Origin of the sequence: Fibrobacter sp. UWB15 (assembly GCF_900177705.1) — a bacterium.
Taxonomy (GTDB): Bacteria; Fibrobacterota; Fibrobacteria; order Fibrobacterales; family Fibrobacteraceae; genus Fibrobacter.
This window is the reverse complement of the sequence record NZ_FXBA01000007.1, coordinates 57,672-162,373: the sequence shown is the minus strand read 5'-3', so window position 1 is coordinate 162,373 and position 104,702 is coordinate 57,672. Positions and strand designations below refer to the sequence as shown.

Here is a 104,702-nt window from a genome sequence, read left to right as displayed (position 1 = left end):
CAGGCCGCATCTCAATTATAACCAAAGGATTTTTTTCAGTACCGCTAAAGCTTCTTTAGAACCACCTGCCTAGCAGGTGGTTTTCGGTTATACAACAAAGAAGCCCCCGACAAAGTCGGGGGCGTTCTAATGTCGCAAAGACTTCAGACTACGAGAGCCTGGAAATCATGTAACCGGCGCAGACTGCGGTACCGATCACGCCGGCCACGTTCGGGCCCATAGCGTGCATCAAGAGGAAGTTCTGCGGGTCATACTTGGCACCTTCCACCTGGGAAACACGGGCGGCCATCGGCACGGCGGACACGCCAGCAGAACCGATGAGCGGGTTCACAGGGTTGTTGGGAGTGCACTTATTCATGATCTTGGCAAGGAAAAGGCCTGCTGCGGTCGAGAAACCGAAGGCCACCACACCCATAGCGATAATCATGAGGGTCTGCGGACGCAAGAAGATGTCGGCAGACATCGTGAGACCCACGGAAGTACCGAGGAAGATAGTCACGATGTTCATGAGTTCGTTAGAGGAAGTCTTCACCAGACGTTCGACAACGCCGGCTTCCTTGAAGATGTTACCGAGCATGAGCATGATGATAAGAGCAGAAGCATCGGGCACCACGAGGATGCACACGATCATCACCATCACGGCAAACACGATGCGTTCGGCCTTGGACACCTTGCGCAGAGCCTTCATACGGATCTTGCGTTCCTTGTCGTTGGTCATGAGGCGCATGATAGGCGGCTGAATCAGCGGAACGAGAGCCATGTAAGTGTAAGCTGCCACGGCGATAGGTCCGATGAGGTGCTTTGCTAGTTTGTTTGCAGTAAAGATGGAGGTCGGACCGTCGGCGCCGCCGATGATACCGATAGAGGCTGCTTCACCGAGAGTAAAGCCACCGAAAGCCACGGCGCAGAACATGGTCGCAAACACGCCGAACTGAGCGCCACCGCCGAGGAGCAGTGTACGCGGGTTAGCGATAAGCGGTCCGAAGTCCGTCATGGCACCCACACCCAAGAAGATGATGGGCGGGAAGAGTTCCAGGTGGATACCCTGGCTGATGTAGTAATAGAGACCGGCAGTCGGGGTAAACATACCTTCGATGCTCCAGCCACCATCGTAGAATCCCGCACTCGGGATGTTCACCGCCAGTGCGCCGAGCGAAATCGGCAAGAGCAGCAGCGGCTCATACTTTTTGACAATCGCCAAGTACATCAGGACGAAACTCACGATCCACATCACGATCATCGAAGGGGTGACGTATGCGAATCCGGTGTCGCCTGCGAACTCAACGACCGAATTTAAAAGAGAACTCATTTATCTGTACCTCTTAGGCGATGGTCATGAGAGTCTGGCCGTCGACGACAGTGTCGGTTTCCTTGACGGCAATGGAGTTCACGGTGCCGGCGCACGGAGCGACGACCGGGTTTTCCATCTTGAGAGCTTCGATGATAGCCACTTCCTGGTTGGCGGTAACGGTGTCGCCGACCTTGACCTTCAGTTTGAACACGGAGCCAGCGAGCGGGCTCTTGACTTCGGTACCACCGGCAACAGCAGGAGCGGCGGCAGGAGCCGGAGCGGCAGCGGGAGCTGCAGCAGGAGCGGCGGCAACGGCGGCATTGGAATCAAGAACTTCTACTTCGACATCGTAGGTCTTGCCTTCGAAACTGATACGGACGGTTTTCTTCATTTTGATATTTCCTGGCTTAAAAGCCTGTTGAGTTTTAAAAGTTTACCTTACTTGACGATCGTCCAAGCAGGAGAGTTGATGTTTCTGTAAGCAGTCACGCGGCAGGGCTGACCGATAGCCTGGGTCGCCGCTGCGGTCACGAGGGCGAGGAACTGGTCGTTGCTCATGCCCGGGTGTTCTTCGAGGGCTGCCACGGCGGCAATGCCGAGGAAAGCCTGGAGCTGCTTGTTGGTGAAGCCCGGATGAACGCTCTTTGCGTTCGGATCCCAGTCGCAGTGGGCAGGACCGATAGTTCCCGGAGCGGGAGCGGCGGGAGCGGCGGCCGGGGCAGCCTTAACTGCAGGTGCCGGAGCCTTGTCCTTGTTGAGGCCGAGCTTGGCCATGATGAAGTTCGTGAGGTAGCAGAGCACCGTGAGGCCCACGATAACCACCATCACCACGATAAGACCGGTAGCCTGGAATTCGATCAGGGAGCCGATACCGAAGGTGTCGGAGTCGCCCTTACAACCCTGTTCGGTCGAAAATTCGCCCTTGCAGTAGGTCGAGCCCAGCTTGGCCTTGGCGATGGGCAACACCTTGTGGCCGCCGGCGTTTTCGATAGAATCGCGAACGTCGCGTGCAAGAACTGCCTGATCGTAGGTCTTATAGAGAACCGAATGGTTACCAGAGTGGGTTTCCACGATCTTGTAAACCATATCGTCATTCATACCCGGCATAGAAAGCTGCGCCTGAACCTGGGCGGCATCGGAGGGGAGCATGAGTCCGAGCTGTTCGTCGAACTTGCCCTTCACCTTTGCTTCAGGTTGCGGTGCAACGAGAGCCGGCTGCTGCACATCCTGGGCCGGGGCTGCGGCGGGAGCCACTTCCTGAGCTTCGGGTGCATTGGTCTGTGTTTCGTTCATATTGGATTCAATCCATTCTTTTGGGTTTCTGTTTTGTAAAAATCAGCGGTGAAAATTTAGAAAAAGCGGCACTTGGTTAGTGCCGCCGAAAGCTACATCACCCCGGTTTCGAGGCCTTTTACGGGAATATATCGCGCCGAACCGTCGGCAGAGATAATCATGGCTACCCCGGCCATGTAATTCACCCATTTCCATTTTTCGTAAAAGCGCACATTCGCGTGCCCGTTCGTTACATAGGCAAGCAGCGGGACAACAAGATAGTCATGCGTAACCAAGAAGTTTACCCGCCTCATTTTGCCCAAATTCGCCAAAATTTCATTCTGCAGCAATTCTTCGCTTCGCGTTTCCAAATCATAGAACACATCCGGGTAAGCCCCTAAAAAGGCATACTTGGAACACACGACCCAGCCGCCGCCATCGGAGTTCGAATAGTTTTCAAACTTCAAGCTGTCTTTCATGTACCAGTCGCCATCGAGCCCGGCAAACACTTCCAAATCGTATTTCGACTGACCATAACCCGCGGCAATGTTTTCGCAGGTTTCCAGGGTGCGGGTATAGCCCGAATAGCCGAAGTAGAACTTTTCCTGATTCACGGCGGCAAGGCGTTTTCCCAAATCCTGGGCGTACTTTTTTCCGTTGTCAGTCAAGTGGCCCTTTGCGCCTGTCTCGCCGGTGCGTTCACTGTGGCGGATAATGAACACGACCTTTTCGTCGGCAGCCAAGTTCGCATAGACTTCGACCAAATCGGTAAAGCCGTCGGCCTCTTGCGGGGTGGCAAGGCGCCAAGCGCCGGTATCGAAAATGTAATAGTTGTCATGGATGACGCGGCCTTCGCGGATTTCCTTTTCGTATTCGCCCGGACCAAAGCCCACCGTATCTTTTTCCATGGGTTGCGCAAGGCGCCACTGGAATCCATTCGCATCGCAAATAAAGCGTACCGCCGAATGGTCCGACGTTTCGTAATCGTTTGCAAAATAAGCGCTCTGACCCTGGTTCACATGTACGACAGTTCCCGCGTTTGCTTCGGTGCAAGGTTCAAAGGCGTAAGCAAGCGGGATAAAGCTGCGCATGTAGCGTTCGAAATTCGGCACATTCCCGCCGTAGGCCGACGTTACGTTATTCCGAATTTCGCCGTAGCGCCAGTTGCTATCGAGCCCTACAATCCAGTCGGCAACCTGGATTTTCCAGTTAGGGTCATTCCATACGCCATCGCCCTTCAGGTCTTCGCCCAAAGTGCCAATAAAATTCTGCGATTCTTCTTTACTCAAGCGGTTCTGCATCATTGCCGCAATGGCAAGCAGCACGGCGTTAGAATCCATCGCATACTGCAGGGAATCTACACCAAAGGCCGCGAGCGTTTCGTACTTCGCACGTTCCACGGCAGAATCCAACGGGACATGGTTCATCAAGTGCTGCTCTACACGGGGGCGCGCCAAAAGGTCCACTATATGGGACACCTTGACCGAATCGGTAGAATCAGCCGCGGCGATACGTTCTTCTAGAATTTCAAAGACATAGAGCGGCGCATCAATCGGTTCGACCACTTGAACCGCCTGGGTATCGGGCTTTACCTCTGCTGGGTCCCCGTTTGCAGATTCGCCACCATTTGCAACACCGCCATTATTTTCTGCACTGCACCCAAACAAGAATAGGGATACTGCCAGGGCAGCACCCAAACATTCCACACACCATTTTTTTCTCATACGCGACCTACATCGTCATGGTTCCGGAATCTAGTCCCCTCACCGGAACATAACGAATGGTTCCGTCTTTCCCCATGATGATTGCAAGGCCCGCCAGGTAGTTGATCCATTGCTTGGTATCAAAGTAGCGCAGGTTCACCTTCTTGTCGGTGAAATACGCCGTCAGCGGAACCACAAACATGTCGTGCGAAATGAATACACCCACTTTTTTCACATTCGCAAATTCAGGCTTGATAATTTCGGTAATAAAGTTTTCGCTGTAATTTTGAAGGTCGTAGAACGCATCAGAGTACGAGCCCTTGTACGCATATTCAGAAGCCACGACCCAGCCGCCGCCATTGTTGCTCTTGTACTGTTCGAGTTTGCTGTTGTCCTTCACGTACCATTCGCCATCAAGCGCTTCAATCGTATTTTCAGAGTAGCTAGCACCGGCACCCTTAGCAATATTTTCGCAGGTTTCCATGCTTCGAGTGTAGGTCGAGTTTGCAAAATAAATGTCTTCGCCCTTCAGCTTGGCGCCCACATCCTGCGACTGGGTCTTACCGTCATCGGTCAAATGCCCCTTCTTGCCGGTATCGTCGCTACGCTTGGCATGGCGCAAGAAGAAGATGACCTTTTCGCCCGGCTGCAGGCTCTTGTACACGTCTTCGAGATCTTCGAATTCCTGGATGTCGTCACTTGTAGCGACACGCCACTTCTTGGTTGCGTCATCGTAGACATAATACTTTTCTTTATCGACACGGCCGTTCTTGATTTGGCCCGGGTATTCGCCCTTGCCATAGCCGTAGGTGTCTTTTTCGACAGCGGTAGCGGCGCGCCATTCATGCGTTTGGGCATCGCAAATAAAGCGAACCGTCGGGCCCGGCTGATCGTAGCCGCCACCGCAAAAATAGGCACTCAAGCTGTTCGTGATGCACTTGACCGTATCGGCATTGTGAGTCCCGCAATCGCCAAAGTTATAGGCTCTGGACCAGAAGCGCTTCAAGTGCTTTTCAAAGGCCGGCACCTCGCCCATATTCCAGCTGGCAATGTTGTTGCGAATCGTCGCGTAAGAGCCGCTGGTATCGAGCACCATGAGCCAGTCGGCAAGGTCTGCCTTGGCGTTGTTGTCGTCCCAGTTGCCGTTACCCTTAATGCGGTCAGCAATGCCTGCGGCATAAGAAGTCATCTCGGAGCCCGAGCCCTTGCGCTGCATCATGATAGAAATAGCAAGCAGGGCGCCACTGTATTCGTCGCCGTCAAAGAGTCCAATATCTTCGGCAGAGCGGCCATCGGTCGTAAGCTGCTGTTGCTGCTGGCCAAAGCCCCAACCGCCGCCAAAGCCGCCACCGGTGCTGCCGGAGCCGGAAGACTTGTCCCACTGGATTTCGAAACTCGAAAGAATTTCGCGCAGCGCCTGAGCCTTGACCTTACGGATCGGCTGGTTGTTGCCGCTGTTTTCTACAAGCTTGAGCACGCGACCCGCTTCCATGTGGGTCAGAATATTCACGTTCACCGTATCTTTTTCAGTCACGTCGACCACGGCTTCGAGTGTCACCGGCTTGGGAGAAAGTCCGCCCGTCAGTTCACTGCGGTAATAACCGTTCGCCTTCACGCGCAAATAGGGCGACACGTAGTCTACGCTATCGAAGCTGTAGTTGCCATCGCCATTTAAAATACAAGTCTTGTGGGTACGCTTGGAATCAGCCAGATGTTGCGTACTGTCAAGCTCGATCAGCTTAATGGATGTACCGTAGCGGAACGGCCCCTTTTCGGCAACTCCCACCAAGCGGGCACCCACTATACGCGGTTCAGCCGTATCGACAGCGGCGGTATTGACGGTGTTTCCTCCGCCAAAGCCCCACGGCGAAGAGTGTCCGCCCGTGCTCGAGCCACTGTCATCTTCGTCTTCGGCTCCCGTGTACATCTTGCCATCGCGGCAAGAAATACCCGTACTCTGGGAGACTTCTTCAGAAGGAACCCACTGGCCCGCCAAGCAGAAATACAGAACGTTTTCGCTCTTGACCAAGAAGGATTCACCCTCGCTCTGGGCGGTACATTCCGGCAAGGCTTCTACATCGACCACGGCTGTGGTGTCTTCAATAACCGGTTCTTCAACACCAATAACGGGCCCTGTCGAAGAACTGGAATTACTACCCGATTGGCCAGGTTCGCCCGGCTTATCCGGGTCGGCCGCACTCGAAATCGGGCGGCCTAAAGAATCTTTCTGGACTACACCGCTAGAACGCTTTTCCCAGCGAGAACCGCTTGAGCGGCCTCCGCGGCCGTCGTCATCGTCATCATCAATGTAATTGTCTCCGAATTCGTCAGGATCATATTCTTCATCCAAAGAAGACGAACTACCGGAACACGCCTGCAAAGAGAAGGCGAACCAAGCAGAGACAACAATCCAAAATAGGCGATTCATATTCGTCGATCCTAAAACTATTCGCAATATAACAAGAAACTACTTTCTTTTCAACAAAAAAGCACATAGAATCTACCAATCACCCCCACCTGCGCGGAGGCATTGAGTAGAATCACAGAAAAACCGCAAAAACGGAACTTTTTAGCGCATTTTTCCTGTTTCGAGGAACTTCGAATGCATTTCAAAAGCCCTTTCCAGGGCAAGGGGCATATGAACCGCCTTGGCATGCTTCAGGCTGTATTCCAAGAAATCGGTGAGCGGTTCGCGGAAGTCGGGGTGTGCGCAGTTCTTGATAATGAGTCTTGCACGATCTTCTGCCGAAAGGCCTCGCAAGTCGGCAAGTCCCTGTTCCGTCACAAAAACCATGGTGTCGTGATCCGTCTGGTCCACATGACTCACGTAAGGCACAATCGAACTGATGGCGCCATTCTTGGCCACCGACGGCGTCAAGAAAAAGCCTAGGTAGCAGTTGCGGGCAAAATCCGCCGAGCCGCCGATTCCGTTCATCATCGAAGACCCTGCCACAAGGCTGCTGTTCACGTTTCCAAAAATATCGGCTTCGAGCGCCGTATTCATCGAAATCACGCCCACGCGGCGAATCACATCGGGGCTGTTGCTCACTTCTTGCTGGCGAAGCACCAAATGCTTTTTCCAGTCTTTTGCGTTTTCGACGAATTCCTTCTGGGCACTTTCAGACAAAGTAAGAGCCGTACCCGAAGCCACACCAAGTTTACCCTTTTTAAGAAGCGGAAGCACCGCCTCTTGAATCACTTCGGTATACAGGTCGATTTGACCCAGGCGATCGTCGCAGGACATGGCGTTCAAAACCGCATTGGCGACCTTACCTACGCCGCTTTGGAAGGCCATTCCCTTGGGGAGCCTTCCCTTACTTTCTTCGAAGCTGATAAAGTCCAAAATACGCTGACCTATATTGGTCGAGATTTCGTCCGGTTCTACAAAGGGGCTTACTTCGTCGAGTCTAGAGGTTTCGACAATGGCAACGACCTTATTCGGGTCGATCTTGACGAATTCGGAACCCACGCGATCGCCGGCGCTATAGATGGGGAGCGGCTTTGCATGGGGCGGAAGTTCCGGGAGCGCGGTATCGTGAATTCCCATGAAGGAATCTCCCAAGCGCGTATTCAATTCCAGAATGATCTTGGGAGCCATCTCAAGGTAGGTCACCGAGTTTCCGCCCGAGGTTGAAAGGCATACGCGACCGTCGCTCAATATGGCTGAGACTTCGATGATCGCGACCGTCGGCGCAGGCACAGCGCCCGTACGCACGAGGTAACCCATCTTGCCGAGGTGGGCGTCAATATACTTGATTTCGCCTGCGTTAATCGCCTTACGCAAGCTCGGATTGCTTTGGTAAGGCATTCTAAGCGACACCGCCTGCGCCCGAGCTAAAGCCCCGTCGCAGCTGTCGCCGGTCGACGCTCCCGAAAAAAGCGTTACCTTGAAAGGCTTGCCTTCGGCATGCAACTTTTCGGCACGAGCGGCCAGAGCCGTCGGAACCTCCTTGGGGTAGCCCGCCAGGGTAAAGCCAGAAACTCCGAGTACATCACCATCGTTAATCATTGCCGCAGCATCGGCTGCCGAGCACTTCTTCGAGTCAATCCAATTCATAGTGCCGTAAAAATAATTTTTTAGATTTTCCCGCGTGAAGCATTTCATCAAATACAACTTGATTGGCGTCATGAACACGCTTATTACCCTCGCCTCGGTCTGGATAATGCACCAGATGCTCGACTGGAACCTGGAACTATCAAATTTTCTCGGATTCATTTTCGGCGCCATCAACAGCTACTTGATGAACCGCATCTGGAATTTCAAGAGCCATAACAAAAAACGCACCGAAGTCATCCGGTTCATTATCGTGTTCCTTGCGGCATACGCCTTGAACTTTGTCACGCTCGAAGCCTCCGTCTACGTTTTGAACACCGTCTGGTGCAAACCGTTTACCGACTTCATTTCGCAATTCATGAAACCCGGCTTTTTTGCAAACATTGTCGCGAACGGCGTGTACGTGATTGCAAGCTTTACGCTGTATAAGAAGTGGGTGTTTAAATAGGTGTGTAATGTGAAGTGTGGGGTGTGAGGTGAAGAATCACTCATTTTACATTTATCATTCCACATTAAAAAACGCTCGCCAATGGCGAGCGTTTTTTGCAGCAGTGCTGCTCAAGTATTTCAAGAATTCCGATTAGAACGGTACGAGTTCAACACGGCGGTTCTTGGAGCGGCCCTTCTTCGTCTTGTTGTCGGCGATCGGCTTGTCGGAGCCGAAGCCCACGGCGCGAACGCGGTCAGAAGAAATACCGTTCTGGATGAAGTAATCCACCACCACCTGGGCACGATCCTGAGAAATCTGCTTGTTGATTTCTTCGGAGCCCGTATTGTCGGTATGACCCTGGACTTCGATGTTAGCAGTGCTGAACTTCTTCATGAGCTTCACGATGTTGTTCAGGGTCTTGTAACTTGCCTTGGTGAGCTTCTTGGAGCCACTCTGGAAGTTGATACCCTTCTTCAACTGTTCCAAGTCTTCAGCCTTGTTGAGCGGGCAACCCTTCTTGTCGATACGCACGCCTTCGAGGGTGTTCGGGCACTTATCGAGGAAGTCAGCCACGCCGTCCTTGTCGCTGTCGACCGGGCAGCCTGCAGTGTCAACAGATGCACCCTTCGGAGTATCCGGGCACTTGTCAAGACCGTCGTAAACGCCATCCTTGTCAGCGTCAGCAGCGCAACCCAGAGAATCAACAGGCACGCCCTGCTGAGTATTCGGGCACTGGTCAATACCATCAGGCACGCCGTCCTTGTCGAAGTCGAGCGGGCAACCGGTATTGTCAACATTCAAGCCGGCCTTCGTATCCGGGCACTTGTCGAGAGCGTCAGGCACGCCATCCTTGTCGGCATCGGCCGGGCAACCGGTAGAATCAACAGCTACGCCCTGCTTGGTGTTCGGGCACTGGTCAACGGCATCCGGAATTCCGTCGCCGTCGAAGTCACCTTCGCAACCTTCGGCATTAACCTGGGCACCTTCGCGGGTATTGGCGCACTTGTCCAAAGCATCGGGCACGCCATCCTTGTCGGCGTCAGCCGGGCAGCCGAGGGTGTCAACAGCGAGGCCAGCAGCAGTGTTCGGGCACTTATCAAATGCGTCGGCAACGCCGTCCTTGTCAGCATCGGCCGGGCAGCCAGTTTCATCGACCGGGAGACCTGCCGGAGTATTTTCGCACTTGTCAAGACCGTCGTACACGCCGTCCTTGTCGGTATCTACCGGACAACCAACAGAATCAGCCTTCACGCCAGCCTGGGTGTTCGGGCACTTGTCGAGAGCGTCAGGTACGCCGTCCTTATCGAAGTCCGGTTCGCAACCGAGAGAATCGACCGGAGCGTTTTCGCGAGAGTTCGGGCACTTGTCAAGACCATCAAGGATTCCATCCTTATCGGAATCCATCGGGCAGCCAACAGTATCAATCGTTGCACCAGCCGGAGTACCTTCGCACTTGTCAAGACCATCCGGCAGACCATCCTTGTCGCTATCAACCGGACAGCCAACAGAATCAACAACAACATTTTCAATCGTGTGTTCGCACTTGTCTTCGCCATCAGGAACGCCATCGCCGTCTTCGTCGCGCTTGGCATTGCCGCCAAAGCGCCAAGTAAGGGCTGCAGTCACAGCAACCGTCGGGGTCGGAGCATAGCCGTAGCTAACCGGGCCAGTCGTGTTGTCGTGATGGATGGTGTGTTCCTTGACATTCTTCATTTCTTCGTCAAAGTCGTAACCGAGGTTAGCCAAGGTGCGGAAAGCAATGTCTGCACCCAAGGCGAGGTCGATGTTCCACGGCAGGTGGAAACGGAAGCCCGGAGTCAGGAGCATCGGGTCATCCATCGGATCGCGACGATAAGCACCTTCTTCGACACGCATTTCGCCAGAGTATTCAACAAAGATATCCATCCAACTGGTCGGCATGACGTTCAAGGCCGTGCCGTAAATCAAGGTATTGGTTCCCTTGTCTGCATAGACAAAGCCCGCATGGGTGTTCCACAAGACCGGCACTCCAAGTGCGCCGAAGTTCAAAGAGAGCACCAACGTTCCAGAAAAGTTGAATTCGTTAGAGGTATACGGGTTGGTCTTATCACCATCGTCACTCAAGTACCAGGCATGGCGGGGGCGCACGCCCACGTTTTCGTCACCAGTCGGAATATAAACATCGCCCTGAACAGCAAGGCCAAAGAAACTGTTGGCATCGCCCACAAGGCCGATTTTCAACCAAACATCCACGTCACCGCGGCTAGCTGTCCAAATATCGCCCTCACCTTTTTCCTTCAGGTTAGCGTGATCGTAGTACAGCGGAAGAGCCACACCGAGGTCTAAGAAATCGCGCAGACCGATTGCGGCATGAACATTCCCCGAAAGGGTTCCTGCCTGACCATGGAAAGCACGTTCCTGATTACCCTGATAAAGTACGCCACCACGAGACTGAGACCAAGAATCCGTAGAGATATCTCCACCCGTACCGAGTTCAATACCCCACTGCCCCAACGTGTAGGCGTTGTGTTGATGTATACCGGAAGTTCCGCCCTGAAGCCCGGACTGGGCAAAGGCGAGGCCGCCAGCGACTAGTGATAAAGCAATGATTTTTTTCATTGTATCCCTCGCATGTCTTTATTACATTTTGTTCTCAATGTAGTATTTTTGCAAAATCGGGACCCAGTGTGACGCCGCTCACACCCCAAAAAGCGTCTAAAAATTGTAAAATGCAACCAAAAGTTTATATTAGGCATCAAAATAGCGATTATGAACCCGATTTTATCCATACAAAATATCCGCCGAGACTTTAAAATGGGCGACGAAACGGTCCACGCGCTGCGTGGAGTTTCTTTTGACATCTATCCCGGCGAGTTCGTAACCATCATGGGTACCAGCGGTTCGGGCAAGTCGACCATGCTGAACATTCTGGGTTGCATGGACAAACCGACCTCCGGACAGTACATTCTGGACGGGGAACACACCGAAAAACTGAAGCGCGATGCCCTCGCCCGCATCCGCAGCCAGAAACTTGGATTCGTGTTCCAGAGCTACAACCTGCTCAGCCGCACCACGGCTATCGAAAACGTAGAACTCCCGCTTTTGTACAACTCCAAAATTTCGGCAGCGGAACGCCGCCACCGTGCCATCGAGGCGTTAAAGATGGTCGGACTCGAAAGTCGCATGAACCATGTGCCCAACCAGCTTTCGGGCGGCCAGCAACAGCGAGTCGCCATTGCACGCGCCCTGGTGAACGATCCTGTCATCATTCTCGCCGATGAAGCCACCGGAAACCTGGATACGCGCACCAGTTACGAAATCATGATGATTTTCCAGGAGCTGAACCGCCAAGGAAAAACCATCGCCTTCGTGACGCATGAACCCGACATTGCAACTTTTAGCGGGCGCACCATTACGCTGCGCGACGGACTTTTGAAAAAAGATGTGAAGAATGAATCCGTGCAAGACGCCAAAGCCGCTTTCGAAGCCCTCCCTCCACCGGAAACGTTTGAGGAGGAATAATGTCACCATTTACTCTTATAAAAATTGCACTCAAGGCTTTGCTCCGTAACCGCATGCGCACCTTCCTTTCGGTGCTCGGCATCGTCATTGGTGTCGCAGCCGTTATCACCATGGTCGCCATGGGCGAAGGTTCCAAAAAATCCATCAAGGAACAGATGACCGCCATGGGCACGAACGCCATCATCATCATGCCGAACCGCGACCGTCGCGGCGGCGTGCAAATGGAATCGACCGAATCGCTCGAAGAAGCCGACGTGATTGCTATCCGCGAAAACGCCTCCTACATTAACGGCGTCTCGCCCATGATAACCGTAGGCGGGCAGGCCATTGTAGGCAACAACAACTCTCCCACGGCCTTGAGCGGCGTATCGGCCGACTACCTGAAAATCCGCAACTACGAAATCGAAGACGGCGTCATGTTCGACGACCAGGCAGACCGCATGGCCAAAGTCTGCGTGATTGGCCAGACTGTCGTGAAAAACCTGTTCCCCGAAGGCGACCCCATCGGCAAAACCATCCGTTACAAGAGCATTCCGCTCAAGGTCATCGGTACCCTAAAGGCGAAAGGCTCCGGCGATTTCGGGCAAGACAACGACGACGTGATTTTTACACCCTACCAGACGGTAATGAAGCGGTTCAACGCCACCACGAACATCCGCCAGATTTACGCGAATTCTATTGGCGAGGGCTACGCGGCGCAGGCCACCGAAGAAATCATGGGAATCCTCAAAGAACGCCGCAGCTGGACAAAGCCCACCGACCCCTTCCGCGTCTTTACCCAAGAAGAAATGATCCAGATGGTCACCAGCACCTCGGACATGCTATCGCTGGTGCTGACCGCGATTGCAGGAATTAGTTTGTTTGTAGGCGGTATCGGTATCATGAACATCATGTACGTGTCGGTGACCGAACGCACCAAGGAAATCGGCCTGCGTATGGCTATCGGTGCACGCGGCCGCGACATTCTGTTGCAGTTCCTTTTTGAATCGGTCATCATCAGCCTGCTTGGCGGCGCCATCGGAATCGCCCTTGGCATTGCCGCTTCCGAGACGGTCAAGATTGCCATGAACTGGCCCATGAGCGTGTCCATCACGAGCGTTATCGTGAGCTTTGGCGTATGTTTTGCTACCGGCGTGTTCTTTGGATGGTACCCGGCCCGTAAGGCTAGTCGCCTGGACCCTATCGAAGCGCTACGATTCGAATAACATGTAATACAGGTCACAAAAAACTTACATTTTACTTGCAAAAAAAAACGAGAGATGCTATATTTCTTCCATATAACCGGAGAATGATATGCATCTTAAAAATTCAACAGGGGTTATAGCCTCTACCTTGGCCGCTCTTTCTGCAACCGCAGCAATAGCCGCTACCACGCCATACGACCTGATTCGCCCGACCTGGCCCTTGAGCTGGGACGCGAAAGTGTTCGAGAATTTTGATACGACGGTCACCAAGAAGATTGGCGTTCTGAATATTCCCGCAACACCCGCAAGCTTTAAGGCGGGGGCGATGATGCCCGACACCCTAGACCAGGCCTACCTTGACGCCATCAACACCAAGATTTCGCCGATCCGCGTGAACCAGGCGGGCTACCTCAAGAGCGACACGGAACGCCAGTTCTACTTTGTGGGCACCAAGGCCTCGGAATTCGAAGTCGTGGATGCAGACGGCAAGTCGCTCAGCACCAAGATAACTGGAACGTTCACCGCAACCGAAACGGCCACCAAGAGCGACTGGACCATTATTGCTGGTACAAATGCCGCTACAAACGACCAACAACGTTACAAGGTCGAAATCACCGGACCTGAAGGCAATATCTTTGTCGGCAAAATCCCGCAGAACGTACCTACCGAAAAGCGCCTGCGCATCAAGGTCGGTGACGAAATCTCTAGCACCTTCATTGTGAGCGACGACGTTTACACCATGGTAAAAGACGCCTCCCTGAAGTTCTTTGGCATCCAGCGCAGCGGTAATTCCGAATCGTGGTTCCACGGCCCGAGCCATACCAAAGACGGCGGCGGCAAGGTGGTTGTTATTGAAAGCTACAAGTCCGTGGCTGCTGAAGGCTATACATCGAAAGAAGGCGCCTTGCAGGGCGGCTGGTACGACGCAGGAGACCACCTGAAGGAATCCCAAACGCAAGCCTTCGCCTTTGCAGCACTCGCCGTGATGCATGCCACGAACCCCGCCAAGGACGTAGACCACTACGCTTACAACCAAGGTGAATTTGTAAAGACCGACGACGTGCCCGATGTTCTGCGTGAAGCCAAACACGGTGCCGACTTTTTCTTGAAAGCGTACGAATTCGCCAAGGGCGTCGTTGACGATATGCCTGTTTCTGTGGGCAACTTCGGCAGTGATCACGGCTGGTGGGGGCGCCCGGAAGTTCAAGACTATGTAACCGTTACCGGCCGCGGAGGTTCTGCCGAACGCGATGTACGCCTCGGTGAACTCGGTTCCAACATCTCGGGTGAAATTGCCGCGGGCCTTGCAATTCTTTCCAAGGACTACGCCAAATACGACAAGAAGTTTGCAGACAGTTGCTTGGTGGTAGCTGAAAAGATGTACGACTTCGCCAAGGCTCTTGCTCAAGGCAAAGACAAATACGACGGCGACAAGCCCTTTGTCAATAATAAACGGGCTGCAGGTTGGGGTTCGCCTGCCTATCAGGGCAACAACGAATTTACCGACGACTTGGCACTCGCTTCGGTGGCGCTCCTTTATGCTACAGGCAAGAAGGATTACGCCGACGATATGATCCGCGTTAAGGACTTGTTTCCAAAGCAATCAATCCGAGATACAATTTGCGCAGGCTGTTTTGCAGGCGGTTGGTTTGCGGCCGATGCGAGCGGCATGCTCAAAAACGGAAAGAACACCAGCTGGGCTAACGCCCATAGTTTCGCGCTGTACGCTTTGTACAAGTTGATTCTTGCCGACAAGACCAAGGCGACATCTGAATACGGTCTTACCGAAGAAGAGCGCCTTGCCGCTATCGAAGATTGCCTTGCCGACATGATTGCCAACCTTGGCGATGTAAGCGGCACAGGGACCGGTTCCATCGTTCTTCCCAAAGGAGACATCGGCTGGAAACAAAACACCGTCAGCTACGATCCCATCTGGTACACTATGTTGACTGATCAGGCATGGATTTTCAATGGTTATCAAGCCGGCAACATCTTTGAAGTATTGGCATACGCCGACGTGGCCGCCGATATCGAAAAGCAGGGCGTCACGCTCCCGGCCATGGCAAGCACAGGCCTTAAAGCAAGCGAAATGCGCCAGCTCGGTATCAATCAGTTGAACTACCTATTCGGCATAAACCCGTGGGACATCTCGTTTGTGTATGGCGTAGGCGACAAGAACGACGCACACCCCTTCCACAGGGCTGCAAACCCCGAAGGCAAGAATATGCCGGGCCTCGCTTATAAATACAACGCCCCTGTCGGAGCCCTGGTAGGCTGGCAAGACCCCGCCACAACTTCAATGAATCCTGACAGATTGAGCTGGGAAAACTTCTATATCTCCGAGGTGACGCTCAACGCAGCAACACTTTTGACATCTGCCCTCACCCTCGTGAGTAACGGCGGTAGCGACTACTACGAAAAGAAGTGCGATAACTGCGATACCACGGAAGCCTCGCCCTTCTCCAACGAAGTTTATGCAGCGGCATATCACTATACGTGGACAGACATGGACATGTTCAATATTCAAATCTTCAATGAAACCATGAAAGACGTCGACAGCGTTGTTGCCTATGTCTATTTCGATGCAACTGAAGAAGACATTGACGCCTGTGGAGCCATCTTTGACGAAGACCTTTGCCAAGCATACGATATTGCCGGTTTCAACAAGCCCTGCGATAACGACAGTGAAATCAGGAACTATATGAGATCTAACCGCCCAGTAAAAGTCGAAGACACCTATAACAAGGACAAAAAGACCTACACCTGGGCACAGGCAATCAGTGTCGGAACCATCGGTTTTGGCCGCAAGCTTCGTTTTGATATAAGCATTTCTTCTGGGACCAAGGTCGATGGCAAATGCGAAACGCTTCGCACGCCGGCCAAGGTCAAGGTCACTGACAGTTGGAGCTTTACCGCGCACTCCGAATCCAAGGATGCTCCCGCCTACGACGGCGCTCCTGACTGGGACAAGGATCAGGGCGATATTCAGCAGGCACCTCAAGATCCGTACATCGTCATTCGCAGCAAGGGCAAGCTCCTGTGGGGTTACGGTCCGGGCAACACCACCAGCGACCGCGTAGGCTTTGTGAAGCCTGTTGAAATTGCGAAAGCCCGCATGCAGGTTGCCAAGAACAAGCTCTATGTGCTAGCAAGTGCACAGGGCTCCAAGACCGTGAAGATCTTTGACATGCTCGGCAACCAGCTGATGGCCCAGGACTTCTACGGAACCCGCACCGAAGTGAACCTCGCAAAACTTCCGCACCGCGGCGCCCTGATTGCAAGAGTCGTGCAAAACGGCAAGACGCTTGCAACCCAAAGCATCAAGGTGAAATAATTCGGAGTTCGGAACTAAAAGAATCAGCGCCCGAAAGGGCGCTTTTCTTTTACATTTTTTTTACAGTCTACTTCCTACTGTCTACTGCCTACTGTCTACTTCCTAGCGTCTACTTTTACTATACTATAAGCATGGAACTGCTAGAATTTTTAAAACCGATGCCGGTCGTGGGCATTCTCCGCGACATTCCCCAAGGCGCCGAAGAAGCATGCGTCAAAACCGCCGTTGAATGCGGACTCAAGGCGATCGAAGTCACCATGAACACCGCAAGCGCCGAATCGATTATTGCAGCCCTCAAGGCCGCGGCAAAGCCTCACGGCATTGCCGTAGGTGCAGGCACAGTCCGCCACGGCAGCGACCTTGAAAAAGCAATTGGTGCAGGCGCCGAATTTATCGTGACGCCCAATACGCGCAACGAAATCATCCGCCTGTCTGCCACGGCTCGCATCCCGATTATTCCGGGCGCGCTGACACCCACCGAAGTGCAAAAGGCATTCGACCTGGGCGCCACCGCCGTAAAGATTTTCCCGGTGAACTGCGTGGGCGGGCCCGAATACATCAAGGCCTTGCGCGGGCCGTTCCGCGACATTCCGCTCATGGCATGCGGCGGCGTGAACCCGGAGAACGCCGCAAGCTACTTGAAGGCCGGCGCAAACCTGCTTTCGTTCGGGGCAAGCATTTACGATCCGAAGCTTATGAACGAGAACAAGTGGGACGAAATAGAAAAGCGGCTCGCACAATTGCTTAAAGCAATCAAGTAAAAAGACACTTGTCATGCCCGCCTCCGAGCGGGCATCTCCTTTTTATAAAATCAAGTTGTTTAAGTAGAAATGGAGATCCCCGCCTTCGCGGGGAAGACATAAAAGGCGCTATTTTTTGCGCATTTCCTGCTTCATCTTGTACATGGAAACGTCGGCGCTGTGCAGCATGTCGTCGACTTCCTTGTAGTCTTCGCTGGAATGGGCAACGCCGTAAGCGAAGGACGCCTGCTTATCGACAATCTTGATTTCGGAAACAATCTTCTCCATGCGCTCCGCACAAACGAAGGCACCCTTTACATCTGTTTCGGGGCAAATGACCATGAATTCGTCGCCGCCCATTCTAAAGAGTTGGTCAGTTTCACGCAAGATATCCTTGATTGATGTCGAGACAGAGCGCAACAGCAAGTCGCCCGCCTGATGCCCATAGCGGTCGTTCGTTTCCTTCAGGCCATTCAAGTCAAAATAAATAATGGCGAACTGGGTTCCGTAACGCTTGGAACGCGAGAACCATTCGCGCAGCGAGAACATACCATGACGGCGGTTAAAGCAACCCGTCATGTCGTCGGTCAAAGAAATATCGCGGAGGTTGCGGAGCGATCGGGCCAAGCGAATATGCACATTCACGCGGGCAAGCAGGATTTCGGCAATGGCACTCTTGCTCACAAAGTCCGACGCGCCCGCCTGGAAGCCCTTAGTCACGCTGTCGGAATCTTCGCGGTTCGTCAGGAATATCACCGGAAGGTCATCGAGAGCATGGCGCTGGCGAATACGCAAGCATACATCAAAACCATTCATGTTCGGCATGTTGATATCCAGCAACACCAAATCCACCTGGTTTTCTGCCAAGAAATCCAGAGCGTCTTTTCCGGAACTGCAGCATTCAACACTATAACCGACACGAGCCAAAAGGTCCTTGGTTTTCTCCAAGATTTCGGCGTTATCGTCCACAATAAGGATTTTTTCTTCAACCATAGACCAACCTCACCTGTTAAAGGGCGATGTCTTTAAAATAACTTTGTTTTAAGGCTATGTCTATTTATTTTTTACTTTTTTATACTTCTTGCGAGGGAAACGCCAAAAACTCTAAATTCGGGGCAGTTTCAATTAGGCCCAGAGCCGCCGCATGTTCAAAAAACAAGGCCAGCGAACGCTTGCGTTCATCGGTAAAACGGTAGTCGATCGCCGAGTAATAGTTTTCGACTATGGAACGCGGCAAGTCCACCGGGTAGCGAGCCAACCATTTATCTAGAGCCGCCATCGGATTTTCGCGGAAACGTTCAACACTTTCGCGAGTGGCCTGCAGATAGCGAAATAAACTTTGTTCTAAATCCGGTTTAAGCGCACTCTTGGCCACAATCCACGCCCCAAAGACAAAGGGGACCTTCTGCCAGTCCTGCCACAAGGCTCCCAAATCGTAATCGAAAGCAAAACGGTGACGTTCGTTTTCTTCGAGCGCCTGGTCGCCAATCAAAAGGCATGCGTCATCGATCGGTTCGTAAGCTCCCGATTTATACACCGGTTCAAGGCCGAATCGCTCATGCAGCAGAATCTTCAACAAGTTAATAGATGTCATACTCTGTGCCGTAAGGCACACCGTCTTGTGTGACAAATCTTCAATAGGCACCTTGGAGAAAAGCTTTACCGAGCGGACCTCGAACGAACACGAGGTACAAATATCAGGAGCAAGCACAAAGGCTCCCGGCTTTTGCGCAAAAGTGATGGAAGACGCCGGAGACAGATGGATCGAACCGTCCTTGAGACCCGCACAATGCGCACTCGGAGGGCCATCCACAAATTCTACATCGCTAAATTCGGACTCTCGCCCAAGGAAGTCATGAAAAAACGGCGCACAGACCAAAAAAGGAATTCGTCCAACTCGTAAAGTCATGTAAAAAAGTTAATTTTTCGCCACGACCTGCAACAGGGTCAAAAAATAAAATAACCAAAGAATAACCGAAAAATGGCTAAGGTATAATGGCTGTATTTCATGTAAAGAAGACATCGCTCGGCGACGACCAGACGTCTCTGGTGTTCAAGGGCAAGATTGTTGAAGGCCCAATTAGCAAGGGCATGACTGTGGAAATCCCCGTCACACAAGAGGCGGTGGTAAGAATGAAGATTTTTGATGTCGTCCTGTTCGAAAAGCAGAAGGACGAATCGAAGAAGATCGGCCTGGTTGTTGATTTCAAGGATCTTCCGGATGACATGGAAGTGATCATGAGCTTGAACATCGCCGAAGAAGACCTGACAATTGTTAACGAGTAAGGCAATTCAGCCTTTTCGCACACAGGGATGATACAATGATCAATGAAAGACTGCGGGGAGTGAATTTGGGTGGATGGTTCAGTCAGGTAGACTGCATCCAGGAAAAAGATCCCGTAGGGTTTCCCGGGATCATTGAACACATCAAGACATTCCTTGGGGACAGCGATTTCAAGCGCATCCGCGGTGCGGGGTTCAACCACGTGCGCCTGCCGGTGGACTACTTCAACTTGTTCGACGAAGGAACGATCAAGCCTAAAGAAGAAGTTTTCGCTCTGCTGGACAAGGCCATCAAGGACATTCTGGCAAATGACCTGTACGTGATTCTTGACCTGCACAAGTGCCCAGGCCACGACTTTCACCTCGGCTCTTACCAGGAGCAGCCATTCTTTGTAAGTGCCGATGCCCGCAAGGATACCGCCAAGGTCTGGTCGTTTATGGCCGAACGTTACAGCGGCGAGTCCCGCGTGATGATGGAGCTCCTGAACGAGCCCGCTGCGGCCGACTCCCTGGTTTGGGACAAAGTAAAAGACGAAATTTTCTGGGCAATCCGCAAGCACGCTCCCAAGAACACGATCGTGGTCGGCAGCAACAAGTGGAACAGCGCCCACGAATTCAAGTACCTGACCCCGATGGACGACGACAACGCCATCTACAGCTTTCATACCTACACCCCGGTGACATTCACGCACCAGGGGGCTGCCTGGATCAACGACCCGTTCTTCAAAATTGAACGCCCGTGGCCAGGCGACTACGCCGCTCCCGAGGCCGGTGCTACCACCCGCCTCAACGTGGAATTCGGCAAGTGGGACAAGGCTCGCCTGCAAGAAAGCATCCAGAACGCACTCGACTTCCGCGCAAAGTACGACCTGCCCGTCGCCTGCAACGAATTCGGCGTCTACGTGCAAGTCGCCCGCCAGTACCAGCTCGCCTGGATGCGCGACTTCATGGAAATACTCCGCGATGCAGACGTGGGCTACAGCTACTGGAACTACAAGAACCTGGACTTCGGCATTGTGTCGAAGGGCGAATCGCTGCACCAGAACTTAAAGCAGTACGACAACGCCGACCGCCTCGACAGTGAACTCATGGAACTGCTCGCCAAGGGGTAGTGAGCGCGCCTAGCTCTGAGGTGTGAGCACGGCACTAACGTGCCTCTGAGAAAAAATTGCCTGGCAAACGCCAGGCTTTTCTTATAAAAAAGCCCCTGTTCGGGGCTTTGAAATTTTCATGTACACCTCGTTACTCAAAGCTCATTGCCCAGAGCACCGCAGGTGCGACCTCTATTACTTGCCGGCGGCGCGCTTCTGCATTTCGCGGCGCTGGGCTTCGGCAAGCATACGCGCCATTTCAAGACGACTGTCTTCCTTTTCCTTGCGCTTGGTCTCTTCCTTGCAGTTCACGCACTTGGTGGCCGTAGGTACGGCAATCAGGCGAGCCTTCGGAATGAGTTCGCCACACACCTTGCAGATACCGAAGGTTCCCTTCTTGATGCGTTTTAATGCCTCTTCAAGGTACACCAGATACTTGCCTTCGCGGGCAGCCAAGGAGAAGTTCGTTTCCAGGGCGTTATAGTCGGTTGCAAGGTCGGCACTGTTGGATTCGCCACCTTCGCCTGCCTGCGCCTGATTCTTGAACGTTTCGGTCTTGTCAAAGTCGGTCTGCGCCGTTACAATCTGCCTACGTTTTTCAATCAACATATCCTCAAAAAACTTGAGGTCAGCATCGCTCATTTTTACAGGTTTCTTTTCAGCCATGGTTTTCTCCTTGGTTGCGATTAAACTCGTTTGTACCAATAATGTGATAAATAACTTTTTTTTTAGAAAAGGGGTAAACTTTTTTTAAAAAATATCAACATTAATGTCTAAGCCGCTCTTTTTGATGTCCGAAAGCAAGGCATCCACATCTTTAAGCAGCCTGTCCAGTCCCGTGTTCAAGGGCGAAGCCTGGTCAATAACCAACCCCGCCGTGTTGTCTCCCTCCAGCAGTTTACTCAAAACCGTATTGGACTGGTCCTTCAGCTTCTTAACAGTTTCCAGCAGTTCGCGGGTGCGGACCATCAGGGCATTGAGTTCCTTGATTTTGGATTCACCGGTATTGGCAATAGACTCCAAGACCCCTTGCGCATTCCCCAAGCTGCTGTCGCATTTATCCAGAAGGGCGTCTACCTCGGCTTTCCAAGCATTCACGTTCACCTTGGTCTTACGGACCACGGTGTTTGCCTTCTTGGAAACTCGATCCAACTGCGCACCGGCCTGACCGTTCGAAAGGGAATCCATGACCGAGCGGGCAGAATCCCTCAGTTCACCCAAATCGGCCAAAATGGCTCCAACCTTCTTGCCAAAACCGGCCATGCCCTGGTCGAAGCGTCCGATCAGCGTATCGCCATCATGGACTAGCTCCTGGGAATCGCCCGTCAAAATGCAAATTTCACGCTCGCCCATCAGGCCCGCCGTAATCAAACGGAATTCCGAGTTCCTCGGAACTTTCGTTTCGGCAAGGACCCGGACCGTCACGTAGACAGCATCGTCGGTAAGTTCCACCTTGGTAATTTCGCCGCGCTTAATGCCACGCACCTTGACCAGATTACCCGGAGAAAGGGTACCCACGGCATCGAAGGAAAGTACAAAAGAATAACGGGCGTGATACGGACTGGACGGGTGTAAAAAGAACCACGCCGCCGTGCATGACGTCACGAGAATGACGAACACGACAAACGGCATAAGGTTCTCTTTAATGCGTTTTGTGACCCTATTCATAGTAAGACCAATTTTGATTGTCGAAATCTAATAAATCATCGACATACTCACCCTTGGCCTTGGCCTTAATCTTTTGCATTAAGGACTCATTGAAGTCCTGAGCCACGTTTTGACCGCTATATTTCATCAAAGTATTCATGGCAATGACCTCGGAAATCACGGTCAGGTTCTTACCGGGAGCCACAGGAATGACGACTTTGGGGATTTTTATACCCATCACCTCTTCTTCGAGCTCATTCAAACCCGTGCGATCGTAACCACCGTCGCGGTGCCACTGTTGCAGTTCCACGATGGTTTCGATCTTTTTCACCTTACGAATGGCGTGGATACCGAACATGGCGCGGATATCAAGGATACCCACCCCGCGGATTTCCATGTGGTGTTTGATCAGCGGATCCGGACGCCCGATAATGGAACGACCCACGTTACTGATATGGACCACGTCATCGGCCACCATACGGTGTCCGCTTTCTACAAGGTCAAGCACACATTCGGACTTACCCACGTTGCTGTCGCCCACATAGAGCATACCCACACCATAAACGTCCACAAGGCTGCCATGGATAATGGCATGCGGCGCAAAGAACTCTTCCAAGATACGCTGGGCGATCTTGTTGAATTCATAGGTATGGAGCGTCGTCGAGAACAGCGGGATGTTCAAGCGGTCGCACATGGCCTTGAGTTCGGGGTGCGGCATCTGCGAATGCGTCACCACCCACATGGGTGCCTTGAATACAGATAAATTCTCAAAAATTTTTGCGCGGCCTTCGGGGCCAATCGATTCCAGATAGTTCCATTCCGTGTGGCCTACCACCTGGATCTGCTGGGAACTATAAACCTTGGTGTAGCCCGCCATGGCAAGGCCCGGTCTGTGAATACCACTTTCGGCAATGGGCGCGTCGAGGCTTGATTCGTGGGAATGACAAGCCATTTGCAAGTCTTTGCCGTAACGCAAAAAAAAGTCCCGCACCAAGAGACGTTCTCGGTGCAGGATCTTGATGTCTTTTAATCTTGACTCAGCCACGATATCATCCGGTTATACAACTTCAGACATAGGCTGGGCACGGTGATCGTTCTGCTTATCGTTTGCCTTCTTGAGCTGCACCTTGATGCGTTCAAGGGTTACATCCACAGCCTTGCCCATGTTTTCTTCGTCGGCGGAGGCCACTACTTGAGAACCGGTAATATTAACAGTAATTTCGCAATGACGCTGATGTTCCACTTCGTGGTCAAGGATAACGGAGGCACTGGTGATATTCGGGTAGAATCGAGCTAATTTATCCATTTCTTCTTGAATACGATCCTGAAGTCCGGCAGAAGCATTAAAGTGACGAGCAGAGAACTGAATATCCATAATATTAACCTCCTTAAAAAGGGTTTTCGTATGTATTGCGGAGCTTTTTTGCTCCACGTCTAGAGTATATACATCTTTTTTTGTTCAAAAACAAAGGGTTTTTCAAAAATTTTCAAAAAAAGTTATTCCAAATTGGAATATTTAGTACAAAAGCGACCTTTTTAGGCAAAAAAAGGCCTAAATGAGCTTTTTGCGCTTGCTGGCGGGCAATAAATGCAGCTCTTCTTCGCGGTATTTTGCCACCGTACGGCGGGCCACCTTGATTCCCTGTTCCATCAGTTTGTCTGCAATGGCCTGGTCCGAAAGGGGCTTCTTCTTGTCCTCTTCGTCCACGAGTTTCTTGATGGCATCAAGGATTGTTGCCGAGCTGAGTTCGGCTGCATCCGGAGAGGAATCTTGCTTGACTCCCGAAGTAAAGAACTGCTTGAGTTCGAAAATGCCGTAAGGCGTATCGACATACTTGCCGTTGACCGAGCGGTTCACGGTACTCACGTCGCGCTTGATGTCGTCGGCAATGTCCTGCTGCACCATGGGCTTGAGGAACGCAGGCCCCTTGGTAAAGAAGTCCTTCTGGCGCTTGAAAATCGCACGCATCACGAGTTCCATAGTCGTGTAGCGGTTATCGAGCGCCTTGATAAATTCCACCGCCTTAAAGAGGTGCGTACGTACGTAATCCTTGTCGGACTTAGAGGCACCCTTGTCGTCGAGAATCGCCTTGTAGGTCTGATTCACACGCAGACGCTTTTGCATCGAGGAACGTACGGATTCGACTTCCATGTGGCCATGCTTATCGACCACCTTGAGGTCGGCGGCAATCGTCTGCACGCGCGAATTGGAAAGCTGGAAACCCGGATGCGGATTCAACTTCGCAAAACTTGCCACGGCACGCTGCACGTCTTCGGTCGAAACGCCCAAGGCCTTGCCAATTTTCGCATAACGTAAAGCAAGCAGGTCATCGTAGCATTTTTCAAGGATCTTGATACCGAGCGGCGGGAAACTCGGGAGAGCGTACGCCTGGATCAAAAAACATTCGCGCTGGTTGCGGGCGCCGATTCCGCGCGGATTAAAACCCTGCAGCACATGCACCGCTTCACGCACCGGCAAGGAACATTCTTCTAGCGGAACTTCGTTGCGGAGCATAGACTCAATTTCATTGATATAGGGATCTTCGGACAGGCGCAAGGGTGTCTCGTCGAGAGTCGCCTCTTGCAAGAAGCCGTTTTCGTCCAGCGAATCAATCAGGTATTCCACCAAGGAACGGAACTTCTTTTCGGAACAATTGCTCCGGGCAAGTTGTTCCAGCTGTTCACGGGAGCCCGACCAAAGCAACAGCTGGTCACGCAGCTTGTCCTGCAAGCTCTTGCCGTGATCTTTAATGGGGCGATCCCATTCGTCATCGGAATCGTTACCTACATTCAAGTCCTTGAAAGGGGCATCCTCGTTCATGGAGCCGTCTTTCAAGTACTGTTCGTAATTGATATCGTTGCTGCCGTCCAAAAGGCTGCTGTCGCCCATGGCGCTGTCTTCGAGGCTGGAGTAGTCGCCCGAATCGTAATCGTCAAGATCATCCTTGACTTCGCGCAGTTCCGCGCCCGAATCCGGAAGTTCGTCTTCGTGGACTTCGCGCTCTTCCATTGGAGCGGCGTCATCGAGTTCCAGCAGAGGATTGCTTTCCAGTTCTTCTTTGATGGCAGTATCGAGTTCCAAGGAATTTTTCTGCAAAATGGTTACAAACTGCCTAAGCTGGGGCGAGAGATTCTGCTCCAGTCGTTGATTTGTACCTATTTGCAGTCCGATATCCACAAAGCCCCCTAACCTAAGCTAAAGCTATCACCTAAGTAAATGCGGCGGGCTTCGGGATCGTTGGCGAGGTATTCCGAAGAACCTTCGGTCAGCACCTGGCTCTTGTACATAATGTAGGCGCGGTCCGTAATCGAAAGGGTTTCACGCACGTTATGGTCCGTAATCAAGATTCCCATGCCGCGGTCCTTGAGTCCCGAAATAATGGACTGGATGTCGGCCACCGCAATGGGGTCGATGCCTGCGAAAGGTTCGTCCAGCAAAAGGAAAGACGGATCGCTTGCGAGGGCGCGTGCAATTTCCAAGCGGCGGCGTTCGCCACCCGAGCAGCTCATGGACTTGGTTTTGCGGATGTGCGTAATCTTAAATTCTTCAAGCAATTCTTCGAGGCGGCGCTTGCGTTCGGAACGTTTCATGTTCTGCGTTTCGAGAATTGCCATAATGTTGTCTTCGACACTGAGCTTGCGGAAGATTGAAGCTTCTTGCGGCAAGTAACCGATGCCAAGGCGTGCGCGCTTGTACATGGGCTTGTCCGTCATCTCGATGTCATCGAGAAAAATGTGCCCCGATTCCGGGCGCACCATACCCACGATCATGTAGAACGAAGTCGTCTTGCCAGCACCGTTAGGGCCGAGTAGTCCGACAATTTCGCCTTGGGACACGCGAATAGACACGTCGCTCACCACCTGGCGACCGCCATAGACCTTTCTCAGGTGTTCCGTGCGTATGGTACTCACTAAATTTTTCATAGATCTTCCAAACCCAATTTACAAATCTTTCGGCGGGACGACAGCCTTTTCACGCATTTTCCGCATCATTTCTAATTTGGATTTCACCGTTTTCGCATCTTTATTATCGCTTGATTCTTTCTTTTTGTCAAGCTCTTTTTCAGACGCCTTGGCCGTCTCGGCCTCTCTCTTGAGTCGCTCCGTCTTTTCCATGTCGATATAGCGACCGCTTGCCATGGCAGCAGCCCCTAAAAGTTTCAAGGACTTCACCGCATTCTTCTGGGCATCGAACAAGATATGAATCGTATCACCAGTCGCCTCGTTCTTGCCCGAAACGGAACGATCCTTTTTCACGTAGAAATAGGTGCTCTGAGCCTTGCCCGAAACCACGGCCCTGTCCATTTTGCCTTGGTTAAAGTAGAGGTCCAAGCGGTCACCATCCATTAGGTTGCGGTAATCCTTGAGGTCGGTTTCGTAAAAGAATCCCTTGGCATTCAGGTTCACGTACAGGCGCTCAATTTTTTCGTTGCTGAATTCGGCATAAAGCGTATCGCCAAAGGCTTCGGTCACGCTCCCTGGAGCGTTTTTCTTGGGTTCTTCTTGCTGGACACCGTGGGCATTGCGAATCACGAGTGCCGATTCAAGCGACTTTCCGGCAGAATCGAGCACCAAGAAAATCGAGTCGCCCGTCAGGTGGTAGTTTTTCATGTCGCAGGTCGGGTGCCCCTTCATGCTAAGCCAGTTATTCTTGTGGTCAAAAAAGCCCGTATCGCAAGTGACCACCATGTCATTTTGAGTGAGGCGCACATTCGTCATCGAAAGCCAGTCATTTTTGCGGTCAAAAAATCCCGTGTCTCCGGTAATGACCATGTCGTTCTGAGTAATGCGCACATCACCATAAGCCTCCGCAAAAGCGTTCCCCTTGTTATAGACGATGCGCTTTGCAGACACCGTAACCGTATCCGTCTTGCCGTCTTTCTTTTTTTCGTACTGATAAAGCTTGGGCTTTTGCGGCATCGTAAGAATTTCTTTTTCGCGGTCGTATTCCAGGTATTCGCCAGTAAACAAGTAGGAGTTTGCCGAGTCGCCCGCATGCACATCGCCCGAGGCCGTCGCTATAGAATTCTTTTTCTGGTAGTTTCCATTTTGCGCCTGGATATAGCCCGAGGGATGGGTAAAAAGAAAACCGCCGCTGCACTGCACACTTTCGGCATCCTTATGCCAGAAGGCTCGCTGGGTGCGGAACTGGATGCTGTCGTGAACGAAGTGGACTCGCCCTTGCAGCAAGAGCGTTCCGCGCTTGCGGGCGACAGCAAGGCTGTCGGCATGTTTCATGATCAAGGGCGAGGACTGAGCGACGGCACTAGTCGCAAGGAGCGCAACCAGGAGCAACGGCAAAAGCCACATTTTGGAGTGCGACGAATTCATTATTCGTCCCTCTGCCTTGCTTTAGCGCGATTTCCCTTGTTTTTGATTCTCGACAGGAATCCTCTTTCTACTTTAGATGGAGAGTGGCTTTCTGCCGCAGCGGAATCGTTCGTTGATTTTGCAGCAGGCGTTGCGACCGTCGTTGCGGCTGTTGTTGCAGCGGAAACTGCAGTATTCGCGCCCTTCTGCGTACTTACAGCAACCGAAGACGAACTGGGTTGCACCCCCGCTACCGAAGACGTCGGAGTCGCTGCAGCCTGGGCGCTATCGCGAGATTCAATTTCTTTCGCCTGGGACTTGTCTTCTTCTTTAAGGCGGCGGGCGGCATCCTGGAAAATTCCTGTAACGCTAGAAAGAATTCGCCAGTTGTCCATATGGGCGTCGCTTTCGAAGCCACGGCCTTGCAATACGTCGCCTTCTTCGCTCACCACGCGTACATAGCTTTCCGTTTTGACTAGGTTATCCTTCTTGTTCCAAATCAAGGAGTCCGAACGCACCGACGCGCCCTTGGGCGTAAGGGCGTAAACATGGCCATAGGCATACACGTAGGTGAACTTCAAATCCATGCGGCCGGAATCGGCGCGCAAGAAGGCAGTGCGTTCTCCAAGGGAATCATAAATATCAACCAGCACCGGGCGCACAAATACGACTTCCTTGTCGCTCCAGCGTTCCAAATAGGCCGTCTTGAGTTTCCAGGCCAGCACACCCTTGTCGTAACTATCCATGAGGGTGGTGTCAGTAAAAAGCATTTCGGGGCGCTCTACCTGCAGCCAGGGCTTTTCTTCTTCAATTTCTTCGCAAGCGGTCACAATGAGACCGGTCAGCAATAAAGGTATCAACGCCCACTTTTGAAGAATCATAGGCCAAATATACATAATTTGATTTTCTATTTTAAACACATGAAACTTACTATTCTCGGCTTTTTGAAGAAAGTGGCGGCAAGCGTTGCCCCCTTCCAGAAACTGGTGCTGATTTCACTTGCGGCGTGGGTCACTCATATTATCTTGCGCGTGCTGCTTTTATTCCGCAGCAACCCCTACGGATTCCCGTTTGTCTCTAAGCCGGACTGGTTCATTTTCCACGCCGTGTGCATCGATTTCATGTGGATTGTGAACGCCCTCGTGGTGTTCCTGATTCTGGGCGGAATCGCCATCCGCATCGCTAGCGGCTCTAATGCAATCGGGACAGGGAACGCCGCCGCCCGCAGGGTCGCAGTAGTCACAAAAGTCACGACCATTCTCTACGCCGTCTTCCATACCGCAATATTGCTATTGACGCTTCTGGACAACGAGACGCAGCGATTCCTGGGCGGTCACCTGACCTTCGGGCTTGTCGACACCTACAAGGACACGTCCTCTATCATCGTGTTCTACGACTACGTGGCAAACGATCTTTCTGTACCGTACTTGCAGTTCGTCGTTCTTGCGCTCATGCTCCCGCTGACTTACAGCGTTTACAAATTGCTTTGCAAGTGGTACCGTCCCAGCGACAGATTCTACGTCAAGAAATCCGTCATCGCGATGATCATCTTCTACATCGCATCGTACTCGTTCGTTTACTTTATCTGGACCGGCAACGCCCGCATGACAAAGCTCCGTCCGGTCGTATCCCTGATTTACAACGACCTGTTCGTGGCAAAGAAGGCAAGTGGCCTTACGGAAGCCGACCTGGGCACGTACCGCACTGCATACCAGAACCTGTGGCAGAAAATCGAGGGCGATTCCGACTGGACCTTTACGGACAGCGACGCGGGCAACCACCTGCCGCTCTATCGCGAACCGACGCAGGCCCTACTCCAAAGCGAAAAACTCAAGGCCCAGCGCGAAATGCAGCCGAATTTTATATTGGTGCTCATGGAATCGCAGCGTGGCCGCAACACGGGCTACATGAACCCGCAAATCCAGCCCTCGCCCACGCCGTTCATGGATTCGCTCGCGGCACATTCCCACGTGTGGATGCGCATGCATACGAGCGGCGTGCCCACTACCGGCGGCGTACTTTCGACCCACATCGGCATTCCGCACCATTCCAGGCTCGCGCAGGCGACCGACCTTGCCCACGTAACGCTCCCAAGCTTTGTGCAGGTACTGACCGAAAACGGCTACAGCACGCATTACTTGTCCGCCGCCGACCCCGCCTGGGACAACCTGGGCGTTTGGATGTCCAAGTGGTACACGCAGCAGCATTACAACCGCGAACGCGAAGACGATTCCACCTTCATCGACAATGCGATTGAATACGTGCGCGATACGCTCTCCAAGGAAGGCAAGCCCTTCCTCGCTACGCTCATGACGCGCTCGAACCACTACCCGTTCAACTTTGCCGCGGGCATGACCGACGAAGAAAAGAGCCGCCCGCTGCAGGAGCGCATCAACGTGACCATGGGCTATGCCGACAGACAAATCGCCCGCTTTATTCGCGCTGTCGAAAACGAGGAATGGTACAAGAACACCTACGTGATTATCATGGCGGACCACGGATTCCCCCTGGGTGAAAACGGTGTTTCTACCATGAACGGTGGCGGTTTCTCGAACGTGAGCTGGATTCCGTTCTTTATTCACGGGAAGGGGCTCGATGCCGTTCGTGACACGACTCCTGCCGCTCAGATTGACATCGCGCCCACGGTGCTTGAACTTGCGGGATTTGCCGTACCGAATATCTTTATGGGGCATAACTTGCTGCGCGAACATATGGCCGATTCCGTGCCGGAACCGCTCGCAGGCCTTTCCCTCGGCGCATACTCGGGTTATGCCGCCATCGGGCTCGACGGTTACCGATTTATCGCGAAGTACCCCGCCCAGGACGAGACGCACCTCTTTGCCGACAGCGACACCCGCCAGGAAAACGAACTCACCGGCAAACTGCAAAATGAAGAAGGCCGCTTGTCAGCGACCCTCGATACATTGCTCAAAATTTCGGATTACTCGCTCGAACGCGGGCTGTAGTTATTTCTTCTTGAGCCAGGTGCCGCACAGATACATCGTAAATATCAAGCTCGTAATGAGGAACATTGCGATGCTGATGCATGCGAGGTCGCCGATGCCCTTCAGGCCGCGGTGAGTGGTGAACAGGAACCCGACAAAGCCCGCGATGGTCGTGGTGGAACTTGCCATCACGTTACGGCCGGTAGTATCCATCAGCTGACGGAGCGTCAGGTTCTTGTCACTCATCCACGAGGTAATCATGTGAATCGTGGAGTCGATTCCGATACCGAGTGCCATCGGGATTACAATCACGTTGTAGATGCTGATCTTGCCGAATTCAAACATGTCGGTGAGGAACCCGAGAAGTCCGAGGGTGAGGAGTGTTCCCATGCCAAAGGAAATGCAGCCTGCCAAGAAGAGTTTCGGCTTGCGGAACGAAATCACGAGCGTACCGAAAATCACGAGAATAATCACCAGCGCAAGCCTGAAGCTATCCTTCTTCACGGAGTCGATCACGTCGGAAAGAATGAACTGCGAGGAGAACGTGCGCAGGTCTTCGCCGTCAAAGTTCCAATGGCCGTAGCGTTCCTGGAATCGGTGCAACGCGTGGGCATCCCAGCTCGGGAAGTCACCGTAGATAAAGCCAATCTTACCGTAGCTTCCGTCTTTTTCGCGTAGCAAGTCCAAAGTCCAGCTCGGGACATCTTCGGCGGTAAAGGTTTTCTCTACAGAGGATAGCTTGCGCAGGTTCGCAATATTCACGGAATCTTCGCCCTCGGCACGATCAAACACGCGGGCCTCTACAAGGTCGCGGATTTCTTCGATGATTTCGAGGCGGGCTTCCTGGGAATCTTTTGGCGGAACGAAACTCTTGAGGGTGAGGAAACTTCCGAGGGTTGAATCGTGTTCCACGTGCAGGCGCACCATCAATGTATCGTAGAGTTTGTCGAGCTGTTCGGGCTTAGAACCCATCACGGCTGCCGGTGTCGACGTTACCGCCTTACCTGTAGCACGCGTCACCTTCGTAGAAATCTTGTTCTTCGAGGCCGATACGTTCGTCGAGACGCGACGCAGGTTACGGAGGTTGTGTTCGAAGTCCACATCTTGTGCAAACCAAATGGAAACTGCACCAAGCGCAAAGCTCGCAAAGGCTACATACTTGAAGAACTTGAGGATTTTCGCCTCGTCCCAGGACTTGGGCAACAGGGAATTTTCCGGAGCCTTCGGGATACCACCCATGCACTTGATAAAGACGGGGAGCACAAGCACAGAGGTAAGCATGCTGAAGAATACGCCTACGGAGGCCACCACGCCGAACTCATAGAACCCACGGAAGTGCGCTGCGAGAAGAGTCAAGAAAGCAGCAATCGTCGTGAAGCTTGCGAGCAAGAAGGGCTTGAGCATCTTCCTCTGGGCGTGTTCCAGCACTTCTTCAAGGGTGGCGTATTTGTGCAAAAGTTTCTGCGATGTTCCCAAGATGTGAATCGAGTAGTCGATACCGATGCCCAGAATGATGGAAGCGACAAACACCGTGAACGGGTTCAGCTTTCCGTAGAACAGGGCCGTAAACGCAAGCGTCGGGAGGCAGGCGTACAGCACCGAAGCTGTCACCAGAATCGGGCCCTTTACGCTCCTGAAGAAGAAAATCGTGAGGAAGATGATGAGCACGAGGCTGATGCCGAAGGAGAAGACAGAATCGTTGGCCACTTCGTCCACTTCCTTGAGGCCCTCGTAGGTGCCTTCCACCGTAAAGCGGGTGGGCACCGGGTACGTCTTGCTGCTGAAATAGGCAAGCAAGGAATCGGTGCGGGCCAAAATATGCGTCACGAATTCGTAGTCGGTAGAGGGCTTGATGAGCTTCGCGTTCACCACGCCATTGTAGAGTATCTTTCCGGTGCTATCCGGGCGCGGAGAACCGATCAGGCGGTTCTTGAGTTCAGAAGGAATCGTCGACTTGGAATCCCATTCCACTTCTTCATTTGAGGCGGCCTTCGCATCGATTGTATCGCCCTTGGATTTCTTGAAGAATGCGTCAAAGGCACTCACCGCTTCGTCAGGGAGACCCAATTCCTGCGGCAGGTTCTCGTCAAACCACACGCGTTTCTTTTTCGCGGGAGCATTTTCTGCAGGCGCGGCGCTGTCAACCCCTGCGCTTGTCGAATCAGTCGAGGCGTCGCCCAGCAAGTCGACAACGAGCGGGCCGTTCTTGCGGCCAATTTCAAGCTGCAAATCCTCAAGGTTGTCGCGAATGTTTTCCAGGTGCTTCACCGGCAGGTAAAGCAGCGCATTGTCCTTGAAGAACTGGTTGTCGTTATCGACCTGTGTAGAAACGAAATCTCCCTGCCAGTTCTTGTGGATGTAATCGGCAATGGAATCCTGCAGGGCCACTACCAGGTTCACGTCCTCGCTCTGGATGGCAATCATGAACTTGTCGGTGGAACCGAAACGCTGGTACGATTCCTCGAGGGCCTTCACGCTCGGGGTGCCCTCGGGCAGCAAGTGCGAAAGGTCAGCATCTAGCTTAAGGCCCGGCTTAAACAAGATGGGAATGGCAAAAAGCACCGCAAGAATCAGGTAAAAGGCAAGAGCCTTGTACTGGTGCCTGCAAATTAAAGGGATATACCAATTCGAGAATCTTTCAGGTAACGACTTCTTTGTTGCCATAATACTTATTGCCATACCTTGCTAGTCCAGCGGAATCGTGGACTTTGCGTTTTCAAAATCTTCTACCGTATCGAGTTCGCAGGAGAAATAGTCCGAAGCATCCCACACGGTGTAAGTGTGGCCCTGCGGAATCAGGCGTTCAAAGGCGAGTTCGTAGAACGTATTTTCCAGGTGTTCCACATTCATCATCTTTTCGAGTTCGGCATAGAGGGCGGTAGAATAGGCCGCACCGATCTTCTCGATACCGAGGCTTTCGCCTGCGGCAGCCTTCGGGGAACACGTCTTGCTGATTTCAGAAATGTTTCCGTCGGCACCGAGCACCACCTTCATCTCTTCTTCGCCGAGTTCGTGGCGGATGAGCGTAAGCACGTTCGCCGCCTTGGACGCGAGCACGTTCTTTACAATCTGCGGGTCGTAAAGCAGGTCGCTATCGAGCAGCAGGAATTCCTTACCGGCAACCGCCTGGCCTGCAAGCCACAGCGAATAGATGTTGTTCGTGGAATCGTAAAGTGCATTGTGAATGAAGGTCACGCGAATGGAATCGCCGTAATGGCTTTTCACGAAATCTTCAATCATGTGGTTCAGATAACCCGTCACAATCACGAAATTGCGAACGCCAGACGCCACGATTGCATCCATGGAGCGTTCCAAGAGGGAACGGCCCTTCACGTCCAAAAGGCACTTGGGCGTGTTATCGGTGAGCGGGCGCAAACGCTTCGCCATTCCTGCAGCAAGAATTACGGCAATCATACGGCAGCACAACGCTTGATGGTGTCAACCACAACCTGAATCTGTTCCTTACGGCCAAGCGTAATGCGCAGGCAGTCTTCCAGGCCCTTGTCGCTCATGAACTTGATCTTGTAATCCTGCTCAGCCATCGCCTTCTGCAAGGCTTCCTTGATGCGGGTCGGGTACTTGATCAAGATGAAGTTGGCCACACTCTTGTAAACCTTGAATCCCGGCAGGTTGCCAAGTTCCTTCTTGAACAGCTGGCGGTCCCATTCCATTTCGTCGGCGACCTTGCGGTAGTGATCTTCGCTTTCGATGGCGGCCATGGCTACCGCTTCGCTAAAGCGGTTGTAGCCCAGGTACTTGTTGGCGTAGCTCAGGAACGATTCGTGCCCCTTGCCCATGAAGCCAAAGCCCATGCGCAGTCCCGGAAGCCCGAAGAACTTGGAAAGCGTGCGGGAAATAATCAGGTTCGAATACTTGTTCACGAGCGGAGCGATGTAGGCCGTATCGGTCGTGATAAAGGAAGCGTAAGCCTCGTCAATCAGCACCATCGTATCGTTCGGGATATTTTCCATGATGCGGCCGATTTCTTCGGGCGTAAGGCAGTTGCCTGTCGGGTTGTTCGGCGAGGCGAGCAAGAGCATGCGCGGGTGAATCTTGTTGGTGAGCGCAATGACCTCGTCCACGTCGTAAGCGAAGGTATCTTCCTTTTCGTGCAGCGGGTACATCTCGAAGGAACCGCCACATTCGCCGGCAATGCGGTTGTAATACCACCAAGAAAATTCCGGAATCATGATGGTCTTGTTGTCGCCCTTCATGAGGTAGTAATGGACAGCGTTCTTCAAAATGTCTTCGCCACCGTAACCCAGCAGCACCTGTTCTTCGGGAACATTGTAGATTTCGCTGAGCTTTACCGAGAAGATACTCTTTTTGCCCTCGTCATAGATGCGGGTGTAGAAGCAGAGCAGTTCAGGGTCAAAGTTCTTGACGGCATCAAGCACCTTCTGCGAAGGCTTGAAGTTGAATTCATTTCTGTCCAAGTAGTTCATAATTTACCTTTTAACGGGGTTGCGCCCCGATTTCAAAATTCTTTTTAAATATACGTTTTTCCTTATTTCCACCACACATCAAGGCCATGATTATAGCGCTTTTCTTCGGGCGGAAGCTGCATGTAGTCGCGGTAGAAGAGCGACAGGTAGTAATCGTAATTCTTGTAGCCGCTAAATTTGCGGGTTTCGAACGGATAGTCAACCGTTTCCGCAATCTTTTCCATATCTAGAATGCGGTCGGTTTTAGTGTCGAAGAAAAGCGTTGCCACATGGCCCGAATGGTTTGTCGGATAACGGCGAATCACGCGCTCCACATAGCGACAGAAGCGCTTTTTGCCCACAATGCAGGCAACCGCATAGAAGAAACGCTTGTACAAAAGCGTCCAGGCGTCGTAACCCTTCGACTTAAAATCCGTTGTAATGGCAAGCGTAATCACGCGCAAAAAGCTGCAATACAGCACGAACGCCTTTTCCCAGAAATGTGATTTCGGAAGACCGTCGAGCGGGAAAATATCGACCCAGATTCCCATCTCGCCCTTGTGGCGTTCCATCTTGACCGTAGTGCGATTGTCGTAGGCCTTTGCAAACGGATAGAAGTAGCCGTCGCAGGTATCGTCCACGAGCGTAAGCCATTCCTTGTGGCCCGCCGCATCCTTGTCTTTCAAGATGGCGATGAGTTTTTCGTAATCCTCGCGCAACATGCAAATGTCGATATCGTCATCCCAGGGAATATAGCCCTTATGGCGCACAGCTCCAAGAAGTGTACCATAGGCAAGGCTATACTTCAGGTTGTTTTCCTTGCAAATGCGGTCAATCTCGTCCAAAACAGACATCTGGATTTCGCGACATTCTTGTTGTTCAATCTTTTTCATTTCAAACTTCCCGATGAAATTGCATTACGATCCTTGTCCATCTTTTTCTTGACCACAAGGCCATAAGCGCCAAGAGCCAAAAGAATCAACACGTAAACACCCGCCTTTTGGGGCATAGACAAGACAATCACCTGCGTATTGATGGCGATATAGAAACCGACCAAGAAAAGAATCCAAAGTGCCTGAGACAAGAGTCGCAAGGAATAAGGTTGCAAACCCATCTTGAAAAGATAAACATTATTGCAAATAATCGCCACCAAGTTGTAGCAGAGCATCGAAAGGGCTGCTCCCACAAGGCCGTAAGTCGGAATCAGCAAATAGCCCGACAGGAGTGCCACGCCAAGCGAAATGATATCCATAATCAAGGAATACAGACTCTTGCCCATGCCATTCAACACCACGAGGGACATACCGCCAAAACCGGCCACCAGGTGAACCAGCAACAGGATTCCCAAGGTTTCGGGCTGCACGATAAAGTCTTTGCCCGCAATACCCAGAATCAAGTCCGGGAACAGCACAATAAAGAAACCGATCAAGAGCTGAATAAAGGTGACCATGAAAACGCAGTAGCTGTAGACCGGCTTGAGGTCGGTCTTGAGGCGTTCCTTGTTCATGCCCGCCACCACCGGTGTAAGAATCGGCGTGAACCCGACGCGAATGGTCTGGAGCGCATTGGAAATGGTGACCATGATGCCGTAAGCGCCCGCCTTTTCGGGTCCCAAGAACAGCATGACCATCCAGAGGCTCGAACGGATCAGGAACGACGATACGAATTCATCGACCCCCAGCGGGAGCGAGTAGCGCAATAGCACCCAAGATACAGTCTTGTGGGGGCGCAATGGCATTTCGGGAAACTGCCTGCGGACCAGCGCAAAATGCACGACAAAGCCCACCACCTGGCCCACCAAGAGACCCAGCGGAAGAGCGTGGGGGATTCCCACAAAATGAAGTGCTATCGAAGTCGCGGGCGCTAGAGTCACCGTCAAAAACGAATTCACGAACACGGCGTTTTGCGGGCGGCGATTTCCTTCGGAGGCGGTGCTAAAGACGTAAGTGCCCACATAGAACAAAAGCGACAGCGCATACCACGGAAGTTCCTTGGAAATGTAAGGCGTAAAGGACCCTACGAAAATCACCGCGGTACAAAGGATCGCAATGGCCGCCGAAATCCAGAAGGATTCCATAATGCCGTCGTAACGGGGGCGATTTTGCAAGTTGTTCTGCGGCAAATACCAGTACAGGCCCTTATCGAGTCCGAGCGTTGCCGAGTGCGCAATGGTCAAAAGAAGCGTCTGTGCCGAAACAAAGATTCCAAATTCGGCGGCACCAAAAATACGTGCCATCACAAACGTCAGAAGCGGGCCGCAAACCTTGAGGATTGTTCCCACAATGTTTACGATCATCGCCTTTTTCAAGAACTTACTGTCTGTTTCCAGATTTCCCATAATCGCTTGCAATATAGAAAAATACACCCCGCACCAAAATTACATTGGGGCAGGGAGCTTTAAGTAATCGACGATTAGTCGATTTGCAAGGATGAATTACACTCTAGCGCATCATGATATCGTTGCGAAGCACAGAGCGAACGGCTCTAGCAGCGCCTACCGCTTTCTTTTTCCAGGCGAGGTCTGCGGCATCGGTCGTGACCACATAAGGGCTTTCTCCGCCAACACCTGCGCGGTAAACATCTTCGTTTTCGAGACCACCTGTAAGCACATGGTCACGGAAGCCCAAGTAGTAGGCGTTTTGCGAGAAGAATACCGAAGGCTGATTTGCCGGACGTTCCTGCGCGAGCAAGTCGTAACCCCAGAAATGGTTCGGTTCACGCACCTGCGCAAGGTCGAAAATCGTCGGGCCCAAATCAAGCTGCGAGGCCACATCTTCGCGAACGGTAAGTCCGCTAAACAAATTCGTGTCGGCCGAGAAAATGCCAATAAAAATCTGCGATGCCGAAAGGCCAAGCGGCTGGGGAACCAAATAATCAATAGAATCTACAGGAGTATCGTGGTCACCCAAAATAAAGACAACGGTATTCTTGAAATCGGAGCGTTTGGAAAGCGATTCGAAGAATCGACCGAGTTGCTTATCGGTATAGCGAATGGCATTGCGGTAGCGAACCATGGCGTCTTCGGGCTTTTCGGCAAAATCATCGGGATAGCCGTAGAACGGAATGTGCGAAGAAATGGTATTGAACGAAAGCTGCCAAGGCTTGTCCGTGGGCATTTTCTGGAGCAAATCAATTGCCAAATCAGCACCTAGACTATCGGCCGTTCCCTCTACCTTTTCTTCACCAATCAAGTGCCAATCTTTTTCGAAGAACTTTTCGATAAAGGGCAGCGTATGGTCAAAAATCGGGTTCGAAACCGTCGCATACGCACGCTGATAGTTTGTCAAAAATTCAGGCCAACCCTTGAACTTGTTTGCAGCATAAAAACTCGGCACATCGCGGTTCGGGTGCGAAGGAAATCCCATATAGGTCGCCATTGTACCGCGTACCGTGGGGTAACCGCCGCTAAAGGCATGCTTGAACCAGAGGCCGCCACCCAGCGAATTTCCGGCGGAATCTTTTTCATAATAGCCGCCGTTTGCAAGTTTCCAGATATTCGGCGCCACAGTCGTATCGCCTTCAAGCATCTTGTTAAAGATACGGCCCTTGAACGATTCGCCCATGATGAACACGATGTTGTAAGGCTTTTTCGCCCTGTATTCGTGCGTCGGAGCGCTCCGGTACATCGGAAGTTCAAGGGAATTCTCGCGGCCAGCCGCAAAATCCTTCGGCAAGAAGGCGTCCAAATCACTCACCAACTCTTCGGTAATTTTGGCGTTGTCGTGAATGAATTCGAAAGTTTCAACCGCCGCAATATGCAAAATCGGCGCCGTCAGCGTGTGCTTGCCTAAGGTAAAGCGCATGTCGACTTTCGTGTGCGTCACGGGAATTTCGATCCAGCCGCGAGTGCCCGTAAGGAACAGCACGAGCGGCGTAAGCGAGAGAGCCATGCCAATGGCGAACATCGCTCCCGGAATTTTACGGGAGGCGTTCTTCCAGGCGCCGCCCGCATTATTCAACACGAGCGTGCGGCGCTGTTTACGGAGCCGGAGCGAGTAGACGGTTACAAAAGCGATTGCGCCCGCAAGGCAGAGGACTACCATTGTTACCCAAAGCACCGTCCCGAGCATGTCGCCACCGAGAGTCGAAACCGTCGTGGCATCGGTGATATTTGAAATATGGAAATACGTGCGCAAGAACGAATAAGAAAGACGCTGGTGCGAAAACCGGAAAACGTCGTAGTCCGCGACTGCGGCAAAAAAGTAGAGCCCGTAAAAAATCGCAAGACCGCGGGGGGAGCGCGCAAAGCCAAAAAGGCCCGCCATTGCAAGCACCGCACCGAACGCCATGAAAATCTGCCAGAGGGTTTTACCCTCGAACATTTCGGACATCGAAAGTCCCAAGGGATCGGGCAAGCTATAGAAGAAAATCAATAGCACGCTCTGCACCACCAGGGCCACAAGCGCCATCGCAAGGTAAGGATTTTTCAAAAAGCGCACGATTAAACCTTCAAGATAAAATTCACCGCTTCTTCGAGGTCAGCAATCTGGCGGGTATGCACTTCAAGATAGCGCTTGGGCGCGCGGGCCGCATACTCGTCGAAAATCTTGGAATCGAGCAATTGCACCAGGCGGTTCTTGATTTCGCTTACGGAATACGGGTCAAAGTACAGCACAGCATCGCCACAGATTTCGGGAATTGAAGTCGTACCGCTTGCGGCCACAGGTACGCCGTAACGCATGGACTGCACCGGCGGGTAGCCAAAGCCCTCGTTCAAGCTCGGGAATACAAAGGCATAGGCGTTCTGGTGCAAGAATTCCAGTTCCCTGTTTTCGACATAGCCGAGCAGCACAAAGCGGTCTTTGTGCTTGAGGTGACGCAAGTAAGCTTTGGGGTTTGCGGCCCCGGTAATCACCATCTTAAAATCAAACGGTTTGCCTTGCGACTGATACATACCGACCAGTTCATCAAAAGCCTTGGCCGCACGCAGGTTATTCTTTTCCCAGCGGGCACCGCTCGTGAGCAAGAAATACTTTTTTGCAGCCACTCCCGGCGGCAGGAATCCCTCGGGTTCGTACGCCGTCATGGGGCTGTAAAATACCGGAATTTCCAAATCCAGAAGTTCCGGGAAGAACGACTTAATCGAGGCGCGGCTGTGTTCGCTCACTGTAATGGTACGGGCTTTGCCCTCGGCCATGCGGGCCGCGAGCGCTTGGTACTTGGGCTTGTAGAAGTACTTTTTCCAACTTTCGCGGTAACGCACCAGCGCCTCGAACTTCTGTCCGAGTTTCTTGGCGAAACCGACGCCCGCCCAGCTGTACTGCATTTCAAGTGCACGCACACCGTGCCAGGTAAACACGAAATCCTTCACATTAATGTCCCACTTTTTTTCAAGGGAATAAAGCGGGGTGTAAAAGGAGTCAATCTGATTTTCGTCGATAATCTGCTGCGGCGTTTTTTCGTTGATGTCGAACAGCGGAATGTTCTGTGTTTTGCAGGCATCGAGAATCATCGGATCCAGATACTTGCGGCTATCGTAGGCGCAGCTGAACTGCACGCCGCGCTTGACCAGCGCCCAGAAAATCACTTCGCCGTAAGAGCCACCGCCGTGGAACTTGGCGCTATGAATCGGCTGTACCGCGACCAAATTGAAAAGCAGGTTCACTTGCGGCCCCCGCGATTATCCTTCCCGAGAAGCGTTCCCAAAATTCTCAGCGGGAACACGAGGAACGGCATCTTCTTATAAATCCAGGCGAGCGACTTGGCGAAGGCGTAGCTGCGAATAATGTAGGCGCCCGCAGCCCCCACCTTACGGGTCTGGAATTCAAATTCTTCCTTGGCGTGAGCAATCACGTCGTCGTAGTACTCGTTAATCGTAATGCTCTTGTCGGCGTTGACCTTCACCGGAATGTTCTTCAGGTTCGTGTAGAAGTCCTTGCGTAAAATCTTGGGCAAGAACAGATCCATGCTGGCAGGCACCTTGTGGCCTCGGGTATCGATGATTCGCGAACCGAAGAAGTGCAGCACCTTTGCCGTGGGCAAGAAGCGGTTGCCGTAAGCCAGCTGGCAGTTCCAACCGCCGGGCATTTTTTGCGTAATGTAGTTGAACTTGAAGTTTGTCTCGGCGAGGCTTGCCATGTCGTAGGGGAAATTCTTGGACACGCAATAGAGCCAGAGTTCGTGCCAAGTCTCAAAAAATTTGCGGGCTTCGGGAGTGTCTGCTGCAAACATCACGCCCCCGTTAAAGATTTCGTCGTTCAGAATCGGCGAAAAGCCCATCATCTTCGCGTTGTTCAAAACCTTTTTGCGGTTGATGGCCTTCGAGAGGTTCGTGTGGAAGTCGAGTACCGCGTAAATGCCGCCCTTCCATTCTTCGGGAATCGAGAGGTCGCCCACGATAGCGATGTCGGAATCCATGTACAGAAAATCGCCGTCGACCACATTGCGCATGACCGTCTTGAGGTAGCGGGAACGCAGCATGGGCGTAAACTTTTCGTCGAGAGTTAGTACCTTGAGTTCATCCACCGCGTCTTTAAGGACCGCACGCGGGCCAGTGAGAGTCGCCGCCGTCTTGTCGTCGGTCAAGAGCGTCACAAAGGCGCCCGGGTTATGGACGCGGAGCGACGCAATCGCCACCAGCGTCTGTTCGCAGAAAAAATCCTTCGGGGAACTCGTCAGAACAAAAAGGTACTTTGTCATGGGTCAAATATACCTTTATTATAAGAAAAACTCCGATTCCCGAGCCGGAAATCGGATAAATTGCAAAAACAAGAGGTTAATTAGCCTGCCTGGGCGGCTTCGAGCTTGCTGATTTCGCCGGCCTGCTTGTCGCAGACATTCTTCAGGTTGTTGATTTCGGCGTCTTTCTTTGCAAGCTGGTCCTTAAGATCTTCGCACTGGGCGGCGTAAGTCTGCTTGGCTTCGGTCTGGGTCTTGAGATCGTTCAGCAAGCTGTCGGCAGAGTTGCGCAGGCTCTGGACGGTGTCTTCGGCATCCTTGAGCGCGGCATCGTTGTCGCAAGAATCATCTTCGTCGTCGCACATGGCCTTGAGTTTTTTAGAGGCAGCAATAGCAGCAACAGCGCCCAAGGCAAGACCGGCAAAAAAACTTGATGCTTTCATTTTTAAGCTCCTTGAAAAATCTTTTCCTATAATATCCATTCTGAAAATAGAAAAATCAAGTAAAAAAAGACCCAAAGAGGTCTTTTTTTCGGATTTTTTTGAGATTATAGCGAATATTTGGCACAGATTCGCATAATTTAAGAGTTATTCATCAATTCAGAGCACTATATATGAATTTCATAAAACAGATTATATGTTTTTCATAAATAAAACTATTGATTTTTCATAGCAAATCATTTATATTTAAATAAAAAGGGCATAATTATGATTGAAAGGGCTATTTCCGAGACTATTCTGGATAAAACAGCGAAATTTTCCGTGGTAACGCTGACGGGACCCAGGCAAAGTGGCAAATCCACATTGCTAAAATCGTGCTTTGCTGACTACAAGTACATTTCACTAGAAGACCCCGACGTTCGTCAACTCGCTGAAAACGATCCCCGCGGATTCCTAAAGGACTGCGGAACAAAATCTATTATAGACGAGGCGCAACGCGTTCCAGACTTATTTTCCTATCTACAGACAATCGTGGATTCTCGTGACGAATGCGGACAGTTTATTTTGTCCGGTTCGCACAATTTCTTGCTGATGGAAAGCATCTCGCAAAGCCTTGCCGGACGCACGAGTATCCTCAAACTGTTTCCATTCTCCACAGCAGAATTGCAAGTTGCAGACAAACTTCCAAACGACCTTGACGAGATTCTGCTCAAAGGTTGTTATCCACGACTTTACGACAAGAAAATTACTGCAAAGGAATATTTTACATCTTACCTACAGACGTATGTCGAACGAGATGTCCGCTTATTGCGAAACATAACCAACATGGCGGCATTCAAAAGATTTCTCAAACTATGCGCGGCAAACGTCGGATCCATTTTGAACGTAGCCTCGCTTGCCAAAGATGCGGGAATATCCGTCATAACGGCAAACTCATGGATTTCGATTCTTGAAGCGAGTTTTATACTTCTTCGCCTACCTCCATACTATAAGAATTTTTCGAAAAGAGTCATCAAATCGCCTAAAATTTATTTCTGCGACACGGGGCTACTTTGCAATTTATTGAACATTTTCAACCAGGAACAATTGCAAAAAAGTGGATTGCGCGGAGCAATCTTCGAAAATTTCGTGGTTACTGAATACATGAAAAAAGCACTGTTTAAAGGCGAAGAACCGCAGCTCTATTTTTGGCGCGACACGAACCAGAATGAAGTCGACTTGCTTTGCGAAACCGATGGTGAACTGAGCGCCATCGAAATCAAATCTGGCGAAACAAAGAACCAGAAATTCTACGACGGATTGAAAAAATTCGCCGAAGTCGCAAACATTCCGCTATCGAACACAAGAGTTGTCTATGGCGGAGACGATTCTTACCGCGGGGAAAATCAGAAATTCATCAGTTGGAAAGAAATATAAAAGCCCCGATAACCAAGGTTATGGGGCAACGAGGCTTACTTGAGCGTCACGCTACGGCTTATTCCGTTCACTCGGACAATGTAGCTGCCGGGTGTTTGCATAGTAATTGCAGTCATTCCCGTTGCCGAGAGCGGCTTCGCAACAACCAAGTGACCGAGCGCATCGAAGATGCGGACATTCCCGCCCTGAGTATTGGAGAGCGTAATCGTCATGCCATTCACCGCAAGGTTGAATGTTTTTTGCGGGGGTGCCATCACGAAATTCGACTTCTCCGACGAACTGCTATTTGCCTTTGACGACGAAGATTTTGCCGAGGACGAAGACTTCGCCGATGAAGATGACTTCGCTTCGCTTGAAGAAGATTCCTGCTTTGCAGAAGAACTACTCGGCACAACGCTAGACGAACTCTGTTCTTCAGAAGAACTCGAAGGCGGAGCCACAGAACTGCTACTGGATTCTTCGCTACTGCTCAGAATGACGTCAGAAGAGGAACTGCTAGCCGGAATTTGCGACGAGCTGGATTCAACAGACGATGACGAAACAGACGAAGACGATTCCGCGCTTGAACTACTCGACTGCAAGCTGCTAGAAAAACCATACTTGGAGTAGAACTCTTCGCAGGTTCCCTCACTTACAAGAATCGGATAATTGCCCTCGCAGTATTGCCAGATTCCGCTATCGTCATCAAGACCGGCATTCGTGTTGAGAGTTTCAACAAAAGCCGGCGACTGCATGACCGCAGTAGTTTTGCCGAGGACATTAAACGACTTTGATGAATCAACCGCAACAGCCTTAATTGTTTTTGTATAATTTTCAGCCATAACATCTTTATCAAAATACACATTACTCATGTTTGTCTTTGCCGAGGCCATATTTACAATTCCTGAAAGTACCATATCATCCGATATATCGGTATCAGCCTTTAGAACAACGTACGAATTACTAATAGATGCCCCGCGATCAGCCGGTGTGTAATCTGAGCCAGAGACTTTCAAACCTCGCGTATCGCGAGTCAAACCAGCCCAATAAAGCTTTTTTGTTGTTTCATTAGAATTTGCACTTTTTTGTCCAATATGAAGCAATCCATGACAATCCTCAACATCCGTATTAAATGCCGTTCCCATAAGTCCACCCACATATACGTAGTTCATCCCGACAGAATTTTTTAATAATGAACTTAGCCAAAAACTATTTATATGCATTTCGGAATATGATTGGTAAATTTTAGCAGAACTATATGTTATATTGGCTCCGACTAGCCCTCCAATAACGAAATCATGATGATAGTCATCAGAAACGTTTAGTATATCTATTGTTAATGTAGCACGACATTTCTGAATCAAGCCGGAATTTACTCCTGAAATTCCCCCCGAAAAAACATTTCCATCCAAATTATAGTCCGAATTAGAAACACCAACCCATGATCTTATATAAAGATTGCCTATTGTATTCTCAATGACTCCTCTGCTTTCATTTTTTGCAGCAACGCCTCCAATATACCTTATGCCATTCAAATAGCTGTCAAGTCTCAACCAACTAACTTTAGGCAAGAGGACTTTCCCCGAAGAATTTCTTATAGAACCTGAATTATAGACAACTATTCCCCCAAGAGCCCCATCTTTTCGGTAATAATACACACCATCTTCAAGGGTATTCGATTCTCTTAGGTTTATAACGCTTTCAGAAGAATCAATCAAGCCGTCATTATATATAGAAATCCCGCCAACAATTGAATCTGATCGAACAGTATTGCCAGATATTCCTGCACGAACAAATATCCCAACATTATTGCAAGATATTATTTTCCCATCTTTTGCGTTCTCATACGCAATACCCGACGCCACTCCTCGGCGACCATTGATGCTTCCTGAAATATCGGCAAAATTAGAACATTTTCTTATCGTTCCCGAATTAAGATAGGCAAACCCGTAGGCAGTTTGCCCATAAAGTTCTACATTTTCAATTAAGCCTTTATTTGTATCAACAACACTTTTATATTTTGTATTCTTCAAAACCAAATTCTTAATGACCGCATTTGCCGTATTCTCATCAACAAAGAAGGTTCCCTTCGCGCCATAAATAGATTTTCCATTGCCATCGATTATTCCATCGAACGGATTTGTTCTATTTCCTATTGGAGCCACATTATTAGAACTAAGTTTCGTAGTGTCATCCATATAGTAGATGTTATTCTCCAATATGGCGTTAATAGATGTTTTGCCATTATTCGTTACCTGATACGCAAACCACGCCAGTTCACTCGGGCTTGTAATAACATAATATTCAACACCATCTATTTCCTTTGATGACGGCTTTGAAGTAGAGCCATCCCAATCTTCGGCAAAAGCCGTGCTGAATAGCCCTGCCAGCAGGCAGAGGATGATTGTCTTGAAAGCCGAGAAGCGGCATAGACAGGTGATTACACATGTAGTAGTCATTTTACTTACCCTCCATACATTTGTTTTTCATTTTTTCGGCAGCCTTGTCCAAAATACTGTCGGCGCTTTCTGTCAAATGACCGATGAACGTTGAACATGTCACGTGCAATTCGGTATCCTTGCAGGTTCCTATATGGCGATACAAAGTTCCGCCGCCTTTTTCACAAGTATTTGCAAAATCAGAAATTTCTTTTTCGCAGCGGGATTCGGAAACAGTATTATATTCCATTTTCAGATGGGACGTAACGCCGCTGTCATCTGCAGTCAAGAAGAACGTCCATAAAATAGATACTTCATTATATTCCGCATTCAGCACTCCGTATTCCGAGCGATAGATATTGATGATGCAATTGGATAACGGATTATCCCATTCATAATAGAAATATTTTTCATGTTCGCCGCTGAACCTAATTTCGAACCAGAACCTGGTAGTATCCCTTTCATAATCGTCAATATCTGCCGGTATGCCATCAACAAAGTTCTTGACAGAATCAACTTGATGTTCTAGAATCAACTTTTCATCCGCAGAAATTTCTGCCACAGAATTATCATCTACGGTTGCACCCGCCGTAGATTTTTCGGAACATGCGGCAAGTCCCAACAAGGCGCCGCACAAAGCAAGCCAAAGCGCAACATTTCCAAGCATCTTACTTTTCATCGTCTGCACCTTCTATTTTCTGAGTCAACGGGAACAGTTGCAAATTCAGGCGCAACACTCGATCCACCTTGTCGTCATTCGCAATGATTTCTAGAACCTGGTTACGGCACTGTTTCAAGGTTTCGACAATTTTTTCAAAGGCACCATCCGAAACACCCATGGTAACCCCCGCAACATAACGTTCATCCGCAGCAAAGCGGTCAAGTGCATCTACCGCAAAGGTGGCCATTTGCCTGTTCATGGAACGCACGGCCAAAGACATCGACTGCGTGTCGCCACCCAGCAACTTATCTGTCTGCGAATAATTGCCGTCATCCGTCTTTTTAAGAATTCCCGCACGGACCTGGAACTCGATAGATTCCTTCACTTCTTTCGCAGAAACTTCATGAACGCACTTGCCTGCGATTTCTTTTGGCATAGCCCCCGGCATGGCAGGCGCCAATTCACGCACTACCGGGTGCACCCAAGAGTCGTAATACTTGTATGCATCGACACCGATGAGGTTTACCTTGCTCGCCTTCGCAATGGACTGCATTTCGGCATAAGCGAAACGTTTCTTGTCATCGGTCTTCGCCTGCGCAAACATCACCAAACTGAAGAAGTACTCTCGCTCGATACCGATAAAATTAAACGCATCAGCCACCTTGACGGTCGCTTTCTTTCCGAGATTTGCCTTACCCTCGCAAACCTGTTTCATGAACACTGGCGAAGCAAACCCCGCCATTTTCGAATAATCACGCCACGAAAATGCCGAAGTACGCTTTTTCCAGTCGTAAAAGTCTTGTAGATAACGACGAAAATCTTGATATTGCAAAATAGGAGCCATTAGTGTAAATCTATACAACCTCAGCCAATGCGTCAATATTTTTGATACAAAAAGTGATTTTTTGCACATTTAAGCAAGGTTTTTAGGGTTGTTTTTCAAATTTCATAAATTTGAATACGTTTTGAATACACCTAAAGGAGCTTATTCGTGACCACCCCTGACTTTAAGAAAGCAAAAGACCCTCCGGATTGCTCCAGAGGGTCTTTGCAGCGGGAAGAGCGAGATTCGAACTCGCGATAGGATTAAGTCCTATACGTCCTTAGCAGGGACGCGCCTTCGGCCAGCTCGGCCATCTTCCCATCTTGGGGACACAAATTTTAGATAAAATTCGGTAATTTTTCAAGGGTAAAGACGCAAAAATGGCAAATTTAGCCCCAAAATGGCATTTTTTTTTACATTACATGGAGCAAAAAACCAAATTTTCTAAATTTTATACATGCGTCTCTTCTCCAAATTGTTCAAAATCGTGGCCGCTTTTGCATTAGTCGGCCTCATTTGTTGCATTCCCGCCTATATCGTGGTCTTCAAGATACTCCCGACCCAGGATCCAGACAACCAGTTCAACCGTTCCACCATTCTGCAGGTGCTTTCGGGCGAAACCCGCGTCTATTATAATGACGGTGAAGAACTTTTGGGCGCCTTCTTTGACGCAAACCACCGCGTGTACGTGCCTTACGGCGACATTCCGGCCAATATCGTGAACGCCCTGATTGCCGCCGAAGACGCCGGCTACTGGACGCACTCCGGATTCAGCATTTACGGCTTTACCCGCGCCATGATTTCGAACATCAAGAGCGGCCACATGCGTCAAGGCGGTTCAACCCTTACCCAGCAGGCCGTAAAAAACATTTTCGGTCGCGAAGAACGAAGTATCAAGGAAAAGGGCAAGGAGCTCATTAACGCGCTCCGCATGGAAAAGCACTTTAGCAAAGAAGACATTCTGGAATTCTACCTGAACCAGTTCCACGTTTCGGGCACCGGTAAAGGGGTCGCTATTGCAGCCCAGTACTTCTTTAACAAGGAACTCAAGGACCTGACGCTTGCCGAATGCGCCTTTATTGCAGGTTCAGTAAAGGGCCCGTTCAACTACGACCCGTTTATTCAGCGTAGCGCCGAACGCCGCGAAAAGGCCCTGGCCCGCGGTAAGGAACGTTTGGAATATGTGCTCCGCCGCATGGTCGAAGAGAACTACATTTCTGAAGAAGAAATGAGCGAAGCGCTGGCCAAACCGCTGGAATTCAACCACGGCAACTTCCGCTTTAGCGTGAGCACCATGCTCGAACGTATTGAAGAAAAACTGGACGGCGAATTCTTCCAGAAAAAGTTTGAAGCCGAAGGAATCGAGGACTGGCGCAAGGCACAGCTTTCGATTACGACGACCGTAGATGCCCGCAGCCAGGACGCCGCAAAGACCGCTTTACAGGCAAACATCAGTGGACTCCAGATGCAGCTCGGCGGCTTCGTGCTCCCGAAGGCACAGTTTGCAAACCGCGCCCAGACGGCACGCAAGGGTGACTACCTGTACGGCACCGTCGACAGCATCATGGTCGATGACCAGGGAGGCCTGAAGGCATTGACTCTCAGCTTCGGCCAGCTCAAGGGCTTGGTTTCGGAAGCAGCCGTGAAGGACTTCGCGAAAAAGGCCGGCGGCGACGTGAACAAGATTTTGGCCCCGCAACTCAAGAAGGGAGCAATCCTCTTGGTGAGCATCATGGACGATAAGCTTGTAGACGGCTTTGCCCCTTGCCAGATTGAAACGGAACCCGTGCTGCAAGGCGCCCTGTTCGCTATCCAGAACGGCAACGTAATCGCAAGCCAGGGCGGTTTCCACAACACCGGATTCGACCGTAGCTTTAAGGCTGTGCGCCAGCTGGGTTCTAGCTGGAAGCCGATCCTTTATGCACTCGCCCTCAAGTACCACTGGAATTACCTGGACATGCTTGAAAACGACTTCAACGTTTTCCAGTTCACCAATCAGTTCTATTTTCCGCGTCCGGACCACAAGAACAAGGGTGACGTCGTAAGCATTGCCTGGTCTGCCACGCGTTCTGAAAACATTGCAAGTATTTGGCTTCTGGAGCACTTGCTCGACAAGCTTTCGCTCGAAGAATTCAACGACATTGCAGCCGTGAACGACATGGCACGCCACGAAGACGAAGACACCAAGAAGTTCTTTGAACGTCTGCGTGACAAGTACGGCCTGATTTTGAAAGAAGACACCAAGCGCGAAATCGAATTCACCAAAGCCCGCGACGCCCTTGCCGAACGCTACAGGCTCGAAGGTAAAGACGCCAAGGCGCTCGACGTGCTGAACCTGCGCTACGGAACCTTTAACGATGTCGCCGTGAAGCAGTCCAAGAAAGATGCGAAGACTCTCGGGTTCATCAAGCACAACTACAAGCGCTATTCCGAAATCTTGCGCGAACGCCAGGCACAAGAACTGGACCCGTCGATTGTGCTCCCGCCACTGGATTCCGTGGTATTGCTCAACCACTTTACACTCGCCGATATGAAGCGCCTTTCGACCATGATCGAACCGGTGGACAGCGAAGTGGATTACCTGGATGCCGAACACCTGCGATACTGGCCCGATTACAGGCGTTCGCTCGCCTTTGCCGAGTACGCACGTTTTGCCAAGGAAATCGGCATCAAGCAGAAGTTGCAGAAAGTGTTCAGTATGCCGCTCGGCGTGAACGACATTACGCTCGCCGAAATTTCGACGGCTTACCAGACGCTTTTAACCGGCAAGGTGTTCAAGTGCCTAGACGGCGACTGGACCGATCCGTGCTTCATCAAGGAAATCAAGAACCGCGACGGCAAGGTGATTTTCAAGAACAAGACCGAAAGCAAGGTAGTGCTTGGCGACACGATTACCTCGCAGATGGCAGTGATGTTGCATTCCGTGTTCGTAAACGGTACGGCACGCAGCCAGTACACGCACATTACGGTGACCTCGCCGGATAACGCCATTACGCTGCGCTACCCCGCCCTCGGTAAGACCGGTACCACCAACGATTACCGCAACGTGGCATTCCTCGGCGCGCTCCCGACTTACGTGAACGAGAAGAACGGCATTTCTACTGATTCCGTGATTGCTATCGGTAGCTATGTGGGCTTTGACGACAACAAGCCGCTGAAATCAGGCCGCACGCGTATTGCTGGCGCAAGCGGCGGCCTTCCGCAGTGGGCAGATTTTGCCAAGAAAGAAATCAATATTTTGGGACTGCCTGAAAAGATTGACTTCCTCGACATTTCGATGCTTGCCGCGGGCGAAGTTCCGCTGGTACTCCCGAACGAACGCGGTCAGCTGACGGTTGACCCGATGACCGGAAGCATTATCGCAGGCGGTAGCGCCGAACAAGGCCGCCCGCTCCCGTGGATTGAGGTTCCGGGATTCACGCCGCCGCAGGTACACGCCGCAGCTGCAGAAACCGCCGCCGAAAACGGAATCATGGTCAGTTTGCCCATGCCGGCCGCAGCACCCGCCGCCACCGCAGATTCTGCCAATGCAGCCGGCGCCGCCCCGAGTGCTCCTGCCGAAGGCTCTACCTCGGAAGGCGCCGCAGTGGCCGTGCCCGCACAACCGGCCCAGCCGAAGGCTGCCGCCATGCCCAAGGACGATGACTGGGATTTGCCTGAAGGCTTTGATAGCAAGAGCGCATTCGTTCCCATTGAAGCTGAATAACGCTTAGAGGCTAGGGCAAATCATGGCTCGCGCACGCAAGACAATTACACCTGACCCGTATGCAAAACCGATAGCGAAACCGCTACCGCCCGAGCAGAGTTTACCGGGGAAGTTGAAGCAGTTCCAGTCGCCGACCCGCGCGAACTTCGAGCTTGTGAGCCCTTACGGAGCGGCGGGCGACCAGCCGAAGGCCATCGAAGAACTAACGGCCGGATTCAAGAACGGCGAACAGTTCCAGACGCTCCTTGGCGTGACAGGTTCCGGCAAAACTTTCACGATGGCAAACGTCATCAAGAACGTGGGCAAGCCGACGCTGATCCTCACGCACAACAAGACGCTTGCGGCGCAACTTTACCAGGAATTCAAGGCGTTTTTCCCGCACAATGCAGTGGAATACTTCGTGAGCTACTACGATTACTTCCAGCCCGAAGCCTACATCCCGCACACGGACACGTTCATCGAGAAGGATGCCAGCATCAACGACGAGATCGACAAATTGCGCCTGCGCGCGACCGCGAACTTGCTCACCCGCCGCGACGTGATTATCGTTGCATCCGTAAGCTGCATCTACGGTTTGGGCAGCCCGAGCGAATATTTTGATTTGATGGTGCGCATCAAGAAGGGTGACGTTTACGACCGCGACAAGATTCTGCACGATTTGGTGCGAATTCAGTACACGAGAAACGATTTCAGCCTGGAACGCGGCAGCTTCCGCGTGCACGGCGACGTGATTGAAATCCACCCGAGCTACGACGAAGAAGGCCTCCGCATCGAGCTTTTCGGCGATGAAGTCGACAGGCTCGTTCGCTTCAACATCATTACCGGCGAAGTCACGCAGGAAATGGACGAGATGACCATCGCTCCGGCGAAGCACTTCGTCACGAAAGAAGAAGGCCGCGCAGGCATTTTGCAGCGCATGCAGATGGAACTGACCGACCGCCTTGCAGAACTCGACAAGGAAGGCAAGGTGCTGGAATCGGCCCGCCTTTCGAGCCGCACCCGCTACGACATGGAAATGATTCGCGAGACCGGCATGTGCAGCGGCATCGAGAACTACTCCCGCATTATCGAAAACCGCGCTCCGGGTACGCGCCCGTTTACGCTCATCGACTACTTCGGCGACGACTGGCTCTTGATGGTGGATGAATCCCACGTGAGTATTCCGCAGGTAGGCGGCATGGCCGAAGGCGATAAGAGCCGCAAGACAACGCTTGTGCAGTACGGGTTCCGCCTTCCTTGTGCGCTGGACAACCGCCCGATGAACTTCGCCGAATTCGAGTACATGTACCCGAAGCAGGTGCTATTCGTGAGTGCCACCCCCGGCGATTACGAACTTACCAAGACCGGCGGCGTCGTTACCGAACAAATTAACAGGCCGACCGGACTTCTGGATCCGAAAATCGAGATGTTCCCCATCAAGGGCCAGATGGACGTGCTGCTGTACCGCATCGAGGAAGTCGTCAAGAACGGCGACCGCGTGCTGGTGACGACCCTCACCAAGAAGATGGCGCAGGACCTCACCGACTTCTTTGTAGAAGCAGGCATCCGCGCACGTTACCTGCATAGCGACATCAAGACGCTAGAACGCCACGAACTCATCCGCGGACTCCGCACTGGTGAATTCGACGTACTCGTGGGCATCAACTTGCTGCGCGAAGGCCTCGACTTGCCCGAAGTGAGCATGGTCGCGATTCTCGACGCCGACAAGGAAGGATTCCTGCGTAACTACCGCAGCTTAATCCAGACAATGGGCCGCGCAAGCCGTAACGTGAACGGCACCGTACTGCTTTTTGCCGACAACATGACCGACAGCCTCGACAAGGCAATTACCGAAACCGCACGCCGCAGAGCCGTTCAGGAAGAATTCAACAAGGAACACGGTATCACGCCCAAATCCGTGACCCGCAAGCTCGAAGACGATTTGAGAATCAACGACCCGCTGGGCGACATCGGCGACGATTCTATCGATGAGGACTACGAAGACGACGGTAACGGAATCCGCCCGATGGAACCGCTACAGCCGAGCAGCAAGACGAAGAAGAAGGGCGCCCGCTACTCCAAGCGTGCGGATGGAGACGTCATTGCGAGCCGCAGGCGAAGCAATCCATCGCCGCACACCACGGACAACTCACAACTGGAAGACCTGGAAAAACAGATGAAAGAGGCCGCCGCGCGCCTCGATTTCGAGGAAGCGGCGCGACTTCGCGATATTATCCGGGGAATGAAGTAGATTTACATCACTTAAAACCGCATTTTTGAGCAAAAAAACGTGTTTTTCGAACCATTTTAGGCAAAATTTACACTTTTTTAATTGCATTTTAGCCCATTTTTGTTTATTTTCAAGGGCAGAAAAACTTTTTATGAGGAAAAATCATGAATTTTAAGAAACTTTTCATGGGTTCCGTTTTTGCCATTGGCGCTTTCGGACTCATTGCATGCGGAAGCGATAGCAAGTCTTCGACTGAACCTGGACAGGAAAAGCCGGGTGATCAGGTTGAAATTCCGACCCAGCAGGACGCCAATATTGTTTTGAGTAGCGACCTTGTCGGTGCAGGCCTTGCAGAAAATCACAGAGAAGACGGCGCAGGCATCATGCGTTTCAAGGGCCGTTTCAGCCTTGACATTACCGTTGACTCCCTGAACGAAAACAACGACCTTATCGCATTCACCGACATTGAATACAAGGTTCTTGACGCTGCAAACGCTCTTGTAGGCGTAGACATCAGACACAACGAAATTGCATTCCCCACCAGCGCAATCGATCTGAACTCCCAGGCCTCTGCTGGCGTGACCATCGATATGCACGACGCAGGTTTCACCGCTTGCGGCAACTACAACCTCATGGTTACCGTAAAAGCCAAGAATGGAGAAAAGGATTTCGAAAGCACCGTGCTGATTCCGTTCCCCCGCGACGCATTCTACTGCAAATCCGACGAACCGGATATTCCGCCGGAACCGGTCAAGCAGGAAGTCGCGATGAGCTTCTGCGAAGTTACTGACCTGTCCACAAACCTCGCCCCGGCCCTGAATCTCGCCACCTGCACCGCAGGGGCTACTGGCGACATCGTCTTTGCCAAGGCCAAGGTTGACGGCAATGCCGAACTCACTGCCACCGGCGCAACCGTTTCACTTGCTCCGATCAACAACAGCGACCTTCCGCCGTACACGGACGACTACGAAGTGGATATTTGGCCCGAAGACATGAACGCGGACCGTTCTCCGGCAACCGCCTACGTGAGCGACTTCAAGTTCAAGAGCACGGGCGCCACCCTTACCAACATGATTGAAAACTCCAACCAGATTTATGTTGCTCTGGCTCCGGGCTACAGCACTGAAACGGGCGTTGGCTTCTATGCCTTCGCCATCACTGATGCTGTTGAAGGCAACAACGGCGACTACAATATTACTGTGAAACTTTACAAGGTCCAGTAATCGGTTCTAAACCAAATTTAAAGGCTCCCCGTACATACGGGGAGTTTTTTGTGTTCTAAAAAAGCTATCTTTACGCCCGTAATTTAACAGGAGTAAACTATGCTCAAGAAGCTTTCCAATTTCCCCGGCATCAAGGGCCCGGTCGTAACCATCGTGATGGATGGTTTTGGTATCACCGATAAGGTCGAAGGCAACGCCATCAAGGCTGCCCGCACCCCGACTCTCGACAATCTCTTCAAGATGTACCCGAACGTGCTCCTGAAGGCTCACGGCCGCGCCGTGGGTATGCCGACCAACGAAGACATGGGTAACTCCGAAGTGGGCCACAACGCCATCGGTGCCGGCCAGGTGTACAACCAGGGTGCCGCCCTCGTGCAGGACGCCATCGTCTCTGGCGACATCTTCGGTCGCGATGCCTGGAAAGAAATCGCCTCCAACGTGCGTGACCACGGTTCCGTGCTTCACTTCATCGGCCTCTTCAGCGACGGCAACGTCCACTCCAACATCAGCCACCTCAAGGCCATGGTCGCCCAGGCCAAGAAAGAAGGCCTCAAGAAGGTCCGCGTGCACATTTTGCTCGACGGTCGTGACGTTCCGGAAACTTCCGCCCTCGATTACGTTGGCCCGTTCGAAAAGTTCCTCGACGAACTCCGCAGCCCGGAATTCGACGTCTGCATTGCTAGCGGCGGTGGCCGTATGCAGATTACCATGGACCGTTACAACGCAAACTGGAAGATGGTGGAACTCGGCTGGAAGACCCACGTGCTGGGCGAAGGCCGCTACTTCGACAACGCCACGCAGGCTATCGAAACGCTCCGTGGCGAAACCAAGGCTATTGACCAGGACCTCCCCCCGTTCGTGATTGCAAAGGACGGCGCTCCGGTCGGTACCATCAACGACGGCGACTCCGTGGTGTTCTTCAACTTCCGTGGCGACCGCGCTATCGAAATCACCCGCGCCTTCGAAGAAGAATCCTTCAACGAATTTGACCGCAAGCGCTTCCCGCATGTGTGCTACGCTGGCATGCTCCAGTACGACGGCGACCTCAAGCTTCCGAACCGCTTCCTCGTGCCGCCTCCGGCCATCAAGGAAACCAGCGGCGAATGGCTTTCCGAAACGGGCGTCAAGCAGTTCGCCTGCTCCGAAACGCAGAAATACGGCCACGTGACCTACTTCTGGAATGGCAACCGTTCCAGCAAGTTCGACGGCGAAACCTACCTCGAAATCGAATCTGACGTTGTTCCGTTCGAACAGCGCCCGTGGATGAAGGCCGCCGAAATCACCGACGCCATGATCGAAGCTTTGAAGAGCGGCAAGTACCAGACGCTCCGCTGCAACTTCCCGAACGGCGACATGGTGGGCCACACAGGTTCCTTCCGCGCTGCCACCATGGCTATCGAAGCCGTGGATATCGGCCTTGCGCGCCTGCTCCCGGTGATTGACGCTCTCGGTGGTGTCGCCATCATCACGGCTGACCACGGTAACGCCGACGAAATGTACGAAATCGACAAGAAGACCGGCATGCCGAAGGTCAACAAGGACGGTACCTTCAAGGCCAAGACGAGCCACACCTTGAACAAGGTTCCTTGCATCCTTTACGATAACGTAACGGGCGGCAAGCTCGGCCTCAAAGAAGGCGACTGGGGTCTGTCGAACATCGCTGCAACGACCGCGAACCTCCTCGGCCTCGAAAAGCACGAAGCGTGGGACGACAGTATGTTAATCATCAAATAATTGATGATTAACATAAAACAAAATTAAAAATGGAACCCGCGAGGGTTCCATTTTTACAATTTGTCCACAACAACGTTGCAAATAAATTGTACTGTTCTCTTTTTTTGTATATATTTATAGTCAACAAAAAAGGAGAACAATCATGTCTATTCGAAAATGCAAACGCAAACTAGCCCTGTGCATAGCATCCCTTTTTTGGGCGGCATGCGACAACGATTCTAGCAGTTCCGTGGCACCGGTTCCCGACCCGGAAACGAACGCTTCTAACGAAGTTTCAAGTAGTTCAGAATCGCAGACCGAGACTCCTTCTAGCAGTTCCGAGGAACAACCGGCTAACCCAGACATTCAGGAACCGGCTTCGTCTAGCAGCGAAATACCCAGCAGTTCTTCTTATTTCAACCCCGATTACCCGTACACGTTAGGGTTGCACCCATCGGTTCATTGCAAGGACTCGACATTCTACATTCCATCGCCTTGCGCTTCATACCGACCAAACTTAAAGACCGTCATGACCGAGCTCTCCGAGAACGAGGCTCTTTACGGCGTTCCGCCTCAAACGTGCACCATTCCCGCCCGAAATGATTCCATATTCAAATGCGATAACGGGATGATTTATTTCAAAAAGATGGCGTACGCCACAACAAAGTCTTTCGCTTTAGTCGGTGACACCATCGAACAATGTGCCCCAACAGCGGCAACCAACGGCGAAGCATGTCCTTCTGCAAAGGAATACTTCACCAATCAGGCCAAAAACGCCGAAGCCAGCACAAATTATCCAAACAAGTACACGTTGGCAGATAATACAACCCTCAACTGTAAGGATGCTTACGAGACCAAGCTCGACACCGTGAATGCCAACGGAGCGAAGTACGACCATTGGATCAACGAGCTCAAGCAAAAATGTGATGACGGGAACGAGTATACAACCGATGAGTTGATGGACTTAGTTTCCAAACAGAATTCCGCTAAACCGGACTAGATTTCCAAAGGAACCCTTACGGGTTCCTTTTTTTTATTTGCCCATCGTTCCGCGGGCGTACTCGTTAATGCAGGTGACGGCCTTACGCTTGCAGGGGGTGCTTTCGTCATAAAAGACGACGCGGTCGTTGCGGAAGACCTCTCCGAAAATTTCCTTGCCGGCGGCATTGCTCGCCTTGTTGTACTTGACATCGTAGAAGATGTCGGTGTCGCGGGTAACGACGCGGATTTCTACATCGATTTTGTAGGCGCCGTGTGAGCCCTTGAGCTTGAAGCCGTAAGGGACTTCTTCCATTTTGAGGAACTTGAACGTAGGCGCTTCGAAATCCAGCTGCATCCAGGAGCGGGCGCCACCCTTGTCACGTAAGTTGAACCAGCCTTCCAGCGAGCCTTCGGTGCTTTCGTTGGCAGATTCCATGGCCATGTTCAAGCATGCGATATAACCGTCACGGGCAAGCGAAAGGTCTTCCTTGAATTCATGATAAGTGTCCATGTCGCCATCATAGGCAAAAAGAGGGGCAATACAAATAGCAACCAGAATTAAAAAAAATCTCATACCATTAATGTAGAAAACAACAGTAAAATCCTAACCACCGCCTACTATCGACTGCCGACTTTTTCTATATTTGTGGCACGCCCGAGCCCGGGTGGTGGAATGGTAGACACTGGGGACTTAAAATCCCTTGAGGGCAACCTCGTGCGGGTTCAAGTCCCGCCCCGGGCATTATCGGCAAACCAGGGAGCCATTATGATTGAATTCTACCCGAATAGCATCTATTATCCTCGCGAAGCAGTCGAAGAAAAGCTCGCCAAGGGTGAACTCCAGAAAACCGAAAAGCACCTGATAGGCTGGACGGAACGCCACCGTGGCGAAATCTGGGACTGCGCTCGGGACGACTCCGACAACCCCACCGACGAAATCTTGCTCGACAACCTGCGCGCTCTTCTGCTTTGCAAGGGTTCCTTGCAACCTGCCGCCGAAATGGGCGACATGATCAAGGAAATCAAGAAAGAAGAATGGTACCGTAACGAGTCCCACCACGAAGACCCCGAAGAAGTGGCCGAAGAATGGAAGGCCAAGTACCTGGTCAAGTGGCGCGAAGCCCGTATGTTCGAAGCCTTTATCTTGATTGAAAAAAGAACCGCGGAATTGCTCGCGATTCTCAAGAATCAATAAGCTGTTTTCCACACAAAGGGAACCCATGCCACGAACTTTCCCTGTTCGCTGCGGGGGTAACGCCAATAGGTCTGGATCTGCGAAAGCACCAGGCCTTTAAAATTTTCATCGTTCACGTTGGTGAAAAGAATTTCGGGAGAGAATGCGCCCAATGAATCCAGCGTGAGCTTGATTCCCATGAAGGCGTTAGAATCCTTGTGAATATTCTTGCGGTTCGCCTTGAAATAAGCAGCAGAGGCAAAGTGAAGGCTCGCCGCGCGACCTTTCAGGAATTTTTCGAACTTCACCAAGTCGCGGCCGGCAGAATTGTCAAGCACATAGATATCATCCAGCGACGGCATTTCCATACGGCCCAAGAAACCGTCATCAGGCAGAACCGGCGTTGGGTCCGGTTCCACGGTAACCACCGGAGTATAGAGCTGAACTCTTGACAGGGCAAACATGAGTCCCGCAAAAACCAGAATTAAAAAGTATATCGGCAAGTTGCGCATTGGAGATCCTAGCTGTTTACGGTGGATGGTTCAGTATAAGGTTCAATGGCCTTGATGCAAAGCTGCAAAGATTTGCGATCGTTAAAATAATTCCATGTCGGTTCAAAGATGACCGATACGGGCTTGCTGAGCAAGCTCTTGAACTTGCGAAGCCCAAAGCCGATGGCTGGATACACGCGGCTACCCGCCTGGGAAATATCCATCTGCAAATGCCCGCCCTTGAGTTCGCGAAGGCGGTGCACCTTGACATTATCGGCGCGGAACGTCGGGTACGGGAAGTTTCCGCTAAAGGGTTCTAACAGATCGATGAAATCCAGAATCGAAATCAACTGGTTCTTGTTTGCGGCATTGCCTGCGCCGTACTCGCGGGGCGACATGTACTGAGACGCTTCGACCACTAGTTCGTTGAGTGAAATGCGAATGTCGTAGGAACAAGGTGCGGCTTCGCCTTCGCACTCTTCTGTTCCGGTGTAGTTTTGGCTTGCTGCAGAAACTTCTAGACGCTTGCGGAGTTCATCGATTTTATCAGCCGGAAGGGAGAAGCCCGCGGCGTTGGCATGACCGCCCCAGCGGTCAAACAGTTCGCGAGATTCAAACAAGGCCTTATGCCAGTTAAAGCCGGGAACCGCACGGGCGCTGGCATGAGCCATGCCGTCTTGAATAGAAAGTACTGCCGTCGGGCGGTGGTATTCCTGTGCGAGCTTGGCCGCTACAATTCCGATAACACCCACATGCCAATCGTTGCCAGCCACCACAATTACCGTCGGCAGTTTATCGCCATACATGGCTTCCATTTGCGACTGAGCCATTTCGGTAATTTCGGCTTCTTTCTGTTTGCGTTTGCTGTTCCATTCGCGCAGTTCTGCCATCAGGGCATTGGCGGTCGCCATGTTCGGGCTGAGCAAAAGTTTGAGCGCCGGATCCGGGCGTTCCATACGGCCAGGCGCATTCAGGAGTGGCGCAAACTTGTACATCACATCGATGCCGCCAACACTGCCGTGGCCCTTCATCAAGTTGCTATACATTTCTTGTAGGCCCGGCCAGTGACTGGATTCAATAGACTTGAGGCCCGCCTTGGTAAAAGCGCGGTTTTCAGGAGTCATGGAGACCAAGTCGGCCAAGGTGCCCAAGGCCACTAGGTCCAGGAACTTGGTCGGTTCCGGCAGAGAAAGCTTGGAATACAGGGCGCAAATAAACTTGTATGAAACGCCGACACCGCAAAGTTCTGGATTCGGGTAGGTGTCGCCTTCTTGATGCGGATCCAGAAGCACATCGCATTCCGGGAGGCCGTCGCCCGAAGGTTGGTGATGGTCAATGACAAGCACCGACATTCCCAGTTGCTTGGCCAGTGCAATTTCTGCATTTGCCGTAATGCCGGTATCTACCGTAATCACGTAGCGGGCGCCCGCCTGGTGCATTTCTTCGACAGCCGAAGACGAAAGGCCGTAGCCATCGCCAAAGCGGTTCGGAAGTCGCCAATCGGACTCGATGCCCAATTCCGAAAGGGCGCGTGTCATGAGCGTCACAGCCGACATACCGTCCAGATCGTAATCACCAAAGACAAAAACCTTTTCGTGCTTTTCGCGGACATCCAGCAACCAAGCGACGGCAGCATCCATTCCCTTGATCAGGAACGGATCCAGCACATCACCTGCATTACCGCACAGCATGCGATGAGCGTCTGACACGGAACGAACTCCACGAGACACCAAGAATCGCGCCACCACATGGGGAACGCGGAGGCTTTTCGACATTGCGGAAGCCAAGTGCTCGTTTACGATTTCGTCCTGAGCCTCGGCCATTTACTTGTAGCCCTCGAAAAGTTTCAGGGAAAGGTTCTGCAGGCACATGGTTGCAGTCACACGTCTTGACTCGATACGCGACATGGTTTCTTGTACCGCCACAAGGGCAAGTTCCAGAGCCGTTGCGTCTACGCGGGGGTAGTTCGAAAGCCCTACAGCCGTGGTGGTTTCGGGCATACGCAACTGCGCCCCCGCCTGTTCTCGCAGCAAGTCCGCCAGCAAGAACGAAAGCACTTCCAAGAAGCGGTTGGCATCGTAGGCTTCGTCCAGCGTGGATTCCTTTAGCTGCATGAACAATTCGGTGTAGTTTCCACGCAAAGAGCAAATCACAAAGTCGGACGCCAGCTTGCACCAAGACTTGGCATGTTCCGCATAGTAAAGGGCCTTACCCGGAGAACCAACCGCAAGTCCAATCACATCGTCGGTCAGAGACGATTCATCAAATTCTTCACCGGCAACCCGCAACACTTCCGACCGCACTTCGTCGTCGGCGAGAGGCAAGAGGTGCAAAGCAAGACAGCGGGAACGAATGGTCTGGAGCATCTTTTCGCGGGAACTGGTGGTCAAGATAAAGTAGGTGTTCGCCGGAACATCTTCAAGCGTCTTGAGGAAGGCGTTGGCTGCCGATTCGTTCATGCGGTCCGCTTCGGCAATAATGATGGTGCGGACGCGATTGCCCTTCATGGCAAAGCTAGATGTCATGGAGCGAATCAGGTCTACCGAAATATAGGCCCCGGCCGAAAAGATATCCACCCGGTAAGGGTTCTTCTGGATTTCTTCGATGTAGGCCTTCTTAAAGTCTTCGATGGTTTTTGCCTTGCTCCCCGGAGCTACATCGTCGGAACTGCGGGCACGGGCCTCGTCGGCTTCCATAGGCACGACCCAACCGTCGGTGGCGCCACTATCTTCTGCCATACGGCAACCAAAGCAATGACCGCAAGGGCGCATATTCGGATCGGTACACTGCAAGGCCTTCGCAATTTCCATCGCAAGCCATTTCTTGCCGATCCCTGCAGGGCCGTCAATCAAAATCGCCTGGGGAAAACGGTTCTCGCGTAGCGCAGACATCACCCGGATGCGGGCGCGTTCTTGAGAAGCAGGACCATTTAAAGTATATTCGATCATTTCTGTTTCAACCACTGCAAGGGGTCTACGGTCTGTGTACCCTCGCTCACTTGGAAGTACAATTTAATTCCATTTAAAGAGGCAACATCGCCCACTTCGCCAATTTCTTCGCAATTTCGCACTTCTTTGCCTTCTTGCACGCGAATTGACGCAAGGTGACCGTAAACGGAGTAAGTTCCACCCTCATGTTCGATAATGACCGAGGGGCCGCGGCCATCGATTTCGGCCACCATCACCACCGTTCCCGCCGCGGCGGCACGAACGGCAGCGCCGCGTTTTCCGCGGATTTCGACACCCAAATTGCGCGTCATAATGTGCAGCACCGGGTGTTCTTGCAAACCGTAATTACTGATGACATCGCCTTTAAGCGGAGTACACTTGGGGCCCTTTACCGATTCGGCCACGGTGACCTTCGGCTTTTCCACCGTCTTGGCCGGAGCCTTCTTGTCTTTCTTTTTATCCTTGCCGGATTTTTCTTTCGCCTTGCGGGCAGCCTCGTCTTTCTTGGCCTGCTCAATTTCCTTTTTGCGCTTTTCTTCGAGTTTCTTGATCAGGGCCAGCATGGTCTTTTGGTTCTGCTCGAATTCCTTCAAGGCCCGACGCTGCATGTTCTGGTCATGCTTCAAGGACATCAGCATTTTTTCTTGGCCACTCATCTGGGAAACGAGCCCCTTTTCTTCGGCGGCCTTCTTGGAACGCATCTGCTTGAGATCGTCCAGGTGAGCCGATTCCATTTGTTTCTTTTCGTCCCGTTCTTGCACCAACTGTTGCAGGACTTCTACTTCTTGCTGGTCTTGGTTCAAAATGTGGTGCACCCAATACACTTGGCGGTCAGGATTCCCTTGCTGCGTGAGCAGACCGTAAAGGACGCGCGCCTCGCTATTGCGACCACTGACATACAGGTTCCGGATTCGCTTTTTCATGGCTTCCCGGCGAGTCTCGATTCGACGGTCCAAGGAATCAATATCGGCTGAAAGCTGTACAAGCGCCCGTTCCAGCATGACTTCGCTCTTGGAGAGTTCAGATAGGTAAGTTCGGGTCTGGTTCAAATTCTGGTCAAGAATCGAAATCGTATTCAGCACGCCCTTTTCTTCGGTTTCGAGGAGTGCCAGTTCTTGGCGTTTTTTAGCCAAGTCAGACTCCAACTTTTTCAAGGCGTTTTTCTGCTCGTTAATCTGGGCATCGGTCTTTTTAGTTGCAGAAGACTTGGACGCAGACTTCGTCTTGGCCTTTGCTGCTTTTTTGGCAGGGGCGCTTTTTGCCGGCGTGTTTTTAGCAGGAGCCTTGGCGTAAGCATTTTCGGCGCCAAACCCCAGCAACAGGCAAAAAAGCAAAACCACAAGTCGCATCGTTAATCCTGTTCATTGCGCTTGATCGAAAGGAATCCGCGCACCGTACGGTAACTGAAATAGCCCGAAAGAGCCGTTACCAGAAGGACCACTAAGGCAAGACAAGAGCCAAGGCCAGTCAAGTTCGCCGCCACAATGGGGAACGCTTCTGCCACCGAATTCAAAACGACCGCAAGCAAAATAACGGCAAGGCCACTACCCACGATTCCCTGGAACGCCCCCTGCAGCACGAACGGGAATTCAATAAAGAAATGGCTACCGCCCGCATACTTCATGTTTTCGACCAAAAGTCTGCGAGAAAGAAGCGAAAGCCTTACGGAATTGCAGATTATGAGCGACAGCGTAAACAGCAGCAGTACGCTCACGCAAATGGGCCAGAACAGCATGCGGAATTTCCAGGCCGAAATTTTTTCGACCCACTGCACCGGGGCCTGCACTTCTTCAAAAAAGTCCATGCGGGAAAGATTGTTTTTCAATTCGATCAAGGTGGCCGGATTCTTATGGTCTTCGACCAGAGTCACCCTGAAGAACGGAGGAATGGGGTTGCCCTCTACAAGGTCGAGCATTTCACCCGAAAAATGCCTGCGGAAATCGGCCAGGGCAGAATCGGCACTGACAAAAGTCACCGAATCGATAAACTTGGTATGTTCCAGGCGATTCTGGATAACCATCAGGGAATCTTCGCCGACGGATTCCGGCAAGAAGGCTTCAAGGGCATACAGGTTCTTTTCCATGGAAAGAATCCGCATCACCGCTCCGAAAGCGGTAAAGGAAGCCGACAGAAGCAGGGAACACAGGAAGATCGTGGCAAACGACGGAAGGATTACCGTACGGTGTTGCCGCATTCCGCGAAAAGATTCCGATATTAAATAGCCTAGTTGTCCGAACACAGGGTGAATTATAACTAAATTTTAGACAGTCATTCGAGAGATCTATGGGAAACATCGTTCTAAAAATAACTGCACTGATATTTGGCATTGCCCTCTGGTTTCTTGTCATATCTCAAAAGGATTTCCAGCTTTCGGTGAATGTCCCTTTGAACTTTGTTAAACTTCCCGAAACAATGGCGATTGCCTCGAAGCCGCCACATAGTTTGCATATTACGGTCGAAGGCAAGTCGTGGGACTTGATTCGTTTGAACAACCTAGTGAGCGACCCCAAGCAGAATTCCATCGCCATGGTCGTTGACCTGCAGCAAGCCGAACTGGGAGCAAAGCGCATTCACCTGGACAGCAAGAACTTTGTTTCGGCAGGATTCCCGGACATTCACTTTGTGGAACCCGAAAATCAGCTTTTGTTCGTAGACCTCGATATCGACACCCGCATTACAAGAAACGTCCCCATTAAATCGGTCGCCACGTTTACAGCCGCCCAAGGTTACCTGATAGCAGACGAACCCGCGATTTCCCCTGAAGAACTAATGGTATCCGGCGCACGCAACGCACTCACCCGCATTATCGACATTCCGACCGATTCCTCTTTCTTTGACACGCTGCACGCGAGCCAGGAATTTACCATTCCGCTGGACTTCAGCAACCTGCCGGCATTTGTTTCGCCAAGCGATTCTTCGGTCAAGATTTCGGTGAACATCCAGAAAATGAGCAGCCGCACTTACGACAGCATTCCCGTAAGCCTCATCGGATTCTACGACAGACAAGTTTACTCCCTGGAGCCTAAGAGCCTTTCCGTGGAAATCACGGGCGGCGAACAGGTACTTGACTCTATTACCGCCCAAAACATTGAATTGGTGATAGAATACAACCGCTTTGCCATTGAAGACGCCGACAGTCTTTCTCCGACGGTGAAGCTCACGCTCCCGGCCCACATCAACCGCGAAATGGCAATCAAGGCAATTCAGCTGAAACCCGAAAAGGTGACGCTCCGTAAGAAAGAAACCAAGCCTGTCGCTACCGCGGACTCTCTCGAAGAGGTTGCACCATGATTTGGCTTGGAATTGAATCCAGCTGCGACGAAACCGCCTGTGCCGTTCTGCAAGACGATCCCGTAAAAGTCCTTTCGAACCCTCTTTACAGCCAGATTGACGAACACGCCCTCTACGGAGGCGTGGTTCCCGAAATTGCCGCACGTGCGCACCTGCAAAAGATTTCGCCGATTGCTGAAGCGGCTGTCAAGGAAGCCGGCATTGAACTCAAGGATATTGATGCAATCGCCTACACCACCGGCCCGGGCCTTATGGGACCGCTCCTGGTAGGCGCAAGCTTTGCCAAGGGTCTCGCCCGCGACTTGCAGATTCCCGCTTACGGCATGAATCACTTGGAAGGCCACTTGGCCGCCGCCTGGCTCACGCACCCTGAAATCGAGCCGCCGTTTTTGACGCTTACCGTTTCGGGTGGCCATACGGAACTCGTGCTCGAAGAACCCGGATTCAAGTACACCAGCATCGGACGCACCCGCGACGATGCCGCCGGCGAAGCATTTGACAAGTGCGGAAAACAGCTCGGTCTCAAGTACCCTGCAGGCGCTACCATCAGCCGTCTCGGCAAAGACGGCAACCGCAAATTCGTCGACTTTCCACGTGCGCTCCACGTACACGACAACTGCGAATTTTCGTTCAGCGGCTTAAAGACGGCTGTACTCCGCTACACTGAAACGCACGACCCGGAATTCATCCAGAAGAATATCGGCGACATTTGTGCCTCCTTGGAAGATGCCATTGTCGATAGCCTCGTCACAAAGACAATCACCGCCCTTAAAAAGACCAAGATGAAAACACTCGTGGTCGGCGGCGGCGTGAGTGCGAACGCTTGGCTCCGCACGCGATTGCAAGATTACTGCGACAAGCACGGAATCCTATTCTGCATTCCGGAACGCAGCCTGAGCACCGACAACGGCGCCATGATTGCAGCGGCAGCCATTCGTCGCAAACTGCAAGGCAAGCTGACCTCGGTCAACGAAGTCAAGCCCTGGATGCCGCTCGCACTTTAATTAAAATTCGTAATTTCCGACACGGATAAAGTAATTGTATCCGCTCAGATGAGTCAAGTCGCCGAACGTGCCATAATCAACGACACGGCTCAGCCCCGCATACACCGTAACCGACTTGTAGGCGAATCGAAGCGCCGGTTCAAGCACGAACTTGTCAACATCGAGTTCTGCATACGGACTATCTTCAAAATCGTGATAGTAAGCTCCGAAAAGCCAAGCGCCCAGATAATCCCCGTGCAAGCCACCGTTAAAGCGCAACATCACGTATTCATGGGATGAAAGTTCCGGATTGTACCATTCGGTGGACCAAGGTGTTGCCGCCGCATGTTGACGGTATGCAACGTCCAGAGGAGCCTTCCCGATGGACTTAGGAGAAACATAGCCGTGGCCTTCGTCATGGTAACGTTCAATGGCACCGGCCACTGCCGCATTCAAAGTCACAAAACGTACCGGTGAAATCGTGTAGCGAGCGTCGGCTAAAAGTTTCCAGTAAATCGGCACCACATCGATAATGCCGTCATCAAAGCCAATCGATTCAAAGCCGCCCCAGACATTCAGGACGTAACCGTTATCGGCAAACCAGTTGTCATCGGCGCCATTCAAGTAACGGTAATGCAGCATAGGCGACACGGGATAAGTCTTGATGACGCGATCGCCATAGTAGGCCGTATCCAAGTCATAGTACCGAGAGCCAAACATAAACTCGGCCGAAACCCGCTGGTTACGATCCACCGTGTACAAAAGGTTCATCGTCAAATCGCTACGTTCTTCGGATTCAATGCGGAGTCCTCGATTTATGTCGCGGTTGTAAGACTTCAGCGGAACCAGCTTCATGTAATCGTAGCCAAATTGCAGATCCCAGTGACGGTTCCACAACTTCGAAATATTCAAGCGCGGGCGAATCCCGTAGGAATTTCCACCCCAGAAGCCAGCCAAGACCAATTCAATTTCGACATGGTCTACATAATGTACCGTCGCTTCGGCGTAGGCGTTGGGGCCAATCATATTGGAGCCAAAGCCGCCAGCGGCAAGATCCAACGTCGGATGCACCGCCGTTTCGATTGCGACATTGCCGCTAGATTGCATATCCAGACGCAAGGAATCGTAAGCGGGATTCTGCAGCAATTCCGTGGCGAAATTCTCGGCAGCCACCATTGCCGTATCGGATTCCACCCAATAAGCCTTCACTGCATTTTGCACCTCGGAAGAAAGACCGTTATAAGAAGGCTCGAAGCGGAACCAAGGCTTTGCCGAGACACGGTTCACAGAATAATCCTGACGGCGACCGTTCAAAACCTTGAAACTGGACAGTTGCTTTTCGAACGAAGAGAAGCCGGACTGAATCCAAACCGCACGATTCGTATCTAGAATCGTATGGGCTCGAACGACAACTCCGGGCTGACTCGCAAGGATTTCGCCAGCGTGCAACTTAATCAAGCGCATCCGTTCATCGCCCACAATCGGAGCTCGCAACGGATCCGACACGACGATAATCGAAAGTTCTTGCGCATTGTCTTCGATAGGCATGGCGTAGTAAGGGCAAAGTTCGCCGGACATTCCTGCGGAATCTTGCCCCCAAAGCGGAAGCGACGCAATCACCTGCGGAATGGTACTTTCGACAACAACGGGCCTCCCTGATTCGCATGACTGCAGCGACAAGGGAATGCGGGCATTTTGACGCTGGCGGTAAAGGCTTTCTTGAAAACGGAGTTTAGCGAGAGACCGCATCACCTGCGTAGAGTCCATTGTAAGAGATTTCTTTTCGCTGTGAATCGAGCGGGATGTATCCATCGTTACGCTGTAGCGGGTTCTAATCGAAGGTACACCCGACAGCGAAATCGGCACCTCATAAGAGTCTCGCTTTTGCTTGCCATATTCACTTTCTGCAGCCGTAAGATCATGGCCCACAAAAGGCGCAATGGCGGAATCCAGCATCAACACCTGGATGTCATCCAGGGGAACGCCCCGCGTCCACAAAGAAGCAACCCAGGCTCCCCAAGAAGTCGCCACGATGGAATCGACAGGAATACCATATTCTTCAATAGCATAAAGAACGCCCAACTGGAACCAAGGGGAACGCTCACCACCCCCCAAGTAAAGAACCGTCTTGAGCGAATTCGCCTTAGAAGAATCTGCTACAGCCGCAGTCACAATTGAATCTGCGGACGCCTTCAGCAAATCCAAAGACGGTGCACTTTTCGATGCAGCTTTCTCGCCAGAGAAAGCCCACGTTGCGCACAGCGCAAGCACCGCGACAAATTTGCCTAACCCATTCTGCACAAATTACCCTAAGCGAGCCGGATTCGAAACCGCGCGAATTGCATCTTCTTGAGATACATAACCCGCCTTTACAAGTTCTGCCAAGCAGTCATCCATAAGCATCATGCCTTCGGAAGCGGAGGCTGCAATAATCGAGGGCAACGTATAATGTTCGCCACTACGAATCTTGGACGCCACATTTTGCGTGCCGTACAAGATTTCCCAAGCGGGAACAATCCCCTGAGCGCCCGGCAGCAAGCGCTGCACCACCACCGCTTTCAAAACAGAGGCAAGCATATTGGAGGCCATGTCGCGATTTTCGAGAGTCTCAGACGAAAGCAACGCGTCAAGAGCACCTACCGCATTACCGGCAGTTACCGTAAGCACCACAAGAGCACCCGCTTCGGCAGCACGCAACACCGGAATCAGCGACAGACCTTCAAAATTGCCAAGCCAAATCAGGTCGATTCCGCTGCGGAGCGCCTGCTCCATTTTTTCGGGAATGGTTCCCGTCGTATTTTCGAGAATCAAGCTTTCGCCGCGCTTGACAGGCATTTCAGCATCCTTGTCCAGCAAGCTCACGCGCAAAATACCCGACTGGCAAAGTGCAGACACGTAAGCCGTACCCGTCGTCGTTTTTCCGCTGCAGGCAGGGCCACTAAAGACCACCAAGCCCGAGCGGATTCCAAGCAAATTCATCATGGATTCCGGCACGCCAAGCGCCGTAAAGTCCGGGCATTCATCGAGCACCGGGCGGAAAATTGCGGAGCTACCCAAAGCCGTACGGTTGTAGCGCACACGCCACCTAGAGCCGCACCAGGGGCCACCCATAATCGTGCCCGATTCGCCTTCCATGGAATACAAGAAGTTACGAAGCGAGCCCGTTTCGACAGCAGGAGCATCGGGAATGGCACAAACCTTCCCCGCCAAGCGCACCGCAGAGGCAGCGCCTTCGGTAATCACCAGTTCAGAGGCGCCCACATTCAGCGTATACTCCAGCAAAGATTCAATTTCTGTAGCCATAATATCCTCTTAGTTCTGAACCCTGTAAGCGGCGAAACGGCGACTGTCGCAGGCGCGTTTCCACGCCTCGGTACCTTCAATGTAGCCCGATTCCACGCACTTCTGCAAGGAATCGTCAAGCGAAATGCCCTGATCTTTCTGGCTGCTGATCGAAGCGGACAGCTGCGAGATTTCTCCGCGGCGAAGCATGTTCGCCATCGTCGAATTCATCTTGGCGGCTTCGACAGCAAGCACCTGGCCCTGATTCTGCACAATCGGAATCAAGTGCTGCACAATGATTCCCTTGAGCTGTTCCGCCAGCGAGTTTGCAAACGCCGTGCGGTCTCCTGCCGGCACCGACGAAAGCAAGCGAGAAAGCAAAGCGTGAATATTGTTGCCCGTCGTCACTGCGAACACCAAGGCGCCCGCGTTCGAAGCACGCAGCAACATCGAAAGTTCTTCCATGTTTTCAAGGTAGTCGAACAGAATTACGTCGGCGCCACTCTGCATGGCAAATTCCACGCCTTCGATACCCGAACGCACATGCAAGCCAACTTCGCGCTGGGCAATGGCGCCGCGCGGATTCTGGAGCACGCGTTCAATCGGTTTTTCGATCGTCTGAATGTAAACGTCGCGGTTAGCGGCAATGGTTTCGGCAAAGGTCGAAATCGTCGTAGAACGGCCGCTCGCTGCAGGTCCTGCCACAAGCACAAGACCGCTATTGAGTTCCACAAACTGATTGCAGAACGTAGGCAGATACAAGTTTTCGAGCGTAGTCGATTCTTGGGGAATCACACGAATCGAAACGCTAGGATTCGTGCCATTCCACGTGACCGTCATACGGGCGCGGCCAACGCCAGCAAGGCCAATCGTCTTGCTAAAGTTCTTGCCAACCACAATCTTATAGCCGTCCGAAAAACCCTTGGACGCCTCGTCCAGGCGCTCGTTAATGCGAGACAAATCCAGAGCCTCGTCCGAAGCCACAAAGAGTGTGCCCGACTGGCGCATGACCACCGGGCGGTCTGCATACAAGTAAATATCGGTTGCTCCAAACTTGCGGGCAAACGCGATAATCTGCGACAGGTTCGTCATCGGGCGAATCTTTTCAGGAGCTTCTACCGGAGCGCCCTCACCTGTCAAAATCGCAAAGCGGCTCGGCAGCTTTTCGGAATCCTCGCCCGAAGTTTCTTCTTCGGCCTCGGCCTGCACTTGCACCGTGCTGATGCTAGTCGATTCCAAGCCCGCGACCGCTTCGACTTCCACGTTGGAGGTCGAGACTTCGCCATACAGGCTACTGTTGCCTTCGATCTGCAAGCCTTCGGACTGCGCGGGCTGCGGTGCAGCAGGCGCAACAGACGGTGACGATGCCGGAGGCGCTTCAAAGCGCGCGGCAGAGGGTTTCGGTGTCGCTGCGGCAGCATTAGCGGCAGGAGCCGATGTAGCCGTCGCGCCCGACGTATTCGCCGGAGCAGTACCGCCTTCGGCGGCGGCCTTGGCCTCTAAATTCTTGACAAAGGCAAGTACCTTGATGTACATCGGAGGCGGAAGGATTCCTGCATCCACGAGCACCTGGCCAATGTCTTTCTTATCGGTAATTTCACCCCAATGCGCCTTGACCTGCGCCTCGGTAACGACCTTGTTATGCACAAGGACTTTTGCCATGTACTGGTTTCTCATAGGAAGTCCCTCCGGCTAAACCACCAGCTTGCAATCGCAAGGAATACGCCGATGTAGCCTAGCGCATAAATGCTATTCCAGAATACGTACATATCGGGGAGCGCCACGCCATGCACCACGTAAGTCGTCACGTTGTAGCGGTAAAGCCCCGGGAAAATCGCGTGAATGACTTCGGCAGCCTTCTGGAACAGCATGCTCGACGTTCCATTCAGTTCGCCCATACGGGTCGCAAAGCGCACCTGTTCCAAAAGCTGGTCACTCAAGTGGCCCGCAAAGTACACACCCAGCGTAAACAGCGCACTGAGCACCGTGCTGCTAAAGCTGCTGAACAAAAGCGCCACCGCAATGACAATCGCCATCTCGCAGAAAATCAAGTAGATTGCCGTAAGCAGGCTAAGCGTCGGAGCAGAACCCGTGAGGAACAGCATCACGTAGTAGATGGCCGTCAAAAGCATCAAGTGAACCGCCACCACCGCAAGCAAGCCAAAGTACTTGCCCACAATAAACGAGGCGCGACTAATCGGCTTCGAGAGCAGCGTAAGCACCGTACGGCGCTGGATTTCTTTTTGCACCAGGCTAATGCCCACGAAAATCGAAATCAACAGGCCCGAGAGGCTCATCACCGAAAGCGTCGTGGACTTGATCACGTAAGCGCGGTCGAACACCGACCATTCGCCAAGCACAATGCTGAACAAGGTGAGCGCAATCGCCAAAAAGCCGATGTTATAGAGAATCTTGTCGCGAATGGATTCGCGGAACGTATTGAGGGCAATGATGCCGATATGCTTAAGCGTCTGCACGGGCAATTTCCTCCGTCAAAATATCTTCGAGACTCGGGCGCTTGTGGTCCATGCGCTCGACAGCAATTCCTTTTTCCAGGCAGTAACGCAGCAGGCGGTCGCGGGCGGCATCGTCGGCGCAAACGCATTCCTGCGGGTGGCCAGCGGGGCTAACGCCTTCGGGCAGTTCAGCCTGCGGAATCGCCTCGCGGGTACGCACGTGGTATTCCACGCCGCAAGATTCCGTAATCTCGTCAACGGTTCCTTCGCGCACGATCTTGCCATCGACAATCATCGCGACCTTGTGGCTGATAGATTCCACATCGGAAAGCAAATGGCTCGAGTAGAAAATCGTGACGCCCGTGCGGTTGAGTTCCATAATGGCTTCACGCACGTCGCGGCGGCCCATCGGGTCAAGACCACTCATGGGTTCGTCGAGAATCAACAGCTTCGGCTTGCCAAGAATCGCCTGGGCAATGCCCACGCGCTGCATCATGCCCTTGGAATATGAACGCAGGCGGCGGTCGATCCAATCCTTGTTTGCATGCAGCAAGTCGAGCGACCAGTCGATACGCTTGTCCAGTTCGGCACCGGTCAAGCCCACCAGCTTGCCGTAGAACTTCAGCAGTTCGCGACCCGTAAGGTAGTCGTAAAAGTACGGCTGTTCCGGCGAATAACCGATAAACTGGCGGCTCTTCACATTGCGCGGAGAAATCCCGTTCACCAGCACCTTGCCCGAATCAAAATTCAAAAGACCCGTCAGCACCTTGATAGTCGTGGACTTGCCCGCGCCGTTCGGCCCGATAAAGCCATACACCTGTCCCGGTTCTACGCTAAAACTCACATCCTTAAGCGCAAGCTTCGGCTTCATCAAGAAACCGCTGCGGTACGTCTTATGCAAATGTTCAATCTTAATCATAAACAACCCAATCACTTGTCCGAATCGTCGGACTTTTTACCAAAGGCACGTTCCGAGGCTTCAGCGATTTCTCTCTTGCGGCGTTCCTCCCTTTCTTGCTTCTTGATAAAGAAATGGATAATCGCACCCACGGCGTAGCATGCCACGCCCGTATAGAATATCGGATTGATCGATTGGCCCTCGAGACCGGGGAAGATATTCAGGACAATGCTGTGTCCGAAAAGCATCAAAAGCACTAACACAAAACCCAGCGCACGGAGCACATAAGTCACAATTACGAGTTTCTTCATAGATACCTCAAAACCGCACCTTTCGGTGCATCTCTTTGTACAGAAAAATACACAAATATTTGGATAAAGGAAAAGCCGAACCGCAAAAAAGCCTATAAAAAAGGAGATGCCGGCTCGGGGGCCGGCATGACATTTAAAAAAGAGCGAAGCTTTTTATCCCTTAATGTGAATCGCCGAAGCAAATTCCTTGAGGAGGGCCGGATCTTCCACCTTTTCCCAAAGCGTGCCGGTCACGATGATGTTCGCGCCGGCAGCCACGCGAACTGCTGCAGTCTGCGGGTCCTTGATTCCACCGCCAGTAATAATGGTCATCTCGGTCGCCTTGCGAGTGTAGGCGATGTGTTCCACCGGCACGGGTTCTTCGGCGCCGCTACCGGCTTCAAGGTACACGTAACGCATGCCCATGAGTTCGGCTGCAATGGAGTTCACCATGCTGAGCTTGGGCTTGTTTGCAGGCACCGGCATGGTACCGCTGATGTATTCCACCGTCGTGCGCTTGCCGCTGTTAATCAGCTGGTATGCCGTCGGAATTGCTTCCATGTTAAGCGCACGCACCAGGGCGCCACCGCGAACCTGTTCATCAATCAGGTAATTCGGATTACGGCCGCTCACAAGCGTCATAAAGAGCATCGCGTCAAAGCCAGGCACCACCTGAGAGGCTCCACCCGGGAACAGCACCACGGGCAAATCCACATTGGCCTTAAGGGCTGCCACCTGCTTCGGCAGCGTAAAATTACCCAGGTAAGAACCGCCCACCAGCAAGAGGTCGGCACCGTTTTCGGCGGCCATAGCGCCCGCCTTCACAAAGGCGGCTTCGTCCGATGTATCGGGGTCCAGCAGCACGGCAAAAAGCGCACCACGTTTTTCGATTTCAGCATTCAGACGGAGTTCAGTCTTCCCAGGTTTCATACAATTCCTTTTCTTGCGTCTATTCCGCAAGATACCATAAAGATACAATATTTTTCCTTCCATGCCATAAAAAAAATAAAGAAGGAGGGCTAGAGGCCCTCCTTCTCGTTCTCGGCCTGTTCTCCCCCAACCGAATCCTCCTAACCGGTCCTCCGAACAGGCCTAACCCCCAAATTCACTATTCGTCTTTGATGCAGCGGACAAAGCCTCTACTCCACATTGCATACGTATACGCCGTTTTCAAAAAGCCATCATCGAATTGATGCTCCAACGTATAAATCATTCCTATCGCATCCCCTACATACGGCATCCCAGGTTGCAGGAATTCTTCAGGCGTGGGCCTCGGCGTAAACAGATAGCTAGCTCCAGCACTTAGCGTCATTCTATACCTGCCTTCACCGCCACGAACCATCCCTAAAGTTTCAAGTCCAAAACCCACAGGATTCCCATTGGCGGAATGCAGCAAATCATAATCGACATGCGTCAGCAAAGCTTCCCAATCCTCATACGAAGGCATCCGCCAGCCCTCAGGACACACATCATAGTTCAGCACGTCCAGCGAGTCAATCACCTTACTCCAATTCACATTGTCAGGGTTTTCCGGATTTTCATGAAGTTCCTTACAAAGTCTATGAGCGTCATCTATAAAACGCAAGGAATCACTTTCACTCAACGGACCAACCTCATCCAACGAGTCTGCAACTGCACGATATTCTGTCAGCCAAACATTCATGCGATCCGCAATGCAGTCCTCTTCTGACGCATATTTATTGTAAATCGAATCCAGCGGGAAAATTGAATACAAGCGCCCATACACCGAGCAATACGACGAAGCATCTCTAAAGCAACTCGATTTTTCAGTAACATAGTTCAGATTTTCTGCCATCCAAGTCTGCGAAACACCGTCAAATTCCAGAGTGACCGTCTTGTACGTTTTTCCGTCTCTTGAATCAACCATGGTTCCCAAAGTCGAAGAAACATCCAACTGAGCTACGCGACCATCAACAAGTTCCCAAGCTCCTTCATGGCATTTCAAGAGAATTTCATTCTTATTAATATCGACAAGTGCACCTTCATTTGCCGACGTGCAGTCATACCCATACACACTAGCAAGCATACGAAGCAAATACTGTCTCTTTTTCATACCTTCTTGATAGAACAAGACTGCAGCATCGTCGAGTCTTTCAAACTGCGATTCCGGAAACAGCAATACCTTCATAAAATACGAACGCAACGCATAGGAACGCATAAATCCTTTTGTACTTTCAGAGAGTCCCGCAATTGAACCCGTTTCACCGAGTTCGTTTTTCATCGATTGCAACAAATCAAACGGAAATTCATTCAGCATGCTACGGACATCAGCAACTTCAAGTGCATTCTGTCCGCAAAAGCCAAACATGTTCGCCGTTTCAGTTTCTACCTGTATCTTCGCCGACGCAAAAGACATCCCGGAAGCAACCAGTTTCTGAAGGCGATAAGCCTTCAAATGAGTAAACGCATCAATAACAAAAGAATCCGAATCACGCAAATCAACAATCGCTTTCAACGAAACCGATCCAGAAGATGCAATCAGCATGACAATCGGACTATTCAGCGAGACGCTATCAAACCGGATGACACCATCATTACTCGGACGCATCTCTCCGGTCACAGAATCTTCTACAGCACCGTCAACCTTCACCGTATAAGACGCTCCGTCGACCCATTCCAACGTTGTAGAATCCAACTCTTTCAGCGTTACCATTCCCCCCGCCCAAAAGACATCCTGCGAGAAAGAGGCGTCTATATTTTCCGAAGACGGTTTGGTGTCGATTGCAGCCGGAGCATAATAAGCACGCCCTCTCAAAGAGATATTTTCGTACGCGATAACATTCGGCTCTTCTGAAGAGCCTCCCATCTGCGTCCCCGGAGTCGTTTCCACCTTTGAAATGGCATTCCCTTCGTCAGTGGAGCAGGCCGCGAACACCAAGGCGAGCGGCATCGCCATTTTGCAGACAAACTGCATAGCCATTTTTGAGTAATTCATGATATCCTCCTAACCCTTTTTAGAACTCTTGTTTGTCATGGGGAAAAACTGGATGTTCAGGCGGTACACCTCATCCGTTTCGGTTTCCCTCGTAGCAATTTCAATAATGCGCTTGCGGAACGCATTGATTTCAGCGACGATTTCGTCGTAGGCGCCTTGCGTAATGCCCAAGGTCACGCCTGAAAAATGCCTTTCGTTTTGCGGCACGCCCTCGATTGTATCGAGCGCGAGTTCGCCCATTTGGCGGTGCAGGCCGCGAATCACCGCAGGCGTCACTTCCATGGGCCCCGCCGTGATGGACCTGTTCGTCTGAACGTAATTGCCGTTTTCATCTTTCTGGAGCATATTCGCCTTAATCAGAAAATTCAGCGAATCGCTGACTTCGGCAGCGGTAATTTTAGGGCGACACGCCTTTGCAAGTGCCAGCGGCTTTGCCCCCGGCATAGACGGAGCAAGTTCGCGGAGCACCGGATTTCTCCAGCTATCAAAATAGCGGTACGCATCGGCCTCGACAACTTTCACCTTGCGGCTTTCCGCCATCGCCACCAGCTTCTGGAACGATTCCTTTTTCGCCTTGTCCGACTTCGCATGATCGAAGCGAACCAGTTCGCGGAAAAAGTCCAAGTCGCCACCGGACAAGTGCATCGCAGCACCAACGCGCTCGACAGCCGCTTCACTCAAGTTGAAGCGCCCCTCACTGACGTATTTAAGGTAGACCGGCGAAGAAAATCCCGCCGCAGACGCGAACTCAGGCCAGGTAAATGCAGATTTCGCCTTTTTGTCGGCGTAATAGTCCGCGATATACTGGCGGTAGCTCGTATATTCAAGTATATCTTTCATTTGTCCTCCTCTTAGCCCCCCGAAAACTCGGCCCAAGCTAAGTACATTCTAAATATAATCAATGAATTTTAAAAAAGCAATAGTTTTTACAATAAATTTTTCATTATTTTTCAAAATTTTAAGCATTTTTGAAATTTTGATGTAAAAATTGAAGTTTTTCCACAATAAATAAGCATACAAAAACAATATTGTGCATCTTCTATCAGAAACACCATTTGGCATTTTCAACCCTTGTTGCCTTTTTTCTATTTAAATTTGCTGTATGAACTTTTTCTCGAAAGTAGACCTTCCCGTCACTGATCTCAAAATCAATTACAACAGCCGCTTGGCATTTTTCGGTTCATGTTTTGCAGACAACATTTCGGCGCAATTTACCGCGCGCAAGTTCAATGTTCTTGCAAATCCGTTCGGCACCGTTTACAATCCGGTTTCCTTGGAGAGTCAAATCAAGGCAATCACCGACGGGAAAGTTTTCGGAGAAGACGATGTTTTTCAGGACACGCGATGCGACGGGCTTTGGCACTGCTGGGATGCGCACAGCTCGCTTTCGGGCGCGACGAAAGAAGAATGTATCGGCAAGTTGAACGCAGCGACAACGCAGGCACGGGATTTTTTGCAAAAGGCAGATGCCGTCTTTATTACGCTCGGCACCGCGTTCGTCTACTATTTAAAGGACAGCGGTAAGCCCGTATCGAATTGTCACAGGCAAGACCCGAATCTGTTCACGCGCCGAATGATTTCGGTCGACGAAGCAACCGAAGCCATCCGTGAAATCGTTGAGAATCTGCGCAGGATCACCGCGACCACAGAAAACACCAACAGTCACGAGCCCCGCATTGTGTTCACGGTATCGCCCATCAGACACAAGGGCGACGGCGCACACGGCAACAATCTTTCCAAGGCAACGGTACTGCTCGGCATAGAAAAAGCAATTGCAGAGATTGCCGCGTCGCCTTCGGCTCCTCGCAATGACGCAGTTACATATTTCCCAAGCTACGAAATCGTGATGGACGAACTGCGGGACTACCGTTTTTACGCCGACGACATGATCCATTTGTCCAAAACCGCCGAGGAATACATCTTTGAACAGATGACAGAGACCTACTGCGACAGCACCACCCGCGAGATCATGGCGAAAGTGGAAAAGTTCATGAAAATGGCAAACCACCGTATTCAAGACGAGAGCTCCCCCGCCACGCAGCAACTCAAAAAGAAAATCGCCGTGCAGGCGGCAGAACTTGAAAAGCAAATTCCGGGACTCTCGTTACGCTGACGTTTTCATTTTCGCCCTAAAAAAACGGAACTTTTGGTTTCGGTATATTTACATCTTTTGCAGTCATTTTTGATTATTTTATACACGAGTGATCGTGTGGGGCGATAAAATAAGGAGAAGTAATGATGAGCAATCATCCCATTGCGGGTTTCGCATTGTGCGCGACCCTTCTCGGTGCAGGCCTCACAAGCGCCGTCGCCGCAGATGAAACACTCAGGTCACTGGCAGACAAAAACAACATCTATATCGGCGCCATTCTGAATTCGCAGTGGTTTGGCGGCGGCCTCCCCGGAAACTACGAACAAGTTCACAAGACGCAGTTCAACATCGTCGTTGCCGAAAACGAGATGAAGTTCGACGCAACCGAACCTAGCGAGAATAGGTTCAACTACAACAACGGCGACAAGATGGTCAGGTACGCAAAGCAGAACGGCATGCGCGTCCGCGGCCACGCCCTCGCCTGGCACAGCCAGGTTCCGAACTGGGTGAACAACTACAAGAACGACAAAAAGAAACTTCTCAGCGTGCTCAAGAACCACATCAACAACGTGGTCGGGCACTGGAAAGGCCAGGTGGACGAATGGGACGTGGTGAACGAGGCCATCAGCAACAACGAACCCCAATGGCGTTCCTATTCCGTGTGGTACCAGGGAATCGGCCCCGAGTTCATTGACTCCGCCTTCGTATGGGCGCATGCCGCCGACCCGGATGCGGAACTCTGCTACAACGACTACAACCTGGAACAGGGCATTAACCCGAAGGCCAAGGCAGGCTTCTTGCTGGAACAGGTGAAGCGCTGGGTCGCAAACGGCATTCCTATCCATTGCGTGGGTTCGCAGACCCACGTAGAAGACACCACCACCGACAAGCACTTTATCGGTTCGCCGGACAGTCTTCGCTCGCTTGCCAAGGAACTTGCAAAGCTCAACGTCAAGCTGAAAATCACCGAGCTCGATATCGGATTCAAGAGCGGTATCAATGTCAGCAAGAGCGACCTTGAACGCCAGGGGCAGACCTTCCGCCAGTACCTGGACATCATTCTTGAAGAACCGAATGCAGACACTTACCTCATCTGGGGAGTGTCTGATAAATGGAGCTGGCTTGGCGGCCTAAACAGGCAAAAGGGCCTTATCTACGACGATAACCTGCAACCGAAACCGGCTTTCGACAGCATTATGGTGAGACTCCAGACGTATGAACCGCCGCAGGATACGACAAAGCAAGACACCACGAAAACGGACACGACTAAAACGGATACAACCAAGACTGATACGACATCGAACGATTCTACCATCGCGATCAAGACTATCGCCGGCATGAGCAGCCTTTCGATGCACCTCTCTGACCGCATGCTATTTATTGCAGGCGCCACCGCCGCCAAGGTCGACGTGTTCGACATGCAAGGCCGCCCGGTATTTAGCGCAAAGAACGTGAAGGGTTCTGTCGACTTGAAGGTTGCCGAAGGCATGTACGTGGTTCGCGTGCGCGACGGTTCCAAGAGCCTCACTCAGAAAATTGCGATAAAGTAAAACGCACGGCACTCCACAATTACAACGAATATCAAAAGGCTACGAAACGAATCGCAGCCTTTTTAATATCATGATTTGGAATTCGGTTATTCCCTTTCGTCCCTTTCCTTGTGGTGCCAGTAATCGAGTTTTTCGGCATCTAAGCCGATATGCCTTGCAATAAAAGCCGGATTGCGACCTTGCTTGCGCTGGAATTCGTAATCGCGAAGCGCCTTGATGGCAACCCCGCCCAGAATAACGCACGCGGGCAAGTTGGTGAGCGCCATGCCGCCCATGGTAATGTCGGCGAGAGCCCAACAGGCATCCATCGGAGTCACCGCGCCAAAGAGCACCACCAGGCTGCACAATATATGAATCACCATCATAGCCTTCTTGCCGGGCATTTTCTTCTTGTTGATGTAGGCAATCGCGTTATGCACGTAGTAGAGGTTACCTAAAAGGGTCGTGAAGGCAAACAGCGTCATCGCCACCGTGATAAATACCGGACCCATCGCGCCAAACGTTGTCGAGACCGCCTGCTGCACGTACATGGCACCCGCATTGTCGGCATTCCCCGGCACGCCGGAAACAAGGCACATCAGGGCTGTGGCCGTACAAAGGAAAAGCGTATCGATATACACCGATAGCATTTGCGCAAGGCCTTGCTTTACCGGGTGCGAAACGTGAGCCGCGGCAGCCGCATTCGGGGCAGAACCGACGCCCGCCTCGTTAGAATAAAGGCCGCGCTTGATTCCATACATCAGACAAGAGCCTGCGATGCCACCGCCAATCGCCTGAAAATCAAACGCATCCTGCATAATCGCAACAATCACAGAGGGAATCAAGTTAAAATGTGCAATCAGCATGATGGCCGCAAGAATCACATAGAAAAGCCCCATGACCGGGACAAGGATTCCCGTCGTCTTTACGATGCGCTTGCCACCGCCGAACAGGCAGAAACCCACCAACACCGCAAGGATTATGCCGATAATCCATGGCGTGACCGACGGGTTGTAGAAACTGTATGTTTCGAAAGTCGACTGCAGGTTGTAAGAGCAAAGCAGATTGAAGCCGAACGCGTAAGTAGAAATCAGGAACACCGCAAACACGATGCCCAGCCAGCGGCTATGCAGCGCACTTTCAATATAATACGCAGGGCCACCGTAGCAGCCATTCGTACGACGGTCGCGATGCTTGTACACCTGCGCAAGCGTACTTTCGACAAACGCCGACGATGCTCCGATAATAGCAAGCACCCACATCCAGAAAGTGGCACCGGCGCCACCGAGGCAAATTGCCGTCGAAACACCGATAATGTTGCCCGTGCCTACGCGCGATGCCGTCGACACCAAAAGTGCCTGCAGCGAAGACACGCCACCCGCTTCGTGCGGCTTTTCGACCAGCGTGCGAACCGCCTCCACGAAAAGTCGAATCTGCACGAACCGCGTGCGAATGCTAAAATAGATTCCCGCCGCAGCAAGAACAATAATCAGAATCGGGTAATAAAGAACACTGTCAACCGTGTTCAAAAAATCGACAATCATCGCATCTCCTAACAAAATGAATGCTAAGGAGACAATCTAGAAAAAAAGACTAAACCCTCCAGTGCATTAACAGCGAAAGGAGTTTATCAAAAAAGGCTCCCCGCACTAACACGAGGAACGCCTTTTGAAATGGTGATGCTGCGCGTTAATTACGCACCCAGCTTCGTGAGCCACAAACGACTTGTATTAACAAGTCGTGGTGGCGAGAGCGAAGCCCAATCACAAGTTCATTTCTGAACTTAGGGCTAAGCGGTCAGTTTAGCTCTGATCCAGTTGTTGGCGTTGGCGATGGCACCGGCAATCTTGTCGACTTCCTTGGTACCGGCCTGGGCGCGGTCCGGGCGTCCACCGCCGCGGCCACCGCAAGCAGCGGCAAGGTCCTTGACGAGGTCTCCGGCCTTGATGCCCTTGGCCTGAACGTTCTTGCCTACCATCACGGCGATGCTTCCGTTGCCTTCGCCCTTGTTCGCAATCACGGCGACGCTATCGGTGTCGAGCTTGTTCTGAACGCCGTCCAGCAAGTCCTTGTACTTCTCATCGGGGATAGAAAGTTCGCGAACGTAGAGGTTCACGCCCATCACGTTAATGCCGCCGTTCAAGAGTTCGGCAGCGGCGAGGGTCGCAAGTTCCAGCTTCACGGACTGCAGGCTCTTTTCCAAGTTCTGCGTCTTGGCGAAGCTCTGCTGAATGCGGTCGAGAACTTCGGCATCCTTGCAGCGGAGCTGTTCGCGGAGGGCCGTGAGAATCTGCGTACCGGCGCGGAGCAGCGAGAGCGCGCCTCGGCCAGAGACGGCTTCGATACGGCGCACGCCAGCGGACACGCTGGATTCGCTGATAATCTTCACGAGGCCGATGTTGCCGGTGTTCTGCACGTGCAAGCCACCGCAGAGTTCCTTGGAGAATTCTTCGTTTGCGCAGCCCATCTTCACCACACGGACTTCGTCGCCGTACTTTTCGCCGAACAGTGCCATGGCACCGCTTGCCTTCGCTTCATCAACCCCCATCACCTGGGTGTTGACCGGCAGGCATTCCATGACCTTCGCGTTCACGATGTCTTCCACCTTCTGGATTTCCTCGGCGGTCATCGCGTTGAAGTGGCTGAAGTCGAAGCGGAGGAGTTCGTTCGAGACAAAGCTACCCTGCTGCTGCACATGAGTGCCGAGCACCTGGCGGAGCGCCGCCTGCAGCAAGTGGGTGGCGGAGTGGTTCTTGCGGATGTCGTTACGGCGGTCGTTATCGACGGTCGCCATGAACACAGCGCCCATCGTCGTTTCGTTTGCCGTACCCTTCTTCACCTTACCGCGGCAGAGAGCGGTGTCGTTCACCTTCACGGTGTCGAACACGTCAATTTCGAGGTCAGCAGAAACGAGCGTTCCCTTGTCGCCGACCTGGCCACCCATTTCAGCGTAGAACGGAGAAGTTTCGAGCACGATGCTCAAAACGCCCTTGTCTTCACGCCAGCGGACGACCTTCGTTTCGCAAGCGGAAAGTTCGTAGCCCACGAACTTGGTGCTTTCTTCGCTGTACTGCGTCCAGCCTTCGGTACCCATGGTGTTGATGCCCTGCTTCATGTTGGCACGGGCGCGGGCCTTCTGTTCTTCCATGCACTTGTTATAGCCTTCTTCGTCAATGGTCAGGCCCTTTTCTTCGGCAAGAATGCCGGTGAGGTCCGGCGGGAATCCGTAGGTATCGTAAAGCAGGAACACCTTGTCGCCCGGCACGGTCTTTGCGTCGCCGAGTTCAGCCACGATGCCGGCGAAGCGTTCGAGACCGGCGTCCAGCGTGCGGATAAAGCTTTCTTCTTCGCTCTTGATCACAGAGGCGACGAATTCCTTGCGCTCGCGGATTTCCGGGAAGGCATCGCCCATGGTATCGGCGAGCACCTGCACGAGCTGGCAAATGAACGGCTTCTTCTGGCCGAGCAGGCGGGCAAAGCGGCTAGCACGGCGCAAAATGCGGCGGAGCACGTAGCCACGGCCTTCGTTGCTCGGGAGAGCGCCATCGGCAATAGCGAAGGAGATTGCGCGGATGTGGTCGGCAATCACGCGGTGCGGAGTACCGGCTTCGCCATCGTTATACGGAACGCCACTAAGTTCAGCAATCTTTGCGATAATCGGGGTGAACACGTCGGTGTCGTAGTTGCTGGTCTTGCCCTGCAAAATAGCGCAGATACGTTCGAAGCCCATACCGGTATCGACGTTCTTCGCCTTCAGCGGAATCAGGGAGCCATCGCTCACGCGTTCATACTGCATGAACACGTTATTCCAAATTTCAATGTAGCGGTCGTTTTCGCCGTTCACGCCCTTGATCGGGTCCTTGAACGTTTCGGCCTGCGTAGCGAGGTCGCCGCGGTCGTAGTGGATTTCGGAGCAGGGGCCGCACGGACCGGTGTCGCCCATTTCCCAGAAGTTGGAGTGAGCGTCAAAGCGCATGATGCGGTCATCCGGGAGGCCGGACACGTCCTTCCAAATCTGCCAGGCTTCGTCATCGTCCTGATAGACCGTTGCAAACAGGCGTTCCTTCGGGAGCTTCCACACTTCGGTCAAAAGTTCCCAGGCCCAGGCGATAGCTTCTTTCTTGTAGTAGTCGCCGAAGCTCCAGTTGCCGAGCATTTCGAAGAAGGTGTGGTGGTAGTTGTCGCGGCCCACCACGTCGAGGTCGTTGTGCTTACCGGACACGCGGAGGCACTTCTGGCTGTTGCATACGCGTTTCCAGCCCTTCGGATTATCGCCCAGGAAAATCGCCTTGAACTGGTTCATGCCCGCGTTCGTGAACATGAGCGTCGGGTCGTCATGCGGAACCACCGGCGAAGAACGCACAAAGAGGTGGCCCTTGGATTCGAAGAACTTGATGAAAGATTCGCGCACCTGCGCAGAAGTCATAGTAGGCATAATGTGTCCCTTTTATTTTTCGGGCGTAAATTTAGAAATTTCAGCCCATTCTCGCAAATGGCCTTACTAAAATAGGGGCTTTCTTCCGCTCACCGCTGTATACAAAAAATATTCTTTTAGCCCTAGCCTTTAGATTTGAGCATTTCTAAAATTGGCGTCGTATGCAAGTGCAAGTCAAAGACCGCTCCTTATTAAGCCTTTCGTGGCCGTTGTTCATTACCTTCGGTATCGCGACCTGCCAGCCCATGATGGACAGCTGGTTTTTGTCGCGCACCTCCGAAACAGCGGCTGCGGGCGTGGGGGCATTAATGCCCGTCCTGGGCGCACTATTCATGGCTATTAACGCCTTCGCCCAGGCAGGGGCGAGCATCGCCTCCCAATTCATCGGAGCAGAACGCCCCAAACAAGCAGGCACCACCCAGACTATGGTGTTGTTGGGTAGCCTCTTGCTCGGTATCGCCATCACACTGGTCATTATCCCCCTGAACAACCAGATTGTGAGCTGGATGGGGCTTTCCGGCGAGGCCGCCCTGCACGCCCGCGACTTCTTGCACGTTGTCTCTTTCGGCTTCGCATTCCGCGCCCTGCAATCTAGCCTCACCTCTCTAATTGCCACTCACGGACTTACCGTCTGGAACCTGTTCGGCAACATCATCACGATTATATCGAACGCCATCATGAACGTCATCTTCTTGAACGGATACCTCGGTTTTCCACAGATGGGCGTGAAGGGCGTGGCACTTGCCACCATGCTTTCGTGGCTCATTGCGGCAAGCATTCTGTTCGTTATCTTACGCGTCAAGGTTCACCACAAGATTCGCCGTACCGATCTTAAACGTTCCCGCGTCATTTTGCCGGACTGGATCCGCATCGGGTTCCCCGCCGCCGTCGAACCGGTGAGTTTCCAGATTTTCCAGGTGGTGTTGACCGCCATTGTGGTGCATTTGGGCATTATCGCCATGACCGCCCGCATCTTCAGTGCCAACTTTGCTATGCTGGCCGTAATCTTGAGTGTGGGCCTGAGTAGCGGCAATCAGATTCTGGTCGCCCACCTTGTCGGCGCCCACGACTTCGACAAGGCCAACCGCAGACTCCACCAGAGTCTTATCGCCGGTAGCGCGAGTGGACTTATCGTAGCCATTGTCGTCGCCATTTTCGGGACCCAGTTGCTGTCGTTCTACACCAGCGACCCCGAAGTGATTCGCCTAGGCAGGCTTTGCCTTTGGTGCGACGTGATTCTGCAGCCCTTCAAGGCGGCCAACATGGTCATCACCTCGGCACTCCGCGCCTCAGGCGACTCCAAGTTCCCCGCCATCGTGGGTTCTGCCATGATGTGGACCTGCGGCCTGGGCACCGCCCTTCTGCTCGCCTTCGGCCTAGAACTCGGTCTGGTCGGCATCTGGCTCGGCATGGCCGCCGACGAATTCTACCGCTCCATTGTCAACTATATCCGCTGGCGCGGCGGAAAATGGAAAGAATACGGCGTAGTTTAAGCATTTTTATCACGCTTTTTTGCACATACCTTTCTTTTTTTATTTTTACATTGTATATTATAGGTATGTTCAATAAAGTAGTGTACAAGACTCTTCGTTTAATGAACACGGCAAGCCTTTTAGCCGTGTGTTTGCTTTGTAGTCTTGCCACCGGAGTCTGGGCCCAAGACAACTTGGACAAGCCCGTAAACGACGTAGAAGTGTTCCGTCCCGAAAAGCGCGACACCAAGGTGCAGCTGGTGGATTCCACCAAGAGCAACGCCGTCACCTTGAACGTTGACATTTTCGCCGATGGCATGGTTGGTTCATACTATATTCTGTGGGACGAGGTTGACCTTTCCGAAGACATCAAGAAGCAGATGACCACCCGCGACTTCGCTCGCGACGAATTCTTTATGCAGAATATCGACCGCGAACAGTTCGAACAGGAACGTCTGTTGCAACTCTTCGAAGACAAGAAGAAGCAGTACTTTGCAATCTTCCCCGAAGAAGCCCTCAAGATGCTTGAAGACCAGCAGAAAGACCAGTAGAATCAGTTGGCAGTCGGCAGAACTTAGAGCTTAGAAATAGCAAGAATGTTTTCAAACGAACAAAATTTTGCCGATTGGCAACTTTGCGGTTTCGGCGGCTCACCCGCATTTCTCTTTGACAGTATCGAAAGCACTCACAGCTTAATGAAATCGCGTGCGGCAGCAGGCGATATCGTTCCTGGTGCATTGATTGTCGCCGACAGGCAAACGGCGGGCCGCGGCCGCCACGAGCGCACCTGGGACTCCCCTGCCGGGCAGAACCTTTACTTCAACATTTTGATTCCTCTTGAAGGGATTCCACTTGCATCGGCACCGCAAATTACGCAAGTAGCAGCCCTTACTTTTGCCGAAGTATTCAGGAGCCTTCAAGACGACGCTAACGCACAAGGCCTCGGCAACAGGAGTCTCGGTAAGGTCTCCGTCAAGTGGCCGAACGACATTCTGTGCGGCAAGCACAAGTTCTGCGGAATTTTGGCTGAGGTTGTTTACGTGAAAAAGCTGATGCCGAAACAAGTTCGGCATGACGTGAGTGGCCAAGTTCGGCATGACGTGAGTGGTCAAGTTCATCCGGCGATTAGCATGGGTGTGGGAATCAACGTGAATAGCAGTCCGCTGGACTACGCACACCTGGGACGCGCCGTCACGACGCTGAAGGACATCTGCGGTCAAAGCATCAACCGAGAAAAGTTGTTGCAAATGTTGATTGCGAACCTGGAGCGGGCCGTCGGACAATTCCGTGCCTTCGGCATTCGCCCGTGGGTCGCCGCGTGGAAACGTATGGACCAATTCATAGGCGCTCGCGGAACAATCATCGTGAACAACCGCTGCACCGACCAAAACCGTAATAGCGGCGAAGGCGCCACCCAAAAGACCGGCCGTATTCTCGACATGCTAGATGACGGCAGCCTACTCTTTAAATGCGACGACGGCTCCGTCGAAACAGTCTATTCCGCCGATTTGGAAATCTAAGCGGGCGGGCTCCGTGAGCGAAAAGCGACTCGTATTAACGAGTCGTGTTCGCGAGAGCAAGCGCTCGGGGACGTACTTATATGATTGGGCGCGAGCGGGCTTACGTGAGCCATAAAGCCCCAAGCGTTAAGCTGGGGCGGTGGCGAGAGCGAGCGCTCGGGGGACGTTCTTATATGATTGGGCGCGAGCGGGCTCATAAACAACAAGCCCCGGAGCGATCGCTTCGGGGCCCGTTGTTTGGTGTATTGAGTACTCTAATTATCTCGTCACTCTTACAGACTGCATCTGGCCAGTGGTACGGCAGCGCAGGTAGTAGATGCCGGAGCTCTTCACAGCGCTAGAGGTCTGGAGGATTTCCTTGGCGGCATCGAATCCGTAGGCAGTGAGCACGCCCATGTGGACACCGTTCTGGTCAAACACGTGGTAGTCCTGACGGCTGTTGTTGTCGAACTTGACATTCTGCTGCATGAACTGCGGATCACCGGCATCACCCTTCACGAAATTGATGTAGTCGATGTCGAAGTATTCCTGCGTCACTTCCATGCGGAGGATATGCTTGCCGGCCGGGAGAGTCACCTTCTTGCTCACGTCAGTGAATTCGTCGTAGCTGGTTCCCGTGACTTCGAAGTCGGCGAGAGCCTTGCCGTCGAGGGAGAGCGTGAATGCGCCCGTGCCTTCGGTAGCGACAGAAGCAACCGCGGTGTATTCGCCCGCTTCGGCAACGTTGATGGTGTATTCGTACCAGTCGCCGGTATTGTTGTAGCCGAGAGCAACGCCAGTAGCCTTCTTGTAAAGGTCGGCACCGGTATCCTTGCGGTAGTCGGAATCACCGTGGTTTTCGCCATCGTCGGCATAAGAAGCGTTGCTCGTGCCGTCTTCGTTCTTGCCCTTACCCGGAACGTCGAAGTCTTCGACTTCAATCTTGCCCGGGACAGCGAGAGCTTCGCCCTTGAACGGAGTCTGCGGTTCAGGTTCAACCGGAGTGATTTCGCCCGTAGGAAGGCCCGTCGTGTTCACGCCCTTGTTCTTGGAGAGGTAATCCTTCAACCAAGTCATGGCCGGACGGTCCTGGCCGTTCCTGATAATACCGGAGTTACCGCCAGAGGTCCAAGTAGAACCGTAGATGTAACCCCAGAGGGTGATACCGGCAATGTGTTCATTTTCCATGAAGTAGGAGATCTGCTGAGAGTAGCAGTTCTTCTGGTCGTTATCGTCGTTAGAAGCGATATCGTATTCAGAGATGAACATCGGCATCTGGGTCTTGTTCCAGATTTCTTCAATCGCGCTCTTGAGCGTATTGATGTTCAAGCAGGAACCGCCACCGCCCTGGCCACCAGCCTGACCGCCGGAAACCTGCATATCGTGAGCCTGCAAGCCATAGGCGTCCACCGGAGCGCCAGCTTTCTTAAGCTTCTGGATAAGGTCGATACCTTCGTTCTTCTGCCACTGAACGGTATTGTAGTCGTTATAGATGAGGATTGCATTCGGCCAACGTTCACGGGCCATCTTGAATGCGGTCACCACGAATTCGTAGTTACCGTTGTCGCCACCGAGAGCCGCGATGATATTGTTGTTCTTGCCGTAGCCAGAGTGGTAGCTGCCGCCCGACTTAATGGCTTCGTTCACCACGTCAATCATTTCGAGTTCGGGGTAATGCTGCTTGACGGCATCCATCCAGTTCGTGATGGCGGTCTTGGTATCGGCAGCGCTAAGGCCATTCAACCAGTTGGGGTACTGGGAGCCCCACACCAGAGCGTGGAACTTGAAGTGGCCACCGTTGTTCTTTGCCCAGTTATAGGCAGCGTCGCAACCAGACCAGTTGTAACGACCGCGGGTACCTTCGATGGATGCCCACTTACATTCGTTTTCTGCTGTGATCTGGTTCCACAACTGCGTAAAGTCGCTACGGACCTGGCCGTTAGTGGTAATGTTACCGACGAATTTGGCTGCACCATCAGCCAAGCCCGGACCGGCAAAAGAGAAAGTTGATGCTGCGAGAGCGACCGCAGCAACCTTCGTTGCTGTAGAGATTATCTTTTTCATATCCACACATCCTTTTGATGGTTTTTCATCCCAAAAACCATTATTAATATATTCCCTAAAAAGGGCGTTTTTTCACGGAAAAAGGGGATTGTCATGGACAATATGTCCATAAAGGCGTAAACAAAAGGAAACAAGTCCCGGAGCATTCGCCCCGGGACCCGTTGTTTGGTGTATTGAGTTTTGAAATTTACCTAGAAATTCTCACAGACTGCATTTTTCCGGTCCAGCGGTTACGCAGGTAGTAGATACCGGAAGCCTTGATGTCGCCCGTGTTCTGGAGAATTTCGGCAGCGCCTTCGAAACCGTAGGCCGAAAGCACGCCCAAGTTCACGCCATGCACGTCGAACACGAAGTAGTCCTGCAGGCCGTTTTCACCGATCTGGATGCTCGGCTGGACAAACATCGGATCATCTTCGATTTCAATCGGTTCGGGGTCGGTAGCATCTTTACCCTTCACGAAGGTGAAGTAGTCGATGTCGAACCAGGAGCCAGTCACCGTCATGCGGAGGATATGCGTGCCGGCCGTGAGGGACACGTTAGCCTTGACCTTGTTGTAGTCGTCGTAGTTTTCTTCGCCGGACTTTGCTGCAGGAACAGTAATCACGTTGGTGAGTTCCTTGCCGTCGAGAGAAAGCTGGAAGCTGGAAGTCGAACCTGCGGCAGCCACGGCTGCGAACATGGTGTAGTCGCCCGCTTCTTTTACGTTCACGGTGTATTCAAGCCAATCGCCTTCGCTGTTGTAGCCCACGATGATGCCGGTCGCCTTCTTGTAGAGGTCAACACCCGTCGTGTCCTTGCGGTAATCCGTCACGTCGCCGTGATTTTCGATATCGCTTTCGCTGTAAGAAACGTTACTCACGCCATTGGTTTCGCCGACACCGGAAATATCAAAGTCTTCGGCTTCGATTTTGCCCGGGATGTCGAATGCAGAGCCCTTGAACAACTTGCGCGGCACAGGTTCGACCGGAGTGAGCACACCCGTCTTGAGGCCAGTCGTGTTCACGCCCTTGTTGCTCTTGAGGTACTCCCTCATCCACTTCAAAGCGGCGCGGTCCTGGCCATTCTTGACAATGCCGGAGCAGCCACTCGCAGTGCCGTTACAGTCGAGCCACGTGCGACCATAAATGTAGCCCCAAATGGTAATGCCGGCAATGTGTTCGTTTTCCATGAAGTGAGAAATCTGTTCGGAGTAGCACTGCTTCTGGATATTATCATCGGTAGTCGCAATGTCGTATTCGCTGATGAACATCGGGGTCTGGGTCTTGTCCCAGATTTCCTTGGTAATGCTCTTGAGCGTATTGATGTTCAAGCAGACGCCGCCGCCACCGGTACCGCCCTGGCCACCGCCCTGGCTCATCATGTCGTGGGCCTGCAAGCCGTATGCGTCGACCGGAGCACCGTTTTTCTTGATGGTCTGGATAAGCTGAATACCCTGGTCCTTGTTCCACTGGACGGTGTTGTAGTCGTTATAAATGAGGATAGCCTTCGGCCAACGTTCACGGGCCATCTTGAAGGCCGTCGTTACGAACTGGTAATTGCCACCGTTATCGCCACCGAGTGCCGGAATGATATTGTTGTTCTTGCCATAAGGAGAATGATAGCTGTTGTTGCCCGTGCGGATAGCTTCGTTCACCACGTCGATCATTTCGAGATCGGGGTAATGTTCCTTGACCGCATCGAACCAGGCGGTAATCGCCTTCTTCGTTTCGTCTGTGCTAAGGCCATTGAGCCAGTTCGGATACTGGGAGCCCCACACCAAAGCGTGGAACTTGAAGTGACCCCCGTTCTGCTTTGCCCAGTTATAGGCAGCATCGCAGGCACCCCAGTTGTAACGGCCACGAGTACCTTCGACGGAACCCCACTTACAGCCGTTTTCGGCCGTAGCCTGGTTCCAGAGCGCAGTAAAGTCTGAGCCGACACTATTACTCTGGGTAATGTTACCAATGAACTTGGCTGCGCCATCGGCAAGGCCGGGGCCAGCGAACGACGGAACGGCACAAGAAAGCGCGACCGCCAAAGCAGAGAAAGAAAGTTTCTGTTTCATGAAACCACATCCTTTTTTAAAGTTACACCATGCTCCTATAAAATTATCTCGGCAAAGGCGGAATCGCTCACGGTCTTCAAGGATTTCCATTGATAAAATATCCATAATAATGTAAAGAGCAAGAAACGAGCCCCGCAGCATTCGCCGCGAGGCCCGTTGTTCGGTTTATCTTTTCAAGAGAGAAATTAAGAGTGAAATAGAGACGAGCGGCCTTATTTTGTAATTCGAACAGATTGCATTTTGCCTGTAGTGCGGCTGCGCAGGTAGTAGATGCCCGAAGACCTGATAGCGCTAGAAGACTTGAGCAGGTCGGATGCGGCATTGAATCCATAGGCCGAAATCAGTCCCAAGCGGTTACCTTGCATGTCGAACACGTAGTAATCTTGAAGTTTGTTGTTCGTGAGTTCAAGGTTCTGGCCGATAAAGGTTTCCTGGCCCGGATTTTCAATCGGTTCGGGGTCGGTTGCGTCCTTGCCCTTCACGAAGGTGAAGTAGTCTACGTCGAACCAGGCGCCCGTTACATCCATGCGGAGGATGTGCTTGCCTGCCGGGAGAGTCACGTTGGCCTTGACCTTGTTGTAGTCGTCGTAATTTTCTTCGCCTTCCTTGGCGGCAGGAACCGTAATCACGTCGGTGAGCGCCTTGCCATCGAGGGAGAGCTGGAAGCTGGAAGTAGAACCTGCGGCAGCCACGGCAGCAAACATCGTGTAGTCACCTGCATCACCCACGTTCACGGTCCATTCGAGCCAGTCGCCTTCGCTGTTGTAGCCCACGATAACGCCAGTCGCCTTCTTGTAAAGGTCGACACCGGTATCCTTGCGGTAGTCGCTGTCGCCGTGATTTTCGGAATCATCGCTATAGGACTGGTTGCTCGTGCCGTCTTCGTTGACGCCCTTGCCCGGGATATCGAAATCTTCGGCCTCGACTTTACCCGGAATGGCAATCGGTTCTCCCTTGAACGGAATCTGCGGTTCGGGTTCAACCGGCGTGAAGGTCACATCGTTCTTGCCCTTGCTTAAGTTGTTCGCAAAGTATTCTTCGAGCCAGTTCATGGAAGCGCGCTTGCGGCCATCTTTTTCAATAAGGCCGGTGTTTGCAACCCAGGTAGAGCCGTTGATATAGCCCCAAATGGTAATGCCTGCAACCCACGGAGTTTCCCACATGAACGGAATCTGGTTTGCGTAATCGTTTTTCTGTTTGGTATCGTCCGCTTCGCCGATATCGTATTCCGAAACGAGGAGCGGGAGGCCCGTCTCGTTATGGATTCGAGTCATCTTGCTTTCGAAATCGTTCTTGCTCATGCCCTTACAGTCGTGAGCCTGCTGGCCGTAGGCATCGACCGGAGCACCGTTCTTGACAATAGTCTGGATGAGTTCGATACCTTCGTTGATCTGCCAGGAAAGCGTATTGTAATCGTTATAGATGAGCACGGCTTTTGGCCAGCGTTCGCGGGCCATCTTGAAAGCGGTGGTGATAAAGTCGTACTGGTGCTTGCCATTTACAACGCGGTCACCGCCGAGGGCTTCGATAATGTAGGAGCCGCCGCATTCGGTATCGTCGGTGCTGTGGCCTTCGGCACCTGCAGCAGGCTTGCCGTAACCGGAGTGGTAGTTGTCACCGGCCCAGATGGCTTCGTTCACCACGTCGATGTATTCGAGGTCAGGGAACTTGGCCGCAACGGCATCGAACCATTCGGTAATGTACTTCTTGGTGAGTTCTACGGTAATGCCCGGATTTTTCTTTTTGCAGAGGAAGTTCGGGTACTGCGAGCCCCAAACGAGAGCGTGGAACTTGAAATGGCGTTCACCCGGTTTTTCCTTGGCCCACTTGTAGGCGCTTTCGCACTTGTCGAAGTTGTCCCAGGCGAACTTACTTGTACCGCTGTTACCGTTAGAAAGGGAATGGATAGAGCCCCACTTACAGCCGTTTTCGGGAGTAATCTGGTTCCAGTATTGGGCAAAGTCGCTACGGATTTGGCCGCCCGTAGTAATATTGCCCAGGAATTTTGCACCGCCATCGGCCATTGCCGCATTAGCAACAGTCGCAAGGCCTGCAATGGCTGCAAAAGCAAGAGAGAGGGATAGCTTTTTCATAACCAACATCCTTTAAAAACGTGAACACCTAAGTTAAAGGTACTTTACAAAACGGGATTTTTTCCACATCAAAGGAAAGATTGCATGGACAACAAATCCATACACACCAACACCCCCTACCCCACAAAACGCTTTTTACACGGAAATGTGTAAGATTTATCCGTAGTTTCGCAAACTTTACGCAAAATATATTGCATTTCGGCAATAAATGTGTAAATTTATTATGGAGTGAAAACAAAAGGGTATCATAAAAAAGGAGTATTTATGCGTAACCCCAAATTCGCAAGTATCGCTAGCCTGGCACTGTTCGGCTTGTTCAGCAGCCAGGCTTTTGCCTGGAGCATTGACGGCGTGGTCAAATCCAAGGTTTCCGGCCGTTTGCTCGGCGGTGTAAAAATCAACACATTCAACTTCGGCGGCTATGAAACCACTAGCGCCGAAGATGGCACATTCCGCCTCAGCAGCGATGGCAACACGGGCATTGTCGCCAACGCCTACACCGCAAATGTCGCCCTCCACATGGAAGGCAACATGCTCACCATTTATAACGCGGACGCACGTTCTCTCAGCGTGTCCGTGATCAACTCCCTTGGCAAGGTTCTCAAGAAAAGCAACATCGAAAACGTCCAGGGAATCGTCTCCCTCGACTTGGGCAAGCTTGCAAAAGGCGCGAAGTTCATCCGCGTCAGTGCAGACAACCGCAACAGCACCTTTATGTTGACCGACAAGGGTGCAGTCAAGGCTCTCAAGAAAGAAGGCGACCTGTTGCCGATGCTCCAGTTCGCGCTGGATGGTTATGCCAACTTTGTCTACCAAATGCAGAGCGAAACCGAGACCGGCGTGACCATCGAAATGGTAAGGCCCTCTGCCGACGCTTCTTCCAGCTCTGAAGCTATTGAACCGCCGAAATCTTCTAGCTCTCAACAGGTTGAACCGCCGAAATCTTCCAGCAGCGCCGGCAGCGACGAACCTATCGTAGTCGATTGCTCCGGCAAGACTGCAAAGGTCGGAGATAAGCAAAACATGTCCGTGACCGTCGATGGCAAGCAGCGCACCTTTATTATGCACATTCCGAGTGCCTACAAGGGCGACAAGCCCGTACCGCTCGTTATTGACTACCACCCGATTGGCGGTTCCGGCAATGGCGAATTCGGAAGTTCTCCGTACAAGGCCAAGACTGACCCCGAAGGCGTAATCACGCTTTACCCGGACGGCACCAGCAAACCGGGTGGAATGGGTAACGGCTGGAACGTCGGCCCCTGCTGCTCCAACGATGACGACGTCAAGTTCTCTTACGCAATGATTGACAAGCTCAAAGAAATCGCCTGTATCGACCCGCAGCGCATTTACGCAACCGGTTTCTCGATGGGTGGCGGCATGAGCAACCACGTGGCCTGTATGATGTCCGACGTCTTTGCAGCAGTCGCTCCGGCAGCTATGGACTTGAACAAGACCAACAGTGCACAGTGCAAGATGTCTCGTCCGATCTCTGTCATCAACTTCCGCGGTACAAATGACCCTGTCTGCAAATACCAGGGCGGCGATAGCGGATTCAATGACGGTCTGAACTTCTTGGGCGCCGAAGGCACCTTCAAGTTCTGGGCTGAAAAGAACGGCTGTACCGGCGCTCCGACCAAGAACGCCAATGGTTGCGACGAATACTCCAACTGCCAGGATGGCACGAAGGTTGTTCTCTGCACCAAGCAGGGCGGTGGCCACGACTACGGTGACGCAAGCATCGGCTGGCCGTTCCTGAAGCAGTTCACCCTGCCGGCAAGCTTCGTGAAGTAAGTTCTCTCTCACAAACGAATCTTAGTACTCCTAAGAATACCTCCTAAAAAACCAACCAAAGAATCTCCCGCTTGCGCGAGAGATTCTTTTTATATAAACAGCCGATGGGGTATGAGCACTCCAAAAGGTTAATCAGCCATCGGCTGTCCTTCGTCTCGACGGCAAGCTTTTGCTTGCCGCCTCAACTCGGCGATATTATAGATACGAACAAAGACCTTTGCGGATTGGGAATGCCGATGCTGACATGCGGCAGCATGACAGCGGGCAGTAAGGGTCTGCATGAGCGCCGAGTGGAAGCGACAAGTATCAACTTGTCACTGGAACGAAGGACGAGCAAAGGCTTTATAACCTTTTGGAGTTCTCTTAAACCTTTGCTCGTATTTCTTATAAGGAAACGTCCCGGAATTTCTTCCGGGGCGTTCATTGCATGGGGAGTGGTGTTTCGGGGTCCCGGATCAAGTCCGGGATGACAATTACTTTACGTTGATGCGGTAAGCCGTACCCGTCTTAGTTTTCACCAAATAAGTACCTGAGCGCTTGACCGCGGCCGTTGTCTTGGCCTGCAAATCTTCGATACCAACTGTCGTAAATTTAGTAACAAGTCGGCCCTGCATGTCAAACACACTGTAGTCGCGGACTGCATTATTTGCCATTTTTACGCTACCCGGCAGAATCGGGGTCCGACCTTCGGTTTCCTCATTGGCTTCTTCGGTAATATCCTTGTCCGGCTGGTTTTCGTAAATCTTCTTGATTTCTGTTTCGCCGTACTTAGCCGGGGCGATTTCCTTGTTCCAGCCAAAGTTCCTGAAGCCGAGCAAGGAGTATTCGGTCGGGTCGTTCAGCTTTTGGCGAATCGGAGCCAGGCGGAAGGTGTGAGAATATTCGCGGTTAGCCTTGAGCAGGTACGCATCGAGCGGCTGGGCACCCCAGGAATTGATACCGCCAACGCCCATCTGGTGCAAGTCTACGCGGAGCGTAATGTCCTTGTCACGCTTGAGTTCCCACGGGAGCTTTACGTTGGAAAGCTGTTCCGGAGTGTAATGCTGGGCGCTGAATTCCATGCGCGGGTTACCCACAATCATCAGGCCCTTGCCGTCGTTGTTGGTGAGCGTTGCCCACTTGACGTCGGTGCGCTGGCCGGTTTCGCCGATTTCCATGTACGTGACCGTCATAGAATCGGCAAGCGTCGAATAGAGGCCCATGAAGCTTCCGCGGTTACGGCCCATGTAGTTTTCGTCGGGGCCGCGACCAAACCAGCGGACCTTTTCGTAGCCACCCGGCACGGTAAAGATTGTACCCACGTTCGGCAAGTAGCTCTTGGAGCCATCGGGATTGAGCGTGTAGCTCACCACGATATCGCCACTACCGTATACATAGTAAGTCATCTTCATCTTGGTGCTGCCCACGTCGGGGAACGTGAAGTTGAAGGTCACCTGGGTTTCTTGCTGAGAAACTTCCTTGACTTCGGAGGTCACGTTGCGCTTCAGGCTTGCCTTACGCCATTCGCCATGTCCCTTTTCCATATTGAAGCCCTTGTCGTTGTCAATCGGGGCACGCCAGAAGTTCGGAATACCGCCGTTCTTGATAATGGTATCGTTACCGAGAACATAGCTTGCAAGCGTGCCGTTCTTTTCGTCGAAGCGAATCTTGAAATCTTTGCCCTCGATTTCGAGGCCGTTCGCCTTGTTCACCTTGTAAGTCGGCAAGGTGCTGATATCGATTTCAGTAGACCAGAGCTGGCCCAAATCAATGCCGAACTGTTCGTGGGCAATGCTATAGCCGGCCTTAGCCCAGAGTTCATCGTTCTTGAGGCGGAAATCGAGATCCAAGAAGTACTCGGCACCAACTGTGGTTTCGATTTTCGGCATGTCAATCGTGATTTCTTTCTTTTCGTTCGGGCCAACGTTCATCTGCGAACCGCTCAGTTTGCCCTCCTTGATGACCTTGCCGTTTTCCTTGATAGACCAGTAGCCATCGAGGAAATCTCCCAGGTTCTTGTAGAGGTAGCGGCTTTCGATCTGAATCTTGCCCTTGGCGGCGTCGACGTTCTTGACGCGAACCTGTGCATACTGATACTTGACTTCCCAAATTTCGGGCTGCAAGGCGCGATCCGGGAACACGAGGCCGTTGGCGCAGAAGTTGTCATCGTTCTGCCAGTCACCCCACATGCCGCCGAATTCAAAGTACGGCGTACCCTTGTGGCGGAGTCCCTGGTCAATGAAGTCCCAAATAAAGCCACCGAAGCTGCGCGGGTTGCCGTAGAAGGCATCCATATATTCTTGCAGGTCGCCAACGGAGTTACCCATGGCGTGTTCGTATTCGCAAAGCATAATCGGCTTGTTGGCGTCCTTATAGTTACGCACGGCGTCGGGGCCATAGTACATCCAGCTGTTCACATCGGCGTTATTCCAGTCGCCTTCGTAATGCACAAAGCGGGTGGAGTCAATCTGATGGGCACGTTCACGTTCAGAGGCAAATACGTTACCGTTACCGGCTTCGTTACCCAAAGACCACAGAATAATGCAGGGGTGGTTCTTGTCTCGCTGCACCATGGAATTCATACGGTCCACAGCGGGGGCACGCCAGTCGTCGCTATTCTTGGGCAAGCTGCCGTTTGCACCATGGCTTTCGACGTTTGCTTCGTCAATCACATAAATACCGTACTTGTCGCAAAGATCGTACATGTAAGGGTTATTCGGATAGTGCGACATACGCAGCGCGTTAATGTTAAAGCGCTTCATGAGAATCACGTCTTTTTCCATGCGATCGTATGTAACCGCGCGGCCGTTATCCGGGTCGAGTTCATGGCGGTCAACACCATGGAATTTCACCGGCATGCCGTTCACGTACAAGCGCGGAGCACCGTTATCCTTCTTGATTTCGATCTTGCGGAAACCGATCTTGTTGCTTTCGACCTGAATTACCTTGCCGCTAGCATCTTTAATGGCAAGTACCGCCGTATACAGGTTCGGCGTTTCGGCAGACCAGCGGTCCGGCTTTGTAATCGGGAGTTCAAAGTGCACGCTCTTTTCACCCTTCGAACCAATGCCAGAAACCTTCTGTGCCGACGGGGAAATCACTTCGGTACCTTTGTCGTTGTACAGGGAAAGTTCCACAGTGAATTCGCTGGAAGCCGAGCCCGTAGAATTGTAAATCCAGGCTGTCGTCTTCAGCAAGCCATCGGTATAGTTGTTCGTGAGCGTCGCATCGATCTGGAAATCCTGAATATGCACTTCAGGGACTGCATACAGGTACACATCGCGGAAAATACCGGCGAGACGAATGAAGTCCTGGTCTTCGAGCCAAGAACCATCGCACCAGCGGAACACCTGAACAGAGACGTTGTTTTCGCCTTTGCGCAAGTACTTGTTGATATCGAATTCATGGTCCGTAAAGGTGTCTTCGGCGTAGCCTACGTAGTTGCCGTTCACCCAAACGTAGTAGGCAGATTCCACGCCTTCAAAGTGCAGGCGAATGCGTTTGCCGCTCCACTTTTCGGGAATGGTGAAGTTACGGCGGTAATGGCCCACCGGGTTAAAGTTGGTAGGGGCTGCAGGTGCAGACACGTTATGGGTCTGCGCCCACGGGTAAACCACGTTGGTGTAAATCGGGTGGTCGTAACCAAACAGTTGCCAAGACGACGGCACCGGAATTTCGTTCCAGCCGGACACATCGTAGTTGTCTTTGTAGAAATCGTTATTGCGCTGGGCGGGCTTTTCAACATGGAAAAATTTCCACTTACCCGAAAGTGTCTGGTACCACTCAGAAGCGTGGCGGTCACCCTTCACGGCCTCTTCGACCGTAGAGTACGGCATAGACGTGACGTGCGGCGTAAGCGCATTCACCGCAAACACACGCGGTTTGCCGTTCCATTCATCGTTGGGTTGAGCAATTGCCGTAGTTGCAAACGTAGCGCACAACGACGCGCACGTTACGGCAGACGAAACCAAGAACCTTTTCATGATAAACCTCACTTAATCATCCACACCAATAAAAAAATACCCCTTTTTAAGGGGTATTTACACGCTGTTTACACAATTTCTGTTGACATTTTATCAAAGGTGCTAACTAACGGACTTGTACGCGGAGGGTCTTGTTCAGGCCCGCGGCACGCAAGATGTACATACCGCTTGCGAACCCAGCATTCTTAAGGGTTGCAGCCATGTTCGCACCGGATTCTACGCGACCGAGGAACTTGCCGGTGGCGCCGAACACGTTGTAAGACGCTGTCTGCGGGGCAAGCTTTACGTTCTTCGCAATAGAAGTCGTGGTGTCGTTCGGATCGGTAAACTGAATCCAGTCCACGTTCAAGTAGGCACCCGTAATCAGGAGCTTGAGCACGTGTTCGCCCTTCTTGAGTTCCGCAGAACCAACATCCACCACCTTATACGTCGTCCATACGCTGTCAACCTTCGGGGCAACAACCAATTCCGTGATTTCCTTGTCGTCAATGAACAGCTGCATTGCAGAAGTTTCGAAGGCAGTCGCCACATTCGCCGTAATGTCGTACTTGGCGTCGGCCGCGACATCAATGGTATATTCTACCCATTCGCCTTCGTTGGTGTAGCCGATGGCGTACCCCGTGCAGGCGGCGTCTCCGCACTTGGAATCGCTAATGTCTACGACGTCGACTTCGTCTTCGCGGTAGGCCTTCCCCTGGTTTTCGCGGTCATTGTCGTAGAAGGCCTTATTGTGGCCGCCCACGTCGTAGTTTTCGGCTTCGATCTTGCCCGGAATCTTTGCAGCCACTTCCTTGTAAGGAGTCTGCGGCACAGCGGTCTTTTCGCTTTCCATGTACCAGTAGTCAAAATCGAACCCGCCCTGCTTTACCACGAAGAACAAGTCATCGACGCCTGCGGCATCAGTCAAGTCGAACGAATTTTCTTGCCAGGCAGAACTAGACGGAATATTCATTGTAGCAAGGAGCGCACCGTTTTCGGAACCGGCATGGAGTTCAAGCTTACCGCCGTTGCCCCTAGTGCAAACGATAATGCGGTCGGCACCATCGCCCATGTCAACAGAGCGTACCTTGGTATAGAAGCTGTTACCCATATTGGTCAGGTAAACCGCACCGTTTTGAGCCTTCACATGTTCGATGATGGTGTAGCCGCCCGACGTATTGACAGTCATGCCGCCAACCCAAGCCTTGGTTTCGGCTTCCACGCGCACGAACGGGTCAAGGTTCTTGATGGGCTTTACGACGCCATTGTTGGTGGCGCGGATCGTGGGAATGGTACCGTCGGCATTCCAGGTGAATTCTTCGATGGCGGTAGAACGGCTGTAGCCGCCACCCTTCACGTTCTTCTGGTTGTGATAGAAGAAGAAACTGCGGCCCTTAAAGTCGACAATGCCGGAGTGGACGGTGAACGCGGCACCCGGTTCGTTTTTCGGCATAATGACGCCCTTATAGGTCCAGGGGCCCGTCGGGGAATCGCTCCAGGAATAGTCAATGGATTCTGGAATGCCGCCGGCGGCGTAAATCATGTAATATTTTTTGCCGCGCTTGTGAATCCATGGGCCTTCGGTATACTTGCCGTTAAAGGTGCTCATGTCGGAGACCTTGATTTCGCTTGCGCATTCAATCATGTTCTCCTTGAGGGGGCAATAATAGAGCTTCGGGTTACCCCAGTAGAGCCATGCCTGGCCATCGTCGTCAATAAATACGGTGGGGTCGATGTAGTCCCAGTTGGGGCCCGCCAAATGTTTGCCGTTCAGGGCATCCTTGAAGGGGCCTTCCTTCTTGTCGGACACACCCACGTTAATGGCGCGGCCGCCGCGGGTGGATTCCACCGTCACGTAATAATAGTACTTGTCATTGCGGCGAATGCATTGAGAAGCCCAGTCGCCGTTTTTCTTGGCAGAACCGTTAAAGTCACCCGCTTCCAGAATGAGGGTGTTCATGTCGGTCCAGTTCACCATATCGGTGGTGCAAGACACGCGCCAGCCGTGCATCGTGAAGAAGCTTCCGCCCTCGTCGTTGCCGGAATAGGTGCAAAGCGTATCGCCGAACACGACAGGCGCCGGATCCGGAGAATAATAGGTCTGGATAAGCGGGTTTTCGGCCATAGCCTGCGTGCAAAGCCCGAAACCAACCAAGGCGACAGCCGCCTTAATGTTCTTCACAAACATCATAATTCATCCCTTTACGCCCCCACTGGAGCGATTTTCTTTACTCACCCCTCTAAAATTAGCCCCAAAAAAGGCCAAAATTCCACGCGAAAAGGCAATTCGCGTGGACAAGTTATCAATATGCCTTGATTTTGAGCGTTTTTTGCAGGTTACCGCTCTTGACAACCGCAATGTAAGTCCCTTGCAGCAGGCGGCCATTTTTGCCGAATTCCACCAGGGAATTACCGCTACCCTGCCGTTTTGCCACCAAATTGCCGTTTGCCGAGTACAGGCGGACTTCAAAGTCGCCATCGGCACTTACCATCAGGGCCACCGAAGCGCGGGCCATCGACACTTGACGAACCGAGAGAGCGCTTGCCACGCGAGCCACCGTCGGAATTGCCGTCGGATCGCTATCGAAACTGAACCAGTCCACATTCATCAGGTACGTATCGCTTCCGTTATAAGTGAACTTAAGTTTCTGTTCACCCTTCGGCAAATCGATCGCGGTCGAAGTTTCGTACCAGTCGTTCCAACCCTCGGTCTTAGCCGGGTCCACCGTAAGTGTCGCCAGCGCCTTACCTGTAGAATCAGCAACGGTAATCGTCGACTTTTCTTCGGCGCCAGAGGCTACGCGGGCGGTAAGCTTGTAAGAGCCAGCCGTCGGAACCTTCACCAGGTATTCGCTGTAGTCGCCATCGTTAATCCAGCCGAGGTTCGGTTCGCCTTCTTCGTCGGGTTCAATCTGCACGCCTTCCATGGCAACGTAGCTTTCAGCCTGAATCTTGCCCGGAATCGTCACCGGTTCATACGGCTGATTCGTGAGCTTGAGGTTGCCGTCGAATTCGTAAACTTTGCCCGGCACCGTCGTCGTGGTGAACTTGTTAGAACCATTCACAATGTTCAGCGTCTGGCCCACATCGGACTTGATGGCCACATAATTGAGCTTGCCACCCTTCCAGGCCATGGAATCGATTTCGAAACCGCCGCGGGCGCGAATGCCCTTGATGCTACCGTCTTTCCACTGCGAAGGCAATGCCGGCAACAGGTTGATTCTGCCGTTGTGGCTCTGCATGAGCATTTCGTTCACGCCCGAGACCGCACCGAAGTTACCGTCAATCTGGAACGGCGGGTGGGAATCGAACAAATTATTGTAAGTCTTGTTCGGCGTCAGCAGCATGCGAATCATGGTGTAAGCGTGATCGCCGTCGTGCATGCGGGCCCAGAAATTGATTTTCCAGGCAAGCGACCACCCGGTCGCATCATCGCCGCGCTGCTTGAGCGTAACGCCAGCACCCTTGATCAAGTCGGGAGTTTCTTCCGGCGTAATCTGCGCGCTCGGGAAAAGGCCGTACAGGTGCGAAATATGGCGATTCTTGTTGTTCGGGTCATCCCAATCCTGCAGCCATTCCGTAATCTGGCCGTACTTACCCGTCTTTGTAGGCGGCAAGCGTTTTACCACCGCTTCCATCTTGGCGCGGGCCTCTTCGTCGACGCCCAGAATCTTGGACGCCTCAATGGTGTAATTCAGCACGTCGCGGATAATCTGGTTGTCCATGGTCGGGCCAAAGCAGACATTGTAACCGCCGTGGTCATTTTCCGGGGAATCGCTCGGGGCCGTCACCAGATACTTGTGGCCGGTTTCAGGTTCTTCCACAAGGCTATTCACGAAGAAGAGCGCCGCCCCCTTCATGGTCGAATAAACGTCTTGCAAATACGCCTTGTCAGTCGGGTTGAACAAGAAATGTTCCCACAAGTGCGTGCTGAGCCAGCCGGCACCCGTCGGCCACAAGCCCCACGCGCCATCGATCGGAGCGGTACGGTTCCAGAGGTCGGTATTGTGGTGTTCCACCCAGCCTTCGTCTACGCCCCAGTGCACCTTGGCCGTCTTTTCGCCCTGCGGCACCATGCTCTTGATTTTGTCAATGAGCGGCCATACGCATTCGCCGAGGTTCGCCGTCTCTACCGGCCAGTAGTTCATTTCGAGGTTAATGTTCGTGGTGTACTTGCTGCCCCAAACCGGGTTCGTATCCTTGTTCCAAATGCCCTGCAAGTTGGCGGGCTGGCCGCCCTTGCGCGAGCTCGAAATCAGCAAGTAACGGCCGAACTGGTAATGCAGTTCCACCAAGGAGGGGTCATTCGTGGAATTGAAATTCTTGACGCGAGTGCTGGTAATGTCGCCTGCGCTCTTGTCGGGTTCGCCCAAGTTCAAAGAGACGCGATTGAAAATCGTCTGGTAATCCTTGAGGTGCGCGCTGAGCAAGTCGTCGTAAGACTTTTTTGCGACCTTCGACATAATCTCGGTTGCGATTGCACCCGGGTTGCCCGAGACATCGTTATAAGACTTGAAGTTCGTAGCCGTGGTAAGCACAAGCATTGCAGAATTTGCGCCCTGCACGTTGATTTTGCCGTTCGCGACCGAAACTGTGCCGCCGTCAGCTACCACGTTCAGGCGATTTTGGAACTTGATGGAATTCACCGTCACGTCGTAAACGAGCGTATTGCCGCTGCTGGACATGCTGTTGCTACGGTGCGGAGTCGTCATGGTGGCGCCAAAGCTCACCGAGCCGCTTTTATCGGCCGTGAGGTGCACCACGATCACATGGTCCGGGTAGCTTGCAAAATATTCGCGGGTGTAGTTGACGCCGCCTGCCGTATACGTCGTTTTTGCGATAGCTGTTTTGAGGTCGAGTTCGCGGCGGTAATTGGTAGCGCCCGAATGCGACGTGGTAATCACCAGATCGCCCACCGGCTGAAAGCTTGCCGGGCCTGGGCCGATCATATAATTAGATACAATGGATTCTGCCGTGCGGTAGTCGCCACGGAACATGGCATCGCGGGCATCTTTCAGGTGGCTAGCAGCCCCCTGCTTGTTGTTGTCGCCCGGGCCACCCGACCACACGGTACTTTCGTTCAGGCCGATAATGTCTTTTGCGACGCCCCCATAAATAATGCCGCCCATGTAGCCGTTGCCAATGGGCAAAGCGTCGGTAAACGAGGTACCCGCATCGCTATTGTACCACAATTTCAGGGGATTTTCGGCAGCAACAGCAAACACAGCTGCACACGCCAAAGTACCAAACACTATGCCCAGCGTTCTCATAAGAACTCCTAAAAATTTCCAACCACAATAAAATTAGCCCCAAAAACAGGCTAAAAACCGCCCCAAAAGACACTTTGTGTTGATTTTTTATCAATAGTGAAGCGGTTACTCCACCCGTTCCAAAATAATCAGGGCTCGTTCCTGCGTACTGTTGGGAATTGTATAGAAGTGCTGCCCCACGAACTTGTAGCCAAAATCTTCCGGATGGAAGGTCTTGAGTTCGTCGGCGACGGCGGGGCCCTTCATAAAGAATACGCGACCGCCCACCTTCAGGGAATTGGCAATAC

76 protein-coding genes and 2 tRNA genes (1 of these 78 only partly in view) are annotated in these 104,702 nt (G+C 52.2%); 24 read left to right on the top strand and 54 right to left on the bottom strand.

Going from position 1 to position 104,702, the window contains the following annotated elements:
* Nucleotides 1-148: 148 nt before the first annotated feature.
* From B9Y58_RS10970 to B9Y58_RS10945, 6 genes are all read right to left on the bottom strand, one after another.
* On the bottom strand, nt 149-1,309 hold the full coding sequence (locus tag B9Y58_RS10970; RefSeq protein ID WP_073056321.1) for a sodium ion-translocating decarboxylase subunit beta: 1,161 nt from the start codon (nt 1,307-1,309) through the stop codon (nt 149-151).
* A gap of 13 nt (nt 1,310-1,322) precedes the next feature.
* Nucleotides 1,323-1,682, bottom strand: coding sequence for an acyl-CoA carboxylase biotin carboxyl carrier protein subunit (locus B9Y58_RS10965; RefSeq protein ID WP_073056323.1), 360 nt, complete (start codon nt 1,680-1,682; stop codon nt 1,323-1,325).
* A gap of 47 nt (nt 1,683-1,729) precedes the next feature.
* Nucleotides 1,730-2,584 carry a hypothetical protein gene (locus tag B9Y58_RS10960; RefSeq protein ID WP_073056325.1) on the bottom strand — a complete coding sequence of 285 codons (855 nt, stop codon included), beginning with the start codon at nt 2,582-2,584 and terminating at the stop codon, nt 1,730-1,732.
* 92 nt (nt 2,585-2,676) lie between these two features.
* A complete protein-coding gene (locus tag B9Y58_RS10955) occupies nt 2,677-4,287 on the bottom strand; it encodes a histidine phosphatase family protein (protein WP_073056327.1) in 1,611 nt (536 codons plus the stop codon).
* 7 nt (nt 4,288-4,294) lie between these two features.
* Complete coding sequence (locus B9Y58_RS10950) at nt 4,295-6,694, bottom strand: histidine phosphatase family protein (protein WP_073056328.1); 2,400 nt, start codon at nt 6,692-6,694, stop codon at nt 4,295-4,297.
* A 141-nt stretch (nt 6,695-6,835) separates the two neighbouring features.
* Entirely contained in the window at nt 6,836-8,323 is a 1,488-nt protein-coding gene (locus B9Y58_RS10945) for an acetyl-CoA hydrolase/transferase C-terminal domain-containing protein (protein ID WP_073056329.1), read from the bottom strand.
* Between the two features lie 34 nt (nt 8,324-8,357).
* On the opposite strand from B9Y58_RS10945, the gene B9Y58_RS10940 reads away from it, so the two are divergent.
* Nucleotides 8,358-8,768 (top strand): GtrA family protein, encoded by a 411-nt coding sequence (locus B9Y58_RS10940; RefSeq protein ID WP_073056330.1) that lies wholly within the window; start codon nt 8,358-8,360, stop codon nt 8,766-8,768.
* 132 nt (nt 8,769-8,900) lie between these two features.
* Here B9Y58_RS10940 and B9Y58_RS15090 read toward each other — a convergent pair whose 3' ends face one another.
* Nucleotides 8,901-11,348 (bottom strand): thrombospondin type 3 repeat-containing protein, encoded by a 2,448-nt coding sequence (locus B9Y58_RS15090; protein WP_073056331.1) that lies wholly within the window; start codon nt 11,346-11,348, stop codon nt 8,901-8,903.
* A gap of 150 nt (nt 11,349-11,498) precedes the next feature.
* On the opposite strand from B9Y58_RS15090, the gene B9Y58_RS10930 reads away from it, so the two are divergent.
* From B9Y58_RS10930 to B9Y58_RS10915, 4 genes are all read left to right on the top strand, one after another.
* Nucleotides 11,499-12,251: an ABC transporter ATP-binding protein gene (locus B9Y58_RS10930; protein WP_073056332.1), complete on the top strand. Its 753-nt coding sequence runs from the start codon at nt 11,499-11,501 to the stop codon at nt 12,249-12,251.
* The gene (locus B9Y58_RS10925; RefSeq protein ID WP_073056333.1) at nt 12,251-13,456 is read left to right on the top strand and encodes an ABC transporter permease; all 1,206 of its coding nucleotides are present in this window, start codon (nt 12,251-12,253) and stop codon (nt 13,454-13,456) included. The genes B9Y58_RS10930 and B9Y58_RS10925 overlap by 1 nt, the downstream gene beginning before the upstream one ends.
* Before the next feature lie 88 nt (nt 13,457-13,544).
* Nucleotides 13,545-16,769, top strand: coding sequence for a glycoside hydrolase family 9 protein (locus B9Y58_RS10920; protein ID WP_083532302.1), 3,225 nt, complete (start codon nt 13,545-13,547; stop codon nt 16,767-16,769).
* 131 nt (nt 16,770-16,900) lie between these two features.
* On the top strand, nt 16,901-17,530 hold the full coding sequence (locus B9Y58_RS10915) for a bifunctional 4-hydroxy-2-oxoglutarate aldolase/2-dehydro-3-deoxy-phosphogluconate aldolase (RefSeq protein ID WP_073056335.1): 630 nt from the start codon (nt 16,901-16,903) through the stop codon (nt 17,528-17,530).
* Between the two features lie 108 nt (nt 17,531-17,638).
* Here B9Y58_RS10915 and B9Y58_RS10910 read toward each other — a convergent pair whose 3' ends face one another.
* Both B9Y58_RS10910 and B9Y58_RS10905 read right to left on the bottom strand, forming a co-directional pair.
* The gene (locus tag B9Y58_RS10910) at nt 17,639-18,502 is read right to left on the bottom strand and encodes a GGDEF domain-containing response regulator (RefSeq protein WP_073056336.1); all 864 of its coding nucleotides are present in this window, start codon (nt 18,500-18,502) and stop codon (nt 17,639-17,641) included.
* A 79-nt stretch (nt 18,503-18,581) separates the two neighbouring features.
* Nucleotides 18,582-19,418, bottom strand: a complete 837-nt coding sequence (locus tag B9Y58_RS10905; RefSeq protein WP_073056337.1) for a menaquinone biosynthetic enzyme MqnA/MqnD family protein — start codon at nt 19,416-19,418, stop codon at nt 18,582-18,584.
* Nucleotides 19,419-19,504: 86 nt separating this feature from the next.
* Between B9Y58_RS10905 and B9Y58_RS10900 the strand changes: the two genes are divergently transcribed.
* Both B9Y58_RS10900 and B9Y58_RS10895 read left to right on the top strand, forming a co-directional pair.
* Entirely contained in the window at nt 19,505-19,795 is a 291-nt protein-coding gene (locus tag B9Y58_RS10900) for a hypothetical protein (protein WP_073056338.1), read from the top strand.
* A gap of 35 nt (nt 19,796-19,830) precedes the next feature.
* On the top strand, nt 19,831-20,904 hold the full coding sequence (locus tag B9Y58_RS10895) for a glycoside hydrolase family 5 protein (RefSeq protein WP_073056340.1): 1,074 nt from the start codon (nt 19,831-19,833) through the stop codon (nt 20,902-20,904).
* Between the two features lie 174 nt (nt 20,905-21,078).
* Here B9Y58_RS10895 and B9Y58_RS10890 read toward each other — a convergent pair whose 3' ends face one another.
* The 8 genes from B9Y58_RS10890 to lptC form a co-directional block, all read right to left on the bottom strand.
* Entirely contained in the window at nt 21,079-21,549 is a 471-nt protein-coding gene (locus B9Y58_RS10890) for a TraR/DksA family transcriptional regulator (RefSeq protein WP_072798329.1), read from the bottom strand.
* Between the two features lie 84 nt (nt 21,550-21,633).
* A complete protein-coding gene (locus tag B9Y58_RS10885; protein WP_073056342.1) occupies nt 21,634-22,551 on the bottom strand; it encodes an MlaD family protein in 918 nt (305 codons plus the stop codon).
* Nucleotides 22,544-23,575: an HPr(Ser) kinase/phosphatase gene (gene hprK, locus B9Y58_RS10880; protein ID WP_073056343.1), complete on the bottom strand. Its 1,032-nt coding sequence runs from the start codon at nt 23,573-23,575 to the stop codon at nt 22,544-22,546. Before hprK ends, B9Y58_RS10885 begins: the two co-directional genes overlap by 8 nt.
* Nucleotides 23,576-23,587: 12 nt before the next feature.
* Entirely contained in the window at nt 23,588-23,905 is a 318-nt protein-coding gene (gene hpf / locus B9Y58_RS10875; RefSeq protein WP_072798321.1) for a ribosome hibernation-promoting factor, HPF/YfiA family, read from the bottom strand.
* A 177-nt stretch (nt 23,906-24,082) separates the two neighbouring features.
* The gene (gene rpoN / locus B9Y58_RS10870; RefSeq protein ID WP_073056346.1) at nt 24,083-25,708 is read right to left on the bottom strand and encodes an RNA polymerase factor sigma-54; all 1,626 of its coding nucleotides are present in this window, start codon (nt 25,706-25,708) and stop codon (nt 24,083-24,085) included.
* An 8-nt stretch (nt 25,709-25,716) separates the two neighbouring features.
* A complete protein-coding gene (gene lptB / locus B9Y58_RS10865; RefSeq protein WP_073056348.1) occupies nt 25,717-26,454 on the bottom strand; it encodes an LPS export ABC transporter ATP-binding protein in 738 nt (245 codons plus the stop codon).
* A gap of 18 nt (nt 26,455-26,472) precedes the next feature.
* Nucleotides 26,473-27,861 carry an LptA/OstA family protein gene (locus B9Y58_RS10860; protein WP_233247941.1) on the bottom strand — a complete coding sequence of 463 codons (1,389 nt, stop codon included), beginning with the start codon at nt 27,859-27,861 and terminating at the stop codon, nt 26,473-26,475.
* Nucleotides 27,861-28,721: an LPS export ABC transporter periplasmic protein LptC gene (gene lptC, locus B9Y58_RS10855; protein ID WP_233247940.1), complete on the bottom strand. Its 861-nt coding sequence runs from the start codon at nt 28,719-28,721 to the stop codon at nt 27,861-27,863. Before lptC ends, B9Y58_RS10860 begins: the two co-directional genes overlap by 1 nt.
* A 39-nt stretch (nt 28,722-28,760) precedes the next feature.
* Here lptC and B9Y58_RS10850 point away from each other — a divergent pair, with 39 nt between their 5' ends.
* Nucleotides 28,761-30,806, top strand: a complete 2,046-nt coding sequence (locus B9Y58_RS10850) for an LTA synthase family protein (RefSeq protein WP_073056352.1) — start codon at nt 28,761-28,763, stop codon at nt 30,804-30,806.
* Here B9Y58_RS10850 and B9Y58_RS10845 read toward each other — a convergent pair whose 3' ends face one another.
* The 9 genes from B9Y58_RS10845 to B9Y58_RS10805 all read right to left on the bottom strand — a co-directional run bounded on the left by B9Y58_RS10845 (nt 30,807) and on the right by B9Y58_RS10805 (nt 42,270).
* Nucleotides 30,807-33,449 (bottom strand): efflux RND transporter permease subunit, encoded by a 2,643-nt coding sequence (locus B9Y58_RS10845; RefSeq protein ID WP_073056354.1) that lies wholly within the window; start codon nt 33,447-33,449, stop codon nt 30,807-30,809. It abuts the gene before it with no gap.
* A gap of 21 nt (nt 33,450-33,470) precedes the next feature.
* Nucleotides 33,471-34,199 carry a phosphocholine cytidylyltransferase family protein gene (locus B9Y58_RS10840; protein WP_073056356.1) on the bottom strand — a complete coding sequence of 243 codons (729 nt, stop codon included), beginning with the start codon at nt 34,197-34,199 and terminating at the stop codon, nt 33,471-33,473.
* Nucleotides 34,196-35,230: a pyridoxal phosphate-dependent aminotransferase gene (locus B9Y58_RS10835; protein WP_073056358.1), complete on the bottom strand. Its 1,035-nt coding sequence runs from the start codon at nt 35,228-35,230 to the stop codon at nt 34,196-34,198. Before B9Y58_RS10835 ends, B9Y58_RS10840 begins: the two co-directional genes overlap by 4 nt.
* Before the next feature lie 62 nt (nt 35,231-35,292).
* A complete protein-coding gene (locus B9Y58_RS10830) occupies nt 35,293-36,102 on the bottom strand; it encodes a LicD family protein (protein WP_073056360.1) in 810 nt (269 codons plus the stop codon).
* Complete coding sequence (locus B9Y58_RS10825; protein WP_073056362.1) at nt 36,099-37,547, bottom strand: oligosaccharide flippase family protein; 1,449 nt, start codon at nt 37,545-37,547, stop codon at nt 36,099-36,101. Before B9Y58_RS10825 ends, B9Y58_RS10830 begins: the two co-directional genes overlap by 4 nt.
* Before the next feature lie 103 nt (nt 37,548-37,650).
* On the bottom strand, nt 37,651-39,648 hold the full coding sequence (locus B9Y58_RS10820; protein WP_233247939.1) for an LTA synthase family protein: 1,998 nt from the start codon (nt 39,646-39,648) through the stop codon (nt 37,651-37,653).
* A gap of 2 nt (nt 39,649-39,650) precedes the next feature.
* Nucleotides 39,651-40,814, bottom strand: coding sequence for a glycosyltransferase (locus B9Y58_RS10815; RefSeq protein WP_073056364.1), 1,164 nt, complete (start codon nt 40,812-40,814; stop codon nt 39,651-39,653).
* Nucleotides 40,811-41,848 carry a glycosyltransferase family protein gene (locus B9Y58_RS10810; protein ID WP_073056366.1) on the bottom strand — a complete coding sequence of 346 codons (1,038 nt, stop codon included), beginning with the start codon at nt 41,846-41,848 and terminating at the stop codon, nt 40,811-40,813. Before B9Y58_RS10810 ends, B9Y58_RS10815 begins: the two co-directional genes overlap by 4 nt.
* Before the next feature lie 80 nt (nt 41,849-41,928).
* On the bottom strand, nt 41,929-42,270 hold the full coding sequence (locus tag B9Y58_RS10805) for a hypothetical protein (protein WP_072798295.1): 342 nt from the start codon (nt 42,268-42,270) through the stop codon (nt 41,929-41,931).
* A gap of 264 nt (nt 42,271-42,534) precedes the next feature.
* Here B9Y58_RS10805 and B9Y58_RS10800 point away from each other — a divergent pair, with 264 nt between their 5' ends.
* Nucleotides 42,535-43,683, top strand: coding sequence for an ATP-binding protein (locus B9Y58_RS10800; RefSeq protein WP_073056368.1), 1,149 nt, complete (start codon nt 42,535-42,537; stop codon nt 43,681-43,683).
* A gap of 35 nt (nt 43,684-43,718) precedes the next feature.
* On the opposite strand, the gene B9Y58_RS14425 is transcribed toward B9Y58_RS10800, so the two are convergent.
* From B9Y58_RS14425 to B9Y58_RS10780, 4 genes are all read right to left on the bottom strand, one after another.
* Nucleotides 43,719-44,579: a T9SS type A sorting domain-containing protein gene (locus B9Y58_RS14425; protein ID WP_143154684.1), complete on the bottom strand. Its 861-nt coding sequence runs from the start codon at nt 44,577-44,579 to the stop codon at nt 43,719-43,721.
* 1,543 nt (nt 44,580-46,122) lie between these two features.
* On the bottom strand, nt 46,123-46,779 hold the full coding sequence (locus B9Y58_RS10790; protein WP_088657061.1) for a hypothetical protein: 657 nt from the start codon (nt 46,777-46,779) through the stop codon (nt 46,123-46,125).
* On the bottom strand, nt 46,769-47,605 hold the full coding sequence (locus B9Y58_RS10785; protein ID WP_073056374.1) for a TIGR02147 family protein: 837 nt from the start codon (nt 47,603-47,605) through the stop codon (nt 46,769-46,771). The genes B9Y58_RS10790 and B9Y58_RS10785 overlap by 11 nt, the downstream gene beginning before the upstream one ends.
* 210 nt (nt 47,606-47,815) lie before the next feature.
* A tRNA-Ser gene (locus B9Y58_RS10780) sits at nt 47,816-47,904 on the bottom strand.
* A gap of 137 nt (nt 47,905-48,041) precedes the next feature.
* On the opposite strand from B9Y58_RS10780, the gene B9Y58_RS10775 reads away from it, so the two are divergent.
* From B9Y58_RS10775 to B9Y58_RS14420, 5 genes are all read left to right on the top strand, one after another.
* Nucleotides 48,042-51,290, top strand: coding sequence for a transglycosylase domain-containing protein (locus tag B9Y58_RS10775; protein ID WP_073056376.1), 3,249 nt, complete (start codon nt 48,042-48,044; stop codon nt 51,288-51,290).
* A 22-nt stretch (nt 51,291-51,312) separates the two neighbouring features.
* Nucleotides 51,313-53,520, top strand: coding sequence for an excinuclease ABC subunit UvrB (gene uvrB / locus B9Y58_RS10770; RefSeq protein ID WP_083532305.1), 2,208 nt, complete (start codon nt 51,313-51,315; stop codon nt 53,518-53,520).
* A 143-nt stretch (nt 53,521-53,663) separates the two neighbouring features.
* On the top strand, nt 53,664-54,722 hold the full coding sequence (locus B9Y58_RS10765) for a hypothetical protein (protein WP_073056380.1): 1,059 nt from the start codon (nt 53,664-53,666) through the stop codon (nt 54,720-54,722).
* A 99-nt stretch (nt 54,723-54,821) separates the two neighbouring features.
* Nucleotides 54,822-56,456, top strand: a complete 1,635-nt coding sequence (gpmI, locus tag B9Y58_RS10760; RefSeq protein ID WP_073056382.1) for a 2,3-bisphosphoglycerate-independent phosphoglycerate mutase — start codon at nt 54,822-54,824, stop codon at nt 56,454-56,456.
* A 142-nt stretch (nt 56,457-56,598) separates the two neighbouring features.
* Nucleotides 56,599-57,435, top strand: coding sequence for a hypothetical protein (locus B9Y58_RS14420; protein ID WP_143154685.1), 837 nt, complete (start codon nt 56,599-56,601; stop codon nt 57,433-57,435).
* A 33-nt stretch (nt 57,436-57,468) separates the two neighbouring features.
* Here the strand turns inward: B9Y58_RS14420 and B9Y58_RS10750 are convergent, their stop codons facing one another.
* Nucleotides 57,469-57,990, bottom strand: coding sequence for a hypothetical protein (locus B9Y58_RS10750; protein ID WP_073056386.1), 522 nt, complete (start codon nt 57,988-57,990; stop codon nt 57,469-57,471).
* Between the two features lie 85 nt (nt 57,991-58,075).
* On the opposite strand from B9Y58_RS10750, the gene B9Y58_RS10745 reads away from it, so the two are divergent.
* A tRNA-Leu gene (locus B9Y58_RS10745) sits at nt 58,076-58,158 on the top strand.
* 24 nt (nt 58,159-58,182) lie between these two features.
* Nucleotides 58,183-58,611 carry a hypothetical protein gene (locus B9Y58_RS10740; protein ID WP_073056388.1) on the top strand — a complete coding sequence of 143 codons (429 nt, stop codon included), beginning with the start codon at nt 58,183-58,185 and terminating at the stop codon, nt 58,609-58,611.
* Here B9Y58_RS10740 and B9Y58_RS10735 read toward each other — a convergent pair.
* The 5 genes from B9Y58_RS10735 to B9Y58_RS10715 are packed head-to-tail and all read right to left on the bottom strand — an operon-like array spanning nt 58,605 to nt 64,127.
* Nucleotides 58,605-59,054 carry a hypothetical protein gene (locus B9Y58_RS10735; RefSeq protein WP_083532306.1) on the bottom strand — a complete coding sequence of 150 codons (450 nt, stop codon included), beginning with the start codon at nt 59,052-59,054 and terminating at the stop codon, nt 58,605-58,607. The genes B9Y58_RS10740 and B9Y58_RS10735 overlap by 7 nt on opposite strands.
* Nucleotides 59,055-59,110: 56 nt before the next feature.
* Nucleotides 59,111-60,904, bottom strand: coding sequence for a single-stranded-DNA-specific exonuclease RecJ (gene recJ / locus B9Y58_RS10730; RefSeq protein WP_073056391.1), 1,794 nt, complete (start codon nt 60,902-60,904; stop codon nt 59,111-59,113).
* On the bottom strand, nt 60,905-62,029 hold the full coding sequence (locus B9Y58_RS10725; protein ID WP_073056393.1) for a DNA polymerase III subunit: 1,125 nt from the start codon (nt 62,027-62,029) through the stop codon (nt 60,905-60,907).
* Nucleotides 62,026-63,378 carry a murein hydrolase activator EnvC family protein gene (locus tag B9Y58_RS10720; RefSeq protein WP_083532307.1) on the bottom strand — a complete coding sequence of 451 codons (1,353 nt, stop codon included), beginning with the start codon at nt 63,376-63,378 and terminating at the stop codon, nt 62,026-62,028. The genes B9Y58_RS10725 and B9Y58_RS10720 overlap by 4 nt, the downstream gene beginning before the upstream one ends.
* Nucleotides 63,379-63,380: 2 nt before the next feature.
* The gene (locus B9Y58_RS10715) at nt 63,381-64,127 is read right to left on the bottom strand and encodes a cell division protein FtsX (RefSeq protein WP_233247938.1); all 747 of its coding nucleotides are present in this window, start codon (nt 64,125-64,127) and stop codon (nt 63,381-63,383) included.
* A 185-nt stretch (nt 64,128-64,312) separates the two neighbouring features.
* On the opposite strand from B9Y58_RS10715, the gene B9Y58_RS10710 reads away from it, so the two are divergent.
* Both B9Y58_RS10710 and tsaD read left to right on the top strand, forming a co-directional pair.
* Nucleotides 64,313-65,320 carry a CdaR family protein gene (locus B9Y58_RS10710; RefSeq protein WP_073056396.1) on the top strand — a complete coding sequence of 336 codons (1,008 nt, stop codon included), beginning with the start codon at nt 64,313-64,315 and terminating at the stop codon, nt 65,318-65,320.
* Nucleotides 65,317-66,324 (top strand): tRNA (adenosine(37)-N6)-threonylcarbamoyltransferase complex transferase subunit TsaD, encoded by a 1,008-nt coding sequence (tsaD, locus tag B9Y58_RS10705; protein WP_073056398.1) that lies wholly within the window; start codon nt 65,317-65,319, stop codon nt 66,322-66,324. Before B9Y58_RS10710 ends, tsaD begins: the two co-directional genes overlap by 4 nt.
* Here the strand turns inward: tsaD and B9Y58_RS10700 are convergent, their stop codons facing one another.
* The 9 genes from B9Y58_RS10700 to B9Y58_RS10660 all read right to left on the bottom strand — a co-directional run bounded on the left by B9Y58_RS10700 (nt 66,325) and on the right by B9Y58_RS10660 (nt 77,025).
* Nucleotides 66,325-68,604 carry a patatin-like phospholipase family protein gene (locus B9Y58_RS10700; RefSeq protein ID WP_073056400.1) on the bottom strand — a complete coding sequence of 760 codons (2,280 nt, stop codon included), beginning with the start codon at nt 68,602-68,604 and terminating at the stop codon, nt 66,325-66,327. It lies immediately after the preceding gene.
* Between the two features lie 3 nt (nt 68,605-68,607).
* A complete protein-coding gene (locus B9Y58_RS10695; protein WP_073056402.1) occupies nt 68,608-69,606 on the bottom strand; it encodes an ATPase, T2SS/T4P/T4SS family in 999 nt (332 codons plus the stop codon).
* Nucleotides 69,607-69,615: 9 nt separating this feature from the next.
* Nucleotides 69,616-71,262, bottom strand: coding sequence for a type IV pilus twitching motility protein PilT (locus B9Y58_RS10690; protein ID WP_073056403.1), 1,647 nt, complete (start codon nt 71,260-71,262; stop codon nt 69,616-69,618).
* Entirely contained in the window at nt 71,259-72,062 is an 804-nt protein-coding gene (locus B9Y58_RS10685; protein WP_073056471.1) for an ABC transporter permease, read from the bottom strand. Before B9Y58_RS10685 ends, B9Y58_RS10690 begins: the two co-directional genes overlap by 4 nt.
* Nucleotides 72,049-72,960: an ABC transporter ATP-binding protein gene (locus tag B9Y58_RS10680; protein WP_073056404.1), complete on the bottom strand. Its 912-nt coding sequence runs from the start codon at nt 72,958-72,960 to the stop codon at nt 72,049-72,051. Before B9Y58_RS10680 ends, B9Y58_RS10685 begins: the two co-directional genes overlap by 14 nt.
* An 11-nt stretch (nt 72,961-72,971) precedes the next feature.
* Nucleotides 72,972-73,250: a hypothetical protein gene (locus tag B9Y58_RS10675; RefSeq protein ID WP_073056406.1), complete on the bottom strand. Its 279-nt coding sequence runs from the start codon at nt 73,248-73,250 to the stop codon at nt 72,972-72,974.
* A gap of 153 nt (nt 73,251-73,403) precedes the next feature.
* A complete protein-coding gene (locus tag B9Y58_RS10670; RefSeq protein WP_073056408.1) occupies nt 73,404-74,159 on the bottom strand; it encodes a phosphoglycerol geranylgeranyltransferase in 756 nt (251 codons plus the stop codon).
* A 178-nt stretch (nt 74,160-74,337) separates the two neighbouring features.
* Entirely contained in the window at nt 74,338-76,185 is a 1,848-nt protein-coding gene (locus B9Y58_RS10665) for an FISUMP domain-containing protein (RefSeq protein WP_083532309.1), read from the bottom strand.
* A gap of 9 nt (nt 76,186-76,194) precedes the next feature.
* Nucleotides 76,195-77,025: a TIGR02147 family protein gene (locus tag B9Y58_RS10660; RefSeq protein WP_073056411.1), complete on the bottom strand. Its 831-nt coding sequence runs from the start codon at nt 77,023-77,025 to the stop codon at nt 76,195-76,197.
* A gap of 262 nt (nt 77,026-77,287) precedes the next feature.
* On the opposite strand from B9Y58_RS10660, the gene B9Y58_RS10655 reads away from it, so the two are divergent.
* Both B9Y58_RS10655 and B9Y58_RS10650 read left to right on the top strand, forming a co-directional pair.
* Nucleotides 77,288-78,298: a GSCFA domain-containing protein gene (locus tag B9Y58_RS10655; protein WP_073056413.1), complete on the top strand. Its 1,011-nt coding sequence runs from the start codon at nt 77,288-77,290 to the stop codon at nt 78,296-78,298.
* Between the two features lie 122 nt (nt 78,299-78,420).
* The gene (locus B9Y58_RS10650) at nt 78,421-79,827 is read left to right on the top strand and encodes an endo-1,4-beta-xylanase (protein WP_233247937.1); all 1,407 of its coding nucleotides are present in this window, start codon (nt 78,421-78,423) and stop codon (nt 79,825-79,827) included.
* A gap of 86 nt (nt 79,828-79,913) precedes the next feature.
* On the opposite strand, the gene B9Y58_RS10645 is transcribed toward B9Y58_RS10650, so the two are convergent.
* Entirely contained in the window at nt 79,914-81,350 is a 1,437-nt protein-coding gene (locus B9Y58_RS10645; protein ID WP_073056414.1) for an alanine/glycine:cation symporter family protein, read from the bottom strand.
* Nucleotides 81,351-81,595: 245 nt separating this feature from the next.
* Nucleotides 81,596-84,241 carry an alanine--tRNA ligase gene (alaS, locus tag B9Y58_RS10640; RefSeq protein WP_083532310.1) on the bottom strand — a complete coding sequence of 882 codons (2,646 nt, stop codon included), beginning with the start codon at nt 84,239-84,241 and terminating at the stop codon, nt 81,596-81,598.
* A gap of 161 nt (nt 84,242-84,402) precedes the next feature.
* On the opposite strand from alaS, the gene B9Y58_RS10635 reads away from it, so the two are divergent.
* The 3 genes from B9Y58_RS10635 (at nt 84,403) to B9Y58_RS10625 (ending at nt 87,233) form a co-directional block, all read left to right on the top strand.
* Complete coding sequence (locus B9Y58_RS10635; RefSeq protein ID WP_073056416.1) at nt 84,403-85,734, top strand: MATE family efflux transporter; 1,332 nt, start codon at nt 84,403-84,405, stop codon at nt 85,732-85,734.
* A 65-nt stretch (nt 85,735-85,799) separates the two neighbouring features.
* Nucleotides 85,800-86,264 (top strand): hypothetical protein, encoded by a 465-nt coding sequence (locus B9Y58_RS10630; protein WP_233247936.1) that lies wholly within the window; start codon nt 85,800-85,802, stop codon nt 86,262-86,264.
* 45 nt (nt 86,265-86,309) lie between these two features.
* Complete coding sequence (locus B9Y58_RS10625; RefSeq protein ID WP_073056418.1) at nt 86,310-87,233, top strand: biotin--[acetyl-CoA-carboxylase] ligase; 924 nt, start codon at nt 86,310-86,312, stop codon at nt 87,231-87,233.
* A 258-nt stretch (nt 87,234-87,491) separates the two neighbouring features.
* Here B9Y58_RS10625 and B9Y58_RS10620 read toward each other — a convergent pair whose 3' ends face one another.
* The 3 genes from B9Y58_RS10620 to B9Y58_RS10610 form a co-directional block, all read right to left on the bottom strand.
* Nucleotides 87,492-89,276 carry an endo-1,4-beta-xylanase gene (locus B9Y58_RS10620; RefSeq protein WP_073056420.1) on the bottom strand — a complete coding sequence of 595 codons (1,785 nt, stop codon included), beginning with the start codon at nt 89,274-89,276 and terminating at the stop codon, nt 87,492-87,494.
* Nucleotides 89,277-89,463: 187 nt separating this feature from the next.
* On the bottom strand, nt 89,464-91,320 hold the full coding sequence (locus B9Y58_RS10615; RefSeq protein ID WP_073056421.1) for an endo-1,4-beta-xylanase: 1,857 nt from the start codon (nt 91,318-91,320) through the stop codon (nt 89,464-89,466).
* 212 nt (nt 91,321-91,532) lie between these two features.
* Nucleotides 91,533-93,413, bottom strand: a complete 1,881-nt coding sequence (locus B9Y58_RS10610; RefSeq protein WP_073056479.1) for an endo-1,4-beta-xylanase — start codon at nt 93,411-93,413, stop codon at nt 91,533-91,535.
* A gap of 264 nt (nt 93,414-93,677) precedes the next feature.
* On the opposite strand from B9Y58_RS10610, the gene B9Y58_RS10605 reads away from it, so the two are divergent.
* Nucleotides 93,678-95,204, top strand: coding sequence for a PHB depolymerase family esterase (locus B9Y58_RS10605; protein ID WP_073056423.1), 1,527 nt, complete (start codon nt 93,678-93,680; stop codon nt 95,202-95,204).
* Nucleotides 95,205-95,677: 473 nt separating this feature from the next.
* Here B9Y58_RS10605 and B9Y58_RS10600 read toward each other — a convergent pair whose 3' ends face one another.
* The 4 genes from B9Y58_RS10600 to rsmG all read right to left on the bottom strand — a co-directional run.
* On the bottom strand, nt 95,678-99,166 hold the full coding sequence (locus B9Y58_RS10600; protein ID WP_073056425.1) for a beta-galactosidase, LacZ type: 3,489 nt from the start codon (nt 99,164-99,166) through the stop codon (nt 95,678-95,680).
* 106 nt (nt 99,167-99,272) lie between these two features.
* On the bottom strand, nt 99,273-101,336 hold the full coding sequence (locus tag B9Y58_RS10595) for a family 43 glycosylhydrolase (protein WP_233247934.1): 2,064 nt from the start codon (nt 101,334-101,336) through the stop codon (nt 99,273-99,275).
* A gap of 112 nt (nt 101,337-101,448) precedes the next feature.
* Nucleotides 101,449-104,415 carry a glycosyl hydrolase family 95 catalytic domain-containing protein gene (locus B9Y58_RS10590; protein ID WP_083532311.1) on the bottom strand — a complete coding sequence of 989 codons (2,967 nt, stop codon included), beginning with the start codon at nt 104,413-104,415 and terminating at the stop codon, nt 101,449-101,451.
* A 105-nt stretch (nt 104,416-104,520) separates the two neighbouring features.
* Nucleotides 104,521-104,702 carry the 3' end of a 16S rRNA (guanine(527)-N(7))-methyltransferase RsmG gene (gene rsmG, locus B9Y58_RS10585; protein WP_233247933.1) on the bottom strand. The gene runs 604 nt beyond the window's last position, so 182 of the gene's 786 nt are visible here — the last part of the coding sequence; the start codon falls outside the window, past its right edge; the stop codon is at nt 104,521-104,523.

Coding starts and splice junctions, on each gene's coding strand:
- B9Y58_RS10785 (WP_073056374.1), bottom strand. CDS start 47,605: ATGGCTCCTATTTTGCAATATCAAGATTTTCGTCGTTATCTACAAGAC.
- B9Y58_RS10920 (WP_083532302.1), top strand. CDS start 13,545: ATGCATCTTAAAAATTCAACAGGGGTTATAGCCTCTACCTTGGCCGCT.
- B9Y58_RS10590 (WP_083532311.1), bottom strand. CDS start 104,415: ATGAGAACGCTGGGCATAGTGTTTGGTACTTTGGCGTGTGCAGCTGTG.
- B9Y58_RS10725 (WP_073056393.1), bottom strand. CDS start 62,029: ATGATCGAATATACTTTAAATGGTCCTGCTTCTCAAGAACGCGCCCGC.
- B9Y58_RS10695 (WP_073056402.1), bottom strand. CDS start 69,606: ATGGCTACAGAAATTGAATCTTTGCTGGAGTATACGCTGAATGTGGGC.
- B9Y58_RS10715 (WP_233247938.1), bottom strand. CDS start 64,127: ATGCGGATTCTTTCCATGGAAAAGAACCTGTATGCCCTTGAAGCCTTC.
- B9Y58_RS10895 (WP_073056340.1), top strand. CDS start 19,831: ATGATCAATGAAAGACTGCGGGGAGTGAATTTGGGTGGATGGTTCAGT.
- alaS (WP_083532310.1), bottom strand. CDS start 84,241: ATGCCTACTATGACTTCTGCGCAGGTGCGCGAATCTTTCATCAAGTTC.
- B9Y58_RS14425 (WP_143154684.1), bottom strand. CDS start 44,579: ATGGTACTTTCAGGAATTGTAAATATGGCCTCGGCAAAGACAAACATG.
- recJ (WP_073056391.1), bottom strand. CDS start 60,904: ATGGCCGAGGCTCAGGACGAAATCGTAAACGAGCACTTGGCTTCCGCA.
- B9Y58_RS10955 (WP_073056327.1), bottom strand. CDS start 4,287: ATGAGAAAAAAATGGTGTGTGGAATGTTTGGGTGCTGCCCTGGCAGTA.
- B9Y58_RS10850 (WP_073056352.1), top strand. CDS start 28,761: ATGAAACTTACTATTCTCGGCTTTTTGAAGAAAGTGGCGGCAAGCGTT.
- B9Y58_RS10900 (WP_073056338.1), top strand. CDS start 19,505: ATGGCTGTATTTCATGTAAAGAAGACATCGCTCGGCGACGACCAGACG.
- B9Y58_RS10860 (WP_233247941.1), bottom strand. CDS start 27,861: ATGAATTCGTCGCACTCCAAAATGTGGCTTTTGCCGTTGCTCCTGGTT.
- B9Y58_RS10830 (WP_073056360.1), bottom strand. CDS start 36,102: ATGAAAAAGATTGAACAACAAGAATGTCGCGAAATCCAGATGTCTGTT.
- B9Y58_RS10905 (WP_073056337.1), bottom strand. CDS start 19,418: ATGACTTTACGAGTTGGACGAATTCCTTTTTTGGTCTGTGCGCCGTTT.
- B9Y58_RS10690 (WP_073056403.1), bottom strand. CDS start 71,262: ATGAGAAACCAGTACATGGCAAAAGTCCTTGTGCATAACAAGGTCGTT.
- B9Y58_RS10840 (WP_073056356.1), bottom strand. CDS start 34,199: ATGATTGCCGTAATTCTTGCTGCAGGAATGGCGAAGCGTTTGCGCCCG.
- B9Y58_RS10605 (WP_073056423.1), top strand. CDS start 93,678: ATGCGTAACCCCAAATTCGCAAGTATCGCTAGCCTGGCACTGTTCGGC.
- B9Y58_RS10925 (WP_073056333.1), top strand. CDS start 12,251: ATGTCACCATTTACTCTTATAAAAATTGCACTCAAGGCTTTGCTCCGT.
- lptC (WP_233247940.1), bottom strand. CDS start 28,721: ATGATTCTTCAAAAGTGGGCGTTGATACCTTTATTGCTGACCGGTCTC.
- B9Y58_RS10710 (WP_073056396.1), top strand. CDS start 64,313: ATGGGAAACATCGTTCTAAAAATAACTGCACTGATATTTGGCATTGCC.
- B9Y58_RS10885 (WP_073056342.1), bottom strand. CDS start 22,551: ATGAATAGGGTCACAAAACGCATTAAAGAGAACCTTATGCCGTTTGTC.
- B9Y58_RS10810 (WP_073056366.1), bottom strand. CDS start 41,848: ATGACAAAGTACCTTTTTGTTCTGACGAGTTCCCCGAAGGATTTTTTC.
- B9Y58_RS10675 (WP_073056406.1), bottom strand. CDS start 73,250: ATGAAGAAACTCGTAATTGTGACTTATGTGCTCCGTGCGCTGGGTTTT.
- B9Y58_RS14420 (WP_143154685.1), top strand. CDS start 56,599: ATGTCTATTCGAAAATGCAAACGCAAACTAGCCCTGTGCATAGCATCC.
- B9Y58_RS10805 (WP_072798295.1), bottom strand. CDS start 42,270: ATGAAAGCATCAAGTTTTTTTGCCGGTCTTGCCTTGGGCGCTGTTGCT.
- B9Y58_RS10915 (WP_073056335.1), top strand. CDS start 16,901: ATGGAACTGCTAGAATTTTTAAAACCGATGCCGGTCGTGGGCATTCTC.
- B9Y58_RS10930 (WP_073056332.1), top strand. CDS start 11,499: ATGAACCCGATTTTATCCATACAAAATATCCGCCGAGACTTTAAAATG.
- B9Y58_RS10600 (WP_073056425.1), bottom strand. CDS start 99,166: ATGAAAAGGTTCTTGGTTTCGTCTGCCGTAACGTGCGCGTCGTTGTGC.
- B9Y58_RS10620 (WP_073056420.1), bottom strand. CDS start 89,276: ATGAAAAAGATAATCTCTACAGCAACGAAGGTTGCTGCGGTCGCTCTC.
- B9Y58_RS10945 (WP_073056329.1), bottom strand. CDS start 8,323: ATGAATTGGATTGACTCGAAGAAGTGCTCGGCAGCCGATGCTGCGGCA.
- B9Y58_RS10790 (WP_088657061.1), bottom strand. CDS start 46,779: ATGAAAAGTAAGATGCTTGGAAATGTTGCGCTTTGGCTTGCTTTGTGC.
- B9Y58_RS10765 (WP_073056380.1), top strand. CDS start 53,664: ATGAATTTTAAGAAACTTTTCATGGGTTCCGTTTTTGCCATTGGCGCT.
- B9Y58_RS10670 (WP_073056408.1), bottom strand. CDS start 74,159: ATGAAACCTGGGAAGACTGAACTCCGTCTGAATGCTGAAATCGAAAAA.
- tsaD (WP_073056398.1), top strand. CDS start 65,317: ATGATTTGGCTTGGAATTGAATCCAGCTGCGACGAAACCGCCTGTGCC.
- B9Y58_RS10750 (WP_073056386.1), bottom strand. CDS start 57,990: ATGAGATTTTTTTTAATTCTGGTTGCTATTTGTATTGCCCCTCTTTTT.
- B9Y58_RS15090 (WP_073056331.1), bottom strand. CDS start 11,348: ATGAAAAAAATCATTGCTTTATCACTAGTCGCTGGCGGCCTCGCCTTT.
- B9Y58_RS10625 (WP_073056418.1), top strand. CDS start 86,310: ATGTTTTCAAACGAACAAAATTTTGCCGATTGGCAACTTTGCGGTTTC.
- B9Y58_RS10660 (WP_073056411.1), bottom strand. CDS start 77,025: ATGAAAGATATACTTGAATATACGAGCTACCGCCAGTATATCGCGGAC.
- B9Y58_RS10960 (WP_073056325.1), bottom strand. CDS start 2,584: ATGAACGAAACACAGACCAATGCACCCGAAGCTCAGGAAGTGGCTCCC.
- B9Y58_RS10965 (WP_073056323.1), bottom strand. CDS start 1,682: ATGAAGAAAACCGTCCGTATCAGTTTCGAAGGCAAGACCTACGATGTC.
- B9Y58_RS10665 (WP_083532309.1), bottom strand. CDS start 76,185: ATGAATTACTCAAAAATGGCTATGCAGTTTGTCTGCAAAATGGCGATG.
- B9Y58_RS10845 (WP_073056354.1), bottom strand. CDS start 33,449: ATGGCAACAAAGAAGTCGTTACCTGAAAGATTCTCGAATTGGTATATC.
- lptB (WP_073056348.1), bottom strand. CDS start 26,454: ATGAAAAATTTAGTGAGTACCATACGCACGGAACACCTGAGAAAGGTC.
- gpmI (WP_073056382.1), top strand. CDS start 54,822: ATGCTCAAGAAGCTTTCCAATTTCCCCGGCATCAAGGGCCCGGTCGTA.
- B9Y58_RS10635 (WP_073056416.1), top strand. CDS start 84,403: ATGCAAGTGCAAGTCAAAGACCGCTCCTTATTAAGCCTTTCGTGGCCG.
- B9Y58_RS10720 (WP_083532307.1), bottom strand. CDS start 63,378: ATGCGACTTGTGGTTTTGCTTTTTTGCCTGTTGCTGGGGTTTGGCGCC.
- uvrB (WP_083532305.1), top strand. CDS start 51,313: ATGGCTCGCGCACGCAAGACAATTACACCTGACCCGTATGCAAAACCG.
- B9Y58_RS10645 (WP_073056414.1), bottom strand. CDS start 81,350: ATGATTGTCGATTTTTTGAACACGGTTGACAGTGTTCTTTATTACCCG.
- B9Y58_RS10740 (WP_073056388.1), top strand. CDS start 58,183: ATGATTGAATTCTACCCGAATAGCATCTATTATCCTCGCGAAGCAGTC.
- B9Y58_RS10970 (WP_073056321.1), bottom strand. CDS start 1,309: ATGAGTTCTCTTTTAAATTCGGTCGTTGAGTTCGCAGGCGACACCGGA.
- B9Y58_RS10800 (WP_073056368.1), top strand. CDS start 42,535: ATGATTGAAAGGGCTATTTCCGAGACTATTCTGGATAAAACAGCGAAA.
- B9Y58_RS10630 (WP_233247936.1), top strand. CDS start 85,800: ATGTTCAATAAAGTAGTGTACAAGACTCTTCGTTTAATGAACACGGCA.
- B9Y58_RS10950 (WP_073056328.1), bottom strand. CDS start 6,694: ATGAATCGCCTATTTTGGATTGTTGTCTCTGCTTGGTTCGCCTTCTCT.
- B9Y58_RS10735 (WP_083532306.1), bottom strand. CDS start 59,054: ATGTTTGCCCTGTCAAGAGTTCAGCTCTATACTCCGGTGGTTACCGTG.
- hpf (WP_072798321.1), bottom strand. CDS start 23,905: ATGGATATTCAGTTCTCTGCTCGTCACTTTAATGCTTCTGCCGGACTT.
- B9Y58_RS10835 (WP_073056358.1), bottom strand. CDS start 35,230: ATGAACTACTTGGACAGAAATGAATTCAACTTCAAGCCTTCGCAGAAG.
- B9Y58_RS10825 (WP_073056362.1), bottom strand. CDS start 37,547: ATGGGAAATCTGGAAACAGACAGTAAGTTCTTGAAAAAGGCGATGATC.
- B9Y58_RS10650 (WP_233247937.1), top strand. CDS start 78,421: ATGATGAGCAATCATCCCATTGCGGGTTTCGCATTGTGCGCGACCCTT.
- B9Y58_RS10615 (WP_073056421.1), bottom strand. CDS start 91,320: ATGAAACAGAAACTTTCTTTCTCTGCTTTGGCGGTCGCGCTTTCTTGT.
- B9Y58_RS10775 (WP_073056376.1), top strand. CDS start 48,042: ATGCGTCTCTTCTCCAAATTGTTCAAAATCGTGGCCGCTTTTGCATTA.
- B9Y58_RS10655 (WP_073056413.1), top strand. CDS start 77,288: ATGAACTTTTTCTCGAAAGTAGACCTTCCCGTCACTGATCTCAAAATC.
- B9Y58_RS10595 (WP_233247934.1), bottom strand. CDS start 101,336: ATGATGTTTGTGAAGAACATTAAGGCGGCTGTCGCCTTGGTTGGTTTC.
- B9Y58_RS10910 (WP_073056336.1), bottom strand. CDS start 18,502: ATGGTTGAAGAAAAAATCCTTATTGTGGACGATAACGCCGAAATCTTG.
- B9Y58_RS10610 (WP_073056479.1), bottom strand. CDS start 93,413: ATGAAAAAGCTATCCCTCTCTCTTGCTTTTGCAGCCATTGCAGGCCTT.
- B9Y58_RS10680 (WP_073056404.1), bottom strand. CDS start 72,960: ATGATTAAGATTGAACATTTGCATAAGACGTACCGCAGCGGTTTCTTG.
- B9Y58_RS10890 (WP_072798329.1), bottom strand. CDS start 21,549: ATGGCTGAAAAGAAACCTGTAAAAATGAGCGATGCTGACCTCAAGTTT.